This window comes from Odoribacter sp. N54.MGS-14, assembly GCF_000980295.1.
GTDB lineage: Bacteria > Bacteroidota > Bacteroidia > Bacteroidales > Marinifilaceae > Odoribacter > Odoribacter splanchnicus.
In genome coordinates this window covers 1-87068 of the sequence record NZ_LARL01000002.1, presented here as the reverse complement: position 1 = coordinate 87068, position 87068 = coordinate 1, and the positions used below count along the sequence as shown (strand labels likewise).

The window sequence follows — 87068 nt, the reverse complement described above, 5'->3', positions numbered from 1 at the left end:
TAAAAATGACATATGAAGTGATTATACTGGGGCATCTTCATATGCCATTGTATTTTATAGGGACATTTACTGAATATTCCTACTTAAAAATGGTTCAGGAAAGCTTGAAAAAGCCTTGGTTCCAGAACTATAGGGAATAGGAAACCATAGATCGCCCCGTAAAAATGGGCATTATGATTGATGTTGTCACTTCCCTGGCGGGCCATATATTGGCAGTAAGCTAAATAAAGAAGGCCGAACAGAATACCTGGAATGGGAATTGCGGCAAAAAGCAGAATTTTGTCCCACGGATTCAGGAATATGGCTGTGAATAAAACGGCAGAAACCGCACCGGAAGCTCCGATAGAAGTGTACCATGCCGCATTACGGTAACGGATCACATCGGAGGCAGAAGCTACAACCATCCCTCCGAAGTAGAGTAATAAAAAAGCCCCTTCTCCGAATCCCAGATAACGGAATGTATCTTCGATATACTTGCCGAATGACCAGAAAGTAAACATATTCACGAATAAATGTACCCAGTCTGCATGAACAAAACCATGCGAAATGATACGGTACCATTCCTTTGCATGTACAATCCGATAGGGTTTGAGCGAAAGTTTATCGAACAATAGTCTGTTGTTGAAACAAATAAAAGAGACCACAACGGTTATTCCGGTAATGAGATAGGTGAGCATTGATCGGGGTTATTGCTTGAAACGTATACTCAGGATCTGATAAATCAATTTTGAGGCCAGGAAATCCGGGGCTTTATTGATATCGTTCGGACAAAGTTCGACAACATCGAGACCGACGATATTATGGCGTTCGTTGATTAGTTTGAGCAAAGTCAACACTGTCCGGTAGGTCAGTCCGTCGGGTTCGGGGGTACCTGTCGACGGCATATAAGCGGGGTCGAATACGTCCAGGTCGATTGTGACATACACATTATCGTGGAGTTTTTGAGACACCTCGTACATCCAGGTAGAATCGTCCGATTCTTTAATTTCATGGGCATAAAAAATACGGTCCGGATCGATATTGTGCTTTTCTTCGATGGCGCTGCTACGAATACCTACCTGAACGACACTTGGGGTAATTTCTTTGCCCCGGGCCATAACACAGGCATGATTGTAAGGCGAACCTTCGTATTCGTCCCGCATATCCGAATGAGCATCCAGTTGCAGGATAGAAAATGTATCATAGTATTTGGCTATAGCCTTGAAAGCACCGATACTGACCGAGTGTTCCCCACCCAATAACACCGGGAACTTTTTATCTTTCAAGATAGCTTCCACGCGCTGTTCGACTTCCTGAGCCATAGCTTGGGGAGAAGAATCGGCCGTAACGGGTTCTAAAGTGGCGATACCGTGTTTATATACTTCCGAATCGGTTTCGATATCGTAAAATTCCATGTTGGGCGAAGCTTCGAGTATGGCACGTGGTCCCTTGTCTGCTCCTTTCAGCCAAGTACTTGTACCATCGTAAGGCACAGGAAGAATAGCTATTTCCGCCGTTTCGTAATCGGTGTATTGTTCTTCAAAGTCTCCGTAAAGTAATTTATCCATACCTAAATAGTTTATACTACAAATCTAGATTTATTTTGTGGGAAATAAGCGCTATACATGTGAAATATATTTAAAATAGTCAGAACGTTACCTGAAATCCTACACCCAGACTTTCTTTAAATTGTAAGCGTGGCCCTTTACTTCCATCTTTTTGAACGATTTTAGTATCGTTGTCATAGATCAGGTTTGTGGAAATATTGGCCGAAAACCATTTATTCACGGTCATATTTAATTGTACATCCCAACGGACATCCACGTTTTGCGGATCTTCCAGATAATTCGAGAAAAGATCGACTCGTGAATAGATCGTCATATTTTTCAGAAATTCGTATTTTACTTCTACCTTTAAGTTACCACCCATTTCTGAAAAAAGATGCTCGCCGGGATCGACACCGAATGAACCTTCGTCGGAAAGAATTTTACTACTGACAAAAGTTCCCCGCCAGGAAATGGCCGAAAAGGTAGCTGTTATCCAATTCTTTGGATTCCAGGTCAAACCTAGACCGGTAGTCAGGTATCCCGGAGACATAAAACGTGAAATATAAGTCCGGGGTTCTGTTTTATAATCATACCCTTTCGCAAATTGCGTGTTGAAGTTCAACAGAGCACTCAAATAAAGGCTTTTAGTCATTCCGTAGCCATAGGTCGACGAAAAATAAAGTTTGTCATTCGTTTTTTTCGTTCCGCTTGTTTCCGTTTGATTCAAGCCATAAGCCATTTCGATCCGGTTTTGCCACAAATGTTTATTCTTTTTATAATCGGCACTATAATTGAGTAATACATCGAAGCCGACCGCATTCTCGCCTCCTGAGGCCCAATTGCTTAAGCTAACCTGAGATAAATTTAATCCTCCGTTACCTCCGTATGTCCAGCTTGAATCCCGGCTAATGTGACCGGCAGCTGCTGCTGTCCAATTGAATAAAAAGGTAAATGCGCTGATAAATATTAAATTTTTCATAGTTCTGGTTTTTGATTTTTAAACTACAAAATTATACTTTATCAACAATAATTTACAAATTATTTTTGAAAATCGCTTACATTTTTCGGATTTGACCGGAGAGTTGTTTGATTGCCTCCAACGTATTTTCTTTGTCTACATGGCATACGATCCGGTTGCGCATGATCCAGTCCCCATTTACCATAGAAGAGCGTACATTTTTACTGTTCATGGCATAGACAATGGCTGAGTATTCATCATAAACAGGAAGCATATTGGAAGCATCTGCATGTATCAATATCAGGTCCGCTCTTTTTCCTATTTCGATCGAACCGGTTATTGTGTCGAGTCCCAAGGCTTTTGCTCCGTTGATGGTAGCCATCCGGAGGGCTGTCTGGGCTTTTACAGCCTCCGGGTTGTAATGGACGACTTTAGCGAGCAATGCGGCAAAACGCATTTCCTCTACTAAATCGAGGGTGTTGTTGCTCGCCGTTCCGTCTGTTCCTAAAGCGACAGTAATTCCTGCTTTCAGGTAAGTGTCTATATCTGCAACGCCACTGGCTAATTTTAGATTGCTTTTGGGACAATGGCCGATCGAAGTCCCGGTTCGGGCCAGGAGTTCGATCTCTTTCGGATTGAGCCATACGCAATGGGCTGCAATCACGTTCCGGTCGAGAAGCCCGATCGAATGGAGGTACTCGGCAGGTGGCATGCCTGTTCGGGCTGTGATGTCTTCGACTTCTTGCCGGGTTTCTGCGACATGAATCTGAAGAAGAGTACCGTACCGGTCTGCCAGTTGTTTGGATTGTTGGAGAGTGGCTTGGGAACAGGTATATGGGGCATGTACACAAACGGAAGGGTGAATGATAGAGTCTCCTTGCCATTTTCGGATCAAAGCTTCACATCGGGCAAGACCTTCGTCTACCGTTTGAAAGCTCGCTGTTGCAAAGTCGATCATCGATTCTCCCATAACTCCCCGGATACCGGCATTTTTAGCCTCCTCGGCTATGATATCTTCGAAAAAATACATGTCGTTGAAACAGGTCGTACCCGATTTGATCATTTCGATAAAAGCCAGCCGGGTAGCGATTCTGACATTTTCAGGAGTCACCAACCGGGCTTCTGCCGGAAAGATGTGTCCGGTAAGCCATTCATGCAGCGGAAGATCATCTGCAAAGCCCCTTAGCATAGTCATAGGAAGATGAGTATGTGTATTGATCAGCCCAGGTAATAAGAACATCCCTTCTGCGTCTGTGATTTCCGCATCGGTATCTTCTAAAGATTGAGTCGTGATGGCACTGATTTTTCCATTTTCGATCAGGATATTTCCGTTAGGGAGAATATCTAACCTTTCATTCATCGTGATAATACGGGCGTTCCGGATGATCTTTTTATTCATAGCTTTTGTTTTTACAAAAATAAGTAAAACTTTAGGATAGCGGTATTCGTTAATATCAAAAACGTCAGAAATAGGTAAAAGTTATAGAACGAATGAAACGAATAGGATTTATTTTACTTTTGTTTACATCGAGTGTCGGTTTTGCACAGAAATATGCCGTGAAAACAAATCTGGCCTATTGGGCGACTACGACTTTGAATATCGGTGGAGAAATCGCTTTAGCTCCGCGAATGACATTAGATATGACGGCAAATTATAATCCCTTTCATTTCCGTGGGAATAAGAAGATTATGCATTGGGCGGTTCAGCCGGAATGGCGTTATTGGACTTGTCGCCGGTTTATGGGGCATTTTATCGGAGTACATGCACATGGAGGAAAATATAACGGTGGTTTAAAAAAATACCGTTATGACGGATGGGGTGTCGGTGGTGGTTTTTCTTATGGTTACCAATGGATCATCGGTAAACACTGGAACTTGGAAACAGAACTTGGAATCGGGTATGCTTACTTGAAGTACGATAAATATTTACGTAACCGATGCGGACGATTTATAGACACCGGACATCGCAACTATTGGGGACCGACAAAATTAAGTATTAGTTTCATGTATCTTTTTAAAAGCAGGCAGAAATGAAAAAAACGATCGGAATATTATTGGGATGCTTATGCATATTGTTGCTGGAGAGCGGTGTGAAACGGATTGAGAAGAAACCGGCTTTGACTATTACTCCTTCCCGCTTGCAACTATTTGTCGATCAACATACAGATCCATATACGATAAAAATAGTTTATACATTGAATATACCTCATGGGTTTATCCCTTCCTGTGCCCGTATGGTTTATCAACCTTATTTTCTGTCTGCCGGGCATCGCTATGATTTGACTCCTTTGGTCGTTAGCGGAAAAAACAATCTTCGGCAAGAAAAGCGGTTAACTGCCTTGACGGATAAACAACCGGATTATCCCGAAGCTCTTCGGCTTATATCGGAAGGAGAAGGAATGCAGGTCCGTTTGTCGGAAACAGTGCCTTTCGAATTATGGATGGCACAAGCTAAATTGAGGGCTGATGTGACGTTAGAGGCTTGTGACCGGGAGAAACATATTGAAGTTTTAACCCTGGCCGATGGAGTGATCTGGTTGCCTATGGGGCCGGGACCGGTTCGGGTGAAGTACGCAAAAGAAAGAGTGATGGTACAAAAAGTATCGGAATTCGAATTTTTCTTTCCTTCAGGACAATATATCTTCAACCGGGAATATGACGGCAACGCTTCGAGCATGAAACGAATGATGAAGTTGGTCGATTCATTTCGATCGGATTCAACGATGCGCCTGGAAAAACTAGTCATTGCCGGAAGTTCGTCTCCTATAGGTACGGCGACTTTCAATGCCTCGTTAGCCGAACAACGGGCCGAACAAATGAAACAGCGTTTAGTCGAACGGAAACAGATGGAGGCCCAAGAGATCGAGCTCGAATATATCGGTGAAAATTGGGCCGGATTGCGGCAATTGGTCGAACAGTCGAAATTGCCTGATAAAGCTGCCGTCTTGCGTATTCTCGACACTACAAAGGATGCTGCCCAACGCAAAGCTTCATTAAAGCAGCTCCCGCAATATGAATATTTGCGCATAAACTTATATCCCGATTTACAGGAAGTGAGGTGTATCTTCTATTATACTCAAAAAGAAGAGATCACGAAAGTGATCCCTGAATAATGAGAAGAGTTCGGCAGTTATGATTCGGGCTGTTGGGGAAAAATCAGACGGGAAGTGTCGTATCCTCGTTGCCGGGCCTTTTCCAGAATTTGGTTTAGGGTATTTTGGTCGAGATGAGGAGTACGGCTTAAAATCCACAGGTATTTGTCTGTGGAACTGCCGATCAGCGACCATTGGTAGTCCGGGTCCAACTCGAGAATGTTGTAATCGCTGTAAAACGACAGGAAGAAAGCGACCTGCAATTGACCGGGCTGACCGTTATGGGAAGGCCGTGCTTTCCCGATACTACATTTTTCTTTACCGTCGACAGCATCTTGATGACCACAATTCAGAACTTTGATTTTCCCATCCGGGCGTTTTGAATATTCTGCTGTGACATAATGCAGACCCCGTTCGAAACGATGATCGTAGCGGGCGATTTCATACCATTTACCAAGATAACGTTGTAAATTGAACTCTTTTACAGTGCTTTTGTCTATTGTTTTCATAGCCTTTTTCTCAGGTTTACGTAGAACAGGAAGGATGAGTTCTAACAAAACTCAGGACTTTTCGTATTATATCCAGTACTTTATGAACTTGTTATGGGTGAAATACAACAAGACGGTTTGCCTTTGCCACGGCGGAATTGGGCCATGGCAGTAATTGCTTTGGGGATGACGATGGCCGTGTTGGACGGGGCTATTGCGAACGTTGCTTTGCCTACGATTGCCGGAGATTTACATGTCAATCCATCCAGTTCTATCTGGGTAGTAAATGCTTTTCAGTTAGCAATGACCATCTCTTTACTGGCTTTTTCCTCTTTGGGTGATCTTTGGGGATATAAGCGGGTGTATGTGTTGGGCTTGAGTATGTTCACAGTGACTTCGCTGATATGTGCTCTTTCCGATTCGTTTATTACTTTGGTTATAGCCCGTGGTTTACAAGGTTTCAGTGCGGCAGCGATCACGAGTGTCAATACCGCTTTACTGAGGGTGATTTTTCCGGCCCGTTTTTTGGCCCGTGGAATGGGAATCAACGGGTTGATCATTGCTGTCGCTGCTGCTGCCGGCCCTACTGTTGCTGCCGGTATTTTAGCTATTGCCGATTGGCCCTGGTTGTTTGCCATCAATGTGCCCATAGGACTGGTTGCATTTGTATTGAGTTTGAAGTTTTTACCCCAGAATCCGGTAAAAGTAGAAGGATAACGTTTTGATGTAACGAGTGCGGTAATGAATGCCCTGACTTTTGGTTTGCTGATATGTGTAATCGATGGATTTGCTCACGATATTCATTGGTATATTCTGATTCCGGGTTTTGTTATCATGCTGATCATCGGCTGGTTTTTTATCAAACGTCAGAAAATGCAGACTTATCCTTTGCTTCCGGTCGATTTGCTGCGTAATAAGATCTTTTCCCTATCCTTGCTGACTTCCGTGTTTTCTTTTATAGCACAAATGCTGGCTTTGGTGTCTATTCCTTTCTTTTTTCAACGGGTATTACACCTGAGTGAAGTTGCGACGGGGTTATTGCTGACACCCTGGCCACTGGCCACTATGATTACAGCTCCGCTGGCCGGGCGTTTGATGGATCGTTACAATGCCGGTTTATTGGGGGGGATCGGATTGATGATATTCGGTACGGCTCTTTTGTTGTTGGCGATGATGCCTGCACATCCTTCACATATCGATATTATCTGGCGTATGTTTTTAGGAGGTATAGGTTTCGGTCTCTTTATTACCCCCAACAATAGTACGATTATTGCATCGGCTCCCAGAGAACGTAGCGGCGGAGCCAGTGGTATGCTGGGGATGGCCCGGCTCTTGGGACAGACTGTCGGTGCGGCTTTTGTGGCAGTCCTGTTTGCTATATTTCCCGGACATGGGATGCGATATGCTTTGATTTTTGGAGCCGTTATCGCTGTTGTTTCGGCCGTTATCAGTAGTTTGAGACTCAGGAAGTAGAACCAGATCGGTATTTTTCATGGCTTTGGAGCGGTCTACAGCTCCGGCATGTAGAAGGATATGTTTCCCTTTCCAGTTGGATGGAATGATAAAATTCCGGCGATACCACAGGTCGGTTTTGTTTTTGCCGACGATACCCGAAAGTTCGGTTATTCCCTCCGACAGTGAGCGATGAGTTGCTGAAATAAGGGTAACATTTTGTCCGAACCGGCCAGGAGCATTTCGGGATGCCATTGGATACCTACAACAAAAGTGTGATCGGGCATTTCGACAGCTTCGATAACTCCATCAGGGGCTGTCGCTGTGATTTTCAGGTGACGTCCTAAATGGTTCAGGCATTGGTGATGAAAACTGTTGACTTCCAGTTGCTCTCCCCAAAGTCGGCCTAAAATAGAATCTTTTTCAATACTTACCGGGTGGAAAATATCCTCCCGTGGGCTGTATTGGCTGTGTAGCATAACCGGATGGCCGATGGCTGTGATATCCTGCCAAAGCGTACCGCCCAATACGATATTCAATAATTGTATTCCCCGGCAAATGGCTAATAGAGGCTTGTCTGTCCTTAGGATTTCTTCGGTCAACGCCCATTGTGCCCGATCGAGTCCGGTATGAAATTCCTCCAGGCAGGGATGAGGGAAGTCTCCGTATAAGATGGGGTTGATATCTCCTCCGCCCGAGAGAATAAAACCATCGCAGACTTCGGCATACCGGACAATGGAAGCCCGATCGGCTACCGGGGGAAGAAGCAGGGGAATGCCCCCTGCCTTAACGACTGCATCGATATAGTCTTTGTTGACGTATATCCTTTCCATCCCCAGAAATTTACCTTTATCTACGGTATGGAGATTTGTGCTGATACCAATAATCGGAGTCATTAATCGATCGGCTTGGTTTTGATAACGGTAATGCCGTTTTCTGTATACTGGTCTAAGATCCCGACTAAACTGATCAAATGGGGGGCTGCCATGTGAGCGTTCCAATCTTCGACAGTCTGCCAGGTTTCGTGAAACATGAAATCTTTCGGATCGTCTTTACTGACATGTAATTCATAATGCAAAGCCCCTTTTTCAGCTAATGTAGGCGCAATCAGATCTTCGAGAATTTTTTGCCATTCTTTTTCAGTATTTCCTTTGTTCCGGTTATAGGCGAACAATACCAACGAATCCGGGACTATCACGGGATTCGGAGCTTCCGAACGTTCCCAGCGTTGTAAAACCGGTTTTCGGTCTGTCAGTTCGTCTCTGCGGGCCCGAAAAGCTTGCAGATGTTCACTTTGGGTATGTTTTTTCCAAAGTTCTTCGTTTGCCCATATTTCATGAAAAATGAATTGACAGGGGTCTTCCCGATCTTCATACAAATGGTAACTGATAGCTCCTTCTTCCTGACGGGTCTTTTCGATGAGGTCGAGACAGGCTTTTTTTAATTCTCCGGCTTTCCCTTCGCGGGCATGGGAAATAGATACCAGAGTTAATTGTTCCGCAGTTTTTGACGTAAAATAGTTCATTGTAGCATTATTTTAAAAAATCCCTCACTTTTTTTTCTGCTTCCCGGAAGGCCTCTTCCAGCTTATCGTTGACGATGATCGTATCGAATTTGTCTGCGAAAGTCATTTCGTATTCTGCTTTTGCCAGGCGTTGTTCGATTTTTTCAGGAGCATCGGTCCCCCGGCCGGTCAAGCGTTGGCGTAGTACTTCTACAGATGGGGGCTGAATAAAGATCGATAACGCATTGTCTCCGAATTTCTTTTTGATATTTAGGCCGCCTACGACATCGACATCGAACAATACAGTATGACCTTTCGCCCAGATCCGGTCGATTTCACTGAGAAGCGTACCGTAGTAGCATCCCGGATACACCTCTTCCCATTCCAAAAATTCTTTATTTTCAATTCGTTTCCTGAATTCATCTGCTGTAAAGAAATAATACTCTTTACCATGTATTTCTTTTCCCCGGGGAGCCCGGCAGGTTGCTGAAATAGAAAATTCCAACCCTAACCCCTTTTCCAATAAGTAATTTACAATTGTACTCTTACCCGCTCCACTCGGTGCTGAAAAAATAATTACTTTTCCCATACGATGATAGTTTATAAGGTTTGTAAAGTTTATAAAGTGGGATCAAAGTTTTTTTATAAAGTTCGATAACATTTTAGGTATTGTTTCGGTATCTGAGTTCGACGTTTGATTTTCGTTCATAGCCTTCGGTGATGTTATTCATAATCAAAGCAGTTGCTCTTTCGATTTGGTCTTTAAAACCGAAATCATGGCTTTTATCGAATAGCAAATAGATTTCTATACACAACTCTTTTGCCTTTTGCCATGCCAGACTATCTTCAAAACGTTCAATCTTCATGATTTATCCTTATTATGTTTAACACCAAGCGCCTGCAGGGTCCATGAACTTTAAAAATCTTATAAACTTTACGGACTTTAAAAACTTATAGGACATTCAAACTTTGCTCTTTTATCTTTTCCAGTTCGTCTTTCATTTTTACGACGAGTTTCTGGATGTCGTGGTCGTTGGCTTTAGAGCCCATGGTGTTGATCTCCCGACCGATTTCCTGAGCGATAAAACCGATTTTCCGGCCCGGAGCATCTTCATGTTCGATCGTTTCCAAAAAGTATTTACAGTGATTGGCCAACCTGACTTTCTCTTCTGTGATATCCAATTTTTCCAGGTAGTAGATAATTTCCTGTTCCAGCCGGTTTTCATCGATATTTTGAATATCCGTCCATTCATTGATTTTTTCCTGTAATTTCTGACGGATGACTTCTACACGTTTTACTTCAAATTGAGGTACCTGAGCAGACAGTTCCTGAATAAGTTCGATGCGGTGACATATATCTTTGATTAAAGCTTTTCCTTCCTGGATTCTGAATTTGTTGATTTCTTCCAAAGCTTTTTTTATTCCAGCTTCCAAAGCCTCCCATTCGGTATCTTCCAACTCTTCCGATTTGATTTGCAAGGTATCGGGGAAACGCATGACGGTTTGGAGAATCTTGTTTTTGTCGGCTTCGATGCCCAATTCGTTGGCGATGTCTAGTAATTGATTGAAGTATTGAGTTACTACAGGCTTATTAATGGTCACATCCTTATCGCTTTCTGTATTGTCAAAGTAGATACACATTTCTACTTTCCCCCGGTCTAATTGTTCTTTTACTATATTCCGGATTTCCATTTCTTTTTCTTTGTAAAGATTAGGCATCTTCAGATTCAAGTCCAGGGTTTTTGAATTCAGACTTTTAATTTCGATCACGACTTTCCTATTTCCGTTTTCGATGGTGATTTTTCCGAAACCGGTCATTGATTTTACCATAATATTGATTTTTGATTCTTCTGCAAAAATAACGATTTGTTTGTAAATATTCTTATTGCAGATTATTTCATTTTTCTTCGTATCTTTACACCCCAAAATAATAAAAGAGAAAAGATAGCAAAATCATAAATCAAGAATTGATTCATGGAAAACATCCGCAATTTCTGTATTATAGCGCATATTGATCACGGGAAGAGTACATTGGCCGATCGTTTGTTGGAATATACCGGGACGGTAACCGGTAAAGATTTACAGGCGCAGGTACTCGATGATATGGACCTCGAAAGGGAGCGTGGGATCACGATCAAGAGCCATGCCATTCAGATGGATTATCATTTTGAAGGGAAGAAGTACGTTTTGAATCTGATCGATACTCCGGGACATGTCGATTTTTCGTATGAAGTATCGCGTTCTATTGCAGCATGTGAAGGAGCTTTACTGATCGTCGATGCTACTCAGGGAATACAGGCTCAGACGATTTCCAATCTTTACCTGGCCGTAGAGAACAACCTCGAAATTATTCCTGTACTGAATAAGATGGACATGCCGAATGCTATGCCGGAAGAGGTGAAAGATCAGATTGTGGAATTGATCGGATGTAAACGCGAGGATATTATCGAGGCCAGTGGAAAGACCGGGTTGGGGGTAGAGCAAATTTTGCAGGCGATTGTCGAGCGGGTACCGCATCCCGAAGGTTTTCCGAATCAGCCCTTACAGGCTTTGATCTTCGACTCCGAATTCAATTCTTTCCGGGGAATCATTACTTATTGCCGTATTGTAAACGGGAGTTTGCGCACCGGAGATGTGGTGAAATTCGTTAACACCGGGAAAGAATATACAGCCGACGAGATCGGTGTACTCCGTTTAAAACCCGAGCCACGGCAAGTGCTCGAGACCGGTGATGTGGGATATATTATTTCAGGTATCAAAACTTCCTCCGAGGTAAAAGTCGGAGATACGATCACTCATGTCGACGAACCTTGTGATGTTGCCATCGATGGTTTCGAAGAAGTGAAACCCATGGTATTTGCCGGGATTTATCCTATTGATTCGGAAGATTACGAAGATTTGAGGGCTTCGATAGAGAAATTGCAATTGAACGATGCATCGCTGACTTTCGAACCTGAATCTTCGGCAGCCTTGGGATTCGGTTTCCGTTGCGGATTTTTGGGAATGCTCCATATGGAGATCGTTCAGGAACGTCTGGACCGGGAATTCGATATGAATGTGATTACCACGGTTCCGAATGTGATGTATATCGCTCATACCACCAAAGGCGAGGTCTATGAGATGCACAATCCTTCGGATATGCCTTCTGCCAGCACGTTGGATTTTATAGAGGAACCGTTTATCCGTGCCCAGATTATTACTCCGGCCGATTATATCGGTCCGATTATGACCTTGTGTCTTGGGAAACGGGGGATTTTGATCAACCAGCAATATCATACCGGTAACCGGATAGAGATCACCTATGAAATGCCCTTAGGAGAGATTGTGTTCGATTTTTACGATAAATTGAAAAGTATAACGAAAGGATATGCTTCGTTCGATTATTATCAGATCGGATATCGGCGGGCAAATCTGGTGAAACTGGATATTTTATTAAACGGAGAGTCCGTCGATGCACTGTCGGCATTGATTCATTTCGATAATGCCTATGGTTTCGGGCGTCGCATTTGTGAGAAGCTCAAAGAACTGATACCGCGTCAACAGTTCGATATCGCCGTACAGGCAGCGATCGGAGCTAAAGTCATCGCCCGGGAGACAATCAAAGCAGTGCGTAAAGACGTGACGGCCAAATGTTATGGGGGGGATATTTCCCGGAAAAGAAAATTGCTGGAAAAGCAGAAAAAAGGAAAGAAGCGGATGAAACAGATCGGAAATGTCGAAGTTCCTCAAAAAGCTTTCCTGGCTGTGTTGAAGTTAGATTAAAGTGAAAGGAATGACAGGCTTATTCTTCGGGTCTTTTAACCCGATTCACAATGGTCATCTGAAGATCGCACAGTATTTGTTGTACAAAGGATATTGTCAGCGGATTTGGTTTGTCGTTTCGCCTCATAATCCATTGAAAAGCGATCGTTCTTTATTGGATGAGCAAAAAAGATTGGAAATTGTGAAAGCTGCGATCCGTGGGGATGAAAGGATGCAGGCATGTGATGTCGAGTTCGGTTTGCCTAAGCCTTCCTACACTTATGCCACTTTGCAGCTGTTGAAAAAAAAATGGCCGGAGGAAGAGTTTGCTTTGATCATCGGAGAGGATAACCTGAGAGATTTTCATAAATGGCGGAATGCTAAAGAAATTGTGGAAAATTACCGTATATTGGTTTATCCTCGTAAAGGAGAGGGGGTATCCGCTTCGATGTGGGAAAATCTATTTCTGATAGACGCACCTCTTGCCGATGTTTCTTCGACGGAAATCCGGGAGATGCTCGGAGAAGGGCAGGATATTTCACCTTATGTGCCTCAGCCGGCTTTGCCTTTGATCCTGAATTATTATTCCGTAAAATGAAAATCCTGTTTTGTCTATTATTATGGGGGACAATCTCTTCAGGTGTTTATGCACAACGGGTGCTTCCTGCAAAAAGTAAAGAACAGAAGAGAACAGAAAAACAGATAGAAAAGAAAGAAAATTCTCTCCGGCAGAAAGATACCGAGTTGCGGTGGGATCCCCGCCGATTACCTTCAAAGAGTAAAGGTTTTCCGGAAATCTCTGCCTGGCATACCGGGACAGCAGGTATTGTCGCTTCGGATGCAGCAGAAATCAGTCTTTTTAATCCCACACGGATCGGTTTCTCAAAACGTACGGAAATCCTTTTTCGGATAGCTGAGGAACCTTTTTTACCTAATATCGGGTTGAAACACCGTTGGTGGGGGAACAGGCGTTTTGCCTGGGCTACAGCACATACGTTGTATTATTCTTATCCCGGTTTGAAGATATTGCAGTCGACCGGTTTTAAAGAACTGGTTCCGGATTCGGTACAGGTGGCCCAGGGGATGGCTATGCGGCATGAAATATTGTTTTCCTGGTTATTGAATCCGCAAGTATGGGGATGTCCCGATCCTTCGGCCGAAAAAATACTGACCCTGCATGCGGGCATAGAGGGTTATGTCGGGTTCGGGAATAACGAAGTAATGCCGTTCGATTATGCCCACACCTTGTATCATACTCAGTTGCTCGACGGTAAAGTGCTTTATTATGGAGGATTGCAGTTTGATTCTTATTGGGGACACCGGTTTCATTATAGTTTAAACGGCCTTTTTTATAGTGTTGATTTCACAAAAGCATATGCTGTAGAAGGAAATTTGCGTCTTACTTATTATGTGTCAAGGCACTTCGGGCTCTCAGCTGTTTGTAAAATTCCCTATATCAGGATAAATGAAAAATCCGGATGGACTTATGTTCCTTTACTCGATTTGACCTATCTGATACATCCCGGACGTACAGTGATCAGACATGGCTTATATAAAAACAAAAGACGACAAAGATAGATCAAAATGGAAAATGTATTGTTGCATAGTTGTTGTGCCCCTTGTTCGGCTGCTATCGTCGAATGGATGCTAGCTCAGGATATCCGTCCGACTTTGTATTATTTCAACCCCAATATCTTTCCACAGGAAGAATACGAAATCCGGAAATCCGAATGCAGTCGTTATGCACAAAAATTAGGTTTGGAGATTATCGACGGGGATTATGATCATACAGCCTGGTTGAGTGACGTGGCGGGCTTGGAGGATGAACCCGAACGGGGAAAGCGATGTCTGCAGTGTTTCAAAATACGGTTGCTGGCCACGGCAAAATTGGCTGATGAAAGAGGCTTTCGTTTGTTTACTACTACACTGGCCTCTTCGCGATGGAAGAGCCTTCAACAAATCACCGAAGCCGGGAAATGGGCTGCGGCTCGCTTTGAAGGTCTGGAATTTTGGGAAAAGAACTGGCGTAAAGGTGGTTTAAGCGAACGCCGTAAGATACTTTTGGCCGAAAATGGTTTTTATAATCAGCAATATTGTGGGTGTGAATTCTCCTTCAGAAAGCCCCAAAATAACGATTTACCTTAATATAGGGATACCAAAACAGGCGGAATACCTAGAATCGGGGATTTCCGGGTCTATTTAGCCGGCCTATCTTTGTGTCATCAGAATTTTGTCACGTTTTATTGATTAATAGTTGCGAAAGTCACAGGTAAAGCCGGCCTGTGACTTTTTTTGCCAGAAAAGCTCCGCTCCGAAAAGACATAAAAAAAACACCGGCAGGATGCGACTGGCGGATCCTTCAAATAAAAACCCTGTATCTTTCGTATTGTGGCCACATCATACAATACTTCCGCATACACCATTTTTATCTCCGGTGTTTTTAACAGTACAGTAAATATATATGTGCAGGTGTCCCACTCTAAATCCTCGAGAGTAAAGACGTTTGCTGTTACTGGCAGGTCTTCTGACTTGCTTCTCTCCGGACGCCTTCCCGTCGTACATATTGCAGACAGTGGCAGGAGTATTGTCCGGATCTGGTTATGAAGCTTACAGCAGCGGGACTGTCCGGGATTTTCACCCGATTCCCTTTTATTTCTTGTACCGGATGATAACAAGAAAACCAGTATGGAACAAAGATACGAAAAAAATGAAATGCTAATCCAAGTTTTTTTATTATTTTAATATTTCCGGAATGGGTTGGCCTATACAACCATTAGGGGCTTGTATGTGCAATAATGCTGCTATAGTCGGGGCTATGTCTGTCAGCCCGACAAGGCGCCGGGTTGCTCCTTGCCGGATTCCCCAACCCATGAAAAGCAGGGGAACATGAGTGTCATAAGAATGCCATGTCCCGTGAGTAGTTCCCTGCGGGGTAGGCGTCCCGCTTTCATACCAGCCTGGTTTGACGATGATTTGTATTGCTCCGCTGCGTTCCCGGCAATATCCGTTGATGATTTTTTCTCTGATACCTGTAGGGAGTGTAGAAATTGCGACTTTTTCCATATCTACGGCATAGGCTATGCCTTCCAGATTGTTTAGATAATCCAGGACGGCCGACTTTACGGTTTCATACGCTAGCCTGGACCGGGAAATAAGCTGACGGTCCAGATGGACCTGATAGTTATCCAGGCTATAAACCAGGCCTTGAACGGCGAAACGATTGTTCAAGGTACTGTCCAACCGATGTAAGACCTTTTGATATAACCAGCTGTCGGAAGGGATCCGGTGGGATTGTAAAAAGCCGACATTATGGGCTGCTGCATGATCGGCTGTCAGAAAAACGGTATAATGATCCCGGCCGATTTTCTCGTCGAGAAACTCAAAGAACAGACCGAGATCCTGATCTAACCGGAGATAGGTGTCTTCGGTCTCGATGGCATTCGTACCGAATTGATGACCGATATAATCTGTAGCCGAAAGACTGACAGCAAGAAAATCGGTTTCTTCACGCTGGCCCATTTCCTCTTTTTCGACAGCTGTTTTCGCCATTTCCAAAGTGAAGGTATTTCCGTAAGGAGTTTGGCGGATCATACTATATCCATTTGTCTTCAATAATTTGGAAGTCGGAATAGGAAAAACAGGTTTTTCTCCTTTTATGAATGGGGCTTCATAAGGAGTATCGTCTTTTGTACTTTGTTTATATGTCCCGATAGGATACAACGTATTCCAGTCTTGTTGCAATAGTTGGGAGGCTCGGTCCCGGGCATTGAAATCTTCGACCCAGCGGGGTAATTTATCGGTGTAATAACTACTTGTAATCCATTTGCCGGAATCGTAGTCGAACCAGTAAGCGGCATTTGCCGTGTGTCCTGCCGGTAGAATAGCGGCCCGGTCTTTGAGAGCGATCCCGATAACTTTAGAATGGAAATTTGTACCCAGACGTAATTCGTCGGTGATTGTCGTTACCCATAAATTCCGGGGTGACATCCGGCCGGCTTGTGAGTCGCTACCGACACATTCGACTGTCGGATCGGCTGTACAGTATAACTTTTTCTTTTCCTTTTCAATATAGAAATCATTGGCTGCAATACCGGTCACCGAGGGAACAGAACCGGTGTAAATGCAGGTATGCCCGACGGCTGTGAAAGCCGGTAAATAATTCAATTGAGTGTTTTCACATGTAAACCCTTCTTTCAGCAAGCGTTTGAATCCACGGTCTCCATAACGGTCGTAATAACGGTAGAGGTAATCCCAGCGCATTTGGTCGACTACGATGCCTACTACTAATTTGGGACGCGGAAGAGAAGATTCGGCCGGTTCTGCCCCGAGGGACAGCGAAGTGAGAATGAGGATCAAACCATAAAAAAACTTTATTTTCATAACAGTAAATGTGAATTTTATTTGCAGCAAGATTACCCGAAAATTGTTTCAAACAGATTACGATTTTGCTACAATCGGATGTATTGTTCGGATTCCGGGTTGCATAAACAAGGGGGTTTTTCTAATTTTGCCATTCCAAAATTTAATTCTTCCCTTATGACGAACGCTGATACCGATATTCAGGAACTTTCTAATTTTTTACTTGATTTCGCTACGACTTTGATGGGTGTGGGGAGCCATACTTCGCGGGTAGTAAGGAATGTAAATCGCATTGCCGAGTCGTTCGGTTATGGGGTGGATATGACTATTTTTCAGCGTAATATAACCATGACCGTAAAACATGCCGACGATTATTCTATCCGGCGCACTTATGTAAGGCGTATCCCGGCTTTGGCATTGAATTTCAGGACGATATCCGATTTGAGCTCGTTGAGTTGGGAAGCCTATGATCATGATTTGCCTTTGGACGAATTGAAAAAACGTTATGCCGTAATTACGACGCAACCCCGTATGTCGCGTTGGGTAGTGTTGATTTTGGTGGCTTTTGCCAATGCTGCTTTTTGTCGTTTGTTCGGTGGAGACTGGATCGCTATGGGATTAGTGTGGATGGCTACTTTGACCGGTTTTTTTGTCAGGCAGGAATTGACGGTCCGTAAGGTCAATCATATGTTGATATTTATTGTTTGTTCATTTGTGGCTTCTCTGGTTGCGGCGCTCGGTGTGTATTTTGATTGGGGTACCACTCAGGATGTCGCTTTAGGTACGAGTGTACTTTTTTTAATCCCCGGAGTTCCTTTAATCAATTCTATCCTGGATATCCTGGAAGGGCATGTCCTGATCGGTTTTTCCAGGGCGATCAATGCCGCTATCTTGATTATATGTATTGCCTTAGGGTTGTCGATGACTTTGCTGATCCTGGGAAAAGAAGTGTTGTAATTTAGAAATGATAAATATGAATACTGAATTTGGGTTGTCGGTCTTGTTCGACGGTTTTTTAGCTGCAATTGCCGCTATCGGTTTTGCTGTGATTTCGAATCCTCCGAAAAAAGCGGTCTTTATTGCAGCTTTATTGGCAGCGGTTGGGCATGCTTGTCGCTACTACCTTCTCCATCAGACTCCTTTGGATCTTACTTCTTCTACCCTGATCGCTGCTTTTACGATTGGGATGGGAAGCATGTGGTTCGCCAAATTGATTCATTGTCCGGCCGAGGTATTCTCTTTCCCTTCTCTCTTGCCTATGATTCCGGGTATGTATGCTTATAAAACAATTTTAGCTCTGATTCGTTTTATGAAAAATGACGACCCGCTGGTGTTGCAACAGTTGATCGTAGAAATTTTCCGGAATGGCTTGACGGCTTTATTCGTACTGTTTGCTTTGGTCATCGGAGTTTCGCTGCCCTTGTTTATATTTTATAAACAATCTTTTATGATGACCCGCCTTTTGCATCGGAAAAAGTCGGCTTGAAGAAACAAATTTAAATCGAAAAATATGTCACACGACCATCATGACCACCGATCCCTTGGGATTACTTCGCTGAATAAAGCTTTTGTCATAGGTATTGTTTTAAATGCCGGATTTGTCGTTGCCGAATTTATTGCCGGTTTTTGGTATAATTCATTGGGATTGATTTCGGATGCCGGGCATAATCTGGGAGATGTGTTCAGTTTGGTATTGGCCATGCTGGCTTTTCGTCTGGCTAAAGTGAGTCCGACTTTGAGATATACTTACGGTTATAAGAAAAGTACGATTCTGGTTTCTCTGCTGAATGCAGTTATTTTGTTGGTCGCTGTCGGATTTATTTTGGGGGAGAGTATAGATAAATTATTCCATCCTCGTCCGGTAGATGGAGATGCCGTGGCGTGGGTAGCCGGAGTCGGAGTGTTGGTCAATGCGCTGACTGCCTGGTTGTTTGTGAAAGACAAAGAAAAAGATCTGAATGTAAAAGGGGCCTATTTGCATATGGCTGCCGACGCATTGGTTTCTGTCGGGGTAGTTGTCTCGGGAATTGTTATTCAGCATACCGGCTGGTATATGATGGACCCGTTGACCGGCATACTGATCGCTCTTTTTATCGTCTATTCCACCTGGGGATTATTGCGCGATAGTCTTCGTTTGTCGTTGGACGGGGTGCCTCAGGGAATCAGCTATGACCGGATCGGGCAGATTATTTCAACTACTCCCGGGGTGGATAGTTTCCATCACATGCATATCTGGGGGTTGAGTACGACAGAAATTGCTCTGACTGCGCATATCGTCGTTGCAGATATGGTAGAAATGGAACAGATAAAAAGTGAACTAAAATGCCGGTTACAGAAGGCCGGCATCGGACATGCTACTTTAGAATTGGAGCTGCCCGGACAACCTTGTCAAAAGGAACCCTGTCATTAAATCTATTTTTGCTGGCAGGAAATATAAAAATGCTTAATTTTGTCGATGAAATGGTGATTAAACGCTGAATCGATATGGCTAATTTTCTGAAATCTTTATTCTTCGGAGAAACAGATGAATCCGAAGAGACTAAATTGAACCGCAATTTCGATGTATTGAAATACGATGGTATCAAAGCATTGAAGATCGGTAAGAATACTTATGCTATCCGTTGTTTCAATGAAGCATTGAAATTGAAAGAGGATGTGGAAGTACTCGAACATTTGGTCGGGGCCTATAACCGCGAAGATCGGATGGAAGAAGCGATAGAAACGGCAGGACGTTTGGTCGATATCGAGCCTGATAATATTCCTGTCTTGTTAATGAGGGCCAACCTGAATTTTATGGCTGAAAAATATGAAGCGGCCATTGCCGATTGTAACCGGGTAATTGCTTTGGATGCAACCAATGCTTCGGCTTATTATCTGGCTGCGAAGGCTAAAAAAGCTGCTGGCGATGTATTGGGAACGATCGTCTCTTTGTCTCAGGCGATTACGATAAAGGAGGATTTTGCCGAAGCATTGTTGCTGAGGGCAGAGATGATGCTGTCTACTCGGGATTATAAAGATGGATTACAGGATATCGAAAAGGTGATCGGTTTGATGCCCGAAGAAGAAAACGCTTTTTTGATCCGGGGGCGTCTGCATGAAGCTTTGGGTGACGATCAGGCTGCAGAGCAGGATTATGAAGTGGTGACCGGGCTGAATCCTTTTAACGAACAAGCGTATCTGCAACTGGGAACGCTTTATATTGCCCGTGAACAACCGGATAAGGCCATCGAACTATTCGATGAAGCGATAGAATTGAAACCGGAATTTGCGCGTGCTTACAGTGAGCGGGGACGGGCAAAACTGATGAAAGGAGATAAAAACGGTTCTGTCGAAGATTTGAAAAAAGCACTCGAACTGAATCCCGAAGGAGAAGAAGCACAGAAAATAAACGGAAAGTTTTCTAACTTCGAAGACATGTATTCGAATCGGATTTTATAAGCTCGAACATTTTCTTTCTTTTTTCGTAAGGAATAGAAAAAACGAAAGAATATGAAAACGAGATTAATAGTTGTATTACTTGGATTTTTGGGTTCGGGTATGTTCGTTGCTTGCCGGGACGATGCTTCGGATAAAGATGACGATAGGCCGGGGAAAGCGGTAGAATTGGCTTTTCAGGCTAAATATCCGGGTGCTACCGGTGTAGAATGGGAATCTAAAGGAGTTTTCCGGGAGGCCGACTTTACCTTGAACGGACGTGAATATGAAGCCTGGTTCAATACCTCCGGGATCTGGTTGCAGGCAGAATATGCGGTCACTTATACCTCGGTTCCTGCTGCGATAAAAGATTTTATTGCCAATAGCATTGATTATCCTCCTACTTTATGGACGCCGGATGCGGCTACAGAAGTGCTCGAACGGAAAAATTATCCCGATTGGTATGCGGTGGAATTGGAGAACGGGGCGAATGAGGTGACGATTTGGGCTGATGCCGAAGCTTATCTGCACCGGGCAGTCGTTGAAGATTATAGTGGAAACGATATTCCTCAGACGATTCTTACTTTTGTTACTCAAAATTATAGGCAGGCTTTACTGACTGAAGTCGGGAAATGGTCCGACGGGGCATATCAGGCGAATATGCTGGACGGCAACGAAGCTAAACAAATCTATTTCGATCGCTCGATGAACTGGCAGTATACAGAATGGCCGGTATTGTTTTCCGAAGTCCCTGCGGTGGTGAAAGAAGTCCTGAATAGTACCGCTTATGAAAACTATACCGTACGGAGCGTCGACTATCGGCAATTCCCTCAGGGAGATCGGTATCATTTTATTTTGACCCCTAAACAACAACCGGGACTCGATATGGCTTTGGATATAGATTTGCAAGGGAATATTATTACGCAATAGAAGAAATAGATTTCCTATTCTCACGGTCTTTCGTTACTTTTGCCGGACATTAAAAAATAGGATGATGGAAGACCGGATACAGCGTGCCGTCGAATTATTCCGGCAAGGCTACAATTGTTCACAGTCGGTATGTGCTGCTTTTGCAGACGAGTATGGTTATACTTTCGAACAGGCATTACGGATGTCGGCTTCGTTCGGTGGAGGGATCGGTCGGATGAGAATGACTTGCGGTGCTGCTTGCGGAATGTTTATATTGGCAGGCCTCGAAACAGGTTGTGTAGAGGGAAAAGATAGGGAAGGGAAAGAAGCGAATTATAGACTGGTACAACAATTGGCAGAGAAATTTGTGAAGCGTAACGGTTCGTTGATCTGCGGTGAATTGTTGGGGGTGACTCCCTCAAGAATCGGGTTCGATCCGGTGCCTGAAGCCCGGACACCCGAATATTATAAAAAACGTCCTTGTCTCAAAACAGTGGAAGAAGCAGCCCGAATTTGGGTGGAATATCTACAAAATGAAAAATCAAAAGTAAAAGACGAAGAATAAAATATCAATGCTGAAAAATATTAACTCGATTAATTTTTGGATTTTTATTTTGGAAAACTTTTAAATGTTTGATTGCTTGATGATTTGAATTTTGTTTTGTAGTTATATGTTGATTATCAATAGTTTGAATGTGCCGGATTCTAGATTAAAAGATTTGTATTGGAAAACTTTGATAATCTGTTACTTTGAAAAAATGTCAGAAAAGTTTCTGAAAATATTTTTCTCTTCGTAAAAAACTTTCTATTTTTGTCTTGATTTCGGTTCTTATCCTAGCGTAGGGATGAGATGAAAAGGGAATCGGGTGAGAATCCCGGACAGTCCCGCTGCTGTAAGCTCCGTAGAGCGGTTTAAACCCGAGAAGAACCACTGCCGTTATTGGCGGGAAGGTTGTTTAAACCGGGAGTAAGTCAGAAGACCTGCCGTAATTATTGTTTTCTGAGGCTTTCGAGGAAAGGCCGGAAAGAAGGATTCGCTTGTCTTTTTTTTGTCCTCTCCTTGCCTTATGAGTTATCGGTTTATGATTAAAAAGTAAAATAATGATTCAGACTGTATTGAAAAGAGATGGCCGTGTAGTTGGCTTTAATGAGGAGAAAATCGTTGCTGCAGTGAGAAGAGCGATGCTGCATACCGATAAAGGAGAAGATATGCAATTGGCACATGAAATTGCCGATCGTATCGCTTGCCGGGGACAGGAGCAGATGAGTGTCGAAGATATTCAAAACTGTGTGGAAATCGAATTGATGAAGAGCCGCCGTAAAGATGTGGCTCAATTATATATTGCTTACCGGAATCAGCGTAGTGTGGCCCGTAAAGCGAAAACCCGGGATATCTTTTTGGAAATCATAGAGACGAAATCGAATGAGGTGACCCGGGAAAATGCCAATATGAATGCGGATACGCCTGCCGGGATGATGATGAAATTTTCCAGTGAAACGACAAAGCCGTTTGTCGACGATTATTTGTTGGTAGAAGAAGTAAAAAATGCCGTTCGGCAAGGATATCTGCACATACACGATAAAGATTATTATCCGACCAAAAGTCTCACCTGCGTACAGCATCCCTTGGATAAGATCCTGAAAAACGGATTCTATGTCGGTCATGGTGAATCCCGTCCGGCAAAACGGATCGAGACGGCTAGCATCCTCGGTTGCATTTCGCTCGAGACGGCTCAGAATGAAATGCATGGCGGACAGGCGATTCCGGCTTTTGATTTTTATCTGGCACCTTATGTGCGGAATAGTTTTATCGAAGAGGTGAAAGTATTGGAAGAGATTACCGGTGAAGATTACAAACACCTGTACCATTTTCCCATCAAAGATTATGTCCGGATTGAGCTGGACGGTTTGAGCGGGGATGAGCGGGTTTTACAACATGCGATCAACCGGACGGTAAGTCGTGTACATCAGTCTATGGAGGCTTTTATCCATAATATGAATACCATTCATAGCCGGGGAGGCAATCAGGTTGTTTTCAGTTCTGTCAATTACGGTACGGATACTTCTGCCGAAGGCCGTTGTATTATTCGGGAAATGCTGACCTCTACCTATCGGGGAGTGGGAAGCGGAGGTACGGCTATCTTTCCGATTCAGATCTGGAAAAAGAAACGGGGCGTGAATTATTTACCTCAGGATCCCAATTACGACTTATATGTTTTTGCTTGTAAAGTCAGTGCCCGGCGTTTTTTTCCCAACTTCATCAACCTGGACGCTACTTTTAACCGGCATGAATTGTGGAAAGCCGACGATCCGGAGCGTTTTCGCTATGAGACGGCTACCATGGGATGCCGGACCCGGGTTTTTGAAAACCGCTTCGGAGAGAAGACTTCCATCGGTAGGGGAAATCTTTCTTTCTCGACGATAAACATTGTACGTCTGGCTATCGAATGTATGGATATTTCCGAACGGGAAGAAAGAATCCGGACATTTTTCTCGAAATTGGACGAACTCCTTGAGTTGACGGCTTTGCAATTACATCGTCGGTTTGAGTTTCAGAAAACTGCCCGGGCAAAGCAATTCCCTCTCTTAATGAGTTCTCTGTGGGTAGGAGCGGAGAAGTTGAAACCTGAAGATACGATAGAGAGTGTTATAAATCAAGGGACACTGGGGATCGGTTTTATCGGTTTGGCCGAATGTTTGGTCGCGTTGACAGGTAAGCACCATGCAGAAGATCCGGCTGCACAGCAGTTAGGGATCCGAATTATAACCCGTTTCCGGGATAAAGCGAATGAATTTTCGGAGCGCTGGCAGCACAATTATAGTGTATTGGCTACTCCTGCCGAAGGATTGAGCGGGAGATTCACTCAGAAGGATAAAAAGAGTTTCGGAATCATCCCGGGAGTGACCGACCGGGAATATTACACGAACTCGAATCATGTGCCTGTCTATTATCGATGCAGTGCCCGGCATAAAGCAGAAATAGAAGCTCCTTACCATGATCTGACCCGCGGAGGGCATATCTTCTATGTAGAGATCGATGGAGATGCAACCCACAATCCGGATGCGATTATGTCGGTGGTAGACATGATGGACCGCTATAATATGGGGTATTGTTCTGTCAATCACAACCGTAACCGCTGTATGGATTGTGGACATGAAGACGCGACCGACGGTTTGGAAGAATGCCCCAATTGCGGAGGACATCATATCGATCGCCTGCAACGGATTACCGGATATCTGGTCGGTACGACAAATCGCTGGAATCAGGCGAAACTGGCTGAATTGAATGATCGGGTCAGACATAATTAGTTTAGCGATGAACCTGTTTTTATTGGATATTATCGAAGATACCGTGGTAGATGGTCCGGGATTCCGGACCTCTCTCTATGCGGCAGGATGCCGGCATCATTGCCCCGGTTGTCATAATCCCCAATCCTGGGAACGTGAGCATGGGCATGCGGTCGGAGTAGAAGAGGTGGCCGAACGCTTGCTGACCGATCCTTTTTCAAATATTACTTTTAGTGGGGGAGACCCTTTGGAGCAAGTTGAAGCATTTACTGAATTGGCTAAGTTGATTAAAAACAAAAGCAAAAAGAATATTTGGTGTTATACCGGTTATCGCTACGAAGAGGTGTGCCGGTCTGCCCGGTTGGCACAAATCTTGCCTTATATCGATGTTTTGGTAGATGGACGTTTTAATCAGCATTTGCGGGATACCGATTTGCTTTTCAGGGGAAGTAGCAATCAACGGCTGATCGATGTTCCTGAATCCCTCTTGAAAGGGAAAATACAACTTTACGATTACTCACCTTATCCTGTTATTGCCGTATAGGGCTTCAATCGTTTTCAATGCGATTTCCTGTTTTTGTATAAATATGCTCTTTCTTGTATAAATATGCCTGTGTCTTGTTGTTTAATAGATTGATATACAGATATAAACAAAACATGTTGAAAATATTTTATGCCAAGAAAATGCCGAAAACAATTCGTAATTTTGGCAGCGTTAAATCATAAATCAAAATCATAAATCTAAAGTCAATATGGGATTTGTTACGAAAGAGAAATTTCTCTCTAAAGATTTTTTTATAACCTATGCCTGGTTGTTGGGTGGATGTTTTGTTTTTGCCCTGGGGGCGGTGATGTTTGCTGAGCCTTATGGGTTTGCTCCCGGAGGAACTTACGGATTGTCTATGGTATTTCACCATTTGTGGGGGTGGGAGACTGAAATTGCAGCCCTGTGTATGGACGTTCCTTTACTCTTGTTGGGAATTTACTTTTTGGGAGGTATGTTCGGGGTAAAAACCATTATCTGTACGTTCGCTATTCCGGCATTTATGCGTCTCATCCACTATTTATACGGCTATGATGCCTTGTTGGAGCCCGGTATTACGGATCGTACGTTACTGAACGAACAGTTGTTGTCCGCTATTTTCGGAGGAATTGTTTATGGTATCGGGATCGGTATGATCTTTAAGGCACGGGCAACTTCCGGAGGATCCGATATCATTTCTATGATTTTGAATAAATATACCCACATATCGCTTGGAACTTTGGTGATTATTGTCGACTGTACCATTACGTTGTCGACGGTTGTTGCTTTCGGTGACTGGCGTTTACCGATGTATTCCTGGATTATCGTATTTATCGAAGGAAAAGTGATCGATCTGGTAATCGACGGTGCTGCTGTACATAAGACCCTGATGATTGTCACTGATAAGTTAGATCCGGTGAAGGATGTTATTATCAAGGATATCAACCGGGGAGCTACCTTATTGCCGGCTGTCGGTATGTATCGGGGAGAAAGCCGCAATATGATCTACACCATCCTCACACGTCGTGAAATGATGATTTTACGGCATCGGATTGCAGAAATCGACCCCGAAGCCTTTATCAATGTAATCGATTCGAAAGAAATTCTGGGACGCGGCTTTAAACCGCTGAAAGAAAGTTGAAACTATTTTACTGCCACTTAGGCAGATTGTCGGTTGTGGTTAAGAAAGAGAATTTTTGAATAGGGTCTGTGCAGTTGCTTTGCGCAGACCCTATTGAGTTTTCGGATTAATACATATCGGTAATATCCCAGACAAAAGCCCGGATACCGTTTTCTTTGTTTACTTCATCCAACGCTTTGACGTATTTCAGAATCAGGGGCACCATTTCTTCTTCGACGATGGTAATGGTGGCGGAGTTCATTTCCGGCCAGGTATGAGATCCCATACGAGGTTCTCCGGTTTCTGTTCCTGCTCCGTTAACCAGAGGCCATTGTGTAAATCCTTTGATCTGTAATTGATCGAGGAGAAAAGCTACTCGCTCTGTCAGGGCTTGGTTGTATGTTATGAATACTGCTTTCTTCATATTTGATTTTGATTTTTGATTTACAATTTCAGACTTTAATATCGGTCTGAAACTGTAAATCTGCATTATCGATTACTTTTTGGGTAGATCTTTTTCAGGATCGAAGTCTTTCATAAATTTAAATTCTTTGGCCAGTGCCTTTTTCTTGTCACGGCTACCGCTTTTGTCCATAGCAGCGTATACGGCCGGGACGATGATCATCGTAATGATGGTGGAGAAAACCATACCACCGATTACTGCGATACCCATTGGCCGCCAGGTTTCGGAACCTTCACCTGCACTGATCGCCATCGGTACCATACCCAGAATCGTAGTCAAAGAGGTCATCAATACCGGACGCAGACGGGAACGACAAGCTTGTGCAATAGCATCGTACAAGCGAATACCTCTTTCACGCATCAGGTTGATAAAGTCGATCAACACAATACCGTTCTTCGTCACGATACCGACCAACATAATAGCACCCAAGGCAGCCACGATACTCAAGGTGGTGTTCGTGAGCAACAGGGCCAGAATTACTCCTGTGAATGCAAACGGAATGGCCAACATGATAATGAACGGCATCTTGAAAGATTCGAACTGAGCGGCCATCACAATGTATACCAACATCAGGGACAACAGTAACAGCCAGATCAAAGAACTGAAGGATTCCTGCTGGTCTTCGTAGTTACCACCGATGTAAAGACTGACATCCTGAGGTACATCTTCCAGATTGTCGATAATCTGTTGTGATGCCTGTGCGATATCTCCCAAAGCTACGCCAGCTGCCGGAGTGATAGACACTTTCAGGATACGCTGTTTACTTTTACGCTCGATATTTGGCGGTGAGAAGTACTCTTTGATTTCACCCAATTCTTTCAGACGTATTTTTTCGCCGTGGCCGTCTATGATCAGGATATTTTCGATCTCCGTCAGAGAAGAACGGTATTTCTCATCCAGGCGGACGATGATGTCGTATTCTTCTCCGTCTTCTTTGAATTTACTGTTACGGAAACCGTAGATCCGGTTACGGACATAAGAACCGACTTCTGAAGTGGTCAAACCATGACGAGCCAGTTTATCCTGATCTAAAGCAATCTGGAGTTCGGCTTTATCGTCGTCCCGGCTGATTTTGATATCTTCGGCTCCCGGGATCTGACGGGCTTTCACTGCGATATCCTGAGCCAAACGGGTGGTTGTGTTGAAATCGTGACCCATAATTTCGATATCGACAGAGTTGCTACCCATAGAACCACCGCTGGATGAGGTACTGACTGTATATTGCAGTACATCCGGGAAACTCTTCAAGATAGAACGAACCTGGTCGGCAATGACGAAAATACTCCGTTCACGGTCTTTAATATCTACGGTACGTAAACGCATATTCAGGATATTGTTACCGGTACTGTTCATCATAGAAGCGAAGGAAGCTTCTTCTTCACTACCGTACGACAAGTTGATGATCGTAATTTCCGGTATATCTGCCCGGATCATTGAGTCGATCTGTAAAGCGACTCTTTTCGTCTCTTCTACCCGTTGACCGGATTGCATTTTTGCATATACAGTCATATTGCTCTGGTCGTTCTGCGGCATAAAGTCGGTTTTGATAAAACGCGTAAGGCTGCAAGACCCCAGGAAGATGGCAGTCATGAAACAAATGACGAATGTTTTATGATGCAGTACCCAACGGATCAGTCTTTCATAACCTGAATCCAGCCTATCCAATTGCCGGGATACGAAATTGTAAAAGCTGAACTTGCTGTTACTGGTCTTTTCCTGTATCCGCATTAATTGTGAACAAAGCATAGGAGTCAGAGAAATAGCCGTCAGTGTCGAGGTACATACGGTGATACAAACGATCCATCCCAACTGTTTGAACAAGATTCCGGTCATTCCGGTTACCAGGGTCAGCGGGAAGAACACAGCTACGGTTACCAGTGTGGTGACGATTACAGACAACCATACTTCATTCGTTCCGTATTTGGCTGCTTCACGTGGCCGGCTTCCCCGGTCGATATGTTTCGTTATGTTTTCCAACACTACGATGGCATCGTCTACCACCATACCGATTGCAATAGAGAGGGAGGACAGTGAAATTACGTTCAGAGACTCACCCGTTGCAAACAAATAGATGAAGGCGACAATCAGTGAGATCGGGATGGTCAGAGCAATGATAAAGGTGGCCCTCCATCGTCCTAAGAACAGAAATACGACCAATACCACAAAGATCAAAGCGTACATCAATGTTTCCTGCAGGTTGTTGATCGACTTTACGATAAAGTCCGAGTTATCCGAAATGATTTGGAAGTTGATGTCCGAAGGCAATTCTTTCATTGCCAATTCCAGTTGCTTTTTCGCTTCTTTAGCTACGGCAACGGCATTGGCGTCGGTTTGTTTGGTGATCATCAGTACACCACCGCGTCCCCGGTTGATCGTTTGTTCCAGTGTGATGTCTTTGATCGTATCCCGCACGACAGCAACATCATGCAAATAGATGGTTTTATTGTTTTGAGTGCCGAGTACGATATTTTTGATCTGGTCGCTTTCCTCGAATTCACCCTCTATACGCAAAGCATAGTCCATCAGCCCCATTTTCACATTACCGGAAGAAACATCCTTGTTCTCTGCCAGAATTTTGTTACCGATCTGTTCGAGAGTCAGGTTGTAAGCATCCAGTTTATTCGGGTCTAAATCGACATAAACCACACGTTCCGGTGCTCCGGCAACGATCACAGAAGCTACACCGTCTACCCGGTTCAAACGGGTGATCAGTTTGTCATCCAGAATCTTGTCTATACCGGGATAAGATTGGTCGGCCGTGACGGCATAAATCAGGATCGGCATCATAGACGTGTTGAAACGCATAATGGTCGGTCGGTCGATATCGTCCGGCAAATTTTGCATTGCTTTATCGACAGCGTCACGTACGTCGTTGGATGCTTCGTCCAGATTGGCTTCCCATTCGAACTCCAGAGAGATTACTCCTAAGTTGTCATAGGACGTAGAGGTCATCTCTTTCAGATTATCTACGGAGTTCAATTGATCTTCCAGGATTTTGGTTACATTTTCCTCAATATCCGAAGCATTCGCTCCCGGATAAGTTGCCATCACTGTGAGGTAGGGCGGGTCCATCTTAGGGTATTGGTCCACCGGCAACTGTATATAAGAGGCAACACCTAATACCATAATGGCGATAAATACCATTAATGTGGAAATAGGCTTGTTGACCGCTGTATTGTATATACTCATATTCTTACTATTTATTTGATGTATTTATCTTATTGAGTGATAGTAATGGGTGAACCGTCGATAACACGTCCCTGACCGACAACGATCAATTCGTCTCCTTCCTGGATTTCGTCGCTGATCAATTCGATCTTATCTTCAAAACGTTTCCCTAAATTCACGGATACTCTTTTGGCTTTACCGTCTTTGTTGATGAATACGTAGCGGTCATTCGCACCCTGAAGTTTCAACACAGCGATAGCAGGAACAACAACGGTTTCGGTATTTCCGATAAAGAAATTGATGGTTCCGTACATACCGGGACGTAATGCTTCGTCATCATTCGGAATCTTCACTTCAACGGTGAAAGTTCTCGAAGCCGGATCGATCGTCGGATAAACGATACTTACCTGTCCTTCGAATATCCGGTCGGGGTAAAGGTTACTTTTCAATTCTACTTTCGTGCCTTTCTTTACCGATAAGAAATATTGTTCCGAAAGATTTACGTAGGCTTTCAGGGGATTGATTTTTTCAATTGCAATGATCGATGGTTTGGAAGCACCACCGAAAGCAGCTCCTGTATATACTTCTCCGTTTTCGAAATATTTTCCGGTCACTACTCCGTTGAAAGGAGCCAACATCCGGGTATTTTCTTTCAGGAAGTCTACGTTCGATTTAGCTACCTCATATTGGGTCACTGCAGCATCGTAGGCTTGCTTACTGATACTCTGAGTTTCATTCAGCATTTTAGCCCGGTTGTATTCGGTTTCCAGATTTTTTAACTGGACTTCGGCTTGTTGCAGATTCGTCCGGTCCATTTCGACTAATAATTGTCCTTTTTTAATCCGGTCCCCAACTTCTACATAGATTTTTTCAATACGTCCGGTAGCTGCAGGTGCATAATACACTTGCTCGTCTGCCTGTAAATTTGCTGTGTAGTCCAGGGTACGGGCAATGTTTTCTTTTTCCAGTTTTTGAACTTTCACCGGGATAGCTTCAACTACGCTGGTATCTTTGTCAGAATCTTTCTTTCCTGAACAACCGGCTAATACAGCAATCGCGAGGGTAGATAAAATTACGTTCTTTATCATTGTTTTCAATATTTAATTTGTTTCTTTTTCAATTACAGAGCTAAAAGATCGCTTTCCGACTATTCACTCCTGATTATTTTAGCTCGTTATACAGTTTCTCCAGTTGAGTTTGTGCCTGTAATAATGTTAAACAAGCCGAAGTATAGTTGTTTTCTGCGGTCAGGTAATTATTGTTGGCCTGGGTCAGATCTAAACTGGATACGGCTCCGGCATTGTATTTATACTGGTAATTTTCCAGCACTTTCCGGGCAACCTGAATATTCTCACTTTGCAGGTTATAATCTTCCAAAGCATTTTTCAGGGCGAATTTATATTGCTCTTCCTGTAAGTTCAATTGATCCGCCAATAAACTCTTGTTCAGCGTGGTTTGTTCCAGCGTGATTTTCTCCTGATCGAGCTGCGCTTTACGTTGCAGACCTGAAAAAATAGGAATACTCATCGTAATGGTAGCTGAATGTTTCGGACTGAAATCCAAGCTAGGTTTCAGGATTTTATAGGTGTAACCGTAGTTTGCAGAGATCGTCGGTGAATAAGCCCATTTTTTCAATCCTACCATTTTCTTTTGTAATTCCTCCTGGGTCTCCATCAGTTTGTATTGGGCATTCTGGTTGATATCGAATTCTTGGCCGGCCAGTTTCAGGAAATTACCGACTTCCAGAAAATTATCCAGTTGATCGGCCAGGGTGATCGGAGTCCCGGCTTGTAAACCCAGTTGCAGGCGCAGTAAATTATAGTTTACGTCTACTGTCCGTTGCATAGCCAGAAGGCTGTTTTTCAACTGTCCGACAGTGATGCGGATCTGATCGACGTCTGTCGGCTCGGCAGTACCTGCTGCCAGCATATTTTCGGTATGACGCTGTATCTGGCTCATATTTTCCAGGTTCTGCTTTACGATTTCCATCAGGCGTTCGCTCACCAGGATGGTATAATACGAATTATAAACCGTTTCTTTAATATCCAATTCGGTTACATCCACTTGCTGAGAAGCAATCAGTTTAGCAATCTTACTGGTTTGTATTCCCAATATCCATTCACCACTGAATAGCAGTTGGTTAACGGTAACCCCGACGCTCGACTGGTCTTTCAGTACGGTAGACGATTCCGATCCAGGGAAACTCATCTTATATCTGAAATTGGTGCTATAGTTCAGATCGCCGTTGATTTGAGGCAAACCTTGAGAAATGGCTTCTGTCACCATTTTATTTCTCAATTCGATATTCATTTGGGATGCCTGTAGTTCTTTGTTGTGCTCTACGGCAAAATTTACCGCTTGTTCTAGCGTCAGACGCTGGGGATCATTCGGTGTGGTCTGGGCTTGCAGCAAACACGGAATGAGAATCGCAACAAAAATGATTAATACTCCTCTTTTCATTCTCTTTAATTATTAGATTTTTGATTTTGATTATACACGTTTATATCCCGAAATTCAGCTAAACAGCATAGCTCCTGGGAAAGTTAGATCTGTTCTTTTTCATGGCTTAGTTGTTTTTTCATGAGGTTTATTATAAAGTAAATGTTCCAATTCATGCATCCCTTGGGGAGTCGCGAAACTGCGGATAATATTTTCTACAATCGTAGAGACGATCGTAGAAATCGGATATTTCAATTCACTGATCATTTCCGGCTCACCGATGAGAGACATTTGCTTTACAAACAGGTAGACCTGGATCTCACGATTGATATCAGACCGGAAATAACCATCCCGTATCCCTTTGTCGATCACTTCGTTAAATAAATTTTGGATAAAAATCTGATCTTTGTTATTTACTCGTTGATAAACATCCGGATGGTATTTCTTTAAATCGAATAAATTCGCCGGCATCCTGCTGTTGAAGCTCCGGATGATATGGTCTCTGATCGTCAACATGATCTCTATAGAATTATGTTGTTTCAGTTCTTCGATATCCTTCTGTGTACGGTAATTATTTCTACGGTGCATCATGATCTGTTCGACAAGATCGTCTTTATTACTGAAATATTGGTATAAAGTTTTTTTCGAGATCTTGAGATGCGAACAGATATCGTCCATTGAAGTACTTCTTAAGCCATATTTTAAAAATAACTCAGAAATATTTTCTAATAGTTCTTCTCTTGTCCGATTAAATTCGCTTTCTGTCATGATAAAATTAAATTTGCACATGAAAACGTTTTGAATATATATCGTTTCCATGGGACGCAAAAGTACAAATATTGTGCCAAAGCGTGATTGTAATGTAGTTAAAATACTGTGAAATATAATAAATAGAAAAACCTTTTACTTTTTACCTTTTACCTTTTATCTTTTTCCTTTTTACCTCTTACCTTTGTACTATGATTGATCAAGCGACGATACAGAAGATTTTCGATGCTGCAGATATTTACGAAGTGATTTCCGACTTTGTAAGTCTGAAGAAGAGAGGGGTGAATTATGTGGGCTGTTGTCCTTTTCATAATGAAAAAACAGGTTCTTTTACGGTCTCCCCGTCGAAGGGTATTTATAAATGCTTCGGATGCGGGAAAGGCGGGAATGCGGTGAATTTCATTATGGAACACGAACAATTGTCTTATGTCGAGGCTCTGCGTTGGCTGGCGGCTAAATATAATATTATCATCGAAGAAAAAGAGCTCTCGGAACACGAAAAGCAAGAGAAGAGCGAGCGGGAAAGTATGCTGATCGTGACCAATTATGCCGAAGAATTTTTCGTACAGCAATTGTTGCATACCGATGAAGGGAAATCGGTGGGGTTGGGGTATTTTCGTCGTCGGGGATTGGATGATCGGACGATCGAGAAATTCGGTTTGGGGTATTGTCCCGAAGCTTGGGACGGTTTCACGAAAGCAGCTTTAGAAAAAGGATATAAAAAAGAGTTTTTGGTAAAAACGGGACTGACCATAGAATCGGAACGCGGACTGTTCGATCGTTTCCGTGCCAGGGTGATGTTCCCGATTCGTGATTTGGCCGGTAAGATCATTGCTTTCGGTGGCCGGATTATGACCAACGATAAGAAAAGTGCCAAATACCTCAACTCTCCGGAGTCTGAGATTTACCACAAGAGCCGTACGCTGTACGGGATCTATTTTGCCAAGAAAAGTATTGTACAGCACAATCGTTGTTATTTGGTAGAGGGATATCTCGATGTGATCTCTTTTCACCAAAAGGGGATAGAAAATACCGTGGCTTCTTCGGGTACTTCTCTGACGATCGAACAAATCCGTCTAATCCGCCGTTTGACCCCGAATGTAACGATCATCTATGACGGTGATGCTGCGGGAATAAAAGCGTCTCTACGCGGGATCGACCTGGTACTCGAAGAGGGATTGAATGTCCGTGTCGTGTCCTTGCCCGACGGCGAGGACCCCGATTCCTATGCGCAGGCGCATACTGCCGAAGAAGTGTTGGAGTATATCTCCGGGCATGAAACGGATTTTATTCATTTCAAGACAAAATTATTGTTGACACAAGCGGGTAGTGATCCGATAGAAAGAGCGAAGTTGATTACAGATATCGTCAGGAGTATTTCGTTGATTCCCGATACGATCACCCGTTCGGTATATGTTCAGGAGACAGCGAACCAAATGAAGGTGGAAGAAAAGCTCCTTTACAATGAGATCGCCCGTATCCGGAAAGAAAAAGTCGGTGATCCGACCCCTTTGCCCTATAAATCGCCCACTCAACAGCCCCCTCGGGTGACTCTGACTCCGGCCAAGACTGTTCAGGTGACGCCTTGCGACACCGAAGAAATGGTGTTGGTGCGTTATTTGTTGCTCTTCGGAGGACAGGAGCTTTACGAAGAAGAGCGTGACGGGATGCCTTATTCGGTTACTGTCGGGGAATATATCATTCACGAACTGGCTGAGGACGAACTGGAAATGTTGAATCCCCGTTTGAGAGAAATTCAGAATGAATACCGGAAGAATTATCGGAATCCCGGATTTATCCCTTCTAAGTATTTTATCGGTAACCCGGATGTGTCGATTTGTGAACTTGTCGCGGATATTCTGAGCGAACCCTATGAATTGAGTAAACTTTGGACCCTGAAAGATTCCTCGATGCGGACCGAGGAGATGATGCTCGACGAACTATTGCCTAAAATTGTAGATAATTATAAGATGCGCCGGATAGAAATCCTTTGCCGCGAGGCTGACGAGAAGATTCTGGAATTTCAAAATGCAGGCGATATGGAACGGCTTGTCGAATGGATTAAGAAAAAGAATGCCATGATTAAAGTCCGCTCCAGAATCAATGAGAAATTGAAAAGGACGATTTAGCAAAACAACTGTGGTTGATCCAGGGACATTCCTAAAATATTAGGAAATTAGTCGACTGATTCATGTGCAAATTATTGCGAATTAGTTGACTTTTTTATCTTTAGGTAGGGATATTTACTGAATATCCCGATCTATCGATTTACTTTTTTGCCAAAAAAATTATGATTAATAGAAACGCCATCTGTACTGGAAGATACGTTACGAAATTCCCAATTAAATTCTCCTGTGTGATTATCTAAAGCATATAACCAATCATATTCATAATTACCATTATTTTCTCCAATTACACCTAATCCATTTGCACCATTATGGTGTCCCCATACCTCATCATAAATCATAAAAGACCAAAAGAAAATGGAAATATTTACATGTGTTATAGATTTTATGTTAGCAGTGCCACTTTGGAAATAACAATGACTATTAGCTGCCATTGAAGCTAACAATACATTTCTTTCTGTTGTTCCTCCATCTTCGCTTGAAGCTTTTAAACGTGGGGAAAGAATATTTAAATTATTTGTCGTATTATGTTTTGTGAATATATAACTTGTGTGAGAAGCTGAATATGTAGTTGGGAATGGATATTGCAAATTTATTTCAAGTGAATCATTTTCTGCTTGCTCTATAACTTTATTTACATCTATGAGATTTGCCAATAAATCTTCGTAGGCTTCCTGGCATACTTTTAATGAATCTATAGCAAAACAGTTATTTTTTGTAAAGATAAGCTTGTTATTTATTGCTTTAACATATTCTTTTTTGGCCAGTCAAATAGAGTCTTTGGAATCTGAACTTGCAGACCTGGCTTCGTCAGAGTTTGACAGGCAGATTAAACTTCTTACATCCATCAAAGAAATTGGTATCACTTTGGCTACGGCCTTGATTGTCGCTACCGGAGGATTCTCCTATTTCGATAACGCAAAGCAAATTTCCCGTTTTATCGGAATATGCCCGACATACCAGCAATCCGGAACATCCGTGCACATCAAAGGTGGGATAAACCGTAACGGGGATGTGAGCCTGCGTTCACTGCTATATGTCGCCTCGTGGTCGGCATTACGTGGTAACACAACCTGTAAAGAGTGCTACACACGATTGAAAGCCAACGGAAACCTTCCAAGGTGGCTCTTATTACTGTTGCAAACAAGCTCGTCAGGCAAGCATTTGCCGTAATCAAATCAGACTCTCCTTATGTGGATGGATTTGTATCTACCCGGCAAACAAAATAGCTTATGGTGGAGTTTTTTCTCTCATTTTACTTGCAGATTAATATAGTTCGTTACTTATTCGTCTCCGGTGTTCGTGTTATCACTGCATGGAAAACGAACTGTGACCTAAAAAGTATAAACTTCTATCAAACAGATGTTTTTCTGATACTTTATGCATTAGAGATTAATTTAATAATCAGTATTTTATAGAAATAATCCGATCTAATAATCCAGGTATTCGTACTCCGGTCAGGGTGGCCTGCCCTTTCATTCAATAAAACTTTCCTTCTTTGCCCTGTAGTGCTGACGGAAGATGGAGGGTTTTGTGGCGGAAGACCATTGGAGCAGGAACGAGTGTCCGGTTAGGTTTTCCGAACGGCCGACCGGTGGTGTCTGACGAACGTAGTGAGGAGTTCCGCCGGTCAGTGAAGGAAAGCCTTACCGGACCGTTCCAGGCGAACCGGTCTGACGGCACAAAACCCGGAATCGGAATAGAAAGAAAAAATAAACCTACGTTTATAACGTTTAATATGTATATAACTGCCTAAATATTTAGGGACATTTACTGAATATTCCCAGTTAACGGAAAAATGAGAAGGGTTGGGGATGGGGAATGGCGGTTGACGAACCGGGAGGCGCTGGATATGCCCCTTTGGGGGTGGGAGAAATATATCTCGGATACGGGTGGATATTTCTCCTGGGCGGACTCGGTGAGTCAGATGAACTTTTCCCGGTTTTGTGTCTTGTAAAGTCCTACCAATAAGAATATGAAGGAAGAGAGTAAGATAATCAATCGGTTGTCGAACAGGGTGTTATAAAAAATTTGCGGATTTTTATCCAAGGGGACGTCAAAGGGATTCAAAAATACATTCCATTTGCTGACGTCCAGAATTTTACTCGATGCGAACAGTAATAAACCGATAATGATAATCATTACTGCCGTACCGTTGCCATTCCGGATGAGTGTACTGAGCATAAAACACAGTAAACCGATGAAAAGCGCAGGTACCATACTTTGCAAAGCGAGTTGCAGGGGAGGTACCTCTACAACCAGCCAGTCGGTGACGGCAGCTAAAAGCAAAGTGATGATAAAACAAATCATATAGGCGATCAAAAGCCGGAATAACCAGATTTTATACCGATAGTTCGGAATACCGAAAATGATTTCTATGATTTTGGCATCCTGGTCGTTCTGTATACCGAAACAGGTCGGATAGAAGATCAATAGGATAGAAGGCACTAATAACATACTGTATCCGGTAGCCATCGTAATCTCCGAATCCGAAATAAGATTTAACCCCACCGTCAGGATATAAAAACCGACGGCACTGAGAATAAAATACATAAACTTATTGCCGAAGATAATCTTTATATTATACCGGGCGAGTTTTGCTATAGGAGTGATGTAATATTTCATGGCTTTACAAGTCTATTGAGTGATGATATTTTCATGATTAGCTAATTTTACATTCCTCAACAACCACAGATACGAGTCTTCCAGTAGAGGAGAAGTATGTACGGCATTGGGAACCGGTTGGGTCTCCGACAGACACCTGACTTTGATATTCTCTCCGTTCCGGATATGATGTACCAATAACAGGTCGGAAGGCAATTTTACAAATTCCCGGGCCGGAATTTCGAAAGTCCATGTCACATCTTTAGCAATTTCCACCATTTCGGAAGGAGTTCCGTGATATTTCAACGACCCTTTGTTGATAACACCCACCTGGTTACAGGAACTGGCGATATCCTCGATAATGTGGGTAGAGAAAATAACGATCCGGTTGCGCGACAATTCTACCAAAAGATTTCTGAAACGGATTCTTTCCCGGGGGTCCAATCCGGCAGTCGGTTCATCGACAACCAGAATGCGGGGCAGGTTCAGCAAAGTCTGTGCAATTCCGATCCGTTGTTTCATACCTCCTGAGAAACCTCCGATCTTTTTATCTTTGTTTTCATACATATGAACCGCTTCGAGCACTTCTGTGATCCGTTTGCTCCGGGTTTTGGGATTATAAATTCCTTTCAGGAGAGCCTGATATTCCAAAAACTCCCAGGAAGTCAGATTTTCGTAAGTACCGAATTCCTGAGGCAGATAACCGATCAATCCCTGCAATTCTTCCCGTTTTTTCTGGGTATCGATGCCATTGATGAATATTTTTCCATAGCTCTGCTCGAATATGCCGCAGATGATACGCATAAGGGTGGTTTTACCTGCACCGTTAGGTCCTAACAAACCGAACATACCGGTATGGATCTCCATAGAGACGGCGTTCAAGGCTTTGAACGGTTTTTTCTTGTATCCGATCATCGGAATTTTTGTGGCGATCTTATATACTCCTTTTTTCAATTCCCTGAACCGACCGTCGATCATATCGATGTTGATATTGTATTTGTGGATCCGGTCCGATAAATAGCGGGCAACTATAGCGACATACCAAAGGAGACCGAGTAAAATAGCCATGCCGGAATCCGAGAATTTTATAGAAGCCCATATGAGCGTAAACAAGGGCGAAAAGTAATAAATGAAGATTCCGCATACCCGTATACACCAGCTCAAGCTTTTGATTTCATGAGCTTTAAAATATTCACCTCCGATGGCAATCAATTTTGTCAGCAACATCCAGGTGCAGACGGCAAAAATGATGGCCCAGAAGGTCAATGTTTGATAGAAATAGGTGAAATAAATCAGGAAGCCGGTGATAGGTAACATCCATACCAAAGGTTTTAAATCCGACCATTGCCGGTATTCTTCCTTTAATCCCAGCCGTTCCCGTACACGTTGGCCGGATTGCCATTCCCGTTGAAATTCATTGGGACGGCCGTAGATCTTCACCAGATTACGGATTGAAATATGGATTTCCTGATCCGGAGGGATAATCCGGCTGTTGGCCTGACGCAGACTAGTCTCCATAAACCAGGTGGCTGCCGGTATCAGTATAATGGCTCCGACAAAGTAACCCAATTGCCATATCAGCGAGTCGGTTATCATCACTATGCCGATGACTGCCAGGATCAAAAGGGTGAGTTGAATAATCTTCAGGGTTAAACTCTGGGTACGCAGCCGATGAAGTGCTTCTTCCAAACCGGAATATAGGGTGGGGATAATCACCAGGGTCAATAATGTACTCATGGTCAATCCTCCGATCACCGTGATGGCGAAAGGAGCTCCGAGTCCTGATACAAATTCTCCTTGTCCCATGGCTAACGGGAACATGGCCACGATGGTGGTGATGGCTGTGATCAGGATAGGACGTACCCTCGAGATTCCGGCGATGATGAGGGCTCGCGGTTTACGGTTACCCTGTCGCCGCAATTGCGAAGTGTAGTCGATCAGGATGATACTGTTGTTGACGACGATACCGATCAGGATAATGACACCGATCAATACATTGGCATTCATCAACGAATTGCTGGTAAACAATAAGGCCAGTAAGGAACCGATGGCAGCCAGGGGAATAGCGAACATCAATACGATCGGGGCTGTAAGTGATTCGAAAACAGACGCCAGGATCATGTAAATGATCACAAAAGCAGCCAGAATCAGAAAAGTGAATTCGCTGGTTTCGTCCTCTTCATGTACCACCTCGACAGCGATGCCGGTAGGAATATCGGTATTCTGCACCAGTTCGTCTATCTCTGTCCTTGCGGCTTCCAGAATATTCTTCGATTCGTTTACATCGGAATTGAACCGGTAGTTCACCGTGATTTCTTTATCCTGGTTGACCCGGTTTATGTTTCCTTGTCCCCGGGTAAGGTTGATATTACTGAAGCTACGTAATTCGGTAAGGGAATTATTCGTGTTGGTGACTTGCATATTGCGCAAGTCTTCCAGCGTACGTACCGGATCCTGGTTTTCTTCTTCTTTTTTCTCGGCTAGCCGTTTGTCTTTGATGATGATATCGTACTCCTGATCTCCCGCTTTGTATTTGATCGAAGTCGTATTTTGGGGGGCGAAATTATTGAGCTCGGTGACGACATTATTCGGAGTTACATCATTGATTCCCATCAGATATTGGTCGAACATGATCCTGGCTTCGGGTTTTCCCCGGGATGAACTGACCGATGAATAGCTGATATTGTCCAATTCTTCCAATTGGAATTTGAGCAACTCGGCCAGGTTAGCCATTTTTTCGAAATCCTGGCCCTTGATGACAATTTTTTCCGTTTGGGTACCCATACCCATTTTTTTCATCAGTTGGTCGGCACCTCCCATGAGTGAACTGCCACCACCCCGGAAGTTTTCGCTGCTCTCGATAGCTTCGAGGCTGATATCGCTGACTCTTAACCCATCGGAGAGGGATAGAATCGTACTCTTGAGTTCGTTCAGTGTTTTTTTGTTGATCTTTTCGAAGTCCTCTTTTAGTTTGATGGTGACACTGGCATCCGTGGAATAGATCTTTGTACTGTATTGTTCGATTTCCTGGATATCGTTCAAGCGTTCTTCATAAGCTTTTATCGTTTCGTCTGTCCGGTTGAGGGTATTCCCATTGGGGAAAGTCATATAGACATTGAACGTATCGGCTTCGATTTCTTTTAACGTATTCATGGTCAGTGTCAAAGATAAAGCTACCGTGACGATCAATACCAATATCGCAGTAAATACGACTGCTGCCGGTTTGCGCAGGCACATTTTCAGTAAAGCGATATAAATCTGTACCGGCCGGCTATGAATCGATAATGTACTGAAATTTACCCGGTCGCCCTGGCCTTTCATGAATTGATTGACGGCCATAGGGATCAGTAGCAAAGCCACGACCAACGACAGGATAAGAGTCGTGATGATCGACACGCCGATATGTTCACCGATCAGCTTCAGGATAAAATCGTCTGAAAACAGGAAAGGAAGAAATACAGTGATCGTAGTCAGAGTGGCGGCGATAACCGCTTTGGCCACCTCCTGAGTGCCCCTTACCGCTGCTTCCTGACTATTGACTCCGATCGCACGCAACCGGAAGATATTCTCCATGACGACGACCGAATTATCCAACAACATGCCCACAGCGAGGGCTATACCAGTTAAAGTCAGTGTATTGATACTGATACCGAAAAAGTAAAAGAAATAAAAAGCAGAGAATACCGAAATGGGGATTGCCACGGCAATGAAAGTGACGATCTTGAAGTTTCGCAAAAACAGGTAGAGAATGAAAATAGCCAGAATTGCTCCGGTCAAACCCAGATTGATGATGGTGTTGATGTTTTCACTCATCGTTTCGGCTGTGTCCGTATCGACTTTGATAGAAACTCCTTTGGTAGCCAGTTCTTCATTCAACTGGGCGATTTCTTCCCGTACCCGCTGTGAAAGATCGATGATATTGACCAGCGGAGATTTGGAAATAACACAGGTGATAACTTCTTTCCCATTCACCCGCGAATAGGATTCTTCTTCTTTAATGCCGAAATTGATGTCGGCGATGTCTTTCAACAATACCGGACCTTCGGATACAACGATGTTTCCCAGGTCTTCTGTCGCGAGATATTCTGCCGTAACGTTGACAAAAAAACGTTTGTTATCCTGAAATACCGAACCGGCGAAGGTCTTTTCAGACATATTCTTGCCGATCAGTGAGCTGACTTGTGATGCGGTGATATTGAGCGCTTTGCATTTTTCATCGTCGAGAAGGATTTCGATGCTCTTCTGACGTCCGCCCATGACCGTGACCGAGGCTATTCCATCCGTACTTTCAAGGATGGGAGCAATGTCGATATCGGTGATATTCCGGACATAATCGACATCGTCGTCTCCCAGAATCTGTAGAGTCATAAACTGATCACTGGCCATTCCGCTACCGGCTTTATTGACCTGGATGGTGAAGTCTTCCGGAATACTTTTGGTGATCGCTTTGATTTTTTCTTCCAGCTTCAGGTAAGCATATTTGACATTTGTATTTTTGGTAAAGGAAACAGTGATACGGGCGTTCCTATTGGAAATCAATGTCGTTATATCCTCGACGCCTTCCAAGCCGCTGATTACGCCTTCTACCGGAATAGCTGCCTGACTCTCGATGTACTTCGGATCCAGCTCGGTCTTGGTGGAAATAGTTACATTCAGGGAGGGGAACTCCGCATCCGGATATAATTCCATCAGTAAGTACCTGTACGAAAACAACCCCATCATGGTCAAACCGATGAAGATCATCGAAATCAGTACTTTACGATTTATTAGTTTGTTCATTTTTTCTTATTTAGAATCAAAAATGTCAAAAGCTCGAAAATGCCTTTCAAATCTTCTCTACGTTTTTGACTTTTTTGTCAAAAATGTAGTAAACACACGGGATCACTACTAATGTCATCAGGGTAGAAGTGAACAGACCGCCGATCACCGCCAAAGCCATAGGGGATCGCAGTGAAGCACCCTCTCCGAATCCGAAACACATCGGCAATAAAGCCAGAATAGTAGTCAGACTGGTCATGATGATCGGGCGGATACGCTGTTGGGCGGCTCCTTTTATGGCCTCTGTCAGAGCGAATCCTTCTGCCTTGAGCCTGTTGGCTGCATCTACCAGTAAGATGGAGTTGTTGACAGCTATACCTGCCAGCATGATGATACCGATAAAAGCCATCATATTCAAAGAGGCTCCGGCTAGCAAAAATGCGTAAATACAGCCTACTCCGGCCAACGGGATCGTCAGCAAGATGGTAAACGGATGACGCAAGGATTCGAATTGAGAAGCCATCACCATATATACCAATACGATAGATAGTATCAGAGCAAAGGACAAACCTTGAAACGATTCGGCCCGTTTCTCTTCTTCTCCGGTAATTTGTGCTGAATATTTAGCAGGGAATTGGATATCTTTCAACTGTGCTTTGATTTCCGGAGTGACACTGCCTAATGTATAGCCCTTTTCGAGCATTGCGGTGACTTTACCGATCCGGTTTTGGTTGCTACGGTTGATTTCTTTCGGAGCTGTCGTAATCGAAACCTCTGCAATCTCACCCAGACGATATTTCTTTTCTCCTTGTACGATTTCAACATTTTGCAATTCATCGAGCGATACTTCCGGTACTTTGATTTCGATATCGATCGGTTCACCTTCGGATTCGAAATTGCTGGCCGTCTTCCCGTTCAGCTTTTCTTTTATCTGACTGGCCACCGAAGCGATATCTACCCCGTAAATCCCGCTTTTCAACCGGTCGATAGAGATGTTGACTTCCGGAGCTCCTTGTTCCATAGAAGTTTTGATATCGTAGAGTCCGGGGATAGAGGCTATTTTCTCCTTTACCTCCGTGCTGAGTTCGTCGATCATTTCCAGTTCCTCCCCTTTAATCTCGATAATTACAGGAGCTCCTTCCGTTCCGAGGATGCTTTGTAAGGCAGATTGTTCCTTTTCGAACGATATCTCCACGCCCTCGGGAATCGTGTAATTATGACTCAGATTACTGATAATATAATCTGCATCGGCTTTGGCTTTGTTTTTCAATTTGACTTTTACCTCTGCCTGATTTTCGCCTTCGAGTTTCCCGCTAGTCGTTTGGCTTTCGGTTGTTGTCGAAGGTCCAACCTGAGTAAAAATCCATTCCAGATCGTCTCCTGCCAACTCTATAATCATATTTTCGATGGTAGCGGCCGCATTATCCGTGCTTTGCAGACGGGTTCCCGGTTCCAGAGTGATGTAAGTCGAAAATTCCCGGGAATCTGCTTTAGGCATAAATTCTTTATCGATCAACGGGAGCAGCAGGTAACTTCCGATCATGACCACTAACGCGGCCAGGACGACAGCGTACCGGTGTTTCAAAAGTTTACCGACAAACTGACCGTATCCTTTGATTTTTAAAGAAGCCTGATTTTTGGCAGGTGCTTTCACATATTGTGAAGCTAACATCGGGATTAACAATACCGCAACAAAAAGAGAAGACAATAGAGAGAACGAAACGGTCCAGGCCTGTTCTTTAAAAAGTTCTCCGGCAGCTCCCTGGATGTAAACGATAGGTAAGAATACCACTATGGTCGTGAGGGTTGAAGACGTGATAGCCCCTGAAACTTCCGAAGCTCCTTTGATAGCCGCTTCCTTGGGGGAAAGGCCGTTTTCCAGATTCCGGAAAATATTCTCCATGACAACAATGGCATTATCGATCAACATACCGGCTCCCAGGGCTAATCCCCCCAGTGTCATGATATTGATCGTCAATCCGTTGAAGTACATCAAATTGAACGTAGCGATGATGGACACCGGAATAGAAACACTGACGATCAAGGTTGTATTGATGCGGCGCAGGAAAACGTACAATACCAGCATGGCCAATAAAATACCCATAACGGCAGAATCCTTGACCTCCCCGATCGAAGCTCCGATAAAATCTCCCTGGTTACTGATGACGTGAAATTCATAACCGGGCATACTTTTCTGCAATTCTTCCAGTTTGGCAGTGATATTTTCAACTGCCTTCACTGTATTGTATTTATTCTCTTTGTAGACACTGATACTCAGACTACGTTCGGCATCGTAGCGCACCAGATTTTCAGGATCTTTATTTTTTAGTTCGATTTTGGCAACATCTTTCAGGTATACCGGAGCTTTCACGGTAGAGCTGTTCCCCGACTCGGTGTCGGTACTACCGGGGGTTTTGAAAGCAACGATAATATTCCCGATGTCTTCCAGGTCTTTTAATAAATTCACCCCTTTTACCGTATATTGGATGTCGTCGTTTACAATGGTACCTCCCGAAACATTCCGGTTCATACTTTCTATTTTCGACGCGATCGTTTCGGCAGTCAGGTTGAAAGCTTCCAGCATATAAGAGTCGGTTTTGACCTCCACAAAAGCATTTTCCTGGCCGTTGAGTTGGATATCGGCCACACCTTCCAGTCTGACCAGTTCGCTCCGCATATAGTTTTCTGCTATTTTCCGGAGTTCGTTCATATCCTTGATTTCTTTATGGCTCATGGAAATGATCATGACCGGCGTGGCATTGGCATCGTAGCGGGAAACATTCAGGGAAGTGATTTCTTCGTCCTGAGCGATTTGAGACATGCTGCGTTGCAAATCCAAAAAGGCGGCATCCATATCCTGATCCCAGTCGTATTCCACCGTAATCGTGGCTCCTCCTACCTTACTGCTGCTACTGACGTCTTTCACACCTTCCTGGCGTGCTGCCATAGCTTCTATTTTTTCTACAAACTGTTTTTCGATCTCTTCAGGTGGACGCTCACCGGCTTGCAAATCGATATATAAAGCCGGATTTTTTAAATCGGGAAATAAATCTGTTCCCAATTTATTGTATGATATGATTCCTAGCAGACATACCCCCAGTGTGATCATTAATACACTGACCGGGTATTTTACTGCAAATTTTGTAATTCCCATAATTTAATCGTTTACCAATTTGGACGTTTACCGACAAAGAATTTTTCAGACTGTCGTGAATACAGTTACTTCATCACTTTTACTTTGCTCCGGTTACGTAACCATTCGTAACCTTTCACGACGATCTTGTCCCCGGCTTCGAGTCCTTTTTCTACTTCGATGTATTTATCGTCACTGATACCGGTATGGATGACTTTTTCTTCGGCACTGTTTCTGTCGACCGTATATACTAATTTACCTCCCCGGCGGTTTTTAATGATATCTTTGGGAATAGAGATGACAGAGTCTTTCCGTACTGTGACGATATCTGCTTTGGCGAACATACCCGGACGAAGTTTTAAATCCGGGTTATCGATTTCGATATACCCCGAGAAGGTACGGGTTTCTTCGTTGATGGCCGGAGATAACTGAGTCAGTATGCCTCTTAAAGTATCCGATTTGATATTGTAATTGGTGATATGTACTTGCTGTCCGATTCTCAGTTTGGTCAATGTGTTTTCAGGGAATTGGGTTTCTACATACATTTTACTATAATCCATCAGGCCGACCATCACACTACCGGAAGCGACTTCTACCCCCGGAGTATAGTAGGGAAGATTGACGATAACTCCTTTGAACGGAGCTTTGATACTCAGTTTTTCTAAAGTGATATAACCGTTTTCCAAGGCTAACTTCGCATTGATATAAGAGTTTTCAGCGTTGTTTACGTCTTTTTCGGTTGCTCCGCCTTTCTCGAGCAGGATTTTCTGACCTTCCCATTCCTTCTCGGTGATCTGGATTTGTAATTTCTTACTTTCCAACTGCACGTTGTTTTCATATTCCTTATTTTCCAGACGGATGATGACAGCTCCGGCTTCGACGATGTCACCCAGCTGATAAGGACGACCGGTTTTCGGATTTTTCTGTAAGTAGTAAGCTCCGTTGGTTTCCGATTTTATTTCTATCGTTTTAGCTGCCTTTGCTGTTCCGGTTGTTGTAATATATTCCTCAATGTTTCTGAGTTGTACGTCCTCGACCCATACTGGGGTAGTGGCTTCAGAAGAGTTATTTCCCTGATTGTTATTACAGGAAAACGACATGAATCCTAACATAACAGCTCCCAGGATTTTAAAATTCTTATTCATGATTATCGTGATTTTACTTGTTAACGGACTTATAGGGTTATTTTTATTTCAATAGATCTACAGGTAAATAACTTTTATGGGTTTCAAAATCCCAAAGGGTTTGGATTTTCAGGTTCAAGAGCTCGATTTTGTAGCTGATAATAGCGCTCGTATAATCTTGTTTGGCAGTAGTCAACTGGTTTTGGAACTGTTGTAAGTCCATACCGGTCAGATTACCGTTGCGATATTTTTCCAGATTGATTTCATAGGTACGTTCTGCATTTTCAATGCTTTTCTTTTTGATTTCGATTTGACGGATCAGCGTCGGCAGGTTACGGCAAATCTGGCGGACATCGATGACAATCTCTTTTTTCTGTTCTTCGAGGCTGATTTCGTCCGATTCCATAGCCAGTTGGCTGGATTTTACTTTTGCCTTTTTAGCCCCCCAATCGAAGATCGGAATGGTGAGGGTTACGCCAACCTCTTCGTTGTCGGTGGGCTTGTCGTACATATTTTTTACTTTTCCGGCCAGGGCATCCATACCTACCCGGACACTTAAATCACCTTTGAATTCGCTTTCTGCTTTTGTCCGGATAATCGAAAATACATCCTGTTCCAGGGTAATCTGTTTTTGGCGGATTTCCATGCGTTGATCCAGGGCGTATTTAACTGCATCGTTAATATTGACATCGACTGTCGGAATATTATTGTCGAACAGTATCGCGATATCTTCATCCAGCGACATTCCCAGTAAAAGCTTGAAATTGTCTTTCGCATTTTCAAAACTGATCTCTTTCGAATATACAGTGGATTCACTGTTCGCCAGATTGACTTCCGCCTGATAAAGTTCTTCTTTGGCTAACAGCCCGGCTTCGACCTTATTTTTGATGATATCGTAGTTTTGTTTCTGGTTGTTGTATTCATCCCGGGAGATGTTCAGATCCTTTTGTTTTTGATATACATCGTAAAATTGGCTGGTGACGTTTTTTTCGATACTTAATTGTTGGAGGGCATAACTGATTTTGGCATTTTCGAGTGCATATTCCAGTTCTTTGAGCTGCATCTTTGTCCTGTTATAAGTGAACAAAGGCTGCGAAATACGTAAAGACAGATTATGGTTGAAGGAGGTATTGTTGCCACCGGAAGTCCTGTTGGAAGCGTCCTGCCAGGAAAAGTCATTATATAGAGAGATGGTTCCGTCTGTCCATTTTATGGGTTGCGTGATACCGAATGAAGCCGATGACATTTTGGTCTCGTTGGCATACCATTTACTGTTGAAATTATCGTATTGGTTGTTACGGGTATACCTGAAAGGAGTGACATCCAATGAAAATTGTGATTTCAGGGAAGCATCCTGAGCTTTTAGATTCAATTGACGTTGCTCGAGGCTGAGTTTGCTTTGAATCAGTGAAGGACTGTGTTCGAAAGCCGTGTTCAATGCTTTTTCGAGTGTAAGTACTTCCTGTGCATGCGCACTATATAACCCGCTGAGGGTTAAAAGACCGAGGACCAAAGTTTGTTTAAGCATATTGTCTGCGTTTATCGGGTTATTCGTTTGTTATTCTTCTGTGGCTGTAAATTTAACGGCGTCTGCAATGACGTAATCTCCGGAAACTTTATCTGTCAAAGTGATGATGACTTCTCCTTGAGGTAGATAGAAATTCCCGATCGAAACCCATCCTTCGGTTTCTTCATCCAGGTCCAGTGTCACCAATTCTTTCTCTTTATCGTATTGGATGGTATAAGTCTGATTACGTTCCTCTTTGTGACGACCGCGGCGTCTGTCCATAAAAAACATTCTGCCCGACATTTTTGCATTCCAGATGGACACCTCGTAGTAACCGTCTTTAGGGATTTCCGTTTTCCATTCTACGGCATTGGCCCCACTGCCTTTATTTTTATAAACCGCAGAGTTTATCGTTTCACCGTAGCAATAGTCGGCGGCTATGGCCGTCCATTGGGAAGGCATCCACCAGGGCATAAAATTCTTATACTTTTCGTCATCTTTTTTCTTGAAAAGATCCTTCAGTTTATGCCGGTTATTCGAGGCGATCGTCCTGAATCCCGGATCCTCATTGTCGATAATGATTTCATTTGGATTCGGCTTGAAGACATCCGGGTTTATCGGATAAATTCCCGAAGTAGTATCGCTGATCGTATTGTCGATTTTAGAAAAATTGAAATTATGCGATGTCGGTAGATTGTGTGAAATATTGGTATTTATCGAAATATTGGCCGGGCGCTCGTCACTGATAATCTTGATTTCCCGGGCTTCTCCGGCCGGAATAATGTAATTTTTTTTCTCCGTTTCAAAACTCATACCGCCTCCCCGCCGCATACCGCCTCCTCCGCCTTGCATGACTTCCGTACTGATGATAGCATCTATGTCGGAGGGATTATTGACCTTGAATTTAATTTGGTATTTGGTAAACTCATCCAACACAATTTGATTGGCATCCACATCCTTGATATAGATGGTCGGGGTATGGGAGGCCGTATACCAGGTGTCGATAAAATCGGACAACCGAATCCCGAACCTCTTCTCTATTTCGTATCGGAGTGTATCGAACGGTATATTCTGGAACTGACGGCTAGTAAAAAATGCCTTTAGGAATTTATTGAAATCTTCCTGTGTGATCTGGGAAGTGATATAGTTATTCAATGCTGCACTTTTCAATTTCAGCAATTCATAGAAAATTTCCGGCTTCAGTTCGGTATCTCCGATCGCTGTCTCGAAACTATGTGATTCCAGATAGAGGTTGGCTCGCTGTTTGTCGTTGATGATACCTCCCCAGAAACGGAAGCCCTGATCGGAAGAAGTATTCATCATGTTGTTGACTGCGATGTCGATTACCGGATATTCGGGAGAGCTGATGTAGTTCGTATGTCCGAACAACATCGGAGTGATATTGGATTTATTGATCAGTTTATTGTCCGGATTCCAGCCATTTTGGCTGTTTTCGGAGGTTAAAGAGCTCACGAAACGATTGAAGAGGGAAATATTTTGTTCCGTTTCGTCCATAGGGCCCCCATGCCGTCCCCATTCATTCATCCGTCTTCTTTCTGCCTCAAAATCCTGGCCTAGAGAAATTCCTCGTTCCGGGACGAAGAGGATTTCAGGCATGACATATTCGGTATAACCTTTCCAGTTACGGGCATAAGTGGCAAATTGTACCGGGGTTTCGGCTAAGACAAATTTTCCGAAAGGATAATCCCGGTCTTTCTCTATTTCCAGGCTGTTTTTTACTTCCCGAATGACTCCGGGCAAGGTATCGGATAAGGGTTCGAAGTATTTTGAAAAATAATCGTGGCCTTTAAAGTAATAGATCTCGTAATCCGTGGAATCTACCCGTAAAGCCTTTTTATCATAATCGGCGATGGTTAGACTGATTCCGGGCAAAGCGGAGGTATTCGTAAAGGTGATGACCGAACCGTCGATCTTACTTTTGCCTTGTGACAAAACGGTCTTGTCGCCTTCATAATGAACGGTAAGTGTATAGTCTGTGAAATTCTTCCTGACATTGTACGGAGCTCCCGGGTTAACGGGGGCGATGGTTACCGGATACCAGATACATTCGGGAGTCAATAGGGTAAAGGTATTACTCAGCCATGCATAACGTTTACCGAAACGCCAGAATACCTGCGGGACTTTAGTATCCAGGTAATCTTCTGTCAGGACATCGGTATAACAAATATTTTCACTGATTTTCCCTTCATAGTTGATCGTCAACGTAAGCTCTTCTTGCTGCTGGATGGGTTGATCTACTTCGATAACCTGGTGATCTCTTCGGAAGGGCAGGTTTTTCCCGGCCATTTCTACAGAGGTAACCGTTAGCTCCGGATTAAGGTAAAAAATAATTTTATCCAGAGGCTTTGCATTGTTATTGGCTACTTTTACCGTACTCTTTCCTGCTAGTCTGTGTCCTTGAGGAGTAACCGAAATATCGTTGACCAGCAAGTCGACATGCGGGACATCTGCATATTTATCGAATGTCATGATGTACTGATTACGGAGATCGAGCTGATGATTATAATGCAGGATGTATAACAATCCTCCGAGACAGGCTGCCAATAGAAATAGTGAGCTAAAAGTATATACGACAGCTATTTTCCACGGTTTGTGAGGCAGGCGTTTCACCAGAGCGATGGTCATGCTGATCAGGCCGATTCCTGCCAGTAGATAAGAAAACCGCTGGAGTAAAAAAAGCCGGAGATCGGCATGTCCCGTGACATCTGAAAATATGGCCGGGATATTTACTCCGAAGAAATCGAATACCCCATATAACGTATCGGTCAGGTAAAAGAAAACAGTGCCGATAATTCCCAGCATTACGATGAAAGTGACCGCCTGATTTTTAAGGATGCACATGGCCGTAAAGGATAAACCCAGGACAAACAACAGGGAAGGTACCGAAATCGTCAATAAATAGAATAGATATGGAAACAGATCGAACGGAGATTTATTGATCAGTATGTTTAAAAAAGCCGTAAATAATAAGGTGATAATGTTCAGTGTAATGAAAACCTTTACAATACCCCAGGTCTTACCGACAATATAGTCGGCATTACTCATCGGCCGGACATAGATGACTTCGGCGGTATCGAGTTTTTTGTCTCTTTTCAGGAAGCTGCCGGCCAGAAATACGACGATGACCGATTGAGCGATATTATAAAAATAAGTGTTACAGAATGGCATCAGTGAAGAAACGGCGATTCTCGGCCAAAGATTATCCATCCGGTTGACGATACCGGTTTGATAACCCAACATAATGGCAGAGATAAATAGCAGCGCGAGTATGGCAAAAATACGAAATAACCAGCTTCGTTTCACCAGTTTTACTTCGTATCGGGCAATAACATTTATATGGTTTAAATTCATATCAAAACATTAATACATTATTAATTAAATAGGTCTCCACCGATTTTTTCGCTATACATGTCCATTTTATCCTTTAGCAGATAGTCCATAAAATAGACGTAAGCATGTTCGATATTGGGGATAATGGCTTTGCCGTCGAAACCTTCCAATTTTTCGGTTACGATTTGGATCTCCCAGCCTCCTTCCGAAGGAATAGTAGAAATGATCGGATATTTTTCCTTGATTTGCTGCAATTCAGGGTCGGTAACGAAGATTTCCCATACTTTCCCCTGGGCTAATTCAATCATATCGTCCGGAGAACCTTCGAATTTCAATTCTCCCTTGTTCAGTAAGGCCAGTTTTTTGCAGGTGCTGGATATATCCCCCACAATGTGAGTGGATAAGATAATGATGACATCTTTATCACTGACTTCCGAAAGGATATTTCTGAACCGGATTCGTTCTTCCGGGTCCAGACCTGTCGTCGGTTCATCGACGATGATGACTTTCGGATTACCGATGATCGCCTGTGCAATCCCAAGACGTCTTTTCATACCACCCGACAACCGGTTAGCCCAACGGTCCCTGACTTCATACAAACCGACCTTTCTCAGCATCTCATCGACGATTTCCGACCTTTTCCGGGTGCCTTTTATTCCCGCCAGTCCTGCCCCGTAGTCTAGAAATTCCCAGGTTTTTAGTTTTTCGAAAAAACGGAAATCCTGAGGTAGATAGCCTAAAACAGAACGAATAGCCTTACGATCGCGCAAAATATCGTAATCATCGAAAAAAATAGTACCTGAAGAGGGATTTTGCAAAAGAGTCATAATCCGCATCAACGTCGTTTTACCTGCTCCGTTAGGCCCCAGTAAACCGAACATGCCGGGTTCTATATTCAGGTTCAAGCCGTTTAACGCCTTATGACCATCCGGGTAAACCTTGGTCAAATCTTGGATTTTGATATTCATATTCCTGTTTTTAAAGCTCTACTTGCAAATCTTGACGATAAATATAATAAAAGATGTTAACTTTGTACTGCAATATTCTCATTTTATAAAATATTTAAAATATTCTTTCCAATCAGACGGGGAAATAACATTTTTTTTAACAACACTCTGAACTTTAAGACAATTTCTCAACTTCAAAGTTTATTTCTTTTTTTAATTTGACCAAATATTATAGACGAAGGGTATTTTTCTATCGACTGTTGGGGAAATATCGGGAATGTTCAGGCAAAAACTTCCCGGATAACCTGTATACTTTTAATATTGAAATTGATATTCAGATGGATGCTGTAAAAAAGCAGGATAACATCCAATAGAATATTGCGCGATTGCCGGTTGAGAGGAATGGCTTTTATTTCGGCCAGAGGACAAGTACATAGCTGGTAAATGATTTTAGCGGTATTCGGTCCCGAAATATACGGAGTGGCCGGATCGGAAGGATAAAAGCTCCCGTCGTTGATATTGAAAACGTAATTCTCCTGCCATGAAGAAGTGTTGATCCGAAAACCGATAAAACCGGCCAGACGATAGAGAAAATAAAGGTTAAAGTTTCCGATGTCGTTATGGGTCGAGTTCAGGTATTCGATGGAATGGGTCAGGTAATCGAACAGCTCTTCATTTTTCCCTTCATTTTTTAAAATCAGGTTCAGAATTTCTCCCCACAACAAAAGGATATTCATCTTGAAAATATCGAAATATAACTCGGGCAGGTTGATGATCGGAGAGATTTGACGGAGTTTGTGCAAATCGCTCTTTTCATTCTCGAAAAATTCGATCTCGCTGATTTGCAGGAGATGGACAGTTTTGGTTTTTCTTTTGAATACGACCGAAGGGGATATCATGGACAGATACCCCTTTTCTTTCGTATAGATTCGGATAATTTTCTGAGTTTCCGAGTAAGGGCTGGTTTTTAATATGATTCCCTGAACAATTTCCATTTTTGAGTTTTCACTTGTTGTGTTGCTCTTTCAAAAATGCGATTAATTGCTGAATAGCTCTTCCCCGATGGCTGATTTTATTTTTTTCGTCCATAGGCATTTCAGCAAAACTGAGGTCGAACCCTTCGGGTTGAAAAATCGGGTCATATCCGAAACCGGCTTCTCCTTGTTGGGCGGTTAATATTTTGCCGTCTACCCTTCCTTCGAACAGGTGCTCTTCTTTTCCTTGAATTAAAGCGATAACCGTACGGAAACAAGCTTTCCGATCGGATATCCCCTCCATTTCGCGAAGTACTTTCTTCATGTTTTCGACAGAATCTTTTGCAGGACCGGCGTAGCGGGCAGAATATACACCGGGACGCTTATCCAGTGCTTCGATTTCAAGCCCCGTATCATCCGCAAAACAGTCGTACCCGTAATGTTCTTTGATGTATCGGGCTTTTTGCAAGGCATTTTCTTCCAGAGTGTCGTGATCTTCCGGGATATCCTCCTGGCAACCGATTTCCGCAAGCGAGCCGATTTCGGCTTCGCCTTCTAATAAATGGCTGATCTCTTCCAGCTTATGCTTGTTGTTCGTTGCAAATACTAATTTCATAGAGCGATAACAATTGATTCGTTTGTCGACGCAAAAATAGGTTTATTTTTATAGCTTTGCAGGTATAAAATGATAATTTTGGACGAAAAAGATGAAAAGAGGAATTGTCGTAAAATCGACCGGTAGTTGGTATTGGGTAAGATTGGAGGAAGGGAATATGGTGCAATGCCGTATTCGGGGGAAATTCCGGATGGAAGGAATCCGAACGACCAATCCGTTAGCTGTCGGAGATGAGGTGGAATTGGAAGAAGGAAGTGAAGGCTATGTTATTACGGCAATAGGAAAGAGACGTAATTATATTATCCGTAGATCGACGAATTTGTCCAAAGAGTCGCATATTATTGCAGCAAATGTCGATTTGGCTTTGTTGGTGGTGACTGTTAATCATCCGGTGACTTCTACCGTATTTATCGATCGTTTTTTGGTAACTGCAGAAGCTTATAATATTCCTGCCGTACTGGTTTTTAATAAAACGGATCTGTATGATGCCGAAGATCAGGCAATGTTAGGGGGATTGACGGTGATTTACCGTAAAATCGGGTATCCTTGTTATGCCGTATCGGCAGAAACCGGTGAACACGTCGATGAAATCCGGAGTTTACTGAAAGACAAGATCACCGTGCTTTCCGGCTTGTCGGGAGTGGGGAAATCTTCTTTAGTCAATTGCATTGAGCCTGGCTTGGACCTGAAAACTGCAGGAATTTCGGATGCCCACGATTCGGGGAAGCATACCACCACTTTTGCTGAAATGTTTCCATTGAAACAGGGCGGTTTCATTATCGATACTCCGGGATTACGAAGTTTTGGAATTATCGATTTGAAAAAAGAGGAGTTGTCGCATTTTTTCCCGGAAATATTCGCGAAGTCCGGAGAATGCCGCTTTTATAATTGCACCCATACCCATGAACCCGGTTGTGCTGTGTTGGAAGCTGTGGAGCAAGACGAAATCAGTGAGAGCCGTTATGTGAGCTATCTGAGTATGATGGAAGAAAGCGGGAAATATAGATAATGTATTTTCGAACGGTTCGACGATCAGGCGAAGACAGAAATAAAGACAGTTAAAACACCAGTATTGAAGAAGTTAATTTAGTTAACTCTGTCTTTTTTTTAGCCTTTCGTTTTTTGTTTCTAGTTTTTGTATTATCTTTGCGCCGTTTTACGTCAAGGCTTGTGGATAGATTGAGAGAATATAAGATAGCATTCAGAGGATTAGGAGAGGGAAAACACTCTTTTGAGTTCATCATGGATGAGGGATTCTTCGATTGTTTTGAAGCAACGAAAGGAACCCGGGGAGAAGTCAAAGCTACCGTACTGATCGTGAAGAGTTCACTTTTAATGGAAGTACGTATAACGATCGAAGGAATGGTAAAAGCAACCTGCGACAGATGTTTAGGAGAAGTAAATCTTCCGGTGTCCGGTGTTATGAATTTGTATGTAAAACAAAACGGACGGGAAGAAGGGAACGAAGATGATTATATAATATTGTCGCCGGAGGATGACTATTTGGATGTAAGTTCGTATCTTTATGAAACTTATATGTTGAATTACCCGATGCGGGTAGTGCATCCCGAAGGAGAATGCGACGAAGATATGCAGGAAGTGTTGCATGAATATGTGATAGAAGAAGATGATAAACCAATAGATCCGAGATGGAATGAATTGAAAAAATTAATTAATAACTAAATAAATAATAAAGAAATGGCACATCCGAAACATCGAACCTCAAAACAGAGAAGAAATAAGAGAAGAACGCATGATGCGATTACGGTAACCGCTATTGCTAAGTGTTCTAACTGTGGTGCTGCTGTACAGTATCATACAGTATGTCCTGAATGTGGATATTACAGAGGAAAGTTGGCTATTGAGAAAGCAGTAGTAGCATAATCTTGACACGAAAAGGATTGTTTTAGAATCATACACAGCCAGCCTCCTAAGCCCTAGGGGGCTATGGTTGTTTATATAATTCATGAAACTTACCCTTGCGTGTGCGGGGGTAATCTCTGATTTAAATTTATAGTTATGCAAACGAATAGGCTGAGAGCCATAATAACCGGAGTAGGGGCATATTATCCCGACTATATCCTCGACAATGAGGAATTGAGCCAGATGGTGGATACCTCTGATGAATGGATCATGACCCGGGTAGGGATCAAAGAAAGACGAATTTTAAAAGATCCGACGAAAGGAAGTGCCTGGCTGGGTGCACAAGCCGTAAAAGATCTGTTCGAGAAAACCGGAACCAAACCGGAAGAAGTAGATTTGTTGATTTGTGCCACAGTGACACCGGATATGCATTTCCCTGCTAATGCGCAGATTATTGCCGATATGGTTGGAGTGAAGAATGCTTTCGGATTTGATTTGAATGCAGGTTGTTCCGGATTCCTTTTTGGCTTGGTTACTGCTACTCAGTATGTAGAAAGTGGTAGATATAAAAAAGTGGTATTTGTCGGATGTGAGAAAATGTCCGTGATCACCGATTATACGGATCGTAAGACTTGTCCGTTGTTTGGTGATGCTGCTGCAGCTGTATTGCTCGAACCGACAGCAGAAGAGCTTGGTGTGATGGATCACATCCTGCGCTCGGATGGTATGGGACGCGACCATTTGTATATGAAAGCCGGTGGATCGCTGAATCCTCCTTCCATAGAAACGGTTACTAACCGTGAACATTTTATTTTTCAGGATGGCCAGTTCGTATTTAAACATGCCGTAACGAAAATGGCCGATACCGCAGCAGAAATTATGGAAAAAAATCACCTGACCGCCGACGATATCGCATGGTTGGTGCCCCATCAGGCAAATCTGCGTATTATCTCTGCTACCGGCGATCGTATGGGACTCGATCCTTCTAAAGTTATGGTGAATATCCAGAAATATGGAAATACCACTTCTGCAACGATTCCATTGTGCCTGTACGAATGGGAAAATCAGTTACACAAGGGAGATAATCTGATTCTCGCAGCGTTCGGTGCGGGATTTACCTGGGGAGCTATCTGGCTGAAATGGGCTTACGATCCCAAGAAGTAAAGTTGGAAAAAGGATATGGAAAACCGGTTTGAATTTTCAAGCCGGTTTTTTTATAGCCAAAGAAGTTTATAAAGTCTATAATTGAAACCTTTTAATGCCGGCAGTTGATCGGACGAAGTGTAGACTTAACTCCTGTACCCCTTGTAACTACAGAAAAAACGAATTTTTTGGGGAACTAAAAAAAGCCGTGTAAGTCGCTTTTATATTTCAATTACTTGTTATATCTTCGATGTGAATTTATAGTTTATGAATCAGGAACGTTTTGATATTGAATATGAGGGGAACCGGATACTGGAAAATACCAGAATTGACGGTAATTTGAAGACCGATAAGAGTGTATACCTGGATGGTATGATTCAAGGAAATGTACATGCCGGAAAACTGGTGATCATAAACAAAGGGGGGAAGGTCGACGGAGATGTGGATTGCGATGAATTATATATCAACGGCACTATTACAGGTAATGTATGTGTGGCCTGTAAAACTGTTATGGGAGGAGATGCTGTGATCGAAGGTGGCTTGATTACAGATACACTCGAAATAACGCTTGGTGCAACCATCAGGAAAGGATTGAAATTAAAAAAGCGTCGAAATAAATTAAGGTGATTATTATGGGTAAAGAGAATCCTGGAAATGCTGTCAATTTGTTGTGCGAAGGTACGGTTATTGTAGGTGATATAAAAACAAAGAACGATATCCGGATCGACGGAATCATAAAAGGTAAGATCATTACTTCAGGGAGATTAGTGGTTGGTAATACGGCCAAGATTGAAGGCAACATCGATTGCTGCAATGTAGACGTATTGGGGGTTGTACTTGGTGATATACAAGCTTCCGGGACGGTTTCACTGAAATCGTCCGCCAAAGTGATTGGAAATATTGTTTCATCTGTACTCTCGATCGAACCGGGAGTGATATTCAATGGCAATTGCCAAATGACAAAAAAAGAGGGGCGTGAACCGGCTAAAGAATAATTGAATGAATGTTTTAATTTTGATTCCGGCGCGTTATGCATCGACTCGTTTTCCGGGTAAACCTTTGGCTGAGATCGGTGGTAAACCGATGATCCAGCATGTGGTAGAAAAAGCACAGTTGGTTTCACAAGACGCTTTTGTCGCAACGGACGATCAGCGGATATACGACCGGGTTGTAGGGTTCGGAGGAAAAGTAGTGATGACTTCTGCCGACCACAAGAGCGGAACCGACCGTTGTTGCGAAGCCTACCGGCATATTGTGGCTGATTACCGAAAAACTTATGATGTTGTTGTCAACATACAGGGAGACGAACCCTTTATTCAACCCGATCAGGTACGTGCTTTGATCGCTTGTTTTGAAGATCCCCGGATTCAGATCGCTACCTTGGCAAAACAATTCGACACGAATGCGGATATTTTCGATCCCAATAAGGTTAAGGTGGTATGCTCGTCTCTGCAGACCGCTCTTTATTTTTCCCGTTCTGCCATTCCTTATTGCCGGGGAAAAGAGCAAGGAGAATGGAGTGCTGTGATTCCTTTTTACAAACATGTGGGCATGTATGCTTACCGGCCTGAAGTATTACGAGAGATTACAGCTTTGCCTCAGGGAAAACTGGAAAAGGCAGAATCTCTGGAACAATTGCGTTGGCTTGAGAACGGTTATAAGATTGCGGTAAGGTTCACCGATCACGAATCGGTAGGAATCGATACGCCCGAGGATTTGGAGAGAGTGAGAAAGATCAGTGAAACCTCTGATCTCTGGTCTGCGAAATACTGATTAAAAAACTACGTTTCGGATCGAATATTCAGTCAGAACCGAGAGTTCGTTAATCAGCATCGAAGATGCACTGATCGGAAAAACCGAAGGTCTGACACCAATCCGGAACGTAGTTCCGCTAATCTATTTTCTGTCTTTGACAGAAAATCTTAGATGGTCATAATATCCTTTTCCTTTGCGGTCAGGATTTCATCTATCTTTTTGTTATAGCTGTCTGTGATCTTTTGAACTTCATCTTCGGCATCTTTAGCTTCATCTTCGGGCAGACCACTCTTCACCATTTTTTTGAATTCGTCGATAGCATCGCGACGGGCATTCCGGATACTTACCTTGGCGGTTTCACCGACCCCTTTCGATTGTTTCACCAGTTCTTTTCTTCTCTCGGCAGTCAAGGGCGGTACATTGATCCGGACAACTTCTCCGTTATTATCCGGGTTAAATCCCAGATTGGCATTCATAATGGCTTTTTGGATAGGGCCAAGCATATTTTTTTCCCAAGGCTGAACTGCAATTGTACGTGGATCCGGAGCCGTGATATTGGCTACTTGTGACAATGGAGTCGGTGATCCGTAATAATCTACCAGAACATCGTTCAGAATTTTGGGGTTTGCTTTGCCGGCTCTGATTTTCGCCAATTCATTTTCGAGGTGGACCAATGCATTTTGCATTTGTTCTTTGGCCTCGTCCATGTACATTTTTACTTCCTCGTTCATATGCTTACTCTATTAATTTTTACAATTATAAAGCAAAGATAGGAAAAAAAATAATACGCTTTCTATCTTACTCCAATGAAAAGCTTATGGGTAAAGTGTAAGCGACTCTGACTGCTTTACCTCTTTGTTTTCCCGGGATCCATTGGGGCATATTATTTACAATTCGTAAAGCTTTTGCATCCAGCAGAGTAGATGCACTTCTGGCGATCTTAGCATTTGTAATGCTTCCGTCTTTTTCAATAACGAACTGAACAAAGACTTTACCTGTAATATTTGCTTCTATTGCTTCTTTCGGATATTTGATATTTTTCATGATCCATTCCGCCACGTTTCCCTCTGCAAATTCGGGCATCTCTTCAACTACCTGAAATATGCAAACCTCCGTACTGTTTTCTGTTTCAGAAGAATCTTTCACTAATGTCGGTGTTTTGGCCTCGTTATGGGGAGGAATTATGGTAACCTTCGGAGCGAAGTTGCCGGCTTGGTCTTTGAGACTGAAAGTAACAGGCAGGGTATAAATTACTCGCACCGCTTTTCCTCTTTGTTTTCCCGGAATCCAATCGGGCATGGCCTCGATTCCTTTTAAGGTTTCGGCATTCAATAGTGACTGGGTACTTCGTTGTATTTCAGCATGTCCGACCCGACCTGTCGAGTCGATAATAAAATTGACATACACTTTCCCCTCGATTCCTGCTTCGATCGCTTTTGAAGGGTATTTGATATTTTGTGTCGCCCACTTGGAGAGATCGCCTGAAAATTGAGGCATATTCTCTACAATCTGAAAAACTTGAAGCTCCGGCGACTCCGGTTTTTCGCACATGTTTTTACAAGAGAAGAGATAAAATAGCATTCCGGCTAATAAAAATGCCGGAATATAATTGATCATCTGGAATTTGCGGGATTGTTTTTTGGTCAACATAATGGTTCTTTTTTTTAGATTCGAACACGAAAAATAGTTCGTAAAAGAAAAGACTCCTTTCAGACTTTGCTGAATGAGTAATTCAAGGTATCCGCTGATTTTATATTTACGGATAACCTGTTGATCGGCGATATATTCGTGGTTTTCGAGAATAAGCTGTTTTATTAACCACACAAAAGGATTGAACCAATTGGCGATGCAGATGATCTCGGCTATACACAAATCCAGACTGTGGCATTGTTGTATGTGAATTTTTTCGTGTGCAAATATTTTCCGTCTGTTTTCCTGACTCAAAGAGTGGGGGTTGATAAACAGATAATTAAAGAAGGAGAAAGTAGGTAGGCCTTCCTGAATTTGGATCATATACAATCCATGTAATCGTTTGCGTGGATTTCGATGAACGAATAAGTATAGCCGGCATAGAGTGGTTAAATAACGAAGGAAAAAAAACACAACTCCGATCCCATAAAGTAGGGGAATCATAGGGATCGGCTGTTCTGTGGCTGTAATAAGCGTGCTTTGACTGCTTTTCCCTATCTGGTTTTCCTCCAACAATTCACTGACTGAGGCGAGAGTGGGAAAACCGATCATATCGTTCCGGTTTATTTCAATGGAAATAAAGGGAAGCAATGCCGATAGGATCAATACGCCTAGCAAAAAAATCCGGTTCAGATTAAAGAAAGTCTGTCTTTTCAGGAAAAATTGATAATAGGTCAATAATACGATCAGAATTGTTGAAGATTTGATCATGTAAAGGAGGAAAGTTTGCATGGAGGATAGATTTTAAAGAGTTAGTTTTCTGATCGTCGTGCTTCGTCTGCACGTTTTAGAATTTCTTCCAATTCCTTCAAATCAATGTTTTCCTCTTTGGCAAAAAAAGAAACCATTTGGCTGAATGAATTTCCAAAATAGTTACCGATGAAATTCTTTAAAAATTTTTTGGTATAAGTATCTTTGGCTACCAAAGGATAATAACAATGACTTTTCCCAAAAGTTTCGTGACCGACAAATCCTTTATCCTGCAAAATCCGAACGATGGTAGAGACTGTGTTGTAAGCTGGCCTGGGCTCCGGAAGTTTATCTATAATATCTTTCACAAAACCTTTTCCTAAATCCCAAAGCACTTGCATAATTTGTTCTTCTGCTCTTGTTAATTCTTTCATAGTTGTTTTTATTGAATTTCTTTTTACAGACAAATGTATAACTAATTTTTTAGTTGTAAAATATAATTCTAAAATAAAATTAGTTTATAAATAGTTACGGAAGTCTGGTCTAACCATTGTGGCTTGTATAACCGTTATCACTAAAGAATGGTAGGTTTAATTTTTTTTCTTTCTATTCCGATTCCGGGCTTTATACCGTCAGACCGGTTCGCCTGGAACGGTCCGTTAAGGCTTTCCTTCACTGACCGGCGGAACTCCTCACTCCGTTCGTCAGACACCACCGGTCGGGCGTTCGGAAAACCTAACCGGACACTCGTTCCTGCTCCAATGGTCCTCCGGTATAAAACCCTGCATCTAACGTTAGAGCTAACCGGCAAAGAAAATACAAGCGGAAATTTACAGCCATAGGAAACCGGACTGTTCGGCTTATTTTCGGGGAGAATGGTATTTCTCAAATCAAGATTAGTCTGCAATTCAGTGATAACGTAAGTCGGAGGTGTTCGTGTTTAGAGACCATTGGAGCTCTGTCGAGTGTCGTCTTGCTTTTTCTGAACGCCCGACCGGTGGTGTCTGACGAACGTAGTGAGGAGTTCCGCCGGTCAGTGAAAGAAAAAGGTAGACGACCGACAGAAGCGACCGGGTCTCCAAACACGAACACCGAAGACGAATAAGTAACAAAATAATTCTAGGTATGATTTTTTCTTTCTATTCCGATTTCGGGTTCTGTGTCGTCAGACCGGGTCGCCAATTCCGATCACCGAAGAGGAATAAGTAACAAAATAAACTTAGGTTTTGATTCTATTTTCAAAGAAATCATTATTTATCGGTCATTTACTTATGCTTTTACTTTAATTCTTCGTATTTTATAATGGATGATCGTGATGAAAATATTCATCAGCGGGGAAATTAAATTAAAGAAACAATAAGGGAGGTATTCGATCGTAGGTACGCCGAGTACCCGTGATTGGGTAGCTCCACAAGTATTCCAGGGGACCAATACGGAAGTGACTGTCGCAGAATCTTCCAGAGCCCGACTGAGGACTTCGGGTTTCAAGCCTCTTTGTTCGTAAATTTTTTGCATCATTTTACCGGGTACGACTATAGAAAGATATTGATCGCAGGCTGTGATATTGAAGAAGATACAAGTCAGTATGGTCGTGCTGACCAGCGAAGTGTCGTTATAAATAAAATGCATAAAAGCTTCACCCACTCTTTTTAAGGATCCGCTGGCTTCCATCACTCCTCCGAAAGTAAGAGCTGCAATAATTAGCCAAACTGTATCGAGCATACCTTCCATTCCTCCTGTTGTCAACAATTCGTCGACTTCGGATACCCCTGTGCTCAGTGTCATTCTACTTCCGACAGCTTGGATGATCAACTGATAGGTGTTGTGGAACTTTTCTTGAGCGATCAGCTGATCGAGGAGATCAGGTTGAAAAATGAGGGCGAAAATAACTCCGAGAACAACTCCACCCAGCATGGCAGGTATGGGGGGAACTTTTTTTATAATAATAATAATAATGAGTAAAACAGGGACCGATAATAACCAGGGAGTAATGTGGAAACTACTTTCCAGGCCCTTTTTTATAAAGCCGGTATCTATGGCAGTATCTGTATTTAATTGATATAGGCCGATGATTCCGAATATGATCAACGTGAGAATTAAAGTTGGGAAAGTGGTGTATACCATGTAGCGGATATGAGTGAAAAGATCCGTTCCTGCAATTGTAGGAGCCAGGTTTGTCGTGTCTGAGAGCGGGGACATTTTATCGCCGAAATAGGCTCCTGAGATGACGGCACCTGCTACAAGCCCCTGATGAAGTCCGAAAGCATTACCGACTCCCACGATAGCTACACCTACAGTGGCGATCGTCGACCAGGAACTGCCTGTTGCCAGAGATACAATAGCACAAAGGACGACAGAGGCCACCAGGAAGTAGGACGGGTGCATGATATCTACTCCATAGTAAATCATAGCTGGAATGACTCCGCTCAGCATCCAGGAACCACTTAGCGAACCGATCAATAACAGAATAAGTATCGCCGTCATAGCCGAATTAATGGTCTGCAATATTTTTCGTTGGATTTCATGCCAGCTGACATGATTGAAAAGGGCCAGGATGCTACAGATACTTGCTGCGATGATTAAGGCTATTTGATTAGAGCCCCCCAAAGGATCGTCGAAATAACTGACATTAAACGAGAGTAGGGCGATCAGAACAATCAATGGAAGAATTGCTTGTATCAGTGAAGGGACTTTGGTCTGAGTTTTCATTTTGCGGGAAATAAGTCGGTTTTGTAGTTATACTTTTGGGGTATAGATTTGTTTGTGCCAAAAATAAAAATCCGGGATAAATTTTGCGATTTATTTATTTTACCTTTGTATTTCAAATGGATGAGGTTATGACCAGAAAAGATTTTGAAGTGATGGCGCCTGTAGGTTCTTATGAATCTTTATATGCTGCTTTGCAGGGAGGTGCGGATTCGGTTTATTTCGGTGTGGAAGGATTAAATATGCGGGCACGTTCGTCAGCAAATTTCACGCTGGAGGATTTGAAAAATATCGTATCGGTTTGTTCGGAGAAAGGGGTGAAAACCTATCTGACTGTCAATACCGTAATTTATAATCAAGAGTTAGAGAAAATGCGGCAAGTGATCGATTGTGCCGGTGAAGCCGGAGTCACTGCTATCATTGCATCCGATTTGGCCGCTATTTTGTATGCACGTTCTGTAGGAGTCGAAGTGCATATCAGTACTCAGTGTAATGTCACTAATTTCGAAGTAGTTCGTTTCTTCGCCCAATATGCCGATGTGATCGTTTTGGCCCGCGAAGTGGTATTGGAGCAAGTCATGGAAATCCATCGTCGCATCGTCGGGGAGGATTTACGGGGACCGAATGGAGGGCTGATCAAAATTGAAATGTTTGCTCATGGGGCTCTTTGTATGGCTGTTTCAGGGAAATGTTATTTGAGTTTGCACGAGAAAAACGCTTCTGCTAACCGGGGAGCCTGTAATCAGATTTGCCGGAGAGCCTATACGGTCAAAGATCGCGAAAATGAAGTCGAACTCGATATTGAAAATGAATACATCATGTCGCCCAAAGACCTTTGCACAATTGGTTTTATCAATAAAATGATCGACGCCGGTGTGCGGGTTTTCAAGATCGAGGGGCGTGCCCGTTCCGCCGAATATGTACGTACGGTTTGTGAGTGTTATAACGAAGCGATAAATGCTTATCTCGACGATACCTATTCAGCGGATAAGATCCGGATTTGGAAAAAACGCTTGGCGACAGTCTTCAACCGTGGATTCTGGAATGGATATTATTTGGGGCAACGCTTAGGGGAATGGAGCGAGGTATATGGTTCGAAAGCGACAAAAAAGAAAATTCTGCTTGGCAAAGTGACCAATTATTTTACCAATTTGCAGGTCGCAGAGTTTAAACTGGAATCTTTCGACTTGAAAGTTGGGGACGAAATATTGATACAAGGTCCTACAACCGGAACGATTCAAATGAAAGTACCTGAGATAAGGGTCGATTTACAGCCAGTGGAAAAGGTGGAAAAAGGAATATTGTTTTCGGTTCAGGTGCCTGGAAAAATCCGGCGTGGTGATAAATTATATAAATGGGTAGATACGACTCCGGAATTGATGCAATGACGACCATTTTGGATAAAAAAGAATAGCTTGTTATAGGCCGGGATACTCGATAAATTGTACCGGCTGTATGGACTTTGACTAATTTATTCTACCTTTGTAGCCTGATTTATTGAAATTAAAGCAAGAGAAGTATGAAAAAATGTTTTTTGTATCTGTTGATGGTCGGAGGATTGGGAGCTTGTATTCAAAGCGAGCCTTTAAATGCAGAAGCAGATATTACGGCATGTAAGATTTTAAATGCAAAGGGATCACCGGAAACAAATATTAAAGGAAATATTATCATCAACAATGCTCAGGTGCTGGCCCAGGCTAATCCGAGTATCGACCTGACAAAACTGGCTTTAGAGGTGACCTTGACGGAAGGGGCAAACATTTCGCCCGATCCGGCCCGAGTGATGGACTATTCGCATCCCCAGAAATTTACCGTAACCTCCGAGGACGGAAATTGGCATAAAGAATATTCGGTGATCATCGATACATTCGATTTGCCGCTTCGATATGATTTTGAACACTATGAACTGAATGAAACGGGGAAATATCAGGTGTTTTTCGAGGAAACACAAGGAACAGCCCTGTTTAAACAATATATTTGGGCTTCCGGAAATTCAGGGTTTGCCTTGACAGGTGTCGGCCGGAATCCGCAGGAATACCCTACGGTTTCTATCGAAAATGGAATAGATGGAAGCAGAGCCATCAAGTTGGAGACGAAGAGCACAGGACAGTTCGGAGAGACGGTTAAAATGCCCATTGCGGCAGGAAACTTATTCCTGGGCAGTTTCGATGTAAATAATGCCGTACAAAAACCGTTGAAAGCCACTCGTTTCGGATTGCCTTTCGGGAAAAAACCGCTGCAACTCAAGGGATATTACAAGTACACTCCCGGTACCCAACCTTTCAAGGCGAAAGATAAAAATGGAAATACTGTCACGATTCCCGGGCAGGAAGATGAGGGAGATATTTATGCTGTTTTATATGAAGCGGCAGAACTCGATGGAAAAGCATTGGACGGAAACAATGTGCTGACCAGTGAGAATATCGTTGCTTTGGCCCGGGTAGAGGTAGAAAAGAAAGATGAGTTTACTGCATTTCATGTCGATTTTCACTACGGATCGCGCATACCGATCGATTGGCCGAAATTCATCCAGGACCAGCGGGATCCGTCGGATGATGGAACGGCTCCTTATCTGTCTTTCAGCGAAGAAAAAATGAAAAATTACGAGTATAATCTGGCAGTAGTTTTCACTTCCAGCAAATATGGGGCATATTTTGCCGGTTCTGTAGGGAGTACCTTGTGTATCGATAAAGTAGAGATCGTTTGTGAAAAATAAGAATTGAGACAATGAAAACGATAAAGAGTATATACCTGATTGTTTTTTTACTGGTAACAGGAGCTGTTTTTGCTGAAAATAAGAAACCGGGTGCTTTGGTTCGCTCTACCTTGAAAGGATTGGAGTATCGGATTAAAGCAGGTGTCAATATCGGAGGAACTTCTCCATTACCCTTGCCGGCAGAAATCCGGGAAATCAATAGTTACCGGCCGGGTGCTCAGCTTGCTATCGAAGGAAATATCATTAAATGGTTCGACCGGAACCGGAAATGGGGAGGGCTGTTCGGAATCCGCCTCGAGAACAAAGGGATGAAAACCGATGCCAGGGTGAAAAATTATTACATGGTGATGGATTCGTATGATGGGGAAGTGCTGGGACATGTCGAAGGCAATTGGACAGGAAATGTAAAGACGAATGTAAAAAATTCATATATCACCCTGCCTTTTCAGGTTATTTATAAAGTGTCACCCCGTTGGGATTTGAAATTCGGCCCGTACATCTCTATTCTGACTAACGGAGATTTTTCCGGAGTAGCCTATGACGGATATATCCGTGAAGGAGATCCGACCGGTACCAAAGCGAATGTCACAGAAGCAACTTACGATTTTTCGGGCGACTTGCGTAAATTTCAGTGGGGATTGGATGCCGGAGCTGAATGGCGGGCATATAAACATTTGAGTGTTTATGCAGATCTGACCTGGGGGTTGAATTCTATTTTTCCCGGTGATTTTGAAAGTATCAGCTTCAAGATGTATAATGTTTATCTGAACTTCGGGTTCGGATATGTCTTCTAGTACCGGATTCCTTTCTTTACCAGATATTGTTTTAACCAGGTCCGTAAAGAAAGGAACCCGATCTTCACTAATTGCGGATAACTTTTTTCCAATTCCTGGCTGACCATCAGAGGCCATTTCCAGTTATTGTAGCTGATTTGTACCAAACCGGTCAAAGCAACGACACCGCAGATTCCCCAATCGGTATAATAGAGAGAAGTCAGGGAAAACAGGGCGATAAAAAAGCCGGAAATCAAGGCAGCTTTCAGGTAAGGAACTTCATTACGGGTAGTAATTAAAGTGGCTGCCATACCATGGTTGGATTCTAAAAATTGTACAAACAACATCAGTAAAAGAGGACCTGGAGGTAAAAGTTGGGTTTTACTGTGAAATAGTTCCAAAGCCCAGGGACCTAATAGGACCAGGCATAAGGCTCCGAGGATATATAGAAGGTAGAATACAAAAATACCTTCTCCGAATATTCTGCGGATATCCGGGAGGTTATTGTCGATCCTATCCTTGTAGATTTCAGGAATATGAGTGCCTAAATAAAGTGGGGATACCCCTGACAGAATATTTATAAGATTAACGGTTAGACCATAACTGGCAACCGTTTCCAAAGATAAAAACATAGATATGAAAAGCAAATTGCCTTTTTGGACAAAATATCCACCCAAACTGCTTAATCCATTTTTTTTGGCATTTACCCATAAAATAGGTAATAATTTTTCTTTTGTTGCTTGGGTATTCCGGAGGATTTTGCGGAGACCGTTTCGGTAGAAAAAATGAATCGCCACCAACCGATTGATAATAATAGATAGAAAGTTGGCTGTGGCTACTGCAATTAAGCCATAGCCTGCAATCAGACCCAAGGCGGCTAAAACGAGATAGGTGGAACGGGTGATAATGATGAGTTGGTTGTTTTCTTTTACAAGGCCTCTACCCACTAGTAATGCATTATAATAGGAATAATAAAGATTTAAAACGGTGGAAGTGGTGTATATAAACCATGAAATCATGATTTCTTCATTAGCTGCGATGTGGTCTGTTCGATCATCGATATACCAACTACCTGCAGTCAGGAGGAGAAAAATGACCAAAAGCGAAATACCTCCGTAAAAACGTTTCATTACAGAAATCATGTTTTTGAGAAGCGGGTAGTTGGGATGATCCAGATGAGTTTGGCCTTTATCCAGACCTTTGGCCTGAAGTTTTACAGCACCACTGAATACATAGGCGACATTTCGGGTAAAAGTCGGCTGAAAACCGAAGTCGATCATTTGTACCAGACTCGAAATAGTCAGGAAAATGTACCAGACTCCCAATATATCTGCCGGGAGAAGTTTTAATATCACCGGGAGTAAAAGTATTCCTGCTCCGATGTTAAAGAATTGGGCAATGTATCCCCACAAAACATCTTTTTTGGTGATATGAATTTCCATTACTTTTTTTACGGTAAATGGTGAAAATACTTTGTTAGGCCTGATCCGAGGAACACTTCCGATTTTTTCTGATATACCCGATAATACTTCCCAGAAGAGCTAAAATTAATAAAATGGAACTGATTTGTGAGATCAGAGCTCCCTGATAAGCAGATCTTGGATTATACACTAAAGTAATAGTATGTTCCCCTGCCGGAACAGACAGGCCTCGTAAAATATAATCGGTACGGAATAGTTCACCGGGTTGGTCGTCGATGTAAGCTTGCCAGCCTTCGGGATAATATACTTCACTGAATACAGCCAGTTGTTCCTGGGAGGCTTTTGTTTTATAAGTCAGTTTATTAGGAGCGTAGGAAGTCAGTTGAATCGTTGCGGTTGAATCGAACCGGATGTTCTTACCTGCTACAGCCTGGGCAAAATCGCGGCCGATAATAGCTGTCTTTTCAGGATCGATAGCTTTCAGGCTTAAAATTTCTTCATCAGGAGTGTCGACGAGTTGATAATTTTCGACAAACCAAGCATTTCCTGATCTGGCGGTGTTTTCGATCGGTGTGCTGTTGGCTGATAGAATGATATATTTGGTATTTAGCATGTTGATGACAGATAGCTTTTGTAAGCTCGAATCTATATCTGCCCGTGTTTGTCCTCTTTGCAAATCATTGGCTAAAGACTGAATTTCAGGAACCAGATGATAATCGATTATATCCTGATAACGCTGTAGTTTAGCAGCACTATATCCTCCGATTGTTTTATGATAAAAACTGGAATGTGAGTCGTTAAAAGTATTTACGGCCAAATCCAAAACCCGGTAATGGATATCGGTATCTTTCAATATCTCTTTATCGACAGGCCGTAAATTAAAATTGTTAGTAAATTCACGTGGTGTAACGAAATGGTCGTTATTTAGATACCGTTTGTCTACACTCCACATATCTAAGATGATAAGTAGTCCGAGAAGGGTTATGGACGAGGATAATTTTATTTTTTTCATATAACCGGCCCAAATGGTAGCTGCACCTGCCAGAATAAAAAGTAATGAACGGAAGGCATCACTTCGTAGCATACTTTGGCGATCTTCGGGTAGGGCTTGTTGTAGCCAATCCGGGAATTGGCTGTCTGCCGGGGAAGTAAAACTACCGGCAAGGCTTGGAAGAAGAGCGAATAACAAACAAAAACCACCTGTAATCCCCAAGGCTAGTTTCAGTCCTTTAATGACTCTTTTCTTCTCGATTTTATCCGAGAAAATCTGATGAAGACTATAAAATCCCAACAGAGGAATAGTTAACTGCAGGATGGTTAGAATCATAGAAGGTACCCGGAATTTGTTATATAGAGGTACGTAATCGAAAAACAAGCTGGAGAGCCACATAAAATGTTTTCCCCATCCCAATAGTAAGGCTAACAGTGATATCCCGGCGATCCACCATTTGGTTGTGCCTTGGAGAACAACTAAACCCAATACGAACAAAAACACCGAAATCGCTCCCATATACATCGGGCCGGCAGTAAAGGCTTGAGGTCCCCAATAGGTCGGCATTTGTTTGATGACTTGTTCAGCATTCGGAACCCCTCCTTGTTTTAAGATTTCATATGTTTTGGATTTTTTACTGAGTTCACTGGCTGAAGCTCCTCCGTTAAAATTAGGAATAAGCAGATTCGGCGTTTCTTCTATACCGTAACTCCAGGCTGTTGCATATTCTTTATTCAATCCACCCTGGGTCTGATTCCCTTGGGCATGAGCCATTTGTAATTCAGAACCGCCCCGCATCGTGTATTTACTGTATTCCCAGTTGGGCCAAAGTCGGTTGACGTTCGTACCTGCTGCCAATATCGTGGCCAACAACACAAAACAAGATGTTTTGATGAAAGCAGGTAAAGTCTTGTTTTTAATAGCAGAGACCAATTGAGCGATAACATAAGCCAGAATGATCATACCCAGATAAAAAGTGATTTGGGGATGGTTGGCTGCAATTTCAAAAGACAGGGCAAATCCGAAAAGAACCGCCCCTAAAAATGCTTTTTTACGATAAGCATAGACCACTCCGGCTAATACCATCGGCATAAGAGCGATAGCTACCATTTTCGAATTGTGCCCCACTTGCAGGATTTGAAAGTTATAGGCACATAAACCGAAGGCCAAAGCTCCGACAATAGAGAGCCGGACATTGATTCCCATCGCAAGCAACAGCAAAAAGAAACTGACAAAAGTCAAGATCAGATAAGAAGCAGGGCGTGGACCCCAAAATAAATGATTGTAGATAGTTTCAAGATAGTTTCCTTTGTAATGAGCTCCGATCATGGTTGTCGGCATGCCACTGAACATCGAATTGGTCCAGAAAGATTCTTCTCCTGTCTGTTTTTTATAATCGTCTCTTTCTTTTGCAGCTCCCTGGTAAGAGGAAATATCCGCTTGATTGATGATTTTCCCTTCCAAAACAGGTGAAGCATAAATATAAGCGATCAGGATAAATATAATAAGCGCAATGGCGTAAGGCAAACAAGATCTGAAATTGATTTTTGTCATGACTGTACTTTTGAATAATGAACAAACAAAGATAAAGAATTATTTGGTATATGAAATTGCCGGAATGATTTGATTCTTAAATAGTCGTTAGAGCCGAAGTAAAAGCCATAAAGCGGTTTTTTGGATTTTCAATTTTCGGGCCATCCGGACCGAAAAGGGGACCTCCCGGACCAATTGCCGTATGGTTGGATTTTTGCGTATGGTAACTAATTGGATAAAAGCCTGATAACAGGATTTGTGATGTATTTCATTTTTCAGGGTACGCCATAAAACATGTAAAGTTGAAAAGAAATAGTCCCATAGGTGTTCATCTCTGAGGTGATGGGTAGTGAGGAAGTGATCCAAGTACATTAAATGGTTGATCACCAGTCGGGTTGAATTGTAGATATAACTGCTTGCCTGGTTTTTTTGGTGAAAAACATGATGATAGAGTATCAGGGGAATACAAGTGATTCGGTTGGCTGCATGAAAGACCTGAATCAAAAAAAGCAGGTCTTCGTATGTGATTTCTCTGTTATCTGAAAACCATATGTTGTGGTTTTCCAAGATTTCTCTTTTGTAGAGGATGTGCCACATATACCCCCAATGGGTAAAAGGTCTCCACTCCTGCTCCTTTTTCCAGTCACCGATGAGGTGGGAGAAGATTTCTTGTTTCAATTGTTCTTGGTTAGGACAGTCAGGGTAATATGGATGAGGAATGATCCGATCCGGATAAATGCTGTCGAAATTGGAGATGGCAATATCGGCCTGATCTTCCCTGGCCTTTTGGTATAATTTTTCGTACATATCCAATTCCCTCCAGTCATCGTGGTCCGAAAAACCGATGTATTCTCCCCGGGCGATTTTAAGTCCTTCATTGCGGCTTAAACCGATATTCAGATTTTGTTCGTTGATTATCAGCCGGATGCGTGGATCTTTTTCGGCATACTCCCGGGCGATCCGGTCGCTACCGTCGGTGGGACAGTCTAGAACCAAAATGATTTCGATATCCTTTAATGTTTGATTAACAAGTGTATCCAGGCATTTTTCCAGGAATTTGCCGGCATTATAAATGGGGACGATGATACTTACTTTGGGTGTCATATACCTGTTTATATAGATTTTGACAAAGGTACGGATAATATTGTGAGTTTAAATACAACAAAGGCATTTGCATTTGAGAGAAAGTTCGGTTATTTTCGCCTATTTTAAAATTATATTTATATGAAAATAATTTACAATATTCCAAATATAATTCGAATGGCTGGTATGGAGCGTATACTGGCAATTAAAGCAAATTATTTGGCCGGATTGACCGGAATGGAAGTTGTGATTATAACCTATGAACAAAAAAATCTACCCTTGGCTTTTGATTTTTCGGATAAAATCCGGTTTTATGATTTGGATATCGATTATGCAGCATGTAGGGGAAAAAATATTTTTTGGAATAAGATACGCAGAATAATTTATACGAAACGCCATCAAAGGCGGTTAGAGGAAATATTATTGAAAGAAAAGCCTGATATTACGATTTCCATGATGACCGGACGAGAGCGGGAATGGTTGTATCGATTGAAAGATGGAAGTAAAAAAATACTGGAATGTCATTTTTCTTATTTTAGTTATCAAAATGTCAAAGGAATAATTAACCGATATAAGATTAAAAGATTTTTAAACAAGATAAAATACTATGATCGTCTGGTGGTTTTGACGGAAGAAGACCGAAAAGATTGGGGAAGAAAGGATAATATCGTGGTTATACCGAATGCATTGACTTTTTATCCTAAGGAATCTGCCGATTTGTCTATTCCCAGAGTTATTGCAGTGGGACGTCTGTCAGCACAAAAAGGATTTGATCGTTTAATCGCTATTTGGGCTGAAATAGAACCTTATTTTCCGGATTGGAAATTAACTATTATCGGCTCCGGGGAATTACAAGATACTTTGGAACGGCAAATTGGGTTATTGAAGTTAAAATCGGTAGAAATATGTCCACCACGGGCAGAAATCATTCGGGAATATTTAGGTAGTTCGGTTTATGTGTTGACATCCCGGCATGAAGGTTTTCCTATGGTATTACATGAAGCGATGGCATGTGGATTACCTGTAGTGGCTTATACCTGTAAATGTGGTCCCCGGGATATTATTCAGGACCGGCAGGATGGTTTCTTGATAGAGGAAGGCGATGAGAACGAATTTGTAAAGCGATTGAGCCAGTTAATGGCAGATTCTTCACTGAGGCAGAAAGTGGGAAATGAAGCCCGCCGGAATATTATTCGTTTTGCTTTGCCATCGGTTATGAAGAAATGGGAAAATTTATTTATAACTTTAGCCTCTCAAGATGAGTGATATGATTTCAATTATTATACCTGCATATAATGCTGCTGATTATCTGGCGCAGACAATCGAAAGTGTTTTGAATCAAACCTATTCTGATTTTGAATTGATCTTGATCGATGACGGAAGTACGGATCGTACACGTGAGATTATTAAAGATTACCAATGCAAAGATGCGCGAATAAAGTATTTTTATAAAGAGAATGGAGGAGTATCTTCGGCCCGGAATCTAGGACTTCAAAAGGCTACCGGTGATTTCGTGTCTTTTTTGGATAGTGACGATCTTTGGGATAGACGTTTTCTCGAGTTGATGTATCATAAATTAGTGGCTGGAGGGGAATTAGCCTGTTTTTGTGGTTATATTGAAAAAAGAGGGGATACCATCACGAGGTATCCCGGCCATTTTGGAGCGGTAGACGTATTGAAGGAGAAGTTGAGGGTCGGTTCGTTTCGGGTTTCTACAGACTGTTGGCTCATCGATCGTAAATTTCTTTCCGCTGAGCATATTACTTTTACAGAAGGATGTCACTACATGGAAGATTTAGAGTTCTTTGTCAAATTATTATTTAGAGCTACTAATCAACGGATTACTTATGTTCCGGAATATTTGTCTTATTATGTTTTGAGAAAAAACTCTTTATCTTATCAAGACCTGATGGTTTTACCTTTATCTGTTATGAATCAGATTCTCGATGTATTGAAACGAATATATAATTGGATAGAGATTCAGCATGCTGAGTCGGAGTATTACCTGGAGTGTTTGAAAATATCAATAAGAGAACGGTATATTAAATTCTTATGGGATGTATTGTTGCTTGGGAATGCTGAGGATTTCAAAATGTTGTTAAGCTGGTATTGTAGAGATAAGGAAAAGTATATCTCCATGAAATTATCCTTACCTTTTAAATATAAAATATGGTCATGGGCTGTTTTTCCGGTCTGTTGCCGTTATGTAGCCCTCTTCGTTCTACGTCCATATATACGATACAAAAGAAAGGTTAAGATGCAAAAGTTAAAAGCCTGAATAGCCTGTTAATCATTCAATATCTGACTGATAAATCGGGGATAATTTTTTCCCGCGTTAAATTTTTCTTCCCATAACCGGCGAGGATGGAAACGGTCTTTATGTTCATATACCCGGACAATCTGGTCGGCCAATTCCTGAGCGGAAAAGTGAGGATCAAGTAATACTCCTGATTCGGAAGTCACGATTTCGTTTGTTCCTCCTACATTAGTCGCTATAACAGGGATATTGAATGAAATGGCTTCCATAATACTGACGGGAAGACCTTCACTGGCACTGACATTGACAAATATATCTACTGGATGGTGAAGATAATGTCCGATCACTTCCCGATTTGTAATAGCTCCTGTCAGGTTTACGGTCAGATTGGCTGGTAGTTGTTGGAGCTGTTGTTGTAAAGCATTGAATCCTTTTCCTCCTCCGATGTGTGTCCATTGAATAGGACGGTCAGGAATCAAAAGTAAGGATTTTAGGATCAAAGAAACCCGTTTTACCGGGACAACATTAGAACAACTGAGGATATGAATAACTCCATCCTCGTTTTTTATTTTGGAAATCCCATGGTCTTTAGTACCTAAATAACTGCAATAGGCACTGAATTTATATTGTCCAAAATTCTTTTTCGCATATTCCAAACCTTGTTTGGAGATGAAAACAGCCTTATTCAGGCTTTCGAATACTTCCTTTCTGAAAGGGATATATTGATGTGGACGTAAATCCGCATATAAATCAGTTCTGTGAAAACGGACTATTTTTTTGTCTTTATTGTGGATGAAAGGCAGGATGTAGGCCATACCGATGCCCCAATAAAAATAGACAGTACTTTCCGTGGACTGCCGGTTTAGCCGTTTGAAGTTTTTATCGGCAAGGATACACCGGCAGGTAATGGCGGTAGCGATATACTTTTTGAATTTATACAGAGAAGTATAGGCTTTTTCCGATATCAATTTTTTGAAAAAATAAAAGAGTGGACTGAAACAAAATAATCCTTTGAATACAAGTTCCCCCGAACTTCGGAATATCGGAGGGAAAACGATACAATTTGCAGGTAGAGAACGTTGCTCCTGGGTGGAACTGGTTTTGGGCAGAATGTAAATCCGGTCGAATTCCCGTGATAAATATTCGATTTCATTTTCTATAAAGCTTTCTCCTTTTCCGTATGGAAAACTTTCAGTGAAAAAAATGAGTTGTTTCATTCCGGGCATAGGGATTAGAATTTATAAAATCTGTTCCAGAATACCGGTGATATACCTGGCTGCCTTACCGTCTCCGTAAGGGTTTACGGCTTGGCTCATGCAGGTGTATTCCTCAGGATTGTCCAACAGAGAAGAGGTTAGCCGGATAATCTCTTCGGAACGGGTTCCTGTGAGTTTGGCTGTACCTGCTTCCAAGGCTTCAGGGCGTTCTGTCGTTTCACGCATAACGAGTACCGGTTTTCCTAAACCGGGAGCTTCTTCCTGTATACCTCCACTATCGGTCAATAAAAAATAAGCGATTCCCATCAGGAAGACAAAGGGCAGATATTCTAAAGGGGGAATCAGGTAAATATTGGGGGTGGAATGAGAATTACCCAGTATTTCAGTCACTGGCTGGCGTACATTCGGGTTCAAATGCACAGGGTAGACGAAATCTACTTCAGGATATTGGCTGGCCAGCTGTTTGATCGCTTGACAGATATGCATGAAACCCTCACCGAAGTTTTCACGTCTGTGCCCTGTAATGAGTACTAATCTTCTTTTTTGTTGTTTCCAGTTTTCTAATTTTTCTGATGGAATCTCCAGCTTGTTGAATTGTTCCCTTAAACTTTCTTGTGTGGTTTTGTCCTGTTCTATTTTTCGGTTAATCCACAATAGGGCATCGATAACCGTATTGCCGGTGACAAAGATGTGATCGGGCCGACAGTTTTCTGCCAATAGATTTGCCTGGGCTTTCTGTGTCGGGGCAAAATGCCAGTCGGCAATCCGGCCGGTGATCTGCCGGTTCATTTCTTCCGGCCAGGGATTATAAGGCTGATGTGTCCGAAGGCCCGCTTCGATGTGGCCGACAGGAATCTGTTGATAAAAAGCAGCCAGAGCGGCAGCCATAGAGGTTGTCGTATCTCCGTGTACTAATACCAGATCCGGCTTGGACTGCTGCAATACATCCCGTAAATTTATAAGAATTCTACTCGTAATATCATATAAATCCTGGCCCGGTTGCATGATATTCAAATCGTAATCAGGACATATATCGAAAAGTTTTAAAACCTGATCTAACATTTCCCGGTGTTGCCCTGTTACACAGATTTCGATTCCGAGCGAACGGCTTTGCCCGGTTTCTTTGATTAATGGCGCCATCTTTATCGCTTCAGGACGCGTTCCGAAAATGAATAAGATTTTTTTCATCCAATTTATTTTTTGAATATTCCACAGAAATCAAGGATAAGCTTACTGTTGTCATAAGGAAGTGTTTTAAACTCTTTATGAGCAACCAGAAAAGCGATAATATCGGCCTGTCGGTAAGCGTATCCGGTTTCCGACAATTGAAATTGTGGGTGTTGCGAAATATTAGGTTCGACAATCAGACAGGCTTCGGGAAATTCAGACACTATTTTTTCTGCGATATATTTTGCCGGACTTTCCCGTAAATCATCGATATCTGCCTTGAAAGCAAGTCCCATCAAAGCTATTTTCGGCTTTCTTTTATTTTCAAGCTGGTAAGTAAGAATCGTATTTTTAATTTTTTCTGCACACCAGAATGCTTTGTAATTATTAATTTCCCGGGCTTTTCCGATCAATTGCGACTCTAAAGGAAAATCGGAGGTGATGAAATAAGGATCGACTGCAATACAGTGACCACCTACTCCGGCGCCAGGTTGAAGAATATTGACACGAGGATGTTTGTTGGCCAGTTGGATCAATTCCCATACATTAATCCCTGCTTTGTCGCATATAATAGAGAGCTCGTTTGCAAAAGCAATCTGTACATCCCGGGAGGAATTTTCCACTAACTTACACATTTCTGCTGTAGGGGAATTAGTGGAATGTAAGGAGCCGCTGACAAAATGGGAATAGAACGCCATAGCCTGCCGGGTCGATTCCGGCGTATAACCACCGATGACCCGGTCATTGTATTTGAGTTCGTACAGAGCGTTGCCGGGCAGAATGCGTTCCGGACAATAGGCGATAAAGATCTGATCTTCTAACTCCGGACGTTCACTGAAAATCAGTTGTGCCATTTTTTGAGTGGTACCGACGGGAGAGGTCGATTCGAGAATATATAGGTCTCCTTTCTTTAAGTAAGGGATAATCTGACGTGTTGCGGCAGTGACATAGGATATGTCAGGCTGATGATGTTCATTGAACGGGGTCGGAACTACGATCAGAAACACATCACTCGGACTGGGAGTGAGAGAAGCTTTTAAACGGCCGTTCCGGATATTTTTCTCTACAATTTCCTGTAAACCTGGCTCCTGATTGCTGATTGCACAGTTATTGATATTATTGACCACATTTTCATTGATATCGACTCCGGTCACTTGTAGGCCTGCATCGGCGACGAGTGCTGCTGTCGGGAGACCGATATATCCTAGACCCATAAACAATACTGACTTCTGCATAATTTCTATTTTTGTTCGATTACTCTATTGATGAAAAATATGTTCAGGATGGCTTATTTACTAACGTATTGAAAATATCACATAATTGTCCGGTTTCATTTTTTCGTTCGAATTGCTCGATTTGAAAGCTCAAGCTAGGTAAAACACCTGAGGAAAGACGTGACAATAAAATGAAAATTTCTTCTTCATTGTGGTGAGCGATACAAAACCCGGAATTCGTGGTTTTGATAATTTCACCGGCTTCTCCTGTGGGATCCCCTAAGCAAAGAATCGGTTTACGGGTTCCTAAATATTCAAAAATTTTACCGGGGACAATACCTTTGCCATTAGCGACCTGATTGATCACTAATAACAAAAGATCGGATTGTTGCAATTCTGCAATAGAAGCAATATGAGGCATATAAGGTTTGAGTATCACTTTGTTGCCCAGGTTCAGCTGCTGTATTTCCTGTTTCAATTCCGGGCATGTATTCCCGATAAATTGTAATTTTATATTGGAATCTTCTAAGCGGCTGAGAGCACGTAATAAAGCATGGGGTATTCTGTCCTCGGATAGTTCCCCCGTGTAAGTGATCAGGAAATCCTCTGTGTTCTTGGACTTTGGCTTTGGGAAATCACTCGGATCATAACCGTTATAGATGACTTCGATTTTCCGGTCGACATGTGTTTTGATACATGTCGCGTAGTCGTTGGCCGCAGCAACAAGTCGGTCGGCAGAACGGAAAACCGATTTTTCAAAATGACTGTCGATTTTTCTTGTCAACCAGGTACGTTTGTAAGATTGATAATGAACCAATTCAGACCAGGGATCCCTGAAATCTGCAACCCATTTAATCTTATTCTGTTTAGCTATTTTTTGTGCTATAAGCTGTAAACTGTGTGGAGGAGAAGAAGAATAAATCAAATCGATGTGCTCTTGTTCGATGATTTTTTTTGCTGCTTTAACTGCATAGGCATACCATCCGATCCGGGCATCGGGAATGAATAAATTCAGGCGTATCCATTTGGCTAAACGTTCAACGAAAGTTTTATCCTTTTGGCCAAAAACATTGGCATTATTATGTGTATTTCCTTTTTTACCGGTTAACATCCGGTAAAGTTGGAAGGGTTGGAAAGCTTTTGTTTTATATACCTGTATGTTATCCGGAATTTCTTGGATCAGTGAAGGATCGATAGCCGGATATTCCCCGTTTTCAACAGTTAATATAACAGGTTCCCAACCGAAAAACCTCATGTATTTTACGAATTTCAGAGTCCTCTGTATAGCCGGTCCTCCAGCTGGTGGCCAATAATAAGTAACAATTAAAACTTTTTTCAATTCAGACATTGGGTCGATTCTATATTGACGTAGCAAAGTTAAAATAATAATAATACATATCATATTTCTTTGTCTTTACAATCCTGATTTTCCAAATGAAAAAATATTCTTTACCTTTGGAAAAATTAGGAATTGGATTTATGCCTTATTTGTCATTGATCGTACCCGTATATAATCGTCCGCAAGAGGTTCAGGAATTGTTGGAAAGTCTGGCGGCTCAGGATAGCCGTGATTTTGAAATCATTATTGTCGAAGATGGTTCGACAGTACGTTGTGACCGGATCGTGGAGCAGTATAAGTCTGCTATCGATATCAAGTATTTTTTTAAAGAAAATAGCGGACCTGGCCTGAGCCGGAATTATGGTGCCGAAAGAGCCGAAGGGAAATATGTGGTCTTTCTCGATTCGGATTGTATTATTCCCCGGCAATATACTCAGGTGGTACGGCAAGCTTGCCAGGAGGCCGGTGTAGATGCTTTCGGAGGACCCGACCGGGCACACGATTCTTTTACGAATATACAAAAAGCCATTAATTATTCGATGACCTCCTTTTTTACTACGGGAGGTATACGGGGACAAAAACAGTCGATGGAAAAATTTCATCCCCGGAGTTTTAACATGGGTTTTTCCCAGGAGGTGCTGAAAGCTACCGGGGGATTCTCCGGTCTGCGTTTTGGGGAGGATATCGATATGAGTATCCGCATCATGGCTGCCGGATTTAAAACCTGTCTGTTGCCCGAGGCCTATGTTTTTCATAAACGCCGAACTTCTTTCCGAAAGTTTTTCAAGCAGGTGTATAATTCGGGTATGGCCCGGATCAATCTGTACCTTTTACACCCCCATTCTTTGAAATTGGTGCATTTCCTGCCGGCTTGTTTTGTTATCGGTTGTTTGTTGTGCTTGTTGGGAGGGATATTTTTTTCTTGGTATTGCCTGCTTCCTTTGCTCTTATTAATATTTGTCTTTTTTATCGATTCTTGGCGGTTGAATAAAAGTATAAAGGTCGCGTTTTTGTCGATTGTGGCTGCTTTTATTCAGTTATTTGCCTATGGAATAGGTTTCATTCATGCCGTTTTTGCAGCTTTGATATTGAAAAGACCGGTGAAAGGCATGTTTGTGCGGAATTTCTATAAATGAAGAAAACTTCCTGCCTGATTATACTGGTTTTCAGGGACGAAGTTCCGCCGGTCAGAAATCTGTAAAATTTCACCTGCCCGGGTTTTCGGAGCTCACGAATCAGGCTTGTAAAACCGTTCCTCTTCTTTATAAAATCCTTTTGAAATAGGCGATGGTTTCCTTTAATCCGCCTTCTAATTCAATTGCCGGCATCCAGTCCAGCTTCGATTGAGCCAGGGTGATATCCGGTTTACGTTGGGTCGGATCGTCTGAGGGGAGAGGCTGAAATACAATCTTCGATTTGGAATTTGTCAACCGCAGCACAGTTTCTGCTAACTGTAAAATTGTGAATTCACAAGGATTTCCCAAGTTTACGGGCCCGGTGAAATCATCTCCCGTATCCATCATTTTTATCATGCCTCGAATGAGATCGTCTACATATTGGAAACTACGGGTTTGCCGGCCATTTCCGTAGATCGTGAGGTCTTTATCCTGTAGAGCCTGGACAATAAAGTTCGAAACGACGCGGCCATCCTGGGGATGCATATTCGGGCCGTATGTATTGAAGATACGGATAATCTTGATCTTTACCTTATATTGCCGGTGATAATCCATAAAAATGGTCTCTGCACAGCGTTTACCTTCGTCGTAACAGGAACGGATACCGATGGGATTTACATTTCCCCAATAATATTCAGCTTGCGGATGGATTTGCGGATCTCCGTATACCTCACTGGTCGATGCTTGCATGACCTTACACTTTACCCGATTGGCTAGCCCCAGAATATTGATGGCTCCCATAACCGACGTGTTGATGGTTCGGATAGGATCGTACTGATAATGGATGGGTGAAGCCGGACAAGCCAGATTATAAATCTCATCTACTTCTGCATAGAAGGAATTCATGATATCGTGGCGGATGACTTCAAAATAAGGATGCTGGATAAGAGGAAGTATGTTTTCTTTATTTCCTGTGAAGTAATTGTCCAGGCAAAGAACCTCATTTCCTTCATCTAGTAGACGCTTACAAAGGTGTGAACCGATAAAGCCGGCACCGCCGGTAATTAATATCCTTTTTTTCATGAAAATAGGGTTAAAAAAAACAGGAAGAGTCGTACTCACTCCTCCTGTTTTTTTCATATTTATGCTTTCTATCAATAGAATTTGTATCTCTGGTCAATTATTTCGCCATTTTTCAAGATAGCTTGAATAGCCTGATAGTTCGCACGATACATATTACTTTGTTGTAAGGCTTGTTTGCTTTGAGCGACCATATCCGGTGTTACCTCTTCGGTTGTCCGGTTGTTGACCAGGATCAGATATACCCCCTGATTTCCTTCGATCGGTTCGGAGATCTTTCCTTGTTCGGTTATGCTGGAAGCAGCGATTACTTTAGGTTCGATTCCTGCTCCCGGAATTTGGAAAGAATTGAATGAAATTTCGTTGGCTTCTTTGACTTCCAAACCGGCTTTCTGGGCAATGGAAAGTAAACTTTCACTACCGCTCTTAGCCGATGCCAGTTCTTTTTTCAACAAATCGGCTTTCTTCTTCTGTATCAGGATCCGTTTGATATTACCGGCAACCTTATTGAGCGGAGCGATACCTTCTTCGTCGATTTCTGTCAGTACGGCGATGGTGAATTTGTTCCCGTTTTCAAAGATGGTCGAACCATCGTTTGTTTTTAAAACTTCGTCCACCTCTTCGGCCATATAAGCCTGGCGGATCATTTCACGGGCACTCTCCATACCGGCGATTGTTTTATCGTTTTTGCCGATGGTAGCGATACGTTTGGTTAAACCGCTTTCTTCGACTTTTTTGTTAAAGTTGTCGAGATTGGATACTTCAATAGCAAAAGTACGTGCATCGTTGTAAATCTGATTAGTGGTTTTAGCAGATGGAGAAACTTCTTTTTCAACCGTTGCAATCTGGATTTTTTTCACCGGTTTAGCCATGTCCGTTACCTGCAACACATGTGCACCATATTGTGTCAAGACTACCTTGATATCGTTTTTCTTAGCGAAGAAGGCAGAATCGCTGAAAGGCTGTACCATCGTTCTTGATGTAAACCAACCCAGATCGCCTCCGTTGACTGCTGAATTTTGGTCTATGGAATTAGTTTTAGCCAATTCTTCGAAATCAGCTCCTTTTCTTAACAGATCGGCTAAGCTATCTGCTATATTTTTTGCTTGTGCATAATCCTGATTTTGAGGAGCGATCAGAATGTGGCGGGCTCTTACAGAATCAGGCAACATTTTGACAGAAGCAACTCTGGAGATTTTATAGGCGTTATTTTCCAGATAAGGACCGAATACGGCTTTCTCATTATTAAAAAGGAATTGAGCCATACTGTCGTTTGCTATTTCATCTTGTTTGAAATAGTTCCGGTCGGCTTTTTTCTCGGAAGAAAGGTTTACAAACTCCAGTGGGTCTGCACTTTCTTTGAATTCTTTCACCAGGTCGTTCACTGCTCCTTCAGTCTCGGAGAAATCTTCTCCGGAAGGTTCAATATCAAAGTTGACGTAAACAATTTTCCGCGATTCCGGTTGTTCGAAGCTCTTCTGATGTTTGTTGTAATATTCTTTGATCTCCCCGTTGCTTACGTTGATCGTAGAATCTTCAATTGTAGAATAGTTTTTGACGATATAACTGATGTCGGCTTTATCAGCACTGTTGGCTGCTGCTTCTTGTGCCTGGGCATCCGTAATATACAGCGCTTTGGCGACAATTGCATTGTATTTCGCCATTTTCCGGCTGTCGGAAACTTCTTTTTCCATGTTCAGCCAATATGCTTTCTGCGGAATATTATTGGGAGCGGAGATTACTTTTTTTACATAATCTCTGGCACCGGCATAATCGATTTCGCCCGTATTCGGATTTGTAAAAAGCTGGCGTAATGCCGGGCTCATATTTTCGCCGAGTAATGCATCGTACAATTCATCACCACTGACATCGATACCGATTTCATCATATTCTCTTTGCATCAATTGTTCCATGATCATTTGCTGCCAGGTGTTTTCCCGCAACATGGTCTGCTGTTCTTCATTCAGTGAAGATACATTGTTCATCGCTTTGATCATTTCTTCATTTTTACTGACGCGGTTTTGGAAATCTATGATAGATACTCCCTCTCCTGCGATCTCGCCAATCTGATTCCGTTGGCTATTGAAAATTCTTGAACCTGAATTTAATGCATCTCCTACAATGAATGCTATCAGGGCCAGACCGATCACAATACTAACAAGTAGTCCGCCGCGATTTCTGATTGTTTGTAATGTTGCCATTTATATTAAAAATTTAATGTTTTTTACGGTTTACATTATTTTTAGAGGCTACGAAGATAGATAAAAGTGCATTGTTGTGCAAATTTTCGGGCTCGCTTTTCCTCACTTTATTTCAGGTTTATTTCCTGACACACATCCTTTTAATAAAGAAATGGTTTAATTTTTCTTTTTCGTGGTCGTTTGGGCTTTTCGGACAGGCGTTTTTTTGCTGCTTCCGCCTGTCTTTTTCTTGCTACTTTCTTTCTCGATCAATTCCATACATTTTTCTAATGTAAGCTCGTCTGCTTTACATGTTTTAGGGATTTTATAGTTCGCTTTATTGTAAGAAATGTAAGGTCCGAAGCGGCCGTTCAGGATTTGCACTCCATTATCGAAAACTTTTATCAGTTTATTCCGGTCACTTTCTCTTTTTTCTTCAATGCGTTGAATGGCTGTCTCGAGAGTGATGGTCCCCGGATCGTCTTCTCCTTTTTTCAAAGATACGAACACATTGTTGTGTTTGATATAAGGTCCGAACCGGCCGATCCCGATACTGACGTCTTTATCTTCGTACTGGCCGATTTTACGTGGAAATTTGAATAAACCCAAGGCCTCTTCCAGGGTGATGGTTTCCATGAGCTGTCCTTTTAAAAGGCCTGCATAACGTACATGCTCTCCTTCCCCGATTTGTGCCATCGGACCGAACCGGCCGATTCGTACACTCACTGTCTCGCCGCTTACCGGATCCGTACCTAGAATTCTTTGCCCGCTATTCCGTTCCGAATTTTTGAGGGTAGATTCGACAGTTTCATGGAAAGGATGATAGAATTCTCCGATCATCTTTTGCCATTCGACAGACCCTTCGGCAATATCGTCGAGGGCTTCTTCTGCTTCAGCGGTGAAGTTATAGTCCATGATATTGGTGAAATGCTCCGATAGAAAATCAGTAACTACCATACCCATATCGGAAGGGAAAAGTTTTTTCTTTTCTGCGCCGAATATCTTTTTGTTGGGTTTGATTTTAATATCGTTGCCCTTCAGTTCGATCTGTTCGATATTACGCTCGACGCCTTCCCGGGATTCTTTGATGATGTAGCCCCGGTTTTGTATAGTTGTGATCGTCGGAGCATAGGTAGAAGGACGTCCGATACCCAAAGCTTCCATTTTCTTTACCAGACTGGCTTCGGTGTATCTCGGCGGATGAAGGGTGTATTGTTCTATAGCTGTAATGAGCTGACGTTGTAACTGGTCTCCCGGAGCTAAAGCAGGTAATAGACCGGCCTGTTCATCATCGGTTTCTTCGTCATGTGATTCCATGTATACTTTCAGAAAACCGTCGAAAATAATCACTTCACCGGTTGCCGTAAAGGGGATGGAATGGTTGGATAAACCGATGATCATATTGGTCCTTTCCAATTGGGCGTCCGCCATTTGCGAAGCCAGAGTCCTTTTATAAATCAGTTCATATAATTGTTGCTCGTTCCGGTCGCCTTCTATGGCCGTTTTGTTCATATAGGTAGGCCGGATAGCTTCGTGGGCTTCTTGTGCTCCTTTGGTCTTGGTCGCGAAATTCCGTGGTTTGGAATATTTTTCTCCCAATGTTTCGCAAATGACAGCTTTAGCTGTCCGGATGGCCAGATCGGAGAGATTGACCGAGTCGGTACGCATATAGGTAATAAGCCCGTGTTCATAAAGCTTTTGTGCTACCGACATGGTCTGGGATACCGAAAAACCCAGTTTTCTGGAAGCTTCCTGTTGTAATGTGGAAGTGGTGAACGGGGGAGCAGGCTTGCGGGTCGTCGGCTTGGTCTCTGCACTATCCACATGGAAAATAGCTGTTTTACAGGCTTCCAGATAAGTAAGTGTCGTTTCTTTATCGGTAAAACGGGTCTGTACTTCGGCTTTTAATTGAGCATGTTGCTGGGTTTCGAAAGTTCCGCAAACCCGGTAATATTGTTGTTCTTTGAAAGCATTGATTTCGCGTTCGCGTTCAACGATCAGTTTTACGGCAACGGATTGCACCCGGCCGGCAGAAAGTGAAGGCTTTACCTTTTTCCATAACACCGGCGACATTTCGAATCCGACCAAACGGTCCAATACCCGCCGGGCCTGTTGGGCATCCACCAGATTTTTGTCAATGTTTCTTGGGTTTTGAATCGCATGGAGAATCGCATCTTTGGTAATCTCATGAAATACTATTCGCTTGGTGTTCTCCGGTTTTAATTTCAACACCTCAAATAAATGCCATGCAATGGCTTCTCCTTCACGGTCCTCATCGGAAGCCAGCCATACGGTCTTCGCTTCTTTGGCCAAAGCCTTCAATTCTTTGACAATCGCTTTTTTATCAGCGGAGATTTCATATTGAGGTTGAAAATTGTGTTCGATATCAACTCCCAGATCCTTTTTTTCGAGATCACGAATGTGTCCGAAACTGGATTTTACGGTATAACCATCTCCTAAAAATTTTTCGATCGTTTTGGCTTTTGCCGGGGACTCTACTATCACCAAATTCTCTATCATATTTTATTCAAAATAGCAGACATATTTCATGCCAGATTTAAAAACTTAAAATCAGGGTGCAAACCTACGAAAAAAACTAAAAAGTAAAAAACAAAAAACAGAGAGATTGCCGTTATCTTCTTTATCGTCATGAATTTGAAGCAAAAATTGTCTCAAATGGGTTTCACGCTTTGCTTTTATATTTATTGGTGAGTTCTATCAATTCAATTTATCCTCTTGTATCAGACAGCAGAACTCTTTAACTGCCCAATTTGTGAGTTTTAG

At 42.6% G+C, this 87068-nt stretch carries 70 protein-coding genes, 2 pseudogenes and 2 riboswitches; of the genes and pseudogenes, 32 read left to right on the top strand and 40 right to left on the bottom strand.

The genetic code is table 11. The annotated features are described in order from the left end of the window. Window positions 1-83 precede the first annotated feature (83 nt). The 4 genes from WS42_RS00955 to WS42_RS00940 form a co-directional block, all read right to left on the bottom strand. Entirely contained in the window at window positions 84-677 is a 594-nt protein-coding gene (locus WS42_RS00955) for a rhomboid family intramembrane serine protease (protein ID WP_046450644.1), read from the bottom strand. A 9-nt stretch (window positions 678-686) separates the two neighbouring features. Further along, window positions 687-1547: an agmatinase gene (gene speB, locus WS42_RS00950; RefSeq protein WP_013612741.1), complete on the bottom strand. Its 861-nt coding sequence runs from the start codon at window positions 1545-1547 to the stop codon at window positions 687-689. Window positions 1548-1626: 79 nt separating this feature from the next. After that, window positions 1627-2505 carry a DUF3078 domain-containing protein gene (locus WS42_RS00945; protein ID WP_046402559.1) on the bottom strand — a complete coding sequence of 293 codons (879 nt, stop codon included), beginning with the start codon at window positions 2503-2505 and terminating at the stop codon, window positions 1627-1629. Between the two features lie 76 nt (window positions 2506-2581). After that, window positions 2582-3883, bottom strand: coding sequence for an amidohydrolase (locus tag WS42_RS00940; protein ID WP_013612739.1), 1302 nt, complete (start codon window positions 3881-3883; stop codon window positions 2582-2584). Window positions 3884-3975: 92 nt separating this feature from the next. Between WS42_RS00940 and WS42_RS00935 the strand changes: the two genes are divergently transcribed. Continuing rightward, window positions 3976-4518 (top strand): DUF3575 domain-containing protein, encoded by a 543-nt coding sequence (locus tag WS42_RS00935; protein ID WP_013612738.1) that lies wholly within the window; start codon window positions 3976-3978, stop codon window positions 4516-4518. After that, window positions 4515-5597 (top strand): OmpA family protein, encoded by a 1083-nt coding sequence (locus tag WS42_RS00930; RefSeq protein ID WP_013612737.1) that lies wholly within the window; start codon window positions 4515-4517, stop codon window positions 5595-5597. Before WS42_RS00935 ends, WS42_RS00930 begins: the two co-directional genes overlap by 4 nt. 17 nt (window positions 5598-5614) lie before the next feature. Here WS42_RS00930 and WS42_RS00925 read toward each other — a convergent pair whose 3' ends face one another. After that, entirely contained in the window at window positions 5615-6085 is a 471-nt protein-coding gene (locus WS42_RS00925; RefSeq protein WP_013612736.1) for a lipocalin family protein, read from the bottom strand. Window positions 6086-6178: 93 nt separating this feature from the next. On the opposite strand from WS42_RS00925, the pseudogene WS42_RS00920 reads away from it, so the two are divergent. Then, a pseudogene (locus WS42_RS00920) lies at window positions 6179-7537 on the top strand (MFS transporter). 149 nt (window positions 7538-7686) lie between these two features. On the opposite strand, the gene WS42_RS00915 reads toward WS42_RS00920, so the two are convergent. The 5 genes from WS42_RS00915 to WS42_RS00890 form a co-directional block, all read right to left on the bottom strand. Then, window positions 7687-8412: a gamma-glutamyl-gamma-aminobutyrate hydrolase family protein gene (locus WS42_RS00915; RefSeq protein ID WP_046450643.1), complete on the bottom strand. Its 726-nt coding sequence runs from the start codon at window positions 8410-8412 to the stop codon at window positions 7687-7689. After that, window positions 8412-9041, bottom strand: coding sequence for a putative quinol monooxygenase (locus WS42_RS15215; protein WP_087383588.1), 630 nt, complete (start codon window positions 9039-9041; stop codon window positions 8412-8414). The genes WS42_RS00915 and WS42_RS15215 overlap by 1 nt, the downstream gene beginning before the upstream one ends. 7 nt (window positions 9042-9048) lie before the next feature. Continuing rightward, window positions 9049-9609, bottom strand: a complete 561-nt coding sequence (gmk, locus tag WS42_RS00900) for a guanylate kinase (RefSeq protein WP_013612732.1) — start codon at window positions 9607-9609, stop codon at window positions 9049-9051. A gap of 73 nt (window positions 9610-9682) precedes the next feature. Then, window positions 9683-9886 carry a four helix bundle protein gene (locus WS42_RS00895; RefSeq protein WP_013612731.1) on the bottom strand — a complete coding sequence of 68 codons (204 nt, stop codon included), beginning with the start codon at window positions 9884-9886 and terminating at the stop codon, window positions 9683-9685. A gap of 85 nt (window positions 9887-9971) precedes the next feature. Next, complete coding sequence (locus WS42_RS00890; protein WP_013612730.1) at window positions 9972-10850, bottom strand: YicC/YloC family endoribonuclease; 879 nt, start codon at window positions 10848-10850, stop codon at window positions 9972-9974. Between the two features lie 144 nt (window positions 10851-10994). Between WS42_RS00890 and lepA the strand changes: the two genes are divergently transcribed. From lepA to WS42_RS00870, 4 genes are read left to right on the top strand one after another with little or no spacing between them, the layout of a single operon-like run. Continuing rightward, entirely contained in the window at window positions 10995-12782 is a 1788-nt protein-coding gene (gene lepA / locus WS42_RS00885) for a translation elongation factor 4 (RefSeq protein ID WP_013612729.1), read from the top strand. A gap of 10 nt (window positions 12783-12792) precedes the next feature. Continuing rightward, on the top strand, window positions 12793-13359 hold the full coding sequence (gene nadD, locus WS42_RS00880) for a nicotinate (nicotinamide) nucleotide adenylyltransferase (protein ID WP_013612728.1): 567 nt from the start codon (window positions 12793-12795) through the stop codon (window positions 13357-13359). Then, the gene (locus WS42_RS00875; RefSeq protein ID WP_013612727.1) at window positions 13356-14339 is read left to right on the top strand and encodes a hypothetical protein; all 984 of its coding nucleotides are present in this window, start codon (window positions 13356-13358) and stop codon (window positions 14337-14339) included. Before nadD ends, WS42_RS00875 begins: the two co-directional genes overlap by 4 nt. Window positions 14340-14345: 6 nt before the next feature. Further along, a complete protein-coding gene (locus WS42_RS00870) occupies window positions 14346-14906 on the top strand; it encodes an epoxyqueuosine reductase QueH (protein WP_013612726.1) in 561 nt (186 codons plus the stop codon). A 352-nt stretch (window positions 14907-15258) separates the two neighbouring features. Further along, window positions 15259-15461, bottom strand: a riboswitch (cobalamin riboswitch). Window positions 15462-15494: 33 nt separating this feature from the next. Here the strand turns inward: WS42_RS00870 and pafA are convergent. Next, window positions 15495-17141 (bottom strand): alkaline phosphatase PafA, encoded by a 1647-nt coding sequence (gene pafA, locus WS42_RS00865; RefSeq protein WP_022159562.1) that lies wholly within the window; start codon window positions 17139-17141, stop codon window positions 15495-15497. 156 nt (window positions 17142-17297) lie between these two features. Between pafA and WS42_RS00860 the strand changes: the two genes are divergently transcribed. The 9 genes from WS42_RS00860 to WS42_RS00820 all read left to right on the top strand — a co-directional run bounded on the left by WS42_RS00860 (window position 17298) and on the right by WS42_RS00820 (window position 26395). Continuing rightward, window positions 17298-18077 (top strand): threonine/serine exporter family protein, encoded by a 780-nt coding sequence (locus WS42_RS00860; protein ID WP_046450647.1) that lies wholly within the window; start codon window positions 17298-17300, stop codon window positions 18075-18077. Between the two features lie 16 nt (window positions 18078-18093). After that, on the top strand, window positions 18094-18606 hold the full coding sequence (locus tag WS42_RS00855; RefSeq protein ID WP_013612722.1) for a threonine/serine exporter family protein: 513 nt from the start codon (window positions 18094-18096) through the stop codon (window positions 18604-18606). A 24-nt stretch (window positions 18607-18630) separates the two neighbouring features. Further along, window positions 18631-19530 (top strand): cation diffusion facilitator family transporter, encoded by a 900-nt coding sequence (locus WS42_RS00850; RefSeq protein ID WP_013612721.1) that lies wholly within the window; start codon window positions 18631-18633, stop codon window positions 19528-19530. A gap of 74 nt (window positions 19531-19604) precedes the next feature. After that, window positions 19605-20558, top strand: a complete 954-nt coding sequence (locus tag WS42_RS00845; RefSeq protein WP_013612720.1) for a tetratricopeptide repeat protein — start codon at window positions 19605-19607, stop codon at window positions 20556-20558. Between the two features lie 51 nt (window positions 20559-20609). After that, window positions 20610-21464, top strand: a complete 855-nt coding sequence (locus WS42_RS00840) for a PepSY-like domain-containing protein (protein ID WP_046450642.1) — start codon at window positions 20610-20612, stop codon at window positions 21462-21464. 64 nt (window positions 21465-21528) lie between these two features. Beyond that, window positions 21529-22008 (top strand): C-GCAxxG-C-C family protein, encoded by a 480-nt coding sequence (locus WS42_RS00835; RefSeq protein WP_022159564.1) that lies wholly within the window; start codon window positions 21529-21531, stop codon window positions 22006-22008. Between the two features lie 241 nt (window positions 22009-22249). Beyond that, window positions 22250-22446: riboswitch (cobalamin riboswitch) on the top strand. A gap of 98 nt (window positions 22447-22544) precedes the next feature. Continuing rightward, window positions 22545-24752 carry an anaerobic ribonucleoside triphosphate reductase gene (locus tag WS42_RS00830; RefSeq protein WP_022159565.1) on the top strand — a complete coding sequence of 736 codons (2208 nt, stop codon included), beginning with the start codon at window positions 22545-22547 and terminating at the stop codon, window positions 24750-24752. 7 nt (window positions 24753-24759) lie between these two features. After that, window positions 24760-25275, top strand: coding sequence for an anaerobic ribonucleoside-triphosphate reductase activating protein (gene nrdG / locus WS42_RS00825; protein WP_013612716.1), 516 nt, complete (start codon window positions 24760-24762; stop codon window positions 25273-25275). Window positions 25276-25483: 208 nt separating this feature from the next. Then, the gene (locus WS42_RS00820; RefSeq protein ID WP_013612714.1) at window positions 25484-26395 is read left to right on the top strand and encodes a YitT family protein; all 912 of its coding nucleotides are present in this window, start codon (window positions 25484-25486) and stop codon (window positions 26393-26395) included. A gap of 106 nt (window positions 26396-26501) precedes the next feature. Here WS42_RS00820 and WS42_RS00815 read toward each other — a convergent pair whose 3' ends face one another. From WS42_RS00815 to WS42_RS00795, 5 genes are all read right to left on the bottom strand, one after another. Then, window positions 26502-26798 (bottom strand): PG0541 family transporter-associated protein, encoded by a 297-nt coding sequence (locus WS42_RS00815; protein ID WP_013612713.1) that lies wholly within the window; start codon window positions 26796-26798, stop codon window positions 26502-26504. A 72-nt stretch (window positions 26799-26870) separates the two neighbouring features. After that, window positions 26871-30026, bottom strand: a complete 3156-nt coding sequence (locus WS42_RS00810; protein WP_046450641.1) for an efflux RND transporter permease subunit — start codon at window positions 30024-30026, stop codon at window positions 26871-26873. Between the two features lie 29 nt (window positions 30027-30055). Then, the gene (locus WS42_RS00805; protein ID WP_022159567.1) at window positions 30056-31093 is read right to left on the bottom strand and encodes an efflux RND transporter periplasmic adaptor subunit; all 1038 of its coding nucleotides are present in this window, start codon (window positions 31091-31093) and stop codon (window positions 30056-30058) included. Between the two features lie 73 nt (window positions 31094-31166). Then, window positions 31167-32465 (bottom strand): TolC family protein, encoded by a 1299-nt coding sequence (locus WS42_RS00800; protein ID WP_013612710.1) that lies wholly within the window; start codon window positions 32463-32465, stop codon window positions 31167-31169. 99 nt (window positions 32466-32564) lie between these two features. Continuing rightward, on the bottom strand, window positions 32565-33212 hold the full coding sequence (locus WS42_RS00795; protein ID WP_162610076.1) for a TetR/AcrR family transcriptional regulator: 648 nt from the start codon (window positions 33210-33212) through the stop codon (window positions 32565-32567). Window positions 33213-33403: 191 nt separating this feature from the next. On the opposite strand from WS42_RS00795, the gene dnaG reads away from it, so the two are divergent. Next, window positions 33404-35341, top strand: coding sequence for a DNA primase (dnaG, locus tag WS42_RS00790; protein ID WP_046450640.1), 1938 nt, complete (start codon window positions 33404-33406; stop codon window positions 35339-35341). 131 nt (window positions 35342-35472) lie between these two features. On the opposite strand, the gene WS42_RS00785 is transcribed toward dnaG, so the two are convergent. Continuing rightward, window positions 35473-35994 carry a hypothetical protein gene (locus WS42_RS00785; RefSeq protein ID WP_046450639.1) on the bottom strand — a complete coding sequence of 174 codons (522 nt, stop codon included), beginning with the start codon at window positions 35992-35994 and terminating at the stop codon, window positions 35473-35475. An 82-nt stretch (window positions 35995-36076) separates the two neighbouring features. On the opposite strand from WS42_RS00785, the pseudogene WS42_RS15210 reads away from it, so the two are divergent. Next, window positions 36077-36567, top strand: a pseudogene (locus WS42_RS15210) (transposase); the annotation flags it as partial. A 569-nt stretch (window positions 36568-37136) separates the two neighbouring features. Further along, a complete protein-coding gene (locus WS42_RS15205; protein ID WP_013612706.1) occupies window positions 37137-37295 on the top strand; it encodes a hypothetical protein in 159 nt (52 codons plus the stop codon). On the opposite strand, the gene WS42_RS00775 is transcribed toward WS42_RS15205, so the two are convergent. From WS42_RS00775 to WS42_RS00735, 9 genes are all read right to left on the bottom strand, one after another. Beyond that, complete coding sequence (locus WS42_RS00775) at window positions 37262-37963, bottom strand: hypothetical protein (RefSeq protein ID WP_013612705.1); 702 nt, start codon at window positions 37961-37963, stop codon at window positions 37262-37264. The genes WS42_RS15205 and WS42_RS00775 overlap by 34 nt on opposite strands. Window positions 37964-37975: 12 nt before the next feature. Beyond that, window positions 37976-42721 carry an efflux RND transporter permease subunit gene (locus WS42_RS00770; RefSeq protein ID WP_022159281.1) on the bottom strand — a complete coding sequence of 1582 codons (4746 nt, stop codon included), beginning with the start codon at window positions 42719-42721 and terminating at the stop codon, window positions 37976-37978. A 46-nt stretch (window positions 42722-42767) separates the two neighbouring features. Next, window positions 42768-45854 carry an efflux RND transporter permease subunit gene (locus WS42_RS00765; RefSeq protein ID WP_022159282.1) on the bottom strand — a complete coding sequence of 1029 codons (3087 nt, stop codon included), beginning with the start codon at window positions 45852-45854 and terminating at the stop codon, window positions 42768-42770. A 65-nt stretch (window positions 45855-45919) separates the two neighbouring features. Further along, window positions 45920-46978, bottom strand: coding sequence for an efflux RND transporter periplasmic adaptor subunit (locus tag WS42_RS00760; RefSeq protein WP_022159283.1), 1059 nt, complete (start codon window positions 46976-46978; stop codon window positions 45920-45922). A gap of 43 nt (window positions 46979-47021) precedes the next feature. After that, window positions 47022-48485 (bottom strand): TolC family protein, encoded by a 1464-nt coding sequence (locus WS42_RS00755; RefSeq protein ID WP_022159284.1) that lies wholly within the window; start codon window positions 48483-48485, stop codon window positions 47022-47024. Between the two features lie 30 nt (window positions 48486-48515). Continuing rightward, the gene (locus WS42_RS00750) at window positions 48516-51836 is read right to left on the bottom strand and encodes a golvesin C-terminal-like domain-containing protein (protein ID WP_046450637.1); all 3321 of its coding nucleotides are present in this window, start codon (window positions 51834-51836) and stop codon (window positions 48516-48518) included. A gap of 20 nt (window positions 51837-51856) precedes the next feature. Further along, entirely contained in the window at window positions 51857-52783 is a 927-nt protein-coding gene (locus WS42_RS00745; RefSeq protein ID WP_022159286.1) for an ABC transporter ATP-binding protein, read from the bottom strand. A 260-nt stretch (window positions 52784-53043) separates the two neighbouring features. Beyond that, on the bottom strand, window positions 53044-53757 hold the full coding sequence (recO, locus tag WS42_RS00740) for a DNA repair protein RecO (protein ID WP_022159287.1): 714 nt from the start codon (window positions 53755-53757) through the stop codon (window positions 53044-53046). Window positions 53758-53767: 10 nt separating this feature from the next. Beyond that, on the bottom strand, window positions 53768-54352 hold the full coding sequence (locus WS42_RS00735; protein ID WP_013612697.1) for a non-canonical purine NTP diphosphatase: 585 nt from the start codon (window positions 54350-54352) through the stop codon (window positions 53768-53770). Window positions 54353-54443: 91 nt separating this feature from the next. Between WS42_RS00735 and rsgA the strand changes: the two genes are divergently transcribed. From rsgA to kdsB, 7 genes are all read left to right on the top strand, one after another. After that, window positions 54444-55361 carry a ribosome small subunit-dependent GTPase A gene (gene rsgA / locus WS42_RS00730; protein WP_013612696.1) on the top strand — a complete coding sequence of 306 codons (918 nt, stop codon included), beginning with the start codon at window positions 54444-54446 and terminating at the stop codon, window positions 55359-55361. Between the two features lie 161 nt (window positions 55362-55522). Continuing rightward, window positions 55523-56035: a YceD family protein gene (locus WS42_RS00725; protein WP_013612695.1), complete on the top strand. Its 513-nt coding sequence runs from the start codon at window positions 55523-55525 to the stop codon at window positions 56033-56035. Between the two features lie 15 nt (window positions 56036-56050). Continuing rightward, window positions 56051-56236, top strand: a complete 186-nt coding sequence (rpmF, locus tag WS42_RS15200) for a 50S ribosomal protein L32 (RefSeq protein ID WP_013612694.1) — start codon at window positions 56051-56053, stop codon at window positions 56234-56236. 135 nt (window positions 56237-56371) lie between these two features. Further along, window positions 56372-57379 (top strand): beta-ketoacyl-ACP synthase III, encoded by a 1008-nt coding sequence (locus WS42_RS00720; protein ID WP_013612693.1) that lies wholly within the window; start codon window positions 56372-56374, stop codon window positions 57377-57379. Between the two features lie 246 nt (window positions 57380-57625). Beyond that, window positions 57626-57985: a bactofilin family protein gene (locus tag WS42_RS15195; RefSeq protein WP_013612692.1), complete on the top strand. Its 360-nt coding sequence runs from the start codon at window positions 57626-57628 to the stop codon at window positions 57983-57985. A gap of 5 nt (window positions 57986-57990) precedes the next feature. Next, a complete protein-coding gene (locus WS42_RS00710; protein ID WP_013612691.1) occupies window positions 57991-58353 on the top strand; it encodes a bactofilin family protein in 363 nt (120 codons plus the stop codon). A 4-nt stretch (window positions 58354-58357) separates the two neighbouring features. Next, window positions 58358-59131, top strand: a complete 774-nt coding sequence (gene kdsB, locus WS42_RS00705; protein ID WP_022159289.1) for a 3-deoxy-manno-octulosonate cytidylyltransferase — start codon at window positions 58358-58360, stop codon at window positions 59129-59131. 149 nt (window positions 59132-59280) lie between these two features. Here kdsB and frr read toward each other — a convergent pair whose 3' ends face one another. The 4 genes from frr to nhaC all read right to left on the bottom strand — a co-directional run bounded on the left by frr (window position 59281) and on the right by nhaC (window position 64201). Then, window positions 59281-59844, bottom strand: coding sequence for a ribosome recycling factor (frr, locus tag WS42_RS00700; RefSeq protein WP_013612689.1), 564 nt, complete (start codon window positions 59842-59844; stop codon window positions 59281-59283). Between the two features lie 67 nt (window positions 59845-59911). After that, on the bottom strand, window positions 59912-61534 hold the full coding sequence (locus WS42_RS00695; RefSeq protein WP_022159290.1) for a M56 family metallopeptidase: 1623 nt from the start codon (window positions 61532-61534) through the stop codon (window positions 59912-59914). A gap of 20 nt (window positions 61535-61554) precedes the next feature. After that, window positions 61555-61926, bottom strand: a complete 372-nt coding sequence (locus WS42_RS00690) for a BlaI/MecI/CopY family transcriptional regulator (protein ID WP_013612687.1) — start codon at window positions 61924-61926, stop codon at window positions 61555-61557. An 835-nt stretch (window positions 61927-62761) separates the two neighbouring features. Then, window positions 62762-64201, bottom strand: coding sequence for a Na+/H+ antiporter NhaC (gene nhaC, locus WS42_RS00685; RefSeq protein ID WP_022160749.1), 1440 nt, complete (start codon window positions 64199-64201; stop codon window positions 62762-62764). A gap of 128 nt (window positions 64202-64329) precedes the next feature. Here nhaC and WS42_RS00680 point away from each other — a divergent pair, with 128 nt between their 5' ends. The 3 genes from WS42_RS00680 to WS42_RS00670 all read left to right on the top strand — a co-directional run bounded on the left by WS42_RS00680 (window position 64330) and on the right by WS42_RS00670 (window position 67708). Next, window positions 64330-65586: a peptidase U32 family protein gene (locus WS42_RS00680; protein WP_013612685.1), complete on the top strand. Its 1257-nt coding sequence runs from the start codon at window positions 64330-64332 to the stop codon at window positions 65584-65586. A gap of 131 nt (window positions 65587-65717) precedes the next feature. Beyond that, a complete protein-coding gene (locus WS42_RS00675) occupies window positions 65718-66914 on the top strand; it encodes a PCMD domain-containing protein (RefSeq protein ID WP_022160751.1) in 1197 nt (398 codons plus the stop codon). 11 nt (window positions 66915-66925) lie between these two features. Then, window positions 66926-67708, top strand: a complete 783-nt coding sequence (locus WS42_RS00670) for a porin family protein (RefSeq protein ID WP_013612683.1) — start codon at window positions 66926-66928, stop codon at window positions 67706-67708. Here WS42_RS00670 and wzx read toward each other — a convergent pair. From wzx to WS42_RS00655, 3 genes are all read right to left on the bottom strand, one after another. After that, complete coding sequence (gene wzx, locus WS42_RS00665; protein ID WP_022160752.1) at window positions 67705-69129, bottom strand: O-unit flippase-like protein; 1425 nt, start codon at window positions 69127-69129, stop codon at window positions 67705-67707. The two genes, WS42_RS00670 and wzx, sit on opposite strands and share 4 nt — an antisense overlap. Window positions 69130-69163: 34 nt before the next feature. Further along, window positions 69164-71653, bottom strand: a complete 2490-nt coding sequence (locus WS42_RS00660) for a YfhO family protein (protein ID WP_013612681.1) — start codon at window positions 71651-71653, stop codon at window positions 69164-69166. 87 nt (window positions 71654-71740) lie between these two features. After that, window positions 71741-72736, bottom strand: a complete 996-nt coding sequence (locus WS42_RS00655) for a glycosyltransferase (protein ID WP_022160753.1) — start codon at window positions 72734-72736, stop codon at window positions 71741-71743. 156 nt (window positions 72737-72892) lie between these two features. On the opposite strand from WS42_RS00655, the gene WS42_RS00650 reads away from it, so the two are divergent. Beyond that, window positions 72893-73981, top strand: a complete 1089-nt coding sequence (locus WS42_RS00650) for a glycosyltransferase family 4 protein (RefSeq protein WP_162609973.1) — start codon at window positions 72893-72895, stop codon at window positions 73979-73981. Between the two features lies 1 nt (window position 73982). Next, window positions 73983-74993: a glycosyltransferase family 2 protein gene (locus tag WS42_RS15190; RefSeq protein ID WP_162609972.1), complete on the top strand. Its 1011-nt coding sequence runs from the start codon at window positions 73983-73985 to the stop codon at window positions 74991-74993. Between the two features lie 8 nt (window positions 74994-75001). Here the strand turns inward: WS42_RS15190 and WS42_RS00640 are convergent, their stop codons facing one another. Genes WS42_RS00640 through WS42_RS00625 form a run of 4 tightly spaced genes read right to left on the bottom strand, consistent with a single transcriptional unit; the run spans window position 75002 to window position 79825 of the window. Continuing rightward, window positions 75002-76198, bottom strand: coding sequence for a glycosyltransferase (locus tag WS42_RS00640; protein ID WP_022160756.1), 1197 nt, complete (start codon window positions 76196-76198; stop codon window positions 75002-75004). A 12-nt stretch (window positions 76199-76210) separates the two neighbouring features. Further along, window positions 76211-77377 (bottom strand): non-hydrolyzing UDP-N-acetylglucosamine 2-epimerase, encoded by a 1167-nt coding sequence (gene wecB, locus WS42_RS00635; protein ID WP_022160757.1) that lies wholly within the window; start codon window positions 77375-77377, stop codon window positions 76211-76213. A 5-nt stretch (window positions 77378-77382) separates the two neighbouring features. After that, window positions 77383-78591, bottom strand: a complete 1209-nt coding sequence (wecC, locus tag WS42_RS00630; protein ID WP_022160758.1) for a UDP-N-acetyl-D-mannosamine dehydrogenase — start codon at window positions 78589-78591, stop codon at window positions 77383-77385. A gap of 43 nt (window positions 78592-78634) precedes the next feature. After that, the gene (locus WS42_RS00625; RefSeq protein WP_046450636.1) at window positions 78635-79825 is read right to left on the bottom strand and encodes a glycosyltransferase; all 1191 of its coding nucleotides are present in this window, start codon (window positions 79823-79825) and stop codon (window positions 78635-78637) included. Window positions 79826-80004: 179 nt separating this feature from the next. Between WS42_RS00625 and WS42_RS00620 the strand changes: the two genes are divergently transcribed. Next, on the top strand, window positions 80005-81045 hold the full coding sequence (locus tag WS42_RS00620; protein ID WP_022160760.1) for a glycosyltransferase: 1041 nt from the start codon (window positions 80005-80007) through the stop codon (window positions 81043-81045). A 126-nt stretch (window positions 81046-81171) separates the two neighbouring features. Here the strand turns inward: WS42_RS00620 and WS42_RS00615 are convergent, their stop codons facing one another. The 3 genes from WS42_RS00615 to topA all read right to left on the bottom strand — a co-directional run bounded on the left by WS42_RS00615 (window position 81172) and on the right by topA (window position 86804). Beyond that, window positions 81172-82107 carry a UDP-glucuronic acid decarboxylase family protein gene (locus WS42_RS00615; protein ID WP_046450645.1) on the bottom strand — a complete coding sequence of 312 codons (936 nt, stop codon included), beginning with the start codon at window positions 82105-82107 and terminating at the stop codon, window positions 81172-81174. A 71-nt stretch (window positions 82108-82178) separates the two neighbouring features. After that, window positions 82179-84305, bottom strand: a complete 2127-nt coding sequence (locus WS42_RS00610) for a peptidylprolyl isomerase (protein ID WP_022160763.1) — start codon at window positions 84303-84305, stop codon at window positions 82179-82181. A 156-nt stretch (window positions 84306-84461) separates the two neighbouring features. Then, complete coding sequence (gene topA / locus WS42_RS00605; RefSeq protein ID WP_022160764.1) at window positions 84462-86804, bottom strand: type I DNA topoisomerase; 2343 nt, start codon at window positions 86802-86804, stop codon at window positions 84462-84464. Window positions 86805-87068: the final 264 nt, after the last annotated feature.

Coding starts and splice junctions, on each gene's coding strand:
- WS42_RS00955 (WP_046450644.1), bottom strand. CDS start 677: ATGCTCACCTATCTCATTACCGGAATAACCGTTGTGGTCTCTTTTATT.
- speB (WP_013612741.1), bottom strand. CDS start 1,547: ATGGATAAATTACTTTACGGAGACTTTGAAGAACAATACACCGATTAC.
- WS42_RS00945 (WP_046402559.1), bottom strand. CDS start 2,505: ATGAAAAATTTAATATTTATCAGCGCATTTACCTTTTTATTCAATTGG.
- WS42_RS00940 (WP_013612739.1), bottom strand. CDS start 3,883: ATGAATAAAAAGATCATCCGGAACGCCCGTATTATCACGATGAATGAA.
- WS42_RS00935 (WP_013612738.1), top strand. CDS start 3,976: ATGAAACGAATAGGATTTATTTTACTTTTGTTTACATCGAGTGTCGGT.
- WS42_RS00930 (WP_013612737.1), top strand. CDS start 4,515: ATGAAAAAAACGATCGGAATATTATTGGGATGCTTATGCATATTGTTG.
- WS42_RS00925 (WP_013612736.1), bottom strand. CDS start 6,085: ATGAAAACAATAGACAAAAGCACTGTAAAAGAGTTCAATTTACAACGT.
- WS42_RS00915 (WP_046450643.1), bottom strand. CDS start 8,412: ATGACTCCGATTATTGGTATCAGCACAAATCTCCATACCGTAGATAAA.
- WS42_RS15215 (WP_087383588.1), bottom strand. CDS start 9,041: ATGAACTATTTTACGTCAAAAACTGCGGAACAATTAACTCTGGTATCT.
- gmk (WP_013612732.1), bottom strand. CDS start 9,609: ATGGGAAAAGTAATTATTTTTTCAGCACCGAGTGGAGCGGGTAAGAGT.
- WS42_RS00895 (WP_013612731.1), bottom strand. CDS start 9,886: ATGAAGATTGAACGTTTTGAAGATAGTCTGGCATGGCAAAAGGCAAAA.
- WS42_RS00890 (WP_013612730.1), bottom strand. CDS start 10,850: ATGGTAAAATCAATGACCGGTTTCGGAAAAATCACCATCGAAAACGGA.
- lepA (WP_013612729.1), top strand. CDS start 10,995: ATGGAAAACATCCGCAATTTCTGTATTATAGCGCATATTGATCACGGG.
- nadD (WP_013612728.1), top strand. CDS start 12,793: ATGACAGGCTTATTCTTCGGGTCTTTTAACCCGATTCACAATGGTCAT.
- WS42_RS00875 (WP_013612727.1), top strand. CDS start 13,356: ATGAAAATCCTGTTTTGTCTATTATTATGGGGGACAATCTCTTCAGGT.
- WS42_RS00870 (WP_013612726.1), top strand. CDS start 14,346: ATGGAAAATGTATTGTTGCATAGTTGTTGTGCCCCTTGTTCGGCTGCT.
- pafA (WP_022159562.1), bottom strand. CDS start 17,141: ATGAAAATAAAGTTTTTTTATGGTTTGATCCTCATTCTCACTTCGCTG.
- WS42_RS00860 (WP_046450647.1), top strand. CDS start 17,298: ATGACGAACGCTGATACCGATATTCAGGAACTTTCTAATTTTTTACTT.
- WS42_RS00855 (WP_013612722.1), top strand. CDS start 18,094: ATGAATACTGAATTTGGGTTGTCGGTCTTGTTCGACGGTTTTTTAGCT.
- WS42_RS00850 (WP_013612721.1), top strand. CDS start 18,631: ATGTCACACGACCATCATGACCACCGATCCCTTGGGATTACTTCGCTG.
- WS42_RS00845 (WP_013612720.1), top strand. CDS start 19,605: ATGGCTAATTTTCTGAAATCTTTATTCTTCGGAGAAACAGATGAATCC.
- WS42_RS00840 (WP_046450642.1), top strand. CDS start 20,610: ATGAAAACGAGATTAATAGTTGTATTACTTGGATTTTTGGGTTCGGGT.
- WS42_RS00835 (WP_022159564.1), top strand. CDS start 21,529: ATGGAAGACCGGATACAGCGTGCCGTCGAATTATTCCGGCAAGGCTAC.
- WS42_RS00830 (WP_022159565.1), top strand. CDS start 22,545: ATGATTCAGACTGTATTGAAAAGAGATGGCCGTGTAGTTGGCTTTAAT.
- nrdG (WP_013612716.1), top strand. CDS start 24,760: ATGAACCTGTTTTTATTGGATATTATCGAAGATACCGTGGTAGATGGT.
- WS42_RS00820 (WP_013612714.1), top strand. CDS start 25,484: ATGGGATTTGTTACGAAAGAGAAATTTCTCTCTAAAGATTTTTTTATA.
- WS42_RS00815 (WP_013612713.1), bottom strand. CDS start 26,798: ATGAAGAAAGCAGTATTCATAACATACAACCAAGCCCTGACAGAGCGA.
- WS42_RS00810 (WP_046450641.1), bottom strand. CDS start 30,026: ATGAGTATATACAATACAGCGGTCAACAAGCCTATTTCCACATTAATG.
- WS42_RS00805 (WP_022159567.1), bottom strand. CDS start 31,093: ATGATAAAGAACGTAATTTTATCTACCCTCGCGATTGCTGTATTAGCC.
- WS42_RS00800 (WP_013612710.1), bottom strand. CDS start 32,465: ATGAAAAGAGGAGTATTAATCATTTTTGTTGCGATTCTCATTCCGTGT.
- WS42_RS00795 (WP_162610076.1), bottom strand. CDS start 33,212: ATGACAGAAAGCGAATTTAATCGGACAAGAGAAGAACTATTAGAAAAT.
- dnaG (WP_046450640.1), top strand. CDS start 33,404: ATGATTGATCAAGCGACGATACAGAAGATTTTCGATGCTGCAGATATT.
- WS42_RS15205 (WP_013612706.1), top strand. CDS start 37,137: ATGAGAAGGGTTGGGGATGGGGAATGGCGGTTGACGAACCGGGAGGCG.
- WS42_RS00775 (WP_013612705.1), bottom strand. CDS start 37,963: ATGAAATATTACATCACTCCTATAGCAAAACTCGCCCGGTATAATATA.
- WS42_RS00770 (WP_022159281.1), bottom strand. CDS start 42,721: ATGAACAAACTAATAAATCGTAAAGTACTGATTTCGATGATCTTCATC.
- WS42_RS00765 (WP_022159282.1), bottom strand. CDS start 45,854: ATGGGAATTACAAAATTTGCAGTAAAATACCCGGTCAGTGTATTAATG.
- WS42_RS00760 (WP_022159283.1), bottom strand. CDS start 46,978: ATGAATAAGAATTTTAAAATCCTGGGAGCTGTTATGTTAGGATTCATG.
- WS42_RS00755 (WP_022159284.1), bottom strand. CDS start 48,485: ATGCTTAAACAAACTTTGGTCCTCGGTCTTTTAACCCTCAGCGGGTTA.
- WS42_RS00750 (WP_046450637.1), bottom strand. CDS start 51,836: ATGAATTTAAACCATATAAATGTTATTGCCCGATACGAAGTAAAACTG.
- WS42_RS00745 (WP_022159286.1), bottom strand. CDS start 52,783: ATGAATATCAAAATCCAAGATTTGACCAAGGTTTACCCGGATGGTCAT.
- recO (WP_022159287.1), bottom strand. CDS start 53,757: ATGGAAATTGTTCAGGGAATCATATTAAAAACCAGCCCTTACTCGGAA.
- WS42_RS00735 (WP_013612697.1), bottom strand. CDS start 54,352: ATGAAATTAGTATTTGCAACGAACAACAAGCATAAGCTGGAAGAGATC.
- rsgA (WP_013612696.1), top strand. CDS start 54,444: ATGAAAAGAGGAATTGTCGTAAAATCGACCGGTAGTTGGTATTGGGTA.
- rpmF (WP_013612694.1), top strand. CDS start 56,051: ATGGCACATCCGAAACATCGAACCTCAAAACAGAGAAGAAATAAGAGA.
- WS42_RS00720 (WP_013612693.1), top strand. CDS start 56,372: ATGCAAACGAATAGGCTGAGAGCCATAATAACCGGAGTAGGGGCATAT.
- WS42_RS15195 (WP_013612692.1), top strand. CDS start 57,626: ATGAATCAGGAACGTTTTGATATTGAATATGAGGGGAACCGGATACTG.
- WS42_RS00710 (WP_013612691.1), top strand. CDS start 57,991: ATGGGTAAAGAGAATCCTGGAAATGCTGTCAATTTGTTGTGCGAAGGT.
- kdsB (WP_022159289.1), top strand. CDS start 58,358: ATGAATGTTTTAATTTTGATTCCGGCGCGTTATGCATCGACTCGTTTT.
- frr (WP_013612689.1), bottom strand. CDS start 59,844: ATGAACGAGGAAGTAAAAATGTACATGGACGAGGCCAAAGAACAAATG.
- WS42_RS00695 (WP_022159290.1), bottom strand. CDS start 61,534: ATGCAAACTTTCCTCCTTTACATGATCAAATCTTCAACAATTCTGATC.
- WS42_RS00690 (WP_013612687.1), bottom strand. CDS start 61,926: ATGAAAGAATTAACAAGAGCAGAAGAACAAATTATGCAAGTGCTTTGG.
- nhaC (WP_022160749.1), bottom strand. CDS start 64,201: ATGAAAACTCAGACCAAAGTCCCTTCACTGATACAAGCAATTCTTCCA.
- WS42_RS00680 (WP_013612685.1), top strand. CDS start 64,330: ATGACCAGAAAAGATTTTGAAGTGATGGCGCCTGTAGGTTCTTATGAA.
- WS42_RS00675 (WP_022160751.1), top strand. CDS start 65,718: ATGAAAAAATGTTTTTTGTATCTGTTGATGGTCGGAGGATTGGGAGCT.
- WS42_RS00670 (WP_013612683.1), top strand. CDS start 66,926: ATGAAAACGATAAAGAGTATATACCTGATTGTTTTTTTACTGGTAACA.
- wzx (WP_022160752.1), bottom strand. CDS start 69,129: ATGGAAATTCATATCACCAAAAAAGATGTTTTGTGGGGATACATTGCC.
- WS42_RS00660 (WP_013612681.1), bottom strand. CDS start 71,653: ATGACAAAAATCAATTTCAGATCTTGTTTGCCTTACGCCATTGCGCTT.
- WS42_RS00655 (WP_022160753.1), bottom strand. CDS start 72,736: ATGACACCCAAAGTAAGTATCATCGTCCCCATTTATAATGCCGGCAAA.
- WS42_RS00650 (WP_162609973.1), top strand. CDS start 72,893: ATGGCTGGTATGGAGCGTATACTGGCAATTAAAGCAAATTATTTGGCC.
- WS42_RS15190 (WP_162609972.1), top strand. CDS start 73,983: ATGATTTCAATTATTATACCTGCATATAATGCTGCTGATTATCTGGCG.
- WS42_RS00640 (WP_022160756.1), bottom strand. CDS start 76,198: ATGCCCGGAATGAAACAACTCATTTTTTTCACTGAAAGTTTTCCATAC.
- wecB (WP_022160757.1), bottom strand. CDS start 77,377: ATGAAAAAAATCTTATTCATTTTCGGAACGCGTCCTGAAGCGATAAAG.
- wecC (WP_022160758.1), bottom strand. CDS start 78,591: ATGCAGAAGTCAGTATTGTTTATGGGTCTAGGATATATCGGTCTCCCG.
- WS42_RS00625 (WP_046450636.1), bottom strand. CDS start 79,825: ATGAGGTTTTTCGGTTGGGAACCTGTTATATTAACTGTTGAAAACGGG.
- WS42_RS00620 (WP_022160760.1), top strand. CDS start 80,005: ATGAAAAAATATTCTTTACCTTTGGAAAAATTAGGAATTGGATTTATG.
- WS42_RS00615 (WP_046450645.1), bottom strand. CDS start 82,107: ATGAAAAAAAGGATATTAATTACCGGCGGTGCCGGCTTTATCGGTTCA.
- WS42_RS00610 (WP_022160763.1), bottom strand. CDS start 84,305: ATGGCAACATTACAAACAATCAGAAATCGCGGCGGACTACTTGTTAGT.
- topA (WP_022160764.1), bottom strand. CDS start 86,804: ATGATAGAGAATTTGGTGATAGTAGAGTCCCCGGCAAAAGCCAAAACG.